The sequence below is a fragment of the Paraglaciecola psychrophila 170 genome (genome assembly GCF_000347635.1).
Classification (GTDB): Bacteria; Pseudomonadota; Gammaproteobacteria; order Enterobacterales; family Alteromonadaceae; genus Paraglaciecola; species Paraglaciecola psychrophila.
In genome coordinates, this window is record NC_020514.1 from 3,460,287 (window position 1) to 3,575,629 (window position 115,343).

The window sequence follows — 115,343 nt, forward strand, 5'->3', positions numbered from 1 at the left end:
ATTTGTTTCCAAGCAACTGCAATAAAGATTTCTGCGCCCGTCGGTGTAATTGTGAGCCCACAACACTTCAAAAAAAGTAAAACAGAGACTTATCGTTCGCTTCCCCTTTCGCAACACACGCAGTTCTTTAAACACTACCGCTCTGTTGAACATTGATTTCAGGCTCCACCAGTTACTGCAACAGTTCCCTGTTAGCCATGCCACCCTCAATCACGCAGTGGGTCTGATTAGGTATTGGGCATTACGCTATTTTGCAAGCTCATCCACCCACCACGCCGAAACAGACTCGCTCTCGCTGTATATTACTCACTTCCTATGGCTTATTTAAGCCTGTCAGGTTTGCGAGCTTCGCTGGGAAAAAAAATGCCGCGCACTAATTTTAGCGGGCGGCATAAACTGTATATCTAGATTATTGTCACATACCTTCTAAATTAGAAAGTAAATTTAACCCCGGCTTTATACATACGTCCAAGATTGTCATAAGTACTTGGGAAAGTATTACCACTGTTAAATGAAGTTGAACCAACTTCACCACCTAAAACAGGCGCATCTTTTTCGAAGATGTTATCTATACCAAACGTAAATTTAGTATGCTCATTATAGAGATAGCTCGCAAACAAATCGACATAGTCATAACTTTCAATACTTTGAAACTGGGCAAATGTGTCAACAATTTGGTCACTTTGAATATCAACGCCGCTCATGTGACGCCATAGAGCAGAAACTGTGAAGTCATTCAACTGCCATGTTGTACGCTGAACCCAACGCAAGTCAGATGTCGGACTACAAGTTGTACCAAACTGTCCTTTACAATCAATTAATACAGATTCATTAGAACTTTGTTGTTCATGCGTTAAATATTTGTTTACGTTAGCATTAAATGATATCTCACCCATTTCACCTAAATCTACGCTAAAGTCTACGTTTACTTCGATGCCTTCAACCTGACGAGACTTAAGGTTAGTCGTAAACAACTCTATACCAGAGCCAGAAATGGTTAAATCACCACCAATGCGTTTGATTTTTGAACATGCAACGGTATCGCCGCCTATGTAACAGCCATCAAGCACTTCTTGAGGAGAGAATTCACCAATATAATCGTCAACTTGAATGTCGTAATAATCAACTGAAAGTACAAAATCATCCAAGAAATCAGCAGTGTAAACAAAACCAGCAGTAAATGTTTCAGCATCTTCTGCACCAGGTGCATTATCGGGATCACTGCCATTGAAGGCGTTAACTTGACCAGAGATAATATCTTGTACCGCACCTACTTGCGCTGGAAGCATACCTGTTGATAAACAAAGAGCCGTTAACGCTGCATCAATGTTACTCACATTAGCAATTGAACATGGATCTAGCGTTGCGTTATCTAAACCTGTCACGACAGGAGAAGAAAGCTCACCAACGTTTGGAGCACGTGTTGCTGATTGCTGCATTACGCGGATTAATACTTGGTCAGTTGGTTGCCATGTGGCACCCAGTTTCCACGTATCTACAGAGCCAACAGAGCTATAATCTGCACCACGATAACCAAATTCTATATCTACGCGTTCAGCAAAAGCAACATCTTCCAATACCGGTAAAATACCTTCAATGAAAAGCTCTTCAGAAGAGAAACCACCATTAATGGCAAGTAAGTTACCACCGGCACCGCCTTGACAACTGGCCGGCGCTTGTTTTAAACACTCATCAGGCTCTAATGAACCGGTCTCTTTACGATGTTCGTAACCAACACTGATAGAAAGTTCTTCTGCAGACCATGGAGATTTTATCGCTTCTACAGGACCATTAGCCGTAAGAAGTATAATTTCTTGCGTGTAGGCTTGTGTTTGAAGAGCGGTTGCCGTTGAATAAGCCGCCATTTCAGGTGTAATCGTGCCTAAACCACCAAATAAATTAAGTGGCACACAAGAAGAAACACCATTTTTACAGTTAACGCCATCCGTACTGTCTAATGCGTTTTGAATGTTAGTTAGGTTAGTGTAGCCACCACGTGTAGTAACACGGTTTGTTTCACCATATTGATATGAGGCGTCATACATCCAATCGCCATACAATTCACCTTCAACTCCGGTTAGCAAAGAAAATTGGTCTGTGTTGAAAAGTTCTGAGCGTGGACCAAACTCTACTGTACGACGACGTAATTGCACATTTAAGTAATCGGCAGCATCAACGTCACCGCTTCCATTACTATCAATCCAGTTAGTCAACCCTGGAGTATTTAATAAGCCCGCTGCAAGAGCATCGTTACCGGCATCAATCATGTATTGGCGAGCCTGATCAACGATGAATGGGTTAGCAAGGGGTATGTCAAATCTAGCGCCAAACGTACCTGAAGGAGCGACTTGTTGTGAAACAGACTGACGGTTATAGTTGAATGTACTATAAACAGTAGCATTGTCATTGATTTCATAATGACCAATAGCGGTCGCAGAATAACGCTCAGCGGGAGTTTGATAGAAGTTAAAAGGGTTGAAATTGAATCGGCTACAATCTGCACCAATGCTACCGTCATTTCTAAATTGCCCATTAGCCGGCGCATAACCCACGAGTGCAAACTTTGTTGGGATAGCAGTAGTTGAACCACTTCCTAAAACAAAATCAACAACATTAGGACCGTCACAACCTGCAGGGCCAGGAACGGGTGGAAGACCGGCACTAAATTCATTAAGACCCGCACCGGTTTCACTGTCGATACCCAGCAAACCTAATGGACGGTCACCTAATAGTACCTGGTCACGATTCATCCAGCTTACAGATAAAGCAATATTACCTTTACCGTCAGCAGAGTTTGAACCTAACGTTAAAGAGATGTTGTCTTTCTGACCATCATTATCACCTGTTACAGCATGATTGTATTGTAATTCAACACCTTCAAAATTCTTTTTCATGATGAAGTTAATAGCACCTGATATGGCATCAGAGCCATATACTGCTGAAGCACCACCCGTTACAACATCAACACTTTGTATTAATGCGGTAGGAATAGAAGCAGTATCAACTTGACCATTAAAATTGAAAGGTGTCATACGACGACCATCCATCAAAATCAATGTACGCTGAGTACCTAAACCACGTAAGTCAACTGTTGCAGCACCCGCACTACCATTGTTTACGTTGGCACCATCACCCGGAATTGTACTAGGCAATACTTTAAGCATTCTTTCCACTTCAGGCTCTTGAAAGAAACCAAGCTCTTCAGAGCTCATTGAGAAAATTGGGCTGGTAGAAACAGCACCAGGTCGGCGAATACGACTACCTGTAATTGAAATCTTTTAAATTGAGTTAAGTGAGTCAACTGATTCAGCTGATTCAGTTGACTCTTCTTGTGCATTTATCGAGCCTGAAACGACCATTATCGATGACGCTACGCTCATAGCCATCGCTAGACGAATTGACTTCGCCAATTTTGAATTTATAAAGATGTATCTCTCCTTTGACCAAAATATTTTATAGTGTTTGGTCGTTGAAACGACTTTTAAAATGAAGGTATTGACCCTCTAATCCAATAACAAACAGGATTATTACATCTGGTCAAAAATACAACCCAAACAATATAAGGCACAACATATAACTAAACATGCAGCCATATTGATAAGAAATTATCTACATTTATTTGTCTAGTGATTTTTGTTTTGCTAATTATTTCTGTCATCAAGATAAAACATTAACTATTGTGAACAGCTAGGAAACTAAAGTGTTAGACGAAACCACTTAACAATGTATATATTGGACGCATGAATTAATATTAAAGGTAAAAAACATGAAACTAGATGATGATATCCATAACTATTACGAACACTTAGTACTTGATAGGATTGAAACATTAGGCTTGAATAAGTCTAAGGGTGAAGATTATTTAGCAGACTTATGCTGCCTCGCTCTGAACCAAATCCCACCGCGATATATTAGATTTGAAGTGGACATGTCCTTTTATTTGCCACAAAGCGAACGTCAACAGATGGAAATGAATGCAGTAAACGCGGTTAGTCAGGCAGCAAGCTTTTTAGATCAAAATGTTATTGAGAAGAAACTAAAGTCAGCGACATAATAGGAATTTAGGATTGGTGGTGCCCTTCCAGCCACACCTCGGCACATGAGTCGTTTGCTGCGGCTGCTCCCTTCCAGGTCTGACCGGGTTCACAAATTATCATTGCGAGGGGACCGAAAGGTCACCGTTGAAATCCTTAACAAAACTTTCGCATCGCGTTAAGGGGGATGCATTATGAACAAAGCTTATGTCAGATGCAATACTCTTTTCACGACATTTTTTCCGAAATTGTATTCAGCGAATAGAAATCAACCAAATCGTTCTTCAGCAATTTGATTAGCGATAATATTAGTAGCAACCCCTTGTGACTGAGCGCGATGGTATATCTCTAGTAGTGTATTGCTTATTTTTTCAATATGGTCTCGTAAACCTTTATCTGAACTAGAAATTGATTGGTGATATATGTCTATTATCCCACCAGCGTTTAACACATAATCTGGGGCATACAGGATCCCTTTATCTGCTAACAACTGACCAAACTCTTCTTTAGCCAACTGGTTGTTCGCTGCACCAGCAATCACTTTCACTTTTAATTTCGCAATGTTTTTGGCATCAAGAATGGCTCCCATTGCACAAGGGGCAAATACATCAACATCTAAATCATAAATATCTTCAGGGCTGACTGCCGTGGCAGAAAACTCGCTGACTGCTTTTTCAATGTTTTCAGGATGGATATCGCTGACATATAACTTGGCTCCCTGTTTATATAGATGTTTCGCTAGGCGAATTCCAACGTGCCCGAGACCTTGAATAGCGACTTTTACTCCTTTAAGCTCAGAATTCATCGCATGTTCTACCGTTGTTTTAAGACCAACGTACACGCCATAAGCCGTTGATGGAGCTGGATTTCCATCAGCTGGTTCAGAATTAATATGATATTTGGCATGAATACCTGCCACATGAGCGGTTTGTCTACCCATTAGTTTCAAGTCATCAACTGTCAAACCTGAATCTTCAGCACTGATGTATATCCCAGATAAACTATCAATGAACTTACCCATAGCAAACATTTTTTCTGGTGTTTTTTCAGTTCGAGGATTGCCAATAATAACAGCCTTGCCGCCCCCCTGTTTAAGCCCAGCCATCGCGGCTTTATAAGTCATGCCCTTGGACAGTCTTAATACGTCTCGCAGTGCTTCTTCATCACTAGCATATGGCCACATACGACACCCACCTAGGGCATTACCTAGATTTGAATTATGCACAGCAATGATTGCTTTCAAACCACTTTTTTTATCTTGATAAAAAGCCACATGTTCGTGCCCATCAAATTCACTATGCTCAAAAACCGACATCTCATTCACTCTTTAAATGTTCCTATACACTAATCATATCCCACAAGATGTAGGACATCTTTTGCGACTTTATTGTGCAGTCAAACTAGTTAAACTAAAAAATCACAGATGAATTGTGTCACTAGGATAAATATCCTCTTTTTTGTCTTGAAAAAGAATTAAACATTCATCATGCTATCAGCCAATTAAATACTCTCAATAAAATAAAAAATTATGAAACTAGATAAATTCGATCGAGAAATTTTGCGAGTCATGCAAAAAGACGCGACTGTTTCGATGGCTGATTTAAGTCAAAAAGTGGGTTTGTCACACACGCCATGTTGGCGCAGAGTTAAACGACTCGAAGCTGAGAAGGTTATTCTTCAGAAAGTGACATTGTTGGATAATAAAAAATTAAATCTAGGTGTGTCAGTTTTCATTTATGTCACCTTAAAAAATCATGATGGAGAGTCATTAAATGACTTTGAAAAGGCAGTTCAAAACATTGAATCAATAGTTGAGTGTCATACTACTAGTGGTGATAAGGATTATTTGTTGAAAGTTATTGTCGAAAGTATCGAAGAGTATGAACACTTACTTAAAACTAAATTGACAAATCTTCCCTTAGTCGACCATTTAAGTTCAACGTTCGCGCTTAAACAAGTTAAAAACACCACTGAATTACCCATTAAAAATCTTTGAAAATCTGCTATTTAGATATCAGCATATTTTTCGTACAAATTAGATTTAAATTTTTATCACAATTTAAGCTCGGCTCTGTAGAATAAAATACTGCAATATTTACTTTCGTCGAACTTTCATTATCTTGTTTTTGAGTGACTACAAATATTTGACACAAAACGATATCAATCAATATTTATAATAAAACCATTACACTATTTTTACGGTCTTTTTGTTAATGCCGTAGTCACGTAGTTTATTAGCAATAGCGGTGTGGCTTAAACCTAGTTTTTTTGCTAACTGTCTAGTACTCGGATAACTGGGGTATAACCGCATTAAAATGTCTTTTTCAAAACGTTTAACTTCGTCATCTAAACTGCCTGCGAATTCTTCTGAAACAAAACTGACAGTTGCAGAGCATGACGGCAGTTGGATATTTTCTTTTTCTAGTTCGTTGCCTTCTAATAGTGAAACCGCTCGATATAGGGCATTTTCAAGTTGCCGTACATTGCCGGGCCACGGATAAGTTTGCAGATAATCGACACAAGCCTTGGTCATCTTAGGTGCCTTTCGACCTAATTTCACACTATGTTGTTTAATAAATCGATCAGCTAACGCAATAATATCTGATTTACGTTCTCGTAGTGGAGGTAACACCAAACTCAACATATTTAAACGATAAAACAGGTCTTCTCTAAATTGCCCCTCTTGCATTAATTTACCTAAATCTTTATGAGTAGTGCAAATTAACCGAACATCGAACTGTAAAGGTTTCTCATCACCAATTTTGTGGTAACTCCTATTTTGTAAAACCCGCAAAAGCTTTATTTGAAGCTGTGAAGACATATCACCCACCTCGTCCAAGAGCAAAGTGCCACCTTGCGCTAATTCTAACAAACCCACTTTTCTGTCAGTCTGCCCATCAATTCCTGCTGCGTGACCAAATAACTCGGACTCAGCAATATTATCTGGCAAAGACGCACAGTTTAAAGATAAAAATGTCTCCTCATTGCGTCTACTTGCTTCATGGCAAGCCTTGGCAAGCATTTCTTTACCTGTGCCAGTTTCGCCGAAAATAATAATTGGCCCATCTAATTCGGCCATTCGCTTAGCCTCTTTCACCACGTTTTTCATCGCTTTACTATCCGCTTGGATAGAGATGAAGCTATCTATGCTCGCCTTATGAAAAACAGTCAGTTGTTGCCCTAACCTAAGCTCAGATTTCAGCATAAAGACGGCCCCCGCCAATATATCAGCGCCATCGGAATCAGGTACCATAACAGGTAACATATCAAGCAAATAATCTTGTTCTAAAAATCGAATTCTTTGTGCTTGTACTTGGGGATTTTTACTTTCTAACCAGCGAATTACATTAAATCCTTTAAGAAGTTCTGCAATATCACTACCAATAATTTCATTTTTGGGCACTTCTAGACTTGAGACAACCGCATCATTAATCATGATGATTTTGCCCTTAGTATCCACCGAAAAAACCGGATCCGGCAAAGTCTGCAACAACGCTTTCAGCTGGTATTGTTCGCGCTCAAGGGGCATAAAAGGTGTGGTTTTCACGTCTTCAATACCTTCGATTTTGCGTATCTTAGGCATCAAATGTTGAAAGTCTTCAAACTCAATATTAGGAAAGTTTAAAAAAATCTTTCCTAATTCATCAATCTCAATTCCTCGCAGATCGATTTCATGCTCAACCAATATATCTAACACATCTTGAGCAATACCCAAACGGTCCTGGCAGTTTACTTCTAAGCGCATTTACAACCCCGTTTTGAATACAAGACAACACCAGCCTAAATTGGGCTAGCGTAAATATATTATTACAATTGGCTTAGCGAAGACAGTGTTATTAGTTGACAGTTTTTACAATCTCATAAGCCCGCTTTGGAGAGGGCTGTAAAATCATCCAGATTTAAAAAGTCATCAACTTGCTTGTTTTTCTTTAGGCAGGAACCTGGGGGCATATAACCCTAGATGTTTGGCTTGCGTAACCAAATCCATAATATCCATTTCTGCAACATCAAATAGTGAGTCAAACGAATCTAGAACATAATAAATAGGCTGCATAATATCGATGCGGTATGGGGTTCTTAATGCATCTAAGGGCTGCATTGGCATATGCACACAATCATCTGATTCAAGCGAATGAATTGTCTCACCGGGGGAAGACAGAACGCCACCACCATAAATTCGAGTACCATCTTGAGTACTAACTAAACCAAACTCAACAGTAAACCAATACAACCTTGCTAAAAAAGCTCTATCTTCTTTACTTGCAGCATAGCCAAGTTTTCCATAGGTATGGGTGAAATGTGCAAAAGCAGGGTTTGTTAATAATGGACAATGACCAAATATCTCATGGAAAATATCGGGTTCTTGAAGATACTCAAACTCTTCATTTGAACGGATAAAAGTCGCAACTGGGAATTGTTTGTTAGCTAATAAGTGAAAGAATTCATCAAAATTGATCAAAGAAGGCACTTGTTTTACCTTCCATCCGGTTGCTTTAATCAAAACTGAGTTAATTTCAGCTAGCTGTGGAATACGTTCAGGAGATAAATTCAGCAACTCCAGACCATGTAAATATTCGTCACAGGCCCGACCTTTAAGTAAGCTACATTGTTTTTGTAACAATGCTGCCCAAATTTCATTTTCTTGTGCACTCCAATTTACCAGACCATTCTCATCAGCTTCATGGGATTTATAACGAGTATTTTTTGACATACAATCCAATTGATTTATTACGTAACATATCCAAAATTGTACTCGTACTAATGCAAATCAAAAGCCTAATGCATGTTTTTGTTTTGTGATTCAATTGTAAATATAAGCTTACATACGATAAAATCACATAATTTACAAGTCATCTAAACTTAGCTAAAACACTACTTTAACTGCTTGTTAAGATCCTCCAACAATTGTTTGCTGATACCTGACATCACTGGTTTAGGCTTTGATATCCAAGGTAAAGGACGACATTCGTTAATCGCCTTTAAACCAATTCTAGCAGTCAACACACCAGCTCCCATACCCTGAGCAATACGAGTTGATAACTTACCTGCAAGGCCAGCACTTAATGCGTAATTACCCGCATCAGATAAAATTTCGGCTGCACCTGCGTACAACATAGTATGAAATATTTTACGAATTAGCTTAACTCTGCTCCAATAACCCAAATGTAAACCATATATTTCGCTGACTTGGTTCAACATCCGAATATTTCGCCATAGCACTATCAGCATGTCTAACAAGGCAAACGGGCTTACAGCTATCATGACACTTGCTGCCGAGGCATTTTTACTGACCTGTTGCAAAGCCATTTTATCAATAGGAGCTAACACTAAGTGTTCAAACAAAGACAAAACTTCACTATCACAGTGATGAGAATCCAAGCTTTCTCGCCAACTTACTACCAAGTGTTGATAATCATTTGGAAGACTTTTGGCTATTTTAAAACAATGTTGTTCAGCCAATCCTATAACACTCGTATTGGCCATTTGCTGTGATTGTGTTCGGATATCATCTTGATGTTTGAGTTGTTTCAGTCCCCTGTATTCAACAAAAACTTGACGCATTACCAATATTCCAAGGGCTGAAAAAATGGCTAGCCAAACACCTGCTAACCAGTCCATTCGCTCTACCATGGCAATAATAAAAAAGACTAACTCGGCACTACTTGCCAGCAATACACCAACAAACAAAAAACTAACCATTTTTACTCTTTTTTTAATGCTTAACTCTTTCAAATCCTCTAGTGGAATAGCATCATCGACTGGATCATCACTCACCTCTATTGAATCAATATTGGTAACAATAAACGCTGATTTAACTGAAGGCTGTGAATGAATTTCTTCGTCTTGAGTGCTAAAAACATGGGCACCTTTGAGTACCTTAGATGTGCTCGCATCATTCTGTTTTTGTTCATTGGATAAAGGAGGGATTTTCATATTAATTTATCCGCGAGTAAAAAATCGAGTACTTGATCCATTCTGATATGAGGCAGAACATGTTGTGTATTCATCAGGGGGGGGGGATAGTTTAGGGAACTCAAATTTTTGCTGCTTCCAGAATTCAGGGCCGGGGCAGCTTTGAGGCACTTCTCCAGGAAACAGGGTAATAGCTGCCCCCTGTTCGTTCCTACCTTGCAGTACTGGGATACTTTCACCATTTTGCTGACAAAGACCTGACTTTGAAGCGCGAATAGCAGACACAGCAGTTGATTCGGTACTGACGCCATCAAATTGTATTTGTTTCCTGACACTATGCAGCATACTTTCCAACAACTTAACTAAGTTAGTTTGCTGTTCAGGTGTAATATGGTCAGCCTTACTGGCGGCAAATACTAACTTATCAATTTTAGGTTGAAACAAACGATTTAGTATATTGGAAGATCCGTATTGAAAACTCCCCATCAGCCAGTCTAAGGCTTTTTGTAGGTCTTGATAGCTATGAAAACCACGATTTAACGCAGACAAACAATCAACTAAAACAACTTGTCGATCGAAACCTTTGAAATGGTCTTTATAAAATGGTTGTACAACTTCGGTTTTATAATGTTTAAAGCGCCGACACAATAACTCAGCATTACTATCTTTTAGTGGTTTATTAAGGTCAATTCCCTGCTGTTCAAGTTGTAAGTCTGTAATAGGAAAAAAATGTAAAACGGGGGCACCAGACAACTCCCCAGGTAAAATAAATCGACCGGGTTGTAATAATTGATACCCATTACTTTGGCAATCAATTAAGTACTGAGTATATAACTCAGAGGCTTTTTGTAGTGCTAATTCATCGCCTCTAGCATTTAAATCTAAATTTGCCACTGCATTAAAAAACGGAGTTGCTAAGTCATGCCTAATGGGGTCGCTTAGTTCTCCCTGACAATGCTTAGACCACTGAGCATAATCCATATCGAGTAGCGGCAAATCAAGCAACCATTCTCCAGGATAGTCGGTAATGTCTAAAGTTAGAGTTGCGTCCTCGGTCAGATATTTACTCAACCCCTTACTCTTTTTATACTTTATTTTTAGTCTTACCTGCGAAATACCTTTTGTCGACGCAGGCCATTCGGGTGAGGTTTGGGTAAGCTTGGCCATGGCCTCTTCGTATGCAAAACGACTAAAACTCAAATTGGGTTGAATATCTCGTTTTACACCAATCAACCGCGACTCTCTGACCACTGAAAAAAAAGGGAGGTGTGCCGCTTCGTTTGCTTCAATAAGTTGGTTGACTAAAGATGTAATGAACGCAGTTTTACCGCTGCCACTGAGTCCAGTCACTGCCAAGTTAACATGATTATTAACGAGTCTTGCCGCGGTTAACTTTAGCTTTTGTTTGGTCTGGAGAATGTTAGGATGTTGGAGCAAGGAAGTCTGCATGAAAACGGTATCAACCTTATGTAATTGGAAGAATAAAATACTTAAGGCTGACATTCAGCCAGCCCCATTAAGATTAGATTATAACTTGCTTAACTCTCGATTAAGTTGAAACTCAGTTGAAGTGACATAGGTCTCCATTTTTCTAAGTCTAGTTTCATTTTTTTCAAAGCGTTGTTTGATATCGATAAAAGCCTGTTTAGGTGGTTCGCCTGCTTGCCAAACTTTAGACTTCACCACTACTTTTTCTGATTCGTCCTCAGACACATTATGCCACCCCTTGCCTTGCACTTTATTGTGGTGGCTAGTTGCATTCCCTTCATCTTTTGGTCTAGCTGCCAAGCCCCTTGGTTTTTTTCTAAAATAAACCACGCAGCAATATAACCAACGAAGAAAAATGGCGGTGCCAATAAAAAGAATCCAGTTAGCGTTAGGATTCTCACCAACCATATTTCCATGCCAAAGTATTCGGCTATACCAGCACACACCCCTGCAATTTTTCCTTTGCTAGGGTCTCTGTGTAAGCTGCCAAAAGTTTTCATACTTTATTCCTCCACTCTGGCGCCTCTGCATCCAAAATTGACTCTAATGTATGAATGCGATCTGCCATTTTTTCTGCTCTATCAGCTAATTCTTGTAATGTGCCATATTCAGCTTCAGTCAGTCCCTGATTCATTTGTTTTTTGCTCCGATAATGCATTATCAGCCATATCGGAGCGACAAAGATCATAAAAATAACGATAGGTGCTACTATTATTCCAACTACGTCTTCCACAATTCGTCTCCTTTTGCCAGTATCTACCGACCATTACTGGCTTACTTTTCAACAGCTGTTGATTTACTTTGCATTTTTTTCTTCAATGCCGCCAGTTCATCATCAATTTCATCATCTGACTCAAGTTCAGCAAATTCATCAGCTAAGGTTTTCTTACCTAAGTCGTAAGCATCGACTTGTGACTCTAAATCATCAATCTTGCGCTCGTATTGTTCAAATCGACCCATCGCAGCATCGACTTTGCCACTGTCTAAGGTTTTCTTTACTTCAAGCCTAGAGCTGACTGTTTTTTGACGCAATATAATGGCTTTTTGACGTGTCTTAGCATCCGCTAATTTGTCTTGCAGTTGCCCGACTTCACTCTGCAATTTTGTAATTTGCTCATCTACACCCTTAAGTTCATGTAACAGAGCACTGGCATGTTCGTCACACTTTTTCTTTTCATGAAGCGCTGCACGGGCTAAGTCTTCTCTATCTTTACTGATAGCTAATTCTGCTTTCGATGTCCAATCCTTGGCTTCATTCTGCATTTTACCAATTTGCGAGCAAATTTCTTTTTTACTAGCCAATGTCTTTGCTGAAGCAGAGCGCACTTCAACCAGTGTGTCTTCCATTTCTTGAATAATTAAACGCACCATCTTTTCAGGATCTTCGGCCTTATCTAAAATGGAATTAATATTTGAGTTCACTATGTCTGTGAAACGCGAGAAGATACCCATAGTTTTTACCTCTTTTATCAAATGTTAGTTAAATAATGTTAATTAACAGGGCTATTTGTTTTTTTCTTACCAAGTTCTTGCTAAATTCTATTCAATTTACAGGCCAACATCATGGTTTAACTAAATTATTGATTTTAAACAAATATTAATTTACACACTGCACACTGAGATCTACAATAATTAATAAGCAGACTATTAGTTAGTCGTTTAGACCACTTTTTAAGGATATTGATGAGCCGCTTTCGCCAACAAGATAAAATGCTAGGTCAATCTAATAATTTTTTAGAAGTGTTAGAGCAAATTTCACAAATTGCACCTTTAAATAAACCCGTTTTAATTATTGGCGAAAGAGGCACAGGTAAGGAGCTGGTTGCAGCCCGGATGCATTTTTTGTCAAAACGCTGGGAACAAACCTACCTGACACTCAATTGCGCAGCCTTAAATGAAAGTTTGTTAGAAAGTGAATTGTTTGGATATGAAGCGGGTGCTTTTACTGGCGCAGCTAAACGTCGAGAGGGGCGATTCGAAACCGCAGATAACGGCACCTTATTTTTAGATGAACTGTCTAATACATCTGGCATGGTCCAAGAAAAGCTACTTCGGGTAATTGAGTATGGAGAGTTTGAACGCGTAGGCGGCTCTCGCAGTGTGAAGGTCGATGTTCGAATAGTTGCTGCCACGAACGAAGATTTACCCGCTTTAGCGGACTCAGGTGAATTTAGAGCAGATTTGCTAGACAGATTGGCATTTGACGTCATCACCCTGCCCCCTCTGCGCGAACGCAGAGAAGACATAATGATGTTAGCCGAAAACTTTGCTATCAACATGGCCAGAGAGCTTGAAATGGAACTATTCAGTGGTTTTACTGAAAAAGCTAAACGCATTTTATTGGATTATCACTGGCCGGGTAACATCCGTGAATTAAAAAATGTTGTGGAGCGAGCTGTATATCGCAGTAACAATCCTAACTTACCAGTTCATAATATTGTGTTAGACCCTTTTGAATCCATTTACAGGCCACAAAGAAGGATCAAAACTCAGGATAGAATTATCCAGCCAGAGGTTATACCTTCCGCCATCACGTCGACTGAAACTTTGCTCAAAGAACATACTTTAATTGAGCCAAAAACAAACTCAGCCTTTGAATTCCCAGTTGATCTAAAAGAACTTTCTCAAGAGTTCGAAATAGATTTAATCAATCAGGCATTAAGCGAAAGTCAATTTAATCAAAAAAAGACCGCAGAAAAACTCAAATTAACTTACCATCAACTACGCGGCTATTTGAAAAAGTATAATTTGTTAGAGCAAACTAATGAAGAAATGGATTAAGCGGGAGCGTGAATATTCTAGCAAAACCTAATAAACATATTTGGTTCAAAACAACGTTGATTGTTTTGGCGAGTACCTTTTTGTGTGCCTGCGATGCACTTCTTCAATCGAAAACAGATCCTAATGGGATTGTTTATTGCTCAGAAGGAAGCCCAGCCAACTTTAATCCACAATTAGATACCTCAGGCACAACGGTTGATGCTTCATCCCACCAAATTTATGATCGATTAATAGATTTTGACCCGGTGACGGGAGATATAGTACCTGCGCTTGCTACCAGTTGGTTGGTAAGTGACGATGGTAAAACCTATACTTTTCAGCTAAGGCAAGAGGTCCCTTTCCACAAAACTGACACTTTTGAGCCAACACGCTTTTTCAATGCTGAAGACGTGTTGTTCAGTATTAATCGTTGGCGACTGGTTGATCACCCCTATCATGAGATATCTGGTGGCAGGTATCCATATACTGATAGCCTGAATCTTCGCGACCTGATAACACAAGTTAATCGCATCAATGGTTATCGAGTGGAAATCACATTGAATAGACCAGAAAGCTCTTTTTTAGCTAACCTTGCTACAGATTTTGCTGTGATATTATCTGCTGAGTATGCTGATAAGTTGATATTACGCAACCAAAAAGAGCTCATAGATTATAAGCCAATTGGTACTGGGCCTTATCAGTTAGATAGCTACCGCCAAGACCGATACATACGCTATACGAAACATCCAGAGTATTGGCGCCATATAGAGTTAACTGACAAACTGATATTTGATATCACTCCTTCTAGCTCGCTGAGACTCGCTAAACTACTGACCGCCGAATGTGATGCTATTGCTTTACCCGCCCACAGTGAGCTGGAAGTGATACGAAAGCAAGAAGATTTAGTATTAGATGAAAAGCCAGGCCTAAACGTAGGATTTTGGGCGTTTAATACATCCAAACCACCATTTGATAATCCACTAGTGCGCAGAGCCCTAGGCATGGCAATTGATAAAAATGCCTTGATTGAAGCGATTTATTTTAATAGCGCCGTTGCAGCAAAAAATATTGTTCCTCGCACATCTTGGGCATTTCAATCTGATGTACGGCCCCTTAGCTACAATCCCATCGCAGCAAAGAAGTTATTGCGTGAGCAAGGCGTTCCGGAACACTTCTCCATGACTGTCTGGGCGATGCCCGTACAACGACCGTACAATCCAAATGCCTTGAAAATGGCTGAACTAATCCAAGCCTATCTGCAAGATGTCGGTATACGAGTGAATATTATCAGTTACGAATGGACAACATTCAGAGAACGTTTAACAGAAGGGCTACATGACTCTGTCTTAATTGGTTGGTCAGCAGACAATGGTGACCCAGACAATTTTTACCGCCCACTATTATCGTGTTCGGCCATTAAATCAGGTACTAACAGGGCAATGTGGTGCTCAGATGAATATGACTTATTGATTAATAAAGCTTTAGAGTACACCGACATCAGCGAACGGACATATTTTTATGGCAAAGCCAATGAACTTCTGGCCGAACAACTGCCTTTGATCCCCATAGCTCATGCCTCTCGGTACCAAGCTCATAGGAAAAATTTGGACGGGCTAGTTATTAACCCCTATGGCGGTGTACGGTTTGGTGGAGTGAAAAAACTCTAATGACCAATGTATTATTGCGTTATGCAAATCTTGTTCTTGTTACACTTTTTATCCTAAGCTTACTGTCTTTTCTGCTAGCGTATTTATTTCCTGGGCAAGCCTTAGAAAATCTTACAGGTTTAAGGTTTAATAATTTGACGGAACTGCAAAATAGTCAAATAAAGTACTCTGTAGATGACAATATATTTGTGCAATATTGGTATTATATGGGTGAACTATTTGCCGGTAACTGGGGAATAAGTTTCAATTCAGGTTTACCGCTTTATGAAGATGTTGGCCATTACCTTCCTGCCAGTATAGAGCTAAGTGCCTATGCTCTCTTTCTGTCCTTTTTTATTGGCTTACCCTTAGGTTTTTTAGCTGCGTTGCGACATCATAAACTTACCGATTACAGCTTGTTATCGGTGAGCTTATTGGGTTATTCAATTCCTGTATTCTGGCTGGCCTTGATCATGATCCTAGTTTTTTCTTTGCAATTAGGATGGTTTCCACTATCAGGGCGTATAAGTTTATTATTTGAAATCCCTGGCATCACAAATTTCATTTTAATTGATATTTTATTATCTGATTCAATCGATAAACAAGCCGCACTCATTAGTGCTTTTAGACATCTCATTTTACCAACTGTGTCGATTGCGTTTGTCACTACAACGATGATATTTCGGATCACCAGACGTTCGGTAATTGAAACCTTAAATAGTGAGTTTATCTTAGCGGCTTACGCCAGAGGGTTAACACCAAGACAAGTGCTCATGCGTCATGGTGTTAGAAATGCGCTAATACCTATTTTTCCATTATTAGCCATGCAATTTCCCACTTTGTTAACCAATGCCATGATAGTAGAAAGTATTTTTTCTTGGCCTGGTATAGGTAATTGGCTTATTCAAGCTATTTATCAACAAGATTATCCCGCGATAAGGGCAGGAATGTTAGCCGTATCGGTTTTGGTGGTTATTTTCACTATGTCAATTGATCTAATTATTCGTCTAACCGATCCAAGACGCAGAAGGGCTGAACGTGCCGCAATCTAGTTTATATCAGGAAGAACATCATCCCTCTCCGCTGCAATACACTTGGATGGAATTTAAAAACAATCATATCGCTGTAGCAGGGCTATTTTGTTTTGCTTTTTTTCTGATCATTACTGTTTTTTGCCCATTATTAGCGCCCTTTGATCCGAATATGCAACAAATAGGCGATTTGTTGATACCACCTGCTTGGGATCCCAATGGGGGTATTAGCCATGTATTTGGCACTGATGCCTTAGGCCGTGATTTATTATCTAGAATTATCTATGGCTGTAGAATGACTTTTGGTATTAGTTTGTTTTTGGTTATTATTGCTATGCTTCTTGGAGTGGGATTAGGAGCTCTAGCAGGAATGAGTAGAGGGTTTCGTTCAAGTTTTCTTAATCATACTTTAGACTCGATTCAGGCAATCCCAACGTTGCTTATAGCCATTATTATTATAGCTATTTTAGGTCCGGGATTAGTCAATAGTATGTGGGCCATAGCTCTCGCACTGATACCTCAGTTTGTTCACCAGACTCGGGATTTTGTAAGGCATGAATTGTCTAAAGAATATATTATGGCTGCAAAACTCGACGGTGCCAGTAAAACCCAAATATTTGTTCGCTCCATATTGCCGAATATGGGTGAGATGTTAGTGGTACAAGCTACCTTAGCACTATCAATCTCTATTTTAGACATCAGCGCTTTGGGATTTCTCAAGTTAGGTGCTCAAGCCCCGTCTTCGGAATTAGGAGCAATGCTTTTGGAAGGTATTGAGGTTGTTTACATTGCACCTTGGACAATTGCCCTGCCCGGTGGAGCACTTTTTTTGATGATGATTTCTATCAATTTAGTAGGTGATGGGTTGCGTTCAGCACTTAGAAATAGGTTATTACATTAATGGTCTTGCTTGATATCAAAAACCTAACCTTAGAAATTGATATATCTGGAGGGTGGGTTAAGGCGCTTGATAAAATTAACATGGTGATCCATGAAGGTCAAATTCATGCCTTAGTCGGTGAGTCAGGATCAGGTAAAAGTTTGATCATCAAAGCGATTGTTGGGGCACTACCTCAACGCTGGCGAATTACTGCCGACCGTATGACATGGAAAGGAAAAAACTTATTAACGATGACAGCCAAAGCACGGCGTAAGCTCATTCGCAAAGATATCTCGGTGATCTTTCAAAACCCTATTGAGTCACTCGATCCCTTATTAACGTTAGGCCAACAGCTAAAAGAAATGCTTCCCACTGACAAATTAACTAAAACATGGTTTTGGCAGCGGAATCACGAAAAACAAGCATTAGCGATAAAACTGCTGCATAAGGTAGGCATTAAAAAATCATCTACTATGTCTTAGTAGTTACCCTCATCAAATTGCCAACGATGTGGTACAGAAATTCATGATTGCGATGGCATTGGCATCTGAGCCTAAATTAATAATTGCCGATGACCCTACTAAAGGCATGGAAGTTACCTCAAAGACACAAATATTAAAGTTACTCAGTAGAGTGAATCAAGTAAAAAGCATGAGCATTTTGTTTGTCAGCCACGATTTGTTAGCTATATCCAGCATGGCCAGTTATATGACCGTTTTATATTGTGGGCAAACGGTCGAAAGTGGTGATTTAAAGCAACTAAGAAAACGCGCCTTTCATCCCTACACTCAAGCGCTGTTAGATAGTGCCCCAAGCTTTCGCAAAGATCTTCCCCCAAAATCTCCTCTTAGTTCATTAGATGGCACCATTCCTACTTTACATCATTTGCCTATAGGCTGTAGGTTAGGCCCAAGGTGCCCCAGAGCTCGCAGAGAGTGTGTCGCAACACCTCAAATCAGAAGGGTTCATACACATTTCTACAGTTGTCATTTTCCACTACACTGGGATGCTAAATAATGGATCTCATCAATGTTGAAGCATTAACGTTTCAGAATAAAACAAAAAGCATGTGGTCAAAAAGTAAAGTGACGTTTGATTTAGGGCCTGTGAGTTTTAATGTAAAAGCTGGTGAAACCTTAGCTATTGTAGGCGATAACAGCTCGGGTAAGTCCTTGTTGGCCAAACTACTTGTGGGGTTAGAGACACCTAAAAGTGGCAAGATTTTTATGAATGGAGTGGAACTGAATAAATCGAACATAAGTGTCAGATGCCACGATATTAGAATGATTTTTCAAAACAGTAATGATTCCCTTAACCCTGGGCTGACATTGGGTTCCATTCTGGAAGAACCACTGCGCCTCAATACTAAACTTAATGCTCAACAACGCAGGTCGCTAATAGAACAGACTCTTAGACAAGTTGGGTTAATGGCGGAACATCAGTTTTTTTATCGACATATGTTGTCAGATGGACAACGTCAAAGAATAGCCTTAGCCAGGGCTCTAATACTGAACCCCAAGGTCATTGTTGCAGATGAGCCGTTTGCGGCGTTAGACCCATCAGTGCGCTCTCAGGCAGTTAATCTCTTAATGAAACTACAGCTTGATTTAGGCCTAGGCTTTATCTTTATTTCCCACAACCTGGGCATCGTTAGGCATATATCTGACAAAGTGATCATCATCAAGGATGGTAAAGTCATCGAGTCAGGAAAAACAGATGCTATTTTTAATTGGCCTAAAAATGAATACACCCAAAAGTTAATTAATTCTCATCAGGCATTGGTTAATGGACAAGATAATCAACGCTAAAAAGTTTCAAAACTGATGCAGTTAAATAAAAATGTATATTTAACTGCATCGAGCTATTTTATCCTACCAATGCCAACAATATCCCAGCGGCTACGGCCGAACCTAGCACACCAGCCACGTTAGGCCCCATAGCATGCATCAGTAAGAAATTATGATGGTTTGCTTCCAGTCCAACCTTATTAACCACTCTGGCCGCCATAGGCACAGCAGACACCCCAGCCGCACCAATCAATGGATTGATTTTTTGACTGCTGAGTCTACTCATCGCTTTTGCCATTAATATGCCAGCCGCAGTTCCAATGGAGAATGCGATAGCACCTAATGCTAAGATACCTAGGGTTTCAACAGTCAAAAACTTATCAGCCGATAATTTTGAGCCAACAGCTAACCCCAAAAAGATGGTCACAACATTAATTAATTCGTTTTGGGCGCTATTACTTAATCTATCTACTACACCTGATTCTTTCATCAAGTTACCTAAACAGAACATCCCCACTAAGGGTGTTGCCGTTGGTAAAAACAAAATACACAATAATAAAACCGCTAAAGGGAAAATTATTTTTTCACGCTTAGACACAAATCTAAGTTCAGGCATCTCTATTTTTCTTTCTTCTTCAGTAGTAAACAGGCGCATGATAGGCGGCTGAATTATAGGCACCAACGCCATATACGAATAAGCAGCGACCGCAATGGCACCTAATAAATCAGGCGCCAATTTGGACGCTAAAAATATCGCTGTCGGTCCATCAGCACCTCCAATAATGGCGATAGCTGCGGCATCTTGCAACGAGAACTCAAAGCCAGGCACCATGTTTAGGGCAATAGCACCGAATAGCGTACCAAAGATACCAAATTGAGCAGCAGCACCAAGTAGCAGCATTCTAGGATTAGCAATCAGAGCACTAAAATCTGTCATCGCTCCCACACCCATAAAAATGAGCAAGGGGAAAACACCTGTATCGATGCCAATATGATAAACCAGATAAAGCAACCCACCAGGATCACTGAAACCAGCTAAAGGAATATTGGTTAGTACAGCCCCAAAACCAATAGGTAACAACAGCAACGGTTCAAATTTTTTAACAATAGCTAAGTAAAGTAATAATGCGCCAACACTCATCATGATCACCTGGCCTAGCTCAAAATGAGCCAGAGAGGTGCTTTGCCATAATAATTCAAGCTTTTCCATCTGTGTTCCTTATCCTATGACTAACAAAGGTTGACCGGTTTGTACCGCATCTCCTTCTTTAGTTGAGATATTAGATACCACACCTGAATCAGATGCTCGAATTTCGGTTTCCATCTTCATTGCTTCCATAATGATGACTACGTCACCCGAAGTCACTACATCACCCTCTTTAACCAGCACTTTAAAAATATTACCTGCCAGTGGTGATTTTAATGCTTGCCCAGTTTCAGAAGCAGCCTTAGCCACCTTAATCGGAGGCGGAGAATCAGGCGCTGCTTGCACACTTGTTAACTCACCACTTTGCGCTACTTCAACCTCAAACACTTGACCATCAACACGCACTGAGTAAGCCGCAGTACCTGTTGTTTGTGCATTAGGAGAAGCACCACTACTCGAAATCCCATTCTTTGAAGCAACTTGTGGTGTATGACTGGGTGCTGGCTCGAAGGCATCCGGATTATTTCTATTTTTGAGAAACTTTAAACCAATTTGTGGAAACAAAGCGTAGGTCAGCACATCATCAACCAAATCATCTGCTGTTTGGATTGATTCTTTTTTAGCAATATCGGTAAGCTCAGTGGTAAGCGCCGCTAGCTCGTTGTCTATTAAATCTGCTGGGCGACATGTAATGGCTTCTTTGCCATCTAATACTCGCAGTTGTAACTCTCTATTAACAGGCGCAGCAGTGGCACCATACTCACCTTTAAGTACTCCAGCAGTTTCTTTACTGATGCTCTTATACCGCTCTCCTGTTATGACATTAATAACAGACTGAGTACCTACAATTTGTGATGTGGGTGTGACCAAAGGAATAAAGCCCAAATCTTCTCTAACTTTTGGAATTTCTAGAAGGACTTCGTCCATCCTGTCTTCAGCGCCCTGCTCTTTCAGTTGGCTTTCCATGTTAGTCAACATACCGCCAGGTACCTGTGCAATCAAAATACGCGCATCAACACCTTTAAGGCTACCTTCGAACTGCGAATACTTTTTGCGGACGTCGCGGAAGTAACTAGCGATTTCAGTAAAAGCAGGTAATGCTAAACCGGTATCACGCTCTGTACCTTCAACAATAGACACAATCGTTTCTGTCGCTGTATGTCCATAAGTCATGCTCATCGATGAAATAGATGTATCTAAAATATCAATGCCTGCATCTATCGCTTTTTGGTAGGTAGCGGTGCTCAAGCCCGTTGTTGCATGACAGTGCATGGCAATAGGTACTTCGATGGATTCTTTTAATCGTGTCACCAATTCTTCGCATTCGTAAGGCTTGAGTAAGCCTGCCATATCTTTTATACAAATTGAGTGCACGCCCATATCTTGTAACTTATTGGCCATATCTAACCAAGTCTGCAAGGAATGCACCGGAGAAACTGTGTAAGACATGGTCCCTTGAGCATGTGCTCCTTGTTTAATGGCTGCCTTAACCGCAGTTTGTAGGTTACGAATATCGTTCATTGCATCAAATATGCGGAACACATCGACACCGTTTGCATGTGCCCGCTCAACAAACTTTTCAACCACATCATCTGCATAATGGCGATAACCTAAAAGGTTCTGGCCTCGCAATAACATTTGCTGTTTAGTTTTAGGCATGGCTTTTTTAAGCTGGCGAATACGATCCCATGGATCTTCACCTAAATAACGAATGCAAGCGTCAAACGTCGCCCCACCCCATGTTTCTAATGACCAATAGCCAATATCGTCTAATTTACTTGCGATAGGTAACATGTCTTCCAGACGCATTCTGGTCGCAAACAAGGATTGGTGGGCGTCACGCAATACAAACATTCTGTAATTTGGTAAATGGTTTTACGGCATGGGGAATACTTTCCTTAAAGGATTTTAAACTAAGTGTGACTGTCGATGTTGAAAGATAGCTGCGCTAATCGCAGACACAATCTTTGGAGACACGTCTTGATTATTAGATAAGGTATTGTTTGTAAATTTGGGTTGGGTTTTTATAGTATTGAGTGACTCATCAGGGATAAGTTTATTTATCCAAGCAATTAGAGTAATTGCACCAATTAGCATCGATAAAAACAAAAACACCACTACCATTCCAAGTAATAATAGATTAGCAGCTTCTGCAAGAGCATTCGCGACTTCAGGTTGCATACAAAGATGATCTCAAAATTAAACAATTAATAGGTGATAAGTACCATGCAGCCTGAGAAAACACAACAAAACGCCAAGAGGAAAAGTGCATAAAGAATAAGAAAAAATTCGGATATTGTGAATATTTATCCAATCACCCTCAACAATTAACAATCTATTCACATACTCGTTATTAAACAGCTATTAGTAGAATCTAATCCAAATAGCTAAGCGATAACATAGAAACTGGTGTTCCACATACAAAAAAGCCTACAAATTAATTTGTAGGCTTTTTTGTATGTGGTGCGCGTGGAAGGATTCGAACCTCCGACCACCTGGTTCGTAGCCAGGTACTCTATCCAGCTGAGCTACACGCGCAAACTGTTTGCTTTAGAAGTACAGCCAAATACGACAACCTTCTAAAAAATCTTTCAAATATGGTGCGCGTGGAAGGATTCGAACCTCCGACCACCTGGTTCGTAGCCAGGTACTCTATCCAGCTGAGCTACACGCGCATTAAAAACTTCACATTAACATTCAATGGCGGAGAGGGAGGGATTCGAACCCTCGGTACGAATAAACGTACGGTTCCTTAGCAGGGAACTGGTTTCAGCCACTCACCCACCTCTCCGGAACTTGAATCTTATACTCACCTTTGGATGTTTGTCATTTCGACTAACTAAACTTATCTACCTGAACCTTCGGCTTTAAGCTGCTGGGTTAAGTTTAAGCTCTCCTTAATGAGGAGCAGGATTCTACCGATCCACATGAGTATGTCAAACACTTTTTATGAAGATAATGACGGCATGCTGGCATTTTAAACGATTATTGGTTAAGTGCTTATTTTTTGTCAAATTTGAGCAAAAAACACAAATTAATGAAGGCTAAATAACAGACATAAAAAAAGCTGGTTACCCAGCTTTTTTTAATTTGAATACCTACTAGTCTTCGTCCGTGCTTGCTGCCTGTTCATGGGCGGCAAGTTGTACGTTCTTTTCAGCTTGGATACGCATATAAATTTCTTCACGATGCACAGATATTTCCTTAGGTGCATTCACACCAATTCTTACCTGATTACCTTTTACCCCTAATACTGTTACGGTGACGTCATCACCAACCATTAGAGTTTCTCCAACACGACGAGTTAAAATTAGCATTCTATTGCTCCTTTATCCGTTAAAACCACGATTCCTTCGTTAAAGTAAGTGTAAATTACCAGCACCGCTAGAAAATTTACCCAATCGGTTTTTCCCTATTTTTGTTGTCACCACAAAAAACAACCGAAAAATTCTTTCCATTTTCCTTTTATAAGTTTTCTTGTAACCAATCTTTCACTGAAACAATGGCTGACTCTAAGTTTTGCGGTTGAGTTCCACCTGCAAGAGCCATATCAGGACGACCTCCTCCTTTGCCACCGACTTGTTGGGCTACAAATTTTACCAAATCACCAGCTCTAATCTTAGACACTAGGTCTTTGGTCACACCCACAATCAAACTAACTTTATTTTCTTCAGCGAGGCCCAAAACAATTATCGCGCTGCCTAACTGATTCTTAAAGTCATCGACCATAGACCTAAGCGCTTTAGCTTCAACACCTTCTAACACTGTAGACAGAACTTTGACGCCATTTACTTCGTACACTTGAGATAGTACATCTGTCGTTGCGTCACTGGCTATTTGTCGTTTGAGTTTTTGTAATTCTTTTTCAACTACTTTATTGCCATCAAGTATGTTTTTATACGAGCAGTTAAGCTTTGTGGATCTGTTTTTAATAAACCTGCAATTTGACTGATTTGTTGAGTTTGGCTCTGCACTGCATCTAGCGCCTGTTCTCCAGTAACCGCTTCAATCCTTCTAACACCCGCAGCAATGCCTCCTTCTGAAACTATCTTAAAGAAACCAATATCGCCTGTTCTATTGACATGCGTACCGCCACACAGTTCCATAGAAAACTCTCCCATAGAGACAACACGAACGTCTTCAGTATATTTCTCACCAAATAAAGCCATTGCACCTGCGGCCTTAGCCTCGTCCAAATTCATCAACTTAGTATCTAAAACGTGGTTGGCTCGAATTTGCTGGTTAACTAGCTTCTCAACACTTTGTAACTGAGTATTAGTTACTGCTTCAAAATGTGAAAAATCAAAACGAAAACGCTCGTCTGATACTAATGAGCCTTTCTGGTTCACATGCTCACCCAAAATTTGTTTCAAAGCAGCATGCATAAGATGCGTGGCACTGTGATTTAATTTTATAGCTTCGCGGCGCTCAACATCAAATTCAGCTTGCACCAAATCACCCAATTTAAAATCTGAATGAGCTGTGCCTTTGTGCGCAATAGCATTACCCAGCTTAACCGTATCCCTTACAATAAAATTGCCATTAGCAGTTTTAAGTACACCGGTGTCTCCAGCTTGACCACCTGATTCTGCATAAAAGGGGCTCTTATCAAGAACAACAATGCCTTCTTCAGCATCACTTAATTGATTTACTACCTGACCGTTGGCAAACAATTCAACAATCTTGGCCTGATTTGTTAACTTATCATAACCAGTAAACTCAGAAGCACAATTAGACTTTAGTAGTTCATTGTAATCAGTGTCAAATTGACTAGCCTGTTGCGCACGTTTTCGTTGAGCCGCCATAGCAGCTTGGAAACCTTCTTCGTCAATACTAAGATTTTTTTCACGAGCTACATCATTAGTTAAGTCTGCTGGGAAGCCATAGGTATCATAAAGCTTAAATACGAGTTCGCCCGGTACCACATCTGATGTCAACTCGCTAAGAGCATTATTCAGAATACTCATGCCACGCTCAAGGGTGCGAGAAAACTGCTCTTCTTCAGTTTTTAATACTTTTTCTATCAACTCACGATTGGCAGTTAGCTCAGGATAGGCTTCACCCATTTGGGTTTCTAGGGCCGACACCAACCGATAGAAAAATACGCCACTGGCACCGAGTTTATTACCATGCCTTACTGCTCTGCGGATAATACGTCTCAATACATATCCACGGCCTTCATTTGAGGGAATAATACCGTCACAAATTAAGAAACTACAAGAACGAATATGGTCAGCAATAACCCGTAAAGATTTATCTTGCCTATCGTCAGTCCCAACAATATTGGCGGTAGCTTCAATTAAGTTCTGAAAAATATCAATTTCATAGTTACTATGCACATTTTGTAAGATGGCAGTAATACGCTCCAAACCCATGCCCGTATCTATAGAAGGTTTAGGTAATGGCTGCATAGTCCCATCACTTTGACGATTAAACTGCATAAAGACCAGATTCCAGATCTCGATAAAGCGATCGCCGTCTTCTTCGGGAGAGCCTGGAGGTCCGCCCCAAATATGCTCACCATGGTCATAAAAAATTTCTGAACAAGGACCACAAGGACCGGTATCTCCCATCGACCAGAAATTGTCTGAAGTGCTAATACGAATAATTTTATCTTCTGACAAGCCAATTTGGTTTGACCATATATCAAAGGCTTCGTCATCATCGTGGTAAATAGTGACCAACAATTTGTCTTTAGAAAGCTTTAATTCTTCGGTTAAAAAATCCCAAGCATATTGAATAGCTTGAGTTTTAAAGTAATCACCAAAACTAAAGTTACCTAACATTTCGAAAAAAGTGTGATGCCTAGCAGTGTACCCTACATTTTCGAGATCATTATGCTTGCCACCGGCTCGCACGCAGCGTTGTGAAGATGTTGCTTTATTATAACTACGGGCTTCGCTGCCTAAAAATACGTCTTTAAACTGGTTCATTCCAGCATTTGTAAACAAAAGTGTCGGATCGTTTGCAGGAACTAAAGATGAACTGGATACTTTTTGATGTCCTTTTGCGGCAAAAAAATCTAAAAATGCGCACCGGATTTCGGCGGTTGTTTTACTCATTTACAATCCTGAAATATTAATAATTATTGGAGTTAAAAAATGCCCAAAAGCGGCATAAGTAATGCTTATGTCGCCAAAGATATCAGTTTAGTGAACTTTTGTTAAGGTTAGTGTTAGCACTAAGTAGCGTTAATCTTAGATGATTCAATCGCATAGCTAATTTGTTCATGTATAAAACCACGATAATATAAAAAATAGTTGCTGTTTTTGTTGCTCTTTAAAATACTTTGATAGCTAATTCAAACTCATCGATACTCAGTTCACGCATTGCTGAAGCCACTATTACTGCAGAGATTTGATATTTTTGTAATTCATTACATACTCTTGATTCGCCAATACCTTTATTCAACCGACCGCGGTTCAAAGATTCTGAAAACCTTTTATTACTTTGCAGATTATTCTGATTAAATGTATCAATGTACAGATAGGGCAATAATTGACGTTGCAATAGCATCTCAAGCAATTCATGTTGACTTCGCTCGCGCTAAGAAAATAACCTCGTGACGGTATATTTAATGATTTTAACATCGTTCTCTGCCATATTAGTCAAGTAAACTTAGCAAAAGGTTAGACCCTAAATTGTCATTATCAAACTCAAAATACACATTCAAATTTAACACCTCAATTGAAAAAATCGGTCAAACAGTCTGGGATGATTTAGCCAATGGCAATAGTCCATTTTGCCAGTATTCTTTTCTGCACGCCCTAGAAACCTCGGGATCGGTTGGAGGAAAGTCGGGATGGCAACCATTTCATTTATTAATTTATCAAAATTCCGAGCCTGTTGGCATATTACCCTTATATAAAAAAAACCATAGTTACGGAGAATATGTATTTGATTTTGCATGGGCAAACACTTACCGACAATACGGTGTTAACTATTATCCTAAATTAGTGACTGCAATACCTTTTACTCCAGTGACTGGTGCTAGGTTAATGCTCGACATTAAGGTAGATAAACAACAACTGTTACCCGTCTTATGCAAGGAAATTATGGCTCAATTAGCTGTGTACGGTATGTCTTCGATGCACTGGTTATTTGTGGAACAAGATATGAGTCAGTTACTGCATGAGCATAGCCAAGTTCAACGTCACGCGGTGCAATTTCAGTGGTTCAATCGTCAATATTCTTCTTTTGAAGATTATTTGACGTATTTTAATTCACGTAAAAGAAAAAGTGTTAAGAAAGAGCGCCTTAAAGTTACTACACAAGGAATAAAAGTGGTTCGCTTGCATGGCGAAGATTTGACTTCAGAAAAAATGCATTTTTTTTATGATTGTTACAAACAAACCTATTTAAAACGCAGTGGCCATGATGGATATTTGACTGAAGCCTTTTTTCAACAAATTTTTAGAGACTTGCATCACAATTTAATGCTGGTGATCGCATTAAAAGATAACCAACCTATTGCCAGCGCACTATTTGTATTTGATCAGAACCAACTTTGTGGCCGCTACTGGGGTGCTTTAGAGGATATTGACAACTTACATTTTGAGTGTTGTTACTACCAGGGTATCGAATTTTGCATTGAAAGAAACATCGCTAAATTTAATCCAGGTACTCAAGGAGAACATAAGATATTGAGAGGCTTTGAACCTATTTACTGTTACTCAAACCACTCACTTAAAGAGTTGGCATTCCACGAAGCCGTTGAACGATTTATAGAACAAGAAAACACTCAAATAGAAGAATACAAGAATAATGCTGAAAAACTTTTACCCTTTAAACGATCAGAATTGTAAGTGAGCTAAGTTTAATGCATCGGACGCCAATTACTGTTTTTGCCAGACTAACATATAGTTATTGGCTGGCATTGGGATTGTCTCAATGAGAACCAGAGGTATAGCCCAAAGAGTCAGTTCATCAATATCACGAATACCACCACAACCTTGCTCGCTTAAATGTTGATCGAAGGATTGATTAGACTCACTGCTATATTGCCCTTGAAAATTATAGGGGCCGTATTGGCAAAACATCCCATCAATAGGTAAATTATTGGCCACTAATTGCATCATAAGTTGTGACTCTAATGGTTGCATAATATGTGTGGTATTAGCTGTGTACACGGCATCAGTATTGGTTAGTGGCCAGGCGCTGGTAGCGCCGATAGTGAATGACAGGGGTTCATGCAAATTATTAACCTTTACCTCTTCTAACCACGCTGCAATACCAAGGTGTTTATCAGGCATATCGCTAGTATGCCATTCTAAATGTCTGAGCCTAGGGGCAAAATACGCGGCATGCTGACCGGTCCCAGAACCAATCTCTAAGAGGTTGGTTTTATCAACCAAAACCCTTTTCAATACTTCTAAAATAGGTTCTTTATTATTTTCGCACGCTTGGCTGAAAGGTTTATCGAACATGTTATTAGCAATCCACTTTTTTATTATTCTATTGAAGGTTAGGCCCCAACCACTTTTCAGCTTCTAGCCTGTCCCAACTCTTGCGAGCAGCATAATCGAGTAATTGATCGTCTTGTATTTGTGCCACTGCAAAATAACGACATCCTGGATGCGAGAAGTAGAATCCAGATACCGCGGCGCCAGGCCACATGGCGAAACTTTCTGTCAATTTCATACCGGTGTTTTTCTCCGTGTCCAACAAATCCCAAATCAACTGTTTTTCGGTATGTTCAGGGCAAGCAGCGTAACCAGGGGCTGGTCGTATACCTTGATATTTTTCACGAATAAGATCTTCGTTTGACAACGTTTCATCGGGGACATAACCCCATATCTCTTTGCGCACTTTTTTATGTAGATATTCGGCAAAAGCTTCTGCAAATCTATCCGCAAGGGATTTAACCATGATGGAATTATAATCATCACCGTCATCTTCATATTCTTTGGCAAAGCCATCTTCCCAAGTACCTGCAGTCACAGCGAATGCACCAAGGTAATCCGCTTTACCAGAAGATTTAGGTGCAACAAAATCACTTAAGCAATTGTTTGCCCCTTTAGGCTTTTCGGTTTGTTGACGAAGATGGTGAGCAATGTGAACCACTTCACTGCGACTTTCATCAGCATAGATTTCAATATCATCATGCACTCGATTAGCGGGGAAAATGCCAATAACGCCACTCGCTTTGAGCTTGGGGTTATCACATAATATTTTTAGCATATCCTGGGCATCAGCAAATAAAATCTGTGCCTCTTTGCCAACTACTTCGTCCTGTAAAATGCGCGGATACTTTCCCGCTAAAGACCACGTTAGGAAAAAGGGCGTCCAATCTATGTAATCAACTAACTCTGCCAGTCCAACACTTACTGCCGTCACCCCCAACATATTGGGGACAGGTGGCTGATAATTATCCCAATCAAAATTAAAACCATTGGCACGGGCTTGCTCTAACGTTACGGGGCGAGTGCGCGGCTTTTTCTTAGCGTGTTGTTCGCGTACTTTTTCGTAATCGAGTTTTAGTTCTTCTGCGTATATAGCTCGATTTTCGGCAGTGATCAGTTTTTGGCACACTCCCACTGCGCGACTAGCATTAGGCACATAAACCACTGGGTGTTGATAATGTTGCTCAATTTTTACTGCGGTATGCGCTTTAGACGTGGTGGCACCACCAATTAATAAGGGCAAGTCAAAATTTAGCCGTTGCATTTCTTTGGCCACGTAGACCATTTCATCAAGAGAGGGTGTAATCAGCCCGGATAGGCCAATCATATCGACATTTTCATCTTTGGCCACTTGCAATAGTTTTGCACAAGGCACCATCACCCCAAGGTCTATGATCTCAAAATTATTACATTGCAACACAACGCCCACAATGTTTTTGCCTATATCGTGAACGTCACCTTTTACTGTGGCCAACAAAATTTTTCCGTTACTGCTACCTTTGTCCTTTTCAAGTTCGATATAGGGATTAAGATAAGAAACTGCCTTTTTCATCACGCGGGCAGATTTAACCACTTGCGGCAAAAACATTTTTCCCTCACCAAACAAATCCCCAACTACATTCATGCCATCCATCAATGGCCCTTCAATGACATGTAATGGTTTTTCTGCTGCAAGGCGAGCCGCTTCGGTATCTTCCTCTATAAAGTCCATGATACCCCGAATCAAAGCGTGCTCAAGACGTTTATTTACGGGAAATTCACGCCATTCAAGGTTATCTTTGACCAAAACCTTACCGTCACCTTGATATTTGGGTGCTAGTTCTAAAAGATTATCCGTGGCTTGATCATGACGATTGAGGATCACGTCCTCCACAGCTTCTTTCAGCTCTGGGGGGATTTGGTCGTACACTTCGAGTTGTCCGGCATTCACAATGCCCATATCCATACCGGCTTTAATAGCATGATATAAAAATACCGAATGCATCGCTTCGCGCACAGGATTATTGCCACGAAAAGAAAAAGATACGTTGGATAAGCCGCCTGATACGTGAGCATGGGGCAAATTTTGACGGATACGCCGAGTTGCATTAATAAAATCGACAGCATAATTGTTATGCTCTTCAATCCCTGTGGCTACTGCAAAAATATTTGGGTCAAAGATAATATCTTGTGGCGGAAAGCCGATTTTTTCAGTGAGTAGTTTATAACTACGTTCACATATCTCGAATTTACGATCTTCAGTATCAGCCTGACCTTTCTCGTCAAATGCCATCACTACTGTGGCAGCACCATAACGCTTTAACAGCTTAGCTTGATGCAGAAAGATTTCTTCACCTTCCTTTAAGCTAATAGAGTTAACAATGGCTTTACCTTGCACACACTTTAAACCTGCCTCAATAACCGTCCATTTGGATGAATCAATCATGATAGGCACCCGAGAAATATCAGGTTCCGAAGCAATCAGGTTCAAAAATCGTGTCATGGCTGCTTCAGAGTCCAACATGGCTTCATCCATATTGATATCTATGATCTGTGCACCGTTTTCGACTTGCTGACGAGCAACATCTAAGGCTTTTTCATAATCATCGTCTAGGATCAAACGCTTAAACATCGCAGAGCCGGTAACGTTGGTTCGTTCACCCACATTGATAAAATTCGCTGAGGTCTTCGCGACGACAAGAATGGGTTGCTCAATATCTACTTCATTTTCACTCATCACAACCGCCTAATGGACAAAAGGTTCTAAACCAGACAGGCGCATTTTCACCTCTCGTTTTACTATTTTTCGAGGCGCGTAATCTTTTACCGCATCAGCCAAGGCCGCAATATGTTTTGGTGTACTGCCGCAACATCCACCCACAATGTTTAATAATCCCGCCTCTGCCCACTCTTTAATGTGCGCAGCCATTTCGTCACTTTGCATGTCATATTCACCAAACTCATTAGGTAAACCTGCATTCGGATGTGCGGAAACAAAACATTCAGCTATCTGAGATATTTCATCCACATATTGACGCAATAAGTCAGGGCCCAATGCACAGTTTAGGCCAAAAGAAAACGGCTCTACATGATTCATCGAATAATAGAAAGCTTCGGCCGTTTGACCAGACAATGTTCGACCAGAAGCGTCGGTAATGGTGCCTGAAATCATTATTGGTAACTTATAACCCAACTGGTCGAAAACTGTTTGTATCGCAAACACCGCAGCTTTAGCATTCAAGGTATCAAAAATGGTTTCCACCATAATCAAATCTGCACCACCTTCAATCAGTCCGTGGGTCGATTCAATATAAGCTTCAACCAACTCATCAAAAGTAATATTACGTTTAGCGGGGTCGTTTACATCAGGTGAAATAGAGGCTGTGCGACTAGTAGGCCCTAACACACCTGCTACAAATCTAGGTTTGTCAGGTGTTTGTCCAGTAAATTTGTCTGCCGCTTTTCTGGCTAATTTTGTCGCCTCGACATTTATCTCTTTTGCCAACCCCTGCATATTATAATCGGCCATCGAAATAGAAGTGGCATTGAAGGTATTAGTTTCAATAATGTCGGCTCCCGCCTCAAGGTAAGCGCAGTGAATGTCGTAGATGATCTGGGGCTGACTCAGTACTAATAAATCGTTATTACCTTTGACATCAGAATGCCATTCAGCAAATCGTTCACCGCGGTAATCTGCTTCTTCAAATTTATATTCTTGGATCATTGTGCCCATGGCACCATCAAGTAACAAAATACGCTTACTTGCTGCTTCTATCAGTTGCACTTCAAGTTGTTTTGGGACAATTCGCTGACTCAATGTCATTCCTCTTCTTTACTTCGCTATATAAATACACTTTTTTACTCAGAAAGTTGAGCCAAGTCATAAGGGGTATTTTGGTAAACATAATAATTTAACCAATTAGTAAACAATAAACTGCCATGAGCTCGCCAACTGACCATAGGCTCTTTAGTGGGATCATCATCAATAAAGTAGTTTACTGGGATTTGCGGTTGACCATTAGTTAATAAATCTCTTTGGTATTCTTGTTTTAAACTCTCAGAATCATACTCAGGATGCCCAGTAACAAACACTAAACGTTTATCTTCAGAAGCAATTATATAAGCACCACCCTCATCTGACTTAGCCAATACATTCAGTCCAGGTATAGAAGCGAAGTCTGCCATGCTTATTTCACCAAATCGTGATTGTGGTGCATTAAAAGCAGGATCAAAACCTCTCAATAATTCATCATGCTCATTTTGCACAAAATGCCGATAAACACCACTCAACTTATGCTCCCGAAGTTGCCTGTTTTTACCAAAATAATGATAAATGGCTGCATGAGCCGCCCAACATGAGAATAAAGTAGACTGCACATTTCGACGGGCCCAATCCATAATAACCGTCATCTTTTCCCAATATTTTACATCTTGATAGGCAAGGTGCGCGAGCGGTGCACCAGTCACAATTAACCCGTCATATTTTTTATTGACCACATCATCAAACTCTACATAAAAATTATCCATATGTGCCGCGGGCGTATTTTTAGGTGCTTGGTTATCAATACGAATTAAATCAATATTAATTTGCAAAGGTGTATTCGAGAGTAGACGTAAAAATTGCTCTTCAGTTTCCATTTTATTCGGCATTAGATTCAAGATACCCACTTCCATAGGTCTAATATCTTGTGTCGCGGCTCTCTGGGTATCCATAACAAAGATTTTTTCTTTGTCGAGCACATTTTGTGCAGGCAAGTTACTTGGAATTCTAATCGGCATATAGGATCTAAGACTGGAAATGTTGTCAACAAACTTGGCTTAATACACTAAAAAAGTCAACATCTTTACGTCTAGACGTCTAAATGAAAAAATATAAAAATGTAAAAATTAGTCTTAGACAGGTCAAAGAGCTCGTAAAATGCATTTTTCTAATTAAATCAAAACTTGGATTCAAATAATAAGTGCATAACTTGAACGGGTAGAAAAGACGGTCAGCTGAATATATGCTAATCGCTTTTTCTCCGGCAAGAGATGCAACATTGAAAACATATAAACAACTGACCTATGAACAACGATGCCAGATTTATGCTTTAAGTAAAACAGGAATGAGCCAAAATAAAATATCCAAACAACTAAAGGTTAGTCAATCAACCATTAGCAGGGAGTTTTCCCGTAATACAGGCAAACGAGGCTATCGTTTTAAGCAAGCTCAAACATCGACAGACACACGCCGATTAGTCGCTGTAAAGCCATTAAATTGACAACAGCACTCATTGCATTAATTGAGTCAAACTTACTACGAAATGGAGTCCAGAGCAGGTGTCTGGGTGGCTTAGGGAGGACCAGAGCATCGACATTAGTTATGAAACTATTTATCAGCACATTTGGTCTGACAAAAAATAGTGGTTATTTATTCCAACATTTACGTAGGAAAGGTAAAGCTTATCAATCACGTAGTAAGGATAAACAAGCTGGCAGAGAGTTTATTAAGAACCGTATAAGTATCGATGAGCGTCCACACGTTGTTGATGATAAAAGTAGAATGGGTGATTGGGAAATTGACCTCGTTATTGGCAAAGGTCACAGTGGCGCACTGGTCACGATTGTAGAGCGCAAAACGAGTTTTACCGTTTCGAGACGTGTAGATGACAAGTCAGCAAAAACAGTCACAGCAGCCACCATCGCCTTGTTAGCGCCGTTTAAAAGCGCTGTACTCACGATTACAGCGGATAATGGTAAAGAGTTTGCGTACCGTGAACAGATGACTGAAAGTTTGAAATGTGATGTGTATTTTGCAGACCCTTATTGTTCGTGGCAACGAGGCTTGAATGAAAATACCAATGGTCTATTACGACAATATTGGCCGAAATCAACAGACTTTAAAAAGGTATCGCAATCAGCCGTTCAAGATGTAATAGTCAATCTCAATAACAGACCAAGAAAGAAACCAAATTATAAAACGCCAGCCAAACTAATGGCTGAACACATGGTGGCTATAGCTGCTTAGAGGTTATGCACTTCAAACTTGAATCTGCCAAATCGCAAAAATATGGAATCTGAACTAATCAACAAGACTAATATTGGACACATTTAAAGTTATGGGAATTTATCTTTGATTATTGTGTAGATTAAAGAGAAGTTCAGCCTCTGCCGCGGGCATATCGCATTCACGCATCAAATCCTCAAGGCTAGCACCTTCATGAATAAGTTTTGCACCCTTGCTGTAAAAGCGACTTTGCGAGTCTTGTTCGACGAAGTTTTGCTGAGTTGACTGTAAATTATCGACTTGCTGAACCAGATCTTTGACGCGACTAATCACACCATAATTTCCACTACGGATTTCATGTATTTCTTCACTAAGGTGAGTCACTTTTTTACTTTGTACAGAGAGCATGTTGCTTTGAGCTACGATAGTTTCAAGCTGATTTTTATAACGTTTAAACAGTACAATCAATAAAGTCAAACAAGCTATAGAGACAATCAATGCTATTAAGCTTAGTAATAATGTAAAACTCATAATTATCTCTAAAAGGACTATAAGACACGGAACACTATAACGTAAGCAGGAATACTTCGCCGTAGTGAAACGTGTGAACTAAGTATCATGCTTAGATATTGGTAATTTCGGTCCACTCTTCGTCATTCAGTAATTTATTTAAGTCAACTAAGATAAGTAATTGCCCATCTCTGTTGCTAACGCCCTGAATAAACTTGGCACTTCCTTCAGTACCCACATTCGGTGCACTGTCTATTTCTGAAGACCGTAGATATACGACTTCTGCGACACTGTCGACCAAAATACCGACTACTTGTTCATCAGACTCAATGATTACTATACGAGTATTATCTGAAATATCCGACGAAGGTAACCCAAAGCGTGATCGCGTATCGATGACGGTGACAACGTTACCCCTTAAATTAATAATCCCCAAAACATAATCTGGAGCGCCTGGTACTGGAGCTATTTCGGTATGACGCAGAACTTCTTGTACCTGCATAACATTTATACCGTATGTCTCTTCACCTAATTTATAGGTAACCCACTGCAACACTTCATCACCGTTTGCGGCTACTGTATTACTTGAATTTCTGTCGTCACTCATTCCCATTGCTCCGGCCCAAAATAGGCTAATCGTTACTGCTTAAACCTTGCTTCAACATGTTAATCAACTGCTTAACATTCATCAAGGCACACATTTTCTTTTTAATCATGCCAGATAACCATGAGCGACTACCTTCAACATTTCGCCATTTCACTTCATCTGGTGTCAAAGTTTCAGTGGCAACTAACTTTTCACAGCCTAATCCCCAACCACTTTCACCTAACACTATAAGATATTTATATTCTGTTGTTCCAGCTAACTTATCCGAAGATTTTTCTGGCATTATCCATTTGGCGGTATCGACTACATTATACTTTTCATCACGGTGCAACAAAACGCCTTTAAACCAAGCAGGTTTACCAAACAGGGGATTGACACTCTCAATCTGGTGTATCCCACCTAACTCCGTCAACGGTACAGCCAATGTCATGCCTGCAACCTCAAATAATAACACCTGAAACTCCCCTTCAGGAATAATAGGTTTAACGACTTTGCTCGGTGTATTTACTGCCACTAGCCTTTTTTCGACCTGAGGTTCCAGAACTTTAGCAATCACTGGAGTGGTTTCAACAGGCTCTGCTGCTGGTTGTATAAAAGGCTCGGTTCTTGGAACTGGTTCAGTCTTAAACAACTGCTCAACAGACTGACGTTTAACATCATCAACAATAGTTTCATCTGTCAACAAGGCTGACATGTAATCTTCCATCACATCTTCGTTAGCGAAGGGATTACCACTCATCTTTTTATTTCCAATTTTTGTAAGTGACTCAGTAGTTTAGCATAAGCAAAAACCCCTCGGGATTTCGGGCAATACACAGATGGCGGACTTTGTGCCTGACTGGCATCTCTAAATCGTGTATCAATTGGAATTAACCCAACCCACACACCCTCTTTGTAGGTGCGGATCAATGTGCTATAAGACTCAGTTGCCGCATTGACACGTTTGTCATACATTGTTGGAACTATGGTATAAGCAAAGGTTTTGGCTAATGATTTTTGCATAATTTCCATGGAGTGCATCATTCTATCCAAACCTTTCAAAGCTAAAAACTCGGTCTGCACTGGGATAATAACCCTGTCACAAGCCGCTAAAGCATTAATCATCAACACCCCTAAAACCGGTGGACAATCAATAATAGCGTAGTCAAATTCATCACTAATTAGCTCTAAAGCTTGCCGTAAAATTAGTCCCATACCACTTTTTGTGCCTAACTTTCTGTCTAACGTCGCTAATGCCATTGTCGCTGGCAAAATGAATAAAGAGTCCAATTTTGTCGGACATAAACAATTTAAAACATTCTCTTTAGTAACTGACTTTCCAGCTACAAATATGTCATATAGGCTAGTAGATAATTGTTCTGAATCAACACCAAAATAGTAACTTAACGAAGCCTGTGGATCAGTATCAACCAATATTACTCGCTGTCCACTTTGCGCTAATAAACCGCCAAGGGTAACAGTTGTGGTGGTTTTACCTACACCACCTTTATGATTTGCGACCGTCCAAACTACCAAACCTGTACCCACATTTTAAGAATTATAGTTTGAGAAAATTTGAAGACATTTAGATCAATATTTTTATTTTGAAAAAACACCCAAAGTGCTCCTTTGATCCTAATCTAGTATTTCGTTCTTTATATGACTCGCCATATGAGCAATATCATAATTCGCTTGGGATATATTGGCTATAGTAACAGCCTGAGGCATACCATAGACTACGCAGCTCTGCTCATCTTGCGCCCATATTTTAGCACCTTTGGCTTTTAACTTTTTACAACCTTCACGGCCGTCAGCCCCCATACCCGTTAAAATAACAGCGAGTACATTACCTGAATAAACCTGAGCCGCAGATTCGAACGTCACATCAACACTTGGCTTATAAGTAGCAGAGGGGAAACATTCTGGATCAGAGATGACAACTCTTGCATTCCCCGCTCTTCCCTCTATGGTCATTTGTTTACCACCCGGCGCGAGATAACATACCCCGGGGGTCAACATTTCGCCATTAGCGGCTTCTTTTACTGTTACATCACATAAATCATTTAGGCGCTTAGCAAATGCCTGAGTAAATGAACCTGGCATATGTTGTACCATTAACACAGGAACAGGGAAATTAGCGGGTAATTCCGTTAAAATTTTCTGTAAGGCTACTGGTCCTCCTGTAGAAGTGCCTATAGCAAGGCAAGTATAACGACTTGACGTAGCCGCGCCGAAAGTAGACTTCATACCTAGCGTTGTTGTTTTATTCACAACCTTCGTCGGTAAGACTGTTGTAGTGTTGGGTGCTAAGGAGCGTGTTCTTAAAAAAGAACTTGCTCCAAACATCCTTCTACCGCATAGCGCTTTAACACGATTCTGAAGTAGTAAAATGGCTTCTTTTCTATTTAGAGCAATATCTTCGAATTTCTTTGGGAGAAAATCTAAAGCACCTGCATCCAATGCGTCCAATGTAGCTTGTGCTCCTTCTTGGGTAAGTGATGAAAACATAATAATAGGCACAGGGTTACTGGCCATTATTTTCTTCACAGCAGTTATACCATCCATGACAGGCATCTCTATGTCCATGGTTACAACATCAGGCCTTAAAGAAGCAACGAGTGTTATCGCTTCCTGTCCATTTTTAGCCTCACCTACTACCTCTAATTCACAGTCTTCTTCAAGAATCTGTTTAATTCTGCGACGAAAAAAAGTTGAATCATCAACTATTAAAATCTTATAAGTCATTTTCGCCTATCATACCTATTTGTCTAACTATCAATTTCATATTAGGCGTATCAAGAACATAATCACCTATGATTTTTTGGCGGCATATCTTTTTAGCAAACCAGGCACATCTAATATCAATGCAATACCACCATCACTGGTTATGGTCGCTCCTGCCATGCCAGGGGTACCTTGAAGCAATTCATCTAGAGGCTTAATAACCACCTCTTCTTGGCCAATGAGAGCGTCAACAACAAATCCAAGTTGTTTTGTACCAATTTGCACTACAACCACGTGTCCTTTGGTTTTATCAATATTAACTTCTCCTCTTGCTAACCATTCTCCCAAATAAAATAATGGAATAGCTTTAGAGCGAACAATCATCGTTAACTGGCCATCAACAGTATTGGTTTTTCGCATATCAAGATTGATAATTTCATTCACAGACCCTAACGGTAAAGCAAACGTTTGTTTGCCTATCACTATCATCAGCGTCGGTAATATTGCCAAGGTCAATGGTACTTTTATCTCAAGTGTTGTACCAATGCCCATCTTAGAATCAATACTGACGGTACCATTTAGCTGATTGATTTTGGTTTTCACCACATCCATGCCTACACCACGACCTGATACTTCAGATATTTCTGTTTTAGTTGAAAAGCCTGGTGCAAAAATCAAATTAAAGGCATCAACATCAGTCATTCTTGACGCTGCATCAGCATCCATAACCCCACGAGAAACCGCAATTTCTTTCAGTTTTTCTGGGTCCATGCCTTTACCGTCATCTATAATGCTCAGCAAAATATGGTCACCTTCTTGTGACGCAGTTAGCTTAACGGTACCCATAGTTGGTTTACCTGCGGCCTTCCTCTTTTCTGGCATTTCAATGCCATGGTCAACCGAATTTCGAACCAAATGCACTAAGGGGTCAGCCAAAGCTTCAACCAAGTTTTTGTCTAAGTCTGTTTCTTCGCCTTCTAGTACAAGCGTTATTTCTTTTTTCAGTGTCCTTGCAAGGTCACGAACAACACGCGGAAAACGACCAAATACTTTCTTAATAGGCTGCATACGCGTCTTCATAACAGCGCCTTGCAAATCGCCTGTTACTACATCTAGATTAGCAATGGCTTTGGCCATGCTTTCATCATTTACATTGGTGCTAAGACTCAGTAGTCGGTTTCTCACTAGTACTAGTTCGCCAACCATATTCATAATTTGATCTAGGCGTTTAGTGTCAACCCTTACGGTCGTTTCACCTTGCGGAGGAGCTGCAGATTTTTTTTCTTCTTTTTTGGCGATTATAGGCTGAGCTACTTCTACTTTATCAGGAGGGGTAATAGCCTTTTTGACTTCAGGTGGTTCTATTGCTGGCTGCGATTCTTTAACAGAAAATGACTTTTCAGAAACGACTTCAGCTGGGCCTTTACCTTTGCCGTGAAGTTGATCTAATAACGCTTCAAATTCATCATCAGAGATGTCGTCACCAGATGGGCTTGGCTCAGGTGCAACTGGCGACTCTTTTAACTGTTCAGTGTCAGCTTTATCTTCACCCTTAAACTGACCTTTGCCATGCAATTGATCAAGAAGCGCTTCGAATTCATCATCACTGATATCTTGATCATTTAAAGAGGTTTCTTCTGGCGCTTTATCTTCCTTAGCACCAGGTGCGTCATTACCATGCAACTCATCTAACAAAGCCTCAAATTCTTCTTCACTAAAATCACTGGAGGCTGCTGATTCATTGGCAGTGGTTATATTGACTGCAGATTTAGGCTCGCTTGCAGCCGCAACTTTGTCAAATAATTCAGGTTTACTGAGTCTGGTGAGAGTATCGATAAGGCTCTTTTCAGCAGCTACCAGAGGCTCACCAGCTTTGACTAGATCAAACATTTGCACCACTTCATCCGTGGCTTGTAATATCACATCCATGAGCTCATGCGTAAGAGTACGTTGACCATTACGCATAACATCAAACACGTTCTCTGCACCATGACAAATATCAACTAACTCAGTCAGTGATAAAAATCCGGCCCCCCCCTTAACGGTATGATAACCCCTAAAGATAGCGTTCAGGAGATTCGTATCTTCTGGATTATTTTCTAATTCGACGAGCTGTACTTGCAATAGCTCTAAGATCTCACCGGCTTCAACCAGAAAGTCAGCTAGTATTTCCTCGTCAACATCAAAAGCCATCTTATAGCCTCCCTAAAATCCCAGACTCGAAAGCAAATCATCTACGTCGTCTTGATCCGACGCTACGTCTTCTCTGCTGTCGGCATCCAATATTGGACCTTCAGCCTTAATCATATCGGCTTCATTCTCAGAATTGTTAGGCTTTTCAGCAATCTCAGCAACATCTTTATGTTCAACGCCGCCAAACATAGTGAGCATGTAGACTAAATTATCTTCAACTTCTTTAACTAACTCGATAACTCGCCTGATGACTTGGCCAGTTAAATCTTGATAACCTTGGGCCATGAGTACTTCAGTCAACAGGCCTGTCAATTTAGCTGAGTATTCACTACCATGTTTAAGAAAACTATCCATTTCCTTTACAAGTAGATTAAATTCTCCCAATTGCAATTCTCGTACAATCAGTTTATTCCATTCAGGCATAACATTGACTATTCCATCATGCAATTTCTCTGCTATAGGCATACATGAATCCACCAAATCCATGGTTTTATTTGCTGCATCTTCAGTCGCTTCTATGACATACTTAAGTCGTGTTTGAGCATCTGGAATATCCACGTTAGCCATATTCACTATGCGAGGATCAAGTTGAAAGTTATTCAATGAATCATGAAGTTGACGTGTCAATTTACCCACTTCCGCAAATAATTCAAACGAAGTTTGAGCGCCAGTAGATTCAAGTAAATCTTGAGCGCCTTGGTTATCTCCATTTTCTATTAAAACCACTAATTTTTTTGCATCTGCAAGAGAAATCGGCGAGGTTTTCATACAGTCTTTCCTATCAGCTTAGCCTGAACTTAACCAAGTCGTTCAAAGATTTTTGCTAATTTCTCTTTTAATGTTGCAGCAGTAAAAGGTTTAATAACATAACCATTTACCCCAGCTTGTGCAGCAGCAACAATTTGTTCCTTTTTCGCTTCGGCAGTCACCATCAAAACAGGAATATGTTTTAAGTTAACATCTGCACGGATAGCTCTAAGCAAATCTATTCCTTGCATGCCAGGCATGTTCCAATCAGTTACCACAAAATCAAAATCGCCTTGTTGTAACATTGGCAATGCAGTATTACCATCATCTGCTTCTTGTATATTTACAAAACCAAGATCTTTAAGTAAGTTCTTGATAATCCTTCGCATTGTTGAAAAATCGTCAACAACGAGGATCTTCATATTTTTATTCAAAACCACCTCCGGTGAGAGTTCTAACACTCAACTTAAAACCCAACTTCATTGCTATAATTATTTGTCGTTTGAACGCCAGTATTGCATGCGAGACTTAAGTTTAAGCATGGCTTGGCTGTGTATTTGGCTCACTCTGGATTCACTAACATCCAGTACTTCACCAATTTCCCGCAGATTCAACTCTTCATCATAGTATAGAGATAATACAATTGCCTCACGCTCTGGTAACGTCGTAATAGCATGAGCCAGTGCCTTTTGAAACGAACCTTGAAGAAAGTCTTCAAAGGGCGTATCTGAACCTTTTGTTTGTTCTGTCGTGATCACATCTTCAGTTACCCCTAAGTCTTCCATGCCAATGATTTTTCCAGCATTCACTTCATTTAACATTTGGTGGTAACTTTCAATACTAACTTGTAATTTTTCAGCCACATCTAAATCGCGTGCGTCACGACCTGTTTCTCGTTCAACTTGATTGATAGCTTCTGTTATTGCACGGCCATTCTTGTGCACAGAACGTGGAGTCCAATCCCCTTTGCGTATTTCATCTAGCATAGATCCCCGAATCCGGATCCCAGCAAAAGTTTCGAAACTTGCTCCCTTACTGCCATCAAAATTTCGTGATGCTTCTAATAAACCTATCATACCCGCTTGAATCAAATCGTCCACTAGAACACTGGCTGGCAAACGAGCAATCAAATGATGAGCAATTCGCTTGACTAACGATGCGTGTCTGTCAACCAAATCATTCTTATCGGCAAATTGTTGATAAGCAGCAGCTTTACTGTTCACCTTTTATCACCCGATACATTTTTGGTGACCAGTTGTTCAAGGAAAAACTCCAAATGACCACCTGGTTGATTAGGGATGGGCCACTCTATCGCTTTTTTAGCAAGCCTTCGAATAGCCATAGCTGCAGGCGAGGTAGGAAATGCTTCAACTATTGCTTTTTGTTTTCTAACCGAATTGCGCACATTTTCATCAAATGGAATAACGGCCACAAGTTCTAGTGCCACATCCAAAAATCGATTTGTCACTTTAGTCAATTTAGAAAATAATTCATCGCCTTCACGCATACTACGCACCATATTGGCGACAATTTTAAAACGGAACACGCCATGTTCTTTATTCAAAATTTTAATCAGCGCATAGGCATCTGTAAGAGAAGTTGGTTCGTCACAGACCACCATCATGATGTCCTGAGCAGCTTTGGAAAAACTTAACACCATATCTGAAATACCAGCCGCAGTATCAACGATTAACACATCAACTTGCGATTGTAGTTCGCTAAAAGCCCGAATAAGACCTGCGTGTTCCGTAGGAGTAAGCTCCGTCATAGATTGGCTACCAGACGTTGCAGGTGCAATTTTGATCCCGTAGGGGCCTACAACTAGTACCTCATCTAAAGTGCACTCGCCCGATAATACGTGAGATAGGTTTTTTTCCACCCGTAGACCTAAAAGTACATCAACATTAGCTAAGCCTAGGTCGGCATCCAACACCATGACTCTTTTGCCTTGTTGGGCAAGTGAGATAGCGGTATTAAGGGTAACATTTGTTTTCCCAACCCCTCCCTTCCCGCCTGTCACGGCTATCACTTTAATTAATCTAGATTGATTCATTCTTCTTAAGCTACTTGCTTGATCCTCAATCATACTGCTACTGCTGCGTTATTTATGTCATTAGCTCTATTATGAATTAAACCGAATTTTTTATAAAGCTTCGCTGCACTAGTAATTAAAAATTTTGTACTTGCAGATTGCAAATCTTCTGGTACGCGTTGCCCGTCAGCCAAATAACAAATTTGTAATTTGTTCTCAATTGCCACGCTGATTACCTCTCCTAAGCTGTAACACTCATCTAATTTAGTCAATATACACCCTTGTAAAGAAATCTGTCGATACTCATTTACAGTTTGTTGCATGACGCGGTACTGACAGTTAGCCTGCATCACTAAGTAATGTCTGATATTAACACGGGTGTTCTGTTTCATAGTATCTAACTGTTTGATTAGCCTAGCGTCTTTTTGACTAAACCCTGCAGTATCTACCAACACTAAACGTTTATTTCTAAATTGATGAAGTAAATCTGATAATTCATTTGAATTTTGTGCTTGTTTAACACTACAGCCAATGATTTTTCCATAGGTAGCGATTTGTTCGTATGCACCTATCCTATAATTATCCAAGGTTATAATCGCCACTTGGTCAACGCCAAACTTATGTGCCGCTTGAGCTGCAAGTTTGGCGATAGTAGTTGTTTTACCGACACCTGTTGGCCCCATCAATGCAACCACACCCGGTTGAGATAAGATATCATCATGTTTGGTTTGTAACCTATTAGCCAAAAGCTTAAGAAGAAACAGCCAAGATTGCCTCTCATCGGCAGATTCTGGCGCATAAGACAACACTTCTTCAGCTAAATTATCCGAAATCCCCATTTGCTGTAACCGTTGTAATAAATATCCATGCAGCGGATGTTTGCGATTCTTTTCTTGTTCAATTAACCCAGATACCTGAAATTGCAAAATGTGCCGCAAAGATGATAACTCTTGACGCATTTCTTTAAGAGCATCTTGTTGTTGGTTATTTTGTTGGTTATTTGGCTGAGAAGAATAATGTGCATGGGAAGATGCAGAAATAGCACTGTCTGAATAAACTTGTGGCTGTACTACAGAGACCGGTCTCACTTCTTTAGGGATAGAGGTTGAGGCAGATTGGGACTGTTTTTCTAATAATGCTTTTAAACTATCAGGCCCACTGTCACCAATAATTTCACTCAAAGTGGGGGGGGGTCTAGAAAGGTTAGCTTGAACTTTGAGCTGATCTTTTTTAGGCAATAACTGCTCATCAGGTTCTTTGTCATAGGCGGCTATTATCTCGATACCGTCAGCATGCTTTTTATTTGACATAATAACCGCCTCACCACCCAACTCATCTTTCACTTTTTTGAGTGCTTCTCGCATGTCTTTGCCATAAAAACGTCTGATTTTCATATATACCCCTTAAATACCAACACTACGTCCGAGCATCCCGTCAGATTATTGACCCACGGCACTGACAATTTTGATTTGTTTGTCATCAGGTATTTCCTGATATGACAACACATGTAATCCACTCACCGAGTGTTTTAAGAACTTTGACAATACCGGCCTTAACATACCTGAAGTCAATAAAACTGAAGGCTCACCTGCTAATTCTTGTTGTTGAGCAGCTTCATTTAATGAGCCTTGTAAACGTTCTGCTAATCCAGGTTCAATTCCTGCGCCATCCGCTCCACCAGCTTGAAGTGACTGGTGCAACATCTGTTCCAATTCTGGAGCTAATGTAATGACAGGGATTTCAGCCAAACCACCGTTTATTTCTTGAACTATTAAACGTTTTAGAGCAATACGCACCGCAGACACCAACACGTCAGGATCTTGGCTTTTTGGACCAAACTCACATAACGTCTGCACTATGCTACGCATGTCTCTAATGGGAACACCTTCATAAAGCATAGTTTGTAAAACTTTGACTACAGTGCTCAAAGGCAATATATCAGGCACTAAACCTTCAACTAATTTAGGGTTATTTTTGGCTAACAAATCCAGCAGTTGTTGCACTTCTTCATGACCTAACAATTGATAAGCATTGTTGGTTAATAATTGACTTAAATGTGTGGCCACTACCGTGGCTGCATCTACCACTGTATAACCAAGAGTTTGGGCGTGTTCTCTTTGATTGGCTCTAATCCATACAGCATCCAGTCCAAAGGCGGGATCTTTCGTCGCTTTGCCATCTAGCTTGCCAAATACTTGTCCCGGATTAATCGCTAACTCATCATCATGACTCAGTTCAGCTTCACCAACCGTGACACCTAACATAGCGATAGTGTAGTTATTCGGACTTAAATCTAAGTTATCGCGAATATGTACCGGCGGGATCAAAAAACCCAGTTCTTGCGATAATTTTTTTCGCACGCCTTTAATACGCGTGAGCAGTTCACCACCCTGAGCCTTATCGACCAACGGGATCAACCTATAACCTACTTCTAAACCTATAGTATCAACATGCTGAACATCATCCCAACCTAGCTCTTTTATTTCTAATGGTTGTTGATTTTGCTCAGGTAAGGACTTAACCGATTCAGGTTCATTCGCAATTTTCTGTGCGCGCCAATTACTATAATAAGCATATCCCCCGACCACTGCACTAAAACCCAAAAAGGCAACATGCGGCATACCGGGTACAATTCCCATTACAAACAAGATACCAGAGGTAATATAAAGTGCACGTTGGTCACCCAGTTGTCTGGTTAATTCTTTACCCATCTCTTGAGAATCATTTTCTCTGGTCACAATAATGGCGGTAGCTACTGACAGCAATAACGAAGGAATTTGGGCAACCAAACCATCACCAATCGTCAGTAAAGTGTAAATTTCAACTGCATCGCCAAAAGCCAAATCATGCTGGATCATACCAATAAATAAGCCACCCACTAGGTTAATCAACATAATGAATAAACCGGCAATGGCATCACCTTTTACAAATTTGGAAGCACCGTCCATTGAGCCGTAAAAGTCCGCTTCACTGGTGATTTCAAATCGACGTTTACGGGCTTCATCAGAATCAATAAAACCTGCATTTAAATCTGCGTCTATAGCCATTTGTTTACCGGGCATCGCATCTAAAGTAAAACGTGCACTGACTTCTGAAATACGTCCTGCACCAGCAGTAACCACTTTAAAGTTTATAATCAGCAATATCGCAAAAACCACTATACCGACTGCATAGTTACCGCCAATTACAACTTCTCCAAAAGCTTGTATCACTTTACCTGCTGCATCTCCGCCTTCGTGGCCTTCAAGTAAAACTATCCTTGTTGACGCTACATTTAGGGCAAGTCGTAATACCGTCGCGATAAGCAAAACTAAAGGAAAAATACCAAAATCAACGGGTTTCTTAGTAAACACTGACACCAAGATGATGACTAAAGACAGGGCAATATTAAAGCTGAATAGGATATCCAATAAAAATGCAGGCATAGGTAAGATCACCATACCCATTATTGCTAACAAGACTATTGGTGCGCCTAAACCAGATGATACTGACTTAAATTGGTTTTTATCAAACCGACCGAAATAAGAGGCTAATTGCATAAACGAAATATTGACGCTTTGTTGATATTGTTAACATTAAAGGAATGATTGCAACTAGTACGCCAAGTCTTTTAATAAAATTGAATTATTTTAATAAAAATCTAATTCAATACTTAACGTCTTAGCTCTGGTGGGATAGGTAAGTTGCTTTTTAATGGTTTAGGGCGTTTACCTGAACCTTGTTTGTAGGCTTTTAATTGATAAACATATGCCAATACTTGAGCCACAGCCATAAACAGCTTTTCGGGGATTTCGTGTTCTGCTTCTGTAGAATAATAAATAGCCCTAGCTAGCATAGGAGAGGCCACAATAGGCACGTCATGTGCATTGGCAATGGTACGAATATGCATGGCCATTTCATCCGCGCCTTTTGCCACTAAAGTCGGTGCACGGTTGCCAAACTGATCATACTTTAACGCCACAGAAAAGTGAGTGGGGTTAGTGACAACCACATCCGCATTTGGTACTTCTTGCATCATCCGGTTTGCAGCAGCTTGATATTGTAACTTACGGATCCTACTTTTTACTTGAGGGTCACCATCGGCATTTTTACGTTCGTCTTTGACTTCCTGCATAGACATTTTCATTTCTTTATTGTGTTTGTAACTTTGATAGGGCACATCGAAAACAGCAATGGGGATCAAAGCACAACACATAATCAAAAAGCCCCATGCAATTAAATCCAGCGCATGAAAAAGGTTTTGTGGGTATAATTCTAAGTTTAAATGTAATGCTTCATCCTTGAACATGATGAGCGTAACGTATGCCATCGACGCAACCACCACAAATTTAGCTATAGCTTTAAGTAGTTCCACCACACTGTTCATACCAAACATACGCTTAAAGCCTGCTATAGGGCTTATTTTTTGGGCTTTTGGCGCAGCACCATCCCAAGTGAAATTATACCCTCCCAAGGCAATATTGCCGTAGATACCAGCAACAGTCACAATCAGCATATATAATAAAACGGGTATACTAATGGTCTCGACTGCAAAGCCCCAAGCTTGAAACATATGAGTAAAATCATAGGTTTCATCACGCGACAGAGTAAACGTACGCTGTGTCACTTCAAATAGTGCGCTGGCAATTTGCGAACCAATAAGTAAAAAACTAACGCCACTAGCAATTAAAACTAAAGCCGTGGACAATTCTTTAGATCGGGCAATTTGCCCCTTTTTACGGGAGTCCTCAATTTTCTTGGAGGTGGGTTCTTCAGTTTTTTCGTTTGAATCAGACATGATTTACCTCCTTCAATTAAGGACACACTAATACGAGCTGGCACATCATGAGCTGCGCCCGATCCCACATCACTTCAAAGTGATGGGTTAAGTTGTCTAACGTTAACCAAATTATGATTAGTCCCATAATTTGAGCGATTGCAAAACCTATACTAAAAATATTTAATTGCGGGGCTGCTTTTGTCATAACACCAAAGGCCAAGTTAACGATAAGTAATGACACAATAGGCGCCAAAGATATGGTAACAGCTGAAATAAACATCCACCCAGCCCAGTGTGCAATGTCTCTAAATTGTTCTGGAGCAAACCATGCTTCACCAATGGGAAACGCTTCGAAGCTCATCACAATCATACGGATCATCGACAAATGCCCATCTAACGACCAAAACAAAAGTGTCGCTAGGATAAGATAAAACTGCCCTACTGCGGGAACACTAATACCATTCACCGGATCAACAATTGATGCAAAACCCAACCCGGTTTGCAAAGCAACAATTTGCCCCGCTAACACAAAGGTATTGAGTACCATATTTGATATAAAACCCAATGAAATACCAATGATCAACTGCTGGGCCACTAACATGAAAGTACCAACAAGAAAAAAGGTCTGTTGCAGGAATAGGAACTGGCGGTATAACCGGCATGATAATTAGGGTTAAAAAAAGTGTCAGTAGCGCCCTTGTGGTAGGCGGCACGGTCTTAGCACTCAAGCCTACCATAGCAGCAAATAACCCCGATATACGCATAAATGGTAACAGTAGGTCTGCCAAATATTGCATAATTGTAGTCGTTGCTATATCCAAGGTTTAACCTTCAGCCTTAATCATTATCACCGCTAACCCAAAACCTCAGGAATTCGCTCCACCATATTAAAAGTGAAGTCCATAAGCTTTTGTACTAACCAATGGCCACCCCAACTGAGTGCCAATAAAGTGACAATTAAACGCGGCAGAAAACTCATGGTTTGTTCATTAATTGAAGTTGCGGCTTGAAACACAGCAACAATTAATCCCACAAACAAACTGGGTAGGATAATCGCTGAAACCAGCAGAATAACCATTGCTAATGCTTCTTTGAGTATCTCAACAAAGACTTCTGGACTCATGGGCACACCTTATTATTCATTATTTGACTATGTAACATTTGCTAACCCATCCCAAAACTATTGGCTAATGTACCAAAAATTAAATTCCAGCCATCCACCAACACAAATAACATCAACTTAAAGGGCAATGACACGATCATAGGTGACAACATCATCATGCCCATCGCCATCAAAATTGATGCGACCACTAAATCTAAAATCAGAAAGGGAATAAACAACATAAAACCAATTTGAAACGCAGTCTTGAGTTCGCTTGTCACAAAGGCAGGGATCAGAACGTTCATAGGCACGTCGACGGGGTCTTGAAATTGCCCATCCATTCCACCGATTTGTACAAAGGTTTCTAAATCTTTAACCCTTGTTTGAGCCAACATAAAAGCCCTTAATGGCTCTTTTCCTATTTCATAGGCTTGTATTGATGTCAGTTCTTCATTTAAGTAAGGCTGTAGTGCCGTTTCGTTTATCTTTTCAAACACAGGGGCCATAATAAACATCGACAGAAACAAACTTACACCAATCAAAATCTGATTCGAGGGTGATTGCTGCAAACCTATTGCTTGACGCAAAATAGATAAAACAATAATTATCCGAGTAAAGGACGTCATCATCATCACAAAAGCAGGAAGTAGGCTCAAAGACGTCATGATAGCGACAACTTGCAAGGTCATAGTATAATCTTTGCTTCCATCTGGGTTGTCAGTTAGCGTTAGAGCAGGTATCCCAGGCTCTGCCAAGACGTATCCACTAACAATACTTAATAACAACAACAAACAAACACGCATACATGTCTTTTTCATGATTGTTCCCCGTCAGTGTTTTTTTTGTTATTTTGCGCCATAGCTGGGTTTATTTTACCGGCTATGAGCATTGCAAGTTTGTCTTTGAATTTTTCGTTACCTGTCGATGTTGTCGTATTATCGATAGGTGAAGAGAGAGTTGCTAAGTGGTTAATGTTATGAGCGGTGATACCCAGCAAATGTTGCTCACCTGCCACCTCAATAACCAACACTCTTTCTTTGGCTCCAGCCATCATTGAGGCGACAACTTTAATGTTTGAGGTGCCTGATTGAGTGACGTTAAACCGTCGCATGAGGAACGCAAGTATAAAAACAACGCTAATAACCAATAATAAAGAAAGGAAAATTGACACTATTGAAGTGGGATTTGTTAGAGTTTGAGGCGTTGAATTGGACTCAAAAGAGATACATAAACATGAGCCAAGAGCTATCCAAGCCCATGTTTTACATGCTTTTTTTCTATCTGATTTTTTTGATTCTTTCCAGTTGACTAATAACATCAGTTAATCGAATACCAAATTTGTCGTTGACTACTACTACTTCACCATGAGCAATCAACGTGCCATTTACTAAAACATCTAATGGCTCTCCAGCAACTCGGTCGAGTTCGACGACTGAACCTTGGTTTAACTGCAGTAAATTTCGAATACTAATATTGCTACGACCCACCTCCATAGCAATGGTCACAGGTATATCTAAGATGGTGTCGAGTTTGCGTTTTTCTTTGGGCGTTATCTCTCGATCTTCGTCAAATTCTTCAAGTTCGGCGACCTCTGCATCAGTGCCAAGCAGGCCTTCAGACTCGCTACCCGTTTTATCTTCTTCATCAGCTTGCTCGGCCATGGCCGCAGCCCAATCATCTAAACCGTCTTCTTCACTCATTATTTACTCCTGACTCTGGACAACAGGGCTTACCAATCATCTTCGAGGGTTTGCAATTCGGCGTCGCTATCAATTCGTCGGCCACCTTTGGTTAATAGTTGCAACTCAGACTTCACAGAAGTTGGGCGCGGAATTTTTTCAATTATTTTAAGTGCCACATTGTCACGTGAACGACCTAACTTGGCTCTAAAAGTCGGTAAATTTTCAATTAATACCGTGATGTGTTCTGGCATATCGATAGGAATTATATGACCCGGTTCTAGCTCCATGATATCTGCAAGGGTTAATTCCAAGTCCATCATATGCGTAGATAAAGCCACTTTCACATCCATCATTTCATCTCGAAGAGCCTTGCTCCAGCGTAAATCAGTGTCTTCTTTATCACTTTGTACGCCGGCATCTAACAGCTCACGAATGGGTTCCAGCATTGAGTAAGGTAAAGATACATGGAAGTCACCGCCACCGCCGTCTAATTCAATGTGAAAAGAACTTATCACCACCACTTCTGTAGGGCTCACAATGTTGGCCATAGCGGGATTCACTTCAGAGTCAAGGTATTCGAATGATACATCCATAACGGGTGCCCATGCCTCTTTGTAATCTTCAAATATAAGCTTCAATAACATCTGAATAATACGGCGTTCGGTTGGAGTAAACTCTCGTCCTTCAATTTTTGCATGGTAACGACCGTCACCACCAAAAAAGTTATCTACCAAGATAAACACCAGTCGGGCTTCCATAGTAATCAGCCCGGTGCCTTTGAGAGGACGAAAGCGCACCATATTCAAACTAGTAGGGACAAATAAGGTGTGAATATACTCACCAAATTTAATCATCTGGATACCGTTAATAGACACTTCTGCCGAACGGCGCATCATATTAAATAGACTAACACGCATATGTCTAGCGAAGCGTTCATTAACAATTTCAAGGGTTGGCATACGCCCACGAACGATCCTATCTTGAGAAGAAAAGTCGTATTCCATTGCTGAGCCATCGGACACACCACTTTCAACTTCTTCTTCCTCAACATCATCTACACCATGTAATAGTGCATCAATCTCGTCTTGGGATAATAAATCGCTCAATCTAACTCTCTCATTAACAAATCAGTTGTTACTGCATAACAAAACCTGTGAAAAGTACTTCTTCCACAGTTTGGTTGCCGCTGACAACTAGCATGGTTTTTTGCACTTCTTTCAGTGCGCTATCTCGAATGGCTATTTTACCCGCCTCTGTGGCTAAGTCATCGGCATTGGCGGTGCTAAATATTTTTAACAAGGTGCCTTCAATCAAAGGAATATGCATTTTCGATTGTTCTTCGTTATCGGAACCACGCATCATTAGCTGCACTTTAATTTCGACTAACCGGTCTCGGTTTGTTCCAGGTACATTAAATACAAAGGGCCTAGGCATAGCAACATACATAGCCGTTCCGGTTTTAACCCCCTCAACTCCTTGAACTGTCGGTTTACCTACAACGACTGGTATAGCGTTATCGTCGTCGGCCATTAAAAAATAATAGGCAGCACCACCGCCAACAATTAGCACAACAACAGCAATTATAATAATGACCAGTTTGCTTTTTTTGCCGCCTTCTTCCATTTTTAATTCTTCTTCAGCCATGTATTTCTCTCAAATTGTGACACTTATGAACTCTACAACTATTATCAGCCCCAAGGTTAAATTGGCAAAGCGCTTTACGCTAGATCCTTGCAAATTCATCTATAAATCACACAAAATAATCAATTCCACCAAGGGCACCATTAACAATATTATGTTGGCCTAAAACCTGCTCAGATACATCTTCAGCGTCATCATTATTACTGCCACCTTGATTAGCTGATTCAGCATCACCCTGACTTTGCTGATTATCACTTTCTTGGCGCACTGAGGATTGGCCTAACTCAATACCTTTTTCAGCAAACATTTCTCTTAATCTTGGTGTAGCAGTATCTACTGCATCTCGTGCTTGTTGTGATTGGACCACAAAATTCACTGTTGCAGATTCACCGGATACTGCGACTTTCACATACACCGAACCCAACTCAGCAGGGTCAAGTCGAATTTCAGCCACTAAATTTTTAGTGTTCACCATCCACCGGACTTTTTCGGCTAACTGAAGATGACCTTCAGGTTTAGCAATATTAATTGCCTTCTCAAACTTGGACTCAAACTGATTTAATTGAATTTGTTTACTTTGTTCACCCTGAACTTGTGCCGCATCTCTTAAAGTCGCGCTGTAGATTTGGTCGTGGTGATGCTCAATCGCACGGTTCATTGTTTGGGCAAAATCTAACACTTGAGAAACGCTGCTGACGATCTGTTCTAGGTTGACCGGGGCCTTAGCTAAGACTCCTGACTCCGTCGATTTTGCTAACGCTTCTGATATCAATGCTTTCAAATCAATACCCGGCTCTCTACCTTGAGATAACTGATTCTTATACTCCTCTATTCCTGACTTCAATGCGGAGACAAATTCTTTTGATGAGGATTCAACTGAACTAATGATGTCAGCAGCCTTGGGAATAACTAACTGCTGAGCAATGTGTTCGGGATTTATTGCTTCGTCAGTTTTTTTACTATCAAATACGCGCTGGGCAATATTCTCTAATACTTTATCGAGCTTACTATCCGTCAAGTTTAAAATGTTTTTTATGTCATTATTACGGGTCACGTTCTCAACTTTTCCCAGGTTGAGTAAATTGCCAGAGGCCATTCGAGCATCTTGCTCAAGCAACTTGGACTGTTCAGCAACAGACTCTAATTTTGTGATCAGTGTCTGAGCATGTTGGGCTTGCACTAATCTATCTGCTGTATCAGATACAGTAAGTTGAGCCGATTTTATTGTTTGTTGTAAACTAGCTATGTCAGTTTCAGCGTCAACCAATAATGTTTTGAGCAGATTTTTATTCTCATCTGCTCTTAAGTCTACTGGCAAGCTTGTTTCAACTGGCTGATTGGCTAACATCAAATTTTGTAAAACGCCTGACTGCTCTAACAATGACTGAGCGACTTTTTGTTGCATATCACTTGAAAGAACCTGGTCAGTTTCAGACTTAGCTGTCAGTTTCTCTAATGCATTTTGAATTAATAAGGCTAATGGATCTGTATCTTTGAGAACAGGAGCGACAGTATTCTCATCTACATAGTCGGTTTGTCGAAGACTAAACTTTTCTGGGGCGGCATTAATGTCACCAATAGTATGCAGCTCGGCAACTTGTTCCAGTAAACCACTATCAACTTTATCGGATAATATTAAGTCAGCAACAGATACAACTAGAGATTCAGTCTCAACATCAGCTAAAGATTGTTTTGTGGACCGGGCAATATTTGCCAGTTTCTGCAAGTTATCGACTAACGACATCCATTCTTGGGCAGCGACATCGGCTGCTTCAACATCTGATATTGAAGCATTCTGTTTTGAGGGCGAAACCAACTGCAACTCTGCTTCTGCGTCGCCATTCTTAAATTTATAGTTGCGCTGATCAGCAACATTTGACTCAGCATGAGTTTTTAAATGTTTATTATTTATGTCTTCTTGTGTCTCATCAATAGATTGTTGCAACGCTCTTTTTCTTGGCGAGTGGGGCGGCGGTGCATCAGCTAATGTATGACTCGATTTTTGATCTTGTAATAATTTTCCAAATTGCTCATTTGATTCAGAGCCTTTAAACGAATTGGAATGGGCGCAGCTGTCAAAAGCGGCAACTTCTGATTTAGCTGTGGCAACATGTTGCATCATACTTTTTTATCCCTCAAACTAAGACATTGTGGCTAATCGACTGACTTATATAGATTTTTAAATTTACGTACCGTTTTTGATTAGCTTACCTGTCACGAGTCCAACTTAAAATTAACCGTTACCTTGTGTTTCTAAGTATGAATTAGCAAAGACCATTCCAACTTATATATTAGAAACCATTACTTGCGCATAAATTTTTGCAATGACAGTTCATCTAGCATGATCTGTTCTTGCTTATCCTCGCGCCTTAGTTTGGCTTTATGCTGTTTATCTAGCAACATTTCTACCGCTTTACGTTTTCGTTGTTGTGCCATCCATTGCATACGCCGTTGGTCTGCGACCCTCATAGCTTGATTTAAAGCATGCTGTTGCATTTCACAGGCTTTATCCAACTTTCCAATAAATTGCTGGTGTTGACCAAATATGACACTGCCAACCCCTTGTTTGGCACGCAGTTGAGCCTCCCGCAAATAATCTAAACGATAGTTTTCTAATCCAGACAGTTTTTGCTTATTGTCTTGGTGAAATTGTTGGGCTAACTGAAAATCCTGCACCAGTTTCTGTTCTTTTTGTCGCTCCCATTCTGCGACCATTTGTAATTGAGATTGTGCCATTAGTTAATCATTACCCCTTGCCCAACCCACCACTTAAGGTGGCCATATCAGCGGTACTATGATCAAAATCTATAATTTGTTGCACACCCTGTTGTAAAAAAGCATTGATTGCAGGCTCTGCATTAATGGCTAGATCAATCCTAGGATCGGTACCTTTGCTATACGCACCAATACTGATTAAGTCACGGTTACGCTGGTAATTAGAATACACCTGACGAATACGTCTGGCACCTTGGACATGTTCTTCAGAAACCACCATAGGCATCACTCGGCTGATTGATGCTTCAATATCAATAGCGGGGTAATGCCCTGAATCAGCTAAACTCCTAGAGAGTACAATATGCCCATCCAATATTGCTCTAGCAGCATCAGCTATGGGATCTTGTAAATCATCGCCCTCGGTCAACACCGTATAAAATGCAGTAATCGAACCTTGATTTTCACTACCATTACCCGCTCGCTCTACTAGTGCTGGTAATCTGGCGAATACCGAAGGCGGATAGCCTTTGGTTGCAGGGGGCTCTCCTACGGCTAGGGCAATTTCACGTTGCGCCATGGCGTATCGTGTAAGGGAGTCAATCAGTAATAATACATTTAAACCTTTGTCACGAAAATATTCAGCAATAGTCACAGCGGTCTCACAACCTTTTAAGCGCATTAGCGGCGACGTGTCGGCTGGCGCGGCGACCACCACAGATTTTGCGCGCTCCTCTTCACCCAAAATATCTTGTATAAACTCTTTGACTTCTCGGCCTCGCTCCCCCACTAACCCAACGACCACTACATCGGCTGCGGTACCGCGTGTCATCATCCCCATCAACACACTTTTACCCACACCACTACCAGCAAATAAACCCATGCGCTGACCTAAACCCACGGTCACAATAGAATTGATTGCTCTGACCCCCACATCTAAGGGTTGCTTTATAGGCTTGCGCAATAACGGGTTCATTGGAGGCTTGGATAAAGGCACCCGTTTCTCAGCTTTGATAGGGCCTAAACCATCCAAAGGTTGACCATTGCCATCTACGACTCGGCCCAGTAACTCCATACCAACAGCTAAACCTTGTTCACGGTTCAGAGGTTGCACACGTGAGCCTGGCACTATTCCCTTGACTGCTTCTGTGGGCATCAAGTAGGTAATGTTTTCGGCAAATCCCACCACTTCGGCTTCGATTTCACCTTCCATCGTTTGGATCAGGCACTGACTACCCACCGGCATTTGACAACCCACAGCTTCAAGCGTTAGCCCTATACCTCGCACTAGTTTGCCACAGGCAACAATAGGCGCGTGTGGCACTTGATCTTTGAGAAGTTTGATTCGGTCTAACATATCAGTAGACATAACTTATTCGTCACCTTCACTAATATGACTTAAACCTTGTTCTAAAAGGAATTTGTCGATGACATCTTTAACGCGGCGCTCTACCGTGATATCGACAGCATTTGATTGCGTGACAATCTCACATCCACCGGCAGACAATTCAGGTGATTCAATAAAATCCCAATGATGTTTTGCTATTTCTTCTGAACTAAAATGATTATTAACTAATTCAATATCATCAGGGTGCAAATGTATTTGATAATTTTTTTCTTGGATCGGTAAGGCTTTTAAACCTTCACTCAAGGCTTGAAAAATAAGATCTGTATTGGTTTTGACTTCGCTACGGATCACACCTTTTGCAAGGCTAACCGCCAATAACACCAGTTCTTGCTCTAACTCTTTTTCGACATTTTCTACTGGGTTTTGAATACTGTCAAGCAACGATACCCAGCTATCAAGATGTTGCTGCACTTGCTCTTCGCCAGTGGCTACCCCTTGAGTTATGCCTTCTTCTAAGCCTTTAGTGAAACCTTCTTCATGCCCTTTAATTAAGCCTACTTCTGCCCCTTGGGCATGGCCTTCTTGTTGACCTTGAGAAAATCCCTCTGTGTAGGCAGCCTCTCTAATTGCTTCAATTTCTTCAGCTGTAGGAGGTAATATTTCTATCTCAGGTTCAGGGGGTTCATACTTCCAATCAGATCTGCGATTAAACGCATTGGTTTTGTTGTTAACCACCTCTTGATTGATATCTTCTACATAGGGTAAATCCCATGCTTGGAATTCTTCGTCTTGCTCATTTTTCTCATCTTGATCGTCTGTGTTCATACTTTAGTTGCCTTACAACTAACGGCTATATTACAAAAATTCATCGCCACCACCGCCACCTAACATAATTTCACCGGCGTCAGCTAATCGTCTGGCCACAGAGAGTATTTCTTTTTGCGCAGCTTCAACTTCACTAATACGTACCGGCCCCATTGCTTCGAGGTCATCGAGCAACATTTCAGCGGCACGTTTAGACATATTTTTAGTGATTTTATCTTTTAGTTCGCCTTCCGCACCTTTGATGGCTTTAAGCAGCGCATCTTGTTGCACTTCTCGCAATATAGTTTGGATCGCTCGATCATCGACATCTATTAAGTTATCGAACACAAACATCAAGTCTTGAATCTGCTGGCTCATCTCTTCGTCTTGTTCACGGATAGCATCCATCAACTGACCTTCGATATTGGTATCTAAATAATTCATGATATCTGCAGCGGATTTCAGGCCGCCCATTTTCGCAGCCTGAGTACCGGCTTGACCCGCAAACTGTTTCTCCATAATTTCGTTTAATTCTTGTAATGCAGCAGGTTGCACTTCTTCCAAATTGGCAACTCGCATCATTAAGTCTAAACGCACTTTTTCAGGGAATTGACTAAGAATTTCAGCTGATTGTTCTGCATCCAAATATGACATAACAATAGTTTGAATTTGCGGATGTTCGTTACGAATAATGCTGGCGACTTGTTTTGAGTCCATCCATTTCAATGAATCGAGGCCCTTTGCACCTGTGCCCATTAAAATTTGATCAATTAGATTAGCAGCTTTATCTTCACCCAAAGCAGAGGTAAGCGCACGCTTCACAAAATCTGTGCTTTGGAAACCAATGGTGCTGTAATTTTGGATTTCTTCGATGAAATGTTTATGTACTGCAGTAATTTTACCTTGGGTCATATCATCAATTTGAGCCATTGCTGTACCCAATTTTTGTACCTGCTTAGGTTCTAAGTGCTTAAGAATTTGCGCTGCATCATCTTCAGTCAAACTTAGTAGCAAAATAGCGGCTTTATCGACGCCTTCTAACTTAGTAACATCATAACCCGTATTTTCAATCTGTTCTTCTTCAGCCACAATCTAATCCTCAAACTGCAAAATGTTAAGTCTAAACCTAATCATCCTGCATCATCCAGTTTTTCACAACTTGTGAAGACAACTCTGGTTCATTTGCTACCAGCGCTCTAACCGCTTTCAGTACATCTTCATCTTTATGCAAATCTGGCAGCATAAAGGTGCCGTCTGCCGCAAACCCGACCTGCGATTCGTCAAACTCTTCAGCCAACAGGCTAATGGTATCATCACCTAAGTCTAACCCTTCATCAGCATCAAACTCATCTGATTTCATATCATCAGGATTAATCAGTTTACGTACCATAGGCCGCACAACGACCAAGATAAGCAAAGCAATGATAAAAATTCCTCCACCGAGTTTAATCAAAGGTAAAAACTTAGGATCTTCCCAGAACGGAATATCCGGCAGCGGCACTTCACCTTCACGATTAAATGGAATACTGACCACTTCTAAAGAATCACCGCGGGTCACATTAAAACCCAGCCCGCCTTGCAACAAACGGCGGATATCCAGTAATTCAGCCTGTGCTCTCGGTGCTATTGATTCTGTACCATCTGCTGCGGTGCTGGTCACATAATCCAATGCAACTGAAACACTTAAACGGCGGATCATGCCCACTTGTTGTTTCGTATGACTGACTGTGGTGTCTAATTCGTAGTTACGGGTTTCTTCTTTATGATTACGTCCCGGAGTTTGCTGGGTCGCGCCACCGTTGGCACGCTCTGGAATGTTTGAATCTAGCGGAGGTTGATTGGTTAACGCACCAGGAATGCCGGCGATAACCCCACCAATAGTATTATCTTCTACCGTCATTTCACTGCGTATAGCAGGCAAGTCAGGATTATAGCTACGCTGGGTTTGTTCTACCGAGGTAAAATCCATAGTCACATCAGCTTGAGCGGTGTAGTTACCTAAACCCAGAACTGGAATAAGGATGGAGTCTATTTTTTCTAAATAGGCACTTTCACGCTTTTTCTCTAATTCATATTCTTTGCGTGAGCGAGCCGACTCGGCTCCCTGCGACCCTGAATTCAGCAAGCGACCATTACTGTTAGTAACTGTCACCCTATCTGGCTCTAATCCTTGCACCGCTGAAGCGACAATATCGATAATAGAATTAACTTCCCCGCTTGAAATCATCGACCCACGGCGAGTGGTCACCACCACTGTGGCGCTGGCTTTCTTTTCGCGACGAGCAAATACATTTTCTTTTGGTAAGGCTAAGAGTACTTTGGCCCTTGCAACCGCGGTCATTTCTTCAATGGTACTAGCGATTTGTTGTTCTCTTGCATGTTTCAGGCGTACCTTTTCAACTCGCTGACTGACACCAAACCCCATGTCTTGCATGATGATATCTACACCCGCGGTATCGCCCTGAGTAATGCCTTGACGGGTCATGTCTAATTTTATTCTTTGGTATTGCTCACTGCTTACGTAGACTGTGTTCCCTTCTAAGCGGTAATCAATTTGTGCCTGATCGAGGTAATCAAGGGTTTCGATTAGTTCTTGTGTTTCCATTCTAGCTAATGGACGATAATCAGGCTCTTGAGCCCAGATCAAGATAAACACTGCAATCGCTACACATATTACTAAGGCAATAATCAAAGTGATTTGGCGCATCATATCGGTGCTACCGATTGTGTCCATAAAACCAGATTTTTGTTCTGCACCTGAGTCTTCTGGATACATATCTGTACCCATATCACTCATTGCTAATTCTGTACTTGATGCTTCAGCCACTAGTTAGCTCCTAAACTGGCATACTCATAATTTGTTTATAGGCTTCAAGCACTTTGTTACGCACTTGGATAGTGGCTTCAAAGGCAATGCCTGCCTTCTCTTTAGCAACCATCACATCAGCTAAACTTAAGCTCTTATCGCCCATCTCAAATGCCATTGCCTTATCTTTTGACTCTAACTGCATGTCATTGACGGTACCAATAGCATTACTCAACAAATCAGCAAAGTTTTGTGAAGAGGGATTGCCCTGAATAGCATGTGAATCACCCAATCCCAATTTTGACTGCTCGGCCATGCCTTGCATTTCTTGATAAATTGACTGTGCTTTGATGTCCATAAGATACTCCGCTTGCAAAAGGCGTAAAGACATATGATGTCTTTTAAATTACCTGACTATAGCCATCACTAAAGCAAGGTAAGTGCCAAGTAATAATCGTTTCCAACAAAAATAATAACCAATTAATTCATAGTGTTACATATTAAAAGTCATGCTTTTAATGTGTCATATTCTTGACAGAAGATATATTGAGCCAGATATATGCAATAAACTTATCAATAAGTCGTCATTACCTTGAGGCGCTATTAAACCCGCTACAAAAAAAGCCACCTGACAAGGTGGCTAAAAGATTCGCGTATGCGACGCTATAAACTGATTGCTAAGCAGGTAGTTCAATACCCACTTCGCGCATTTTGGCAAGCTTGTAACGCAAGGTTCTGGGACTTATGCCTAATCTTTCAGCGACATCTTTACGCCGACCTTTGCAACTTTGTAAAGTATCAAGAATGATTTGATGTTCTTGTTGCCGCAGTTCAGATCCTAACTTACTGTTATCGTCTTCAACTTTTTCAAAATCTAAATGAGAAGACTGAGTTAGTGCCGATATATCTTGCTCAATCATTAAGTCTTGGGCATCAATTTGGTTACAGTCAGATAAAATAAGCGCACGTTGGATCACATTTTCAAGCTCTCGCACATTCCCAGGCCAATTATGCTGTAATAATTTACTGCGACCTGCCGCCGTCAATTTAGATATGATATTGCCCTGTTTTTGACAATGACGTTCAATTAAATGTTCGGCTAAAGGGATAATATCCCCGGCTCTTTTATCAAGCGGCAACCAGGTGAGTGGAAACACATTCAGGCGATAGTATAGGTCTTCTCTAAATTCACCCGCATCCACAGTTTGTTTTAAGTTACGGTTGCTGGTCGCTATTATTCTGACATCTAAAGCAATAGTTTTACGGCCGCCTAATCTTTCGACCTCTTTCTCCTGCAATACCCGTAATAACTTAACTTGAAGATTTAGGTCCATCTCACTGATTTCATCAAGTAAAATGGTGCCACCTTGAGCCTGTTCAAATTTTCCAGGACAAGCTTGTATCGCCCCTGTAAAGGCACCTTTTTCGTAACCAAAAAGTGTTGCTTCAAGCATGTTTTCCGGTATAGCCGCACAGTTGATTGCCACAAAGGTTTGTTGGCTACGATTGGACTGGTCATGAATAAAACGTGCTAATACTTCCTTACCTGATCCGCTGGGCCCTAAAACCATAACGGTTGCCTCTGATCTAGCTACTTTTTTGGCTAATTCCAGTAATTGTAAGCTGCTTGGGTCATCTACTACTGGTGTCCGTGATTCTACTTTTTGCGCTGGTGCATAGCGACCAACCAAATTAAGCAGCACTTCAGGAGCAAAAGGCTTTGATAAATAATCGGTTGCTCCATCACGCATTGCCTGAACAGCATCATCAATAGTGGCGTAGGCGGTCATTAACAATATGGCTAAATTTGGGTATTTATTTTTTATATTTTTGAGTAATGTTAGACCACTCATACCGCCCATTTGGATATCACTTACCACTAAGTCGACTGATTGTTCAGACAACTTAACCATGGCTTGCTCGCCACTGTCGGCATCAATGACTTGATAACCTCCCAGCAATAAGGTGTCGACTAATGCCTCTCTTAGGCCCGCGTCATCCTCTACTATTAGTACTTTAGCTTGACTCATAATTTAACTCCCAGCCGCATCGGCAAAATATTGTTGAGAATGCACACTTCTTGTTGGCACAACGCCTTGTTTTGTTAGTGCATTGGCTTGCTTTGTTAATGCAATTGTTTGTTGTGGTGATTGACTGACATCATAGGTAGGTAAGCTCAGAGTAAAACAAGCCCCACCCTCGACTAAATTAGTCACTTGAACCTTGCCTTGATGAGACTGAGCAACACTTCTAACCACTGCAAGACCTAAACCTGTGCCGTTGCTTTTTGTGGTGTAAAAGGGTTCAAAAATTCGACTTAAATTTTCATTTTTAATACCAGGACCATTGTCTGTAACAGATAAATCGACCCAGTCAGGGTTACCACATTGGCGACTTGCAGCAACAGTAATCAGTGCATTTTTCGGTTTTACCGTTAACGCATTGTGAATAAGGTTTTGTAATGCCCCCACTAGAGCAGTTTTATTACCTAAGATAATCACGTCTGGTTCGGGCAAAGAAAGGACTAAATTTGCTTGCTGACTTTGCAACATAGCATCGGCACCTTGCTGCACTTCTTGCATTAAGCTTTGAAGTGATATTTCGCTTATCACTTGCTGGTCACCACTTTTTGCAAACAGCAACATGTCGTTTACTTGACTTTCTAAGTCTCGTAACCTAGAAACAAGCTTGCTACTGAACTTTTCTCGAGACGTCTTATTTAAGGTATTATTAGACAGATTCGCGGCATACAACATAGCAGCCGATAAAGGGGTGCGAATTTGATGCGCCAGAGAAGCGACCATTTTTCCTAACGAAGATAACTTCTGCAAATGCCCGATACGTTGCTGCAATTGACGGGTCTCAGTCAAATCAGTTAGCACAATAAGCTGTCCGGGCTCTTTTTCTAATGGAGTGATGGAGAGTTTGACTTTACGCCCGTCATAAAGTGACACTTCATGCCCGTCATCTGCTTGGGGTTTAAATGAGCGGGCAATTATGGTTCGCCACAATTGACCTTCTAAAGGCTCACCTAACAAAGTTTTTGCTAGGTTGTTTGATTGCCTAACGACCCCTTTGCCATCTATCACCACAACTCCCGCAGGCATGACTTGTAGCAAATGCTCCAAACGATTAGCTTGCAAACGTAATGCGTCTAATTCCTTAGTATTGGATACATGTGACGCGTTCTGCAACGCCTCATGCCTGATCACTTCGCCCAGAGCAGATAAAGTATCACGGGGTGTTTCAATCAAGATGTTACTGGTACCCATACATTCCTCACGTCAATACTTAGACAGAATAATTACAGGTAGACTAAAGCACATGCCATGCCAACAGGAATTTACAATAGAATCAAATAGTTAGAAGACATTATTAAGAATATATAACGTCAATGAAATGACACTATAGGGTTGAAGCTAGAAATACTGAGATGCTAAGGCTAATCTTTACTAATATTGTACTTGCGCATTTTTTCTACCAAAGTAGTGCGACGCATACCAAGCACCTCCGCCGCTCTGGCGACTACCCAGTCTTGTTGCCCAAGGGCTTGGGTAATCAAACTGACTTCTAAATCTGATATGTACTCTTTTAAATTGAGGCCTTCAACGGGCAACTCAGTCGACAAGGTGTGATCAATGTTATTATCAACCTCTTCATTGTCTTCACTATCATCGCCACCAAACATTGCGTTAATAGCATCACGCTCTAACAACTCGTCAGGGTACTCAGGTTCGTAAACCTCTACATCTAGATGTTTATACTTGCTAGGTAAATCATTGACATCAATCAATTGATTCGGATATAAAATCATCAAACGCTCAACTAAGTTCGATAACTCGCGCACATTGCCCGCCCATTTGTGCTCCATCAGAGAGGTCATAGCATTTGCAGTGAACTTTATTTGTGAATTATCCAACTCAAGTCTCGACACCAGCTCTTGTAATAATAATGGGATGTCTTCTTTTCGTTCTCGCAGAGCAGGACTATCAATAGGAAATACGTTTAGACGGTAGTACAAGTCCTCTCTAAATTGTCCTTCCTCAATCATAATTTCCAAATTACGGTGGGTAGCAGCAATCACTCTTACGTCGCATTTAATAGGTTTAGTGCCGCCTACCCTTTCGTAGGTTCGCTCTTGCAACACACGCAATAATTTCACTTGCATTTGTAATGGCATATCACCTATTTCATCAAGAAATAACGTACCGCCTTCAGCTAGCTCGAAACGCCCTTTACGTGTACCAATAGCGCCAGTAAAGGCACCTTTTTCATGACCAAAAAGCTCGCTTTCGAGCAACTCACCGGGGATAGCACCGCAGTTAACGGGAATAAAAATACTGTCAGTTCGGTTTGACAAGAAATGTACATTTCGTGCGATGACCTCTTTACCAGTACCTGACTCTCCTAGGATGAGCACATTTGCCTCTGTCGGCGCTACTTGTTCAATTAAGTGCCTGACACCTTGAATTTGATTGCTTTTTCCAATCAGACTTCTAAATAAACGGGTTTTGTTGTAGACACTGGTCTTGGTATTGGGCTGACTGCGCTTGTACTCTTGGCAGCGATGCAACATTTGAGTTAAAGCTGGATAAGTAATAGGCTCACTGATGGATCCAACCATATTTTTCTGTGGCTCAAAAGTGACATAATCGCCGATCAAGACGAAAGGTTGATATGGAAATTTTTCACTAATATCGCAGGCTAGTTCGGGTGTGGCTGCATCAATTAAAATAGCTTTGATATCATTTTTAACTTTAAGCGGTTGTATTGCATAAGAAAATAAAACATTAGTACAAGGCTCACCAAGAAAAGTCAGAATGGTACTTAGATTATTTGCTCGCGTTATGTCAGAACTAATAATCAAAATATTGCTCATTCCACTTCCAGCCTCATGTTGTTTTTATAATTAACTGTATCTAGTGTGATTTTAACCATTCGAGGTGGGATAGCAATACTATTTGAGGCATTTTTAAAGTCGGACGATTTTCATACAAAGATCTAAAAGTAAAATTTTATGCATAAAAAATGAGCAACATAGCCGCTCATTATAATGATGCATCATCTGATGTTTAGCCGTTTAGCAGAGACAGAACTTGACCTTGTTGTTGATTTGCCATGCCTTGCACTGCAAAACTGGTTTGGCTCAAAATACTCGCAGCAACATTTTCTGATGCTGCCTGAGCAAAATCTGTATCTTGAATACGGCTTCTGGCCTTAAAGACATTGTTATCAGTTTGAGTTAAATTTCGCGCAGCACTTTCAAATTGATTTTGGGTTGCACCTAAATCGGATCTGGCGCTGCCGACAAACTCGTTAGCAGTATCAGCTATCGCTAACGCATTTTCTGCACCTTGTGCTGTGCTTAAATCTACATTCAGAATGTCACTCAAGCCGGCCGCTACATCTTGTGTCGCCACCGCAATTTTCTGTCCGTCGTTAGGGCCCACTTGAAAATCAATATTGCCATTATTCGATAACAAAGATTTACCAGCAAATTCGGTTTGCTCGATAGTTTGTGAAATGTTGTCTTGAAGTTGAGTGACTTCAGATTGAATCGCCCGACGATCAGAGTCACTTAACAAACCGTTACCCGATTGCACAGACAATTCACGTATACGATTCACATCTTGATTAATACCGGCTAAACCACCTTCAGCTACTTGCGTCAAAGACACACCGTCGAAAGCATTCAAAATAGATTGACGATTACCCTCAACCTGCGTGGTCAAGCGGTCAATTATCTGCTGAGCTGCTGTGCCATCAGCAGCACTATTAATACGCTTGCCTGATGATAACTTCTCGAATATTGACTCTTGCTTGTTTTGAACTTGTTGTAATAACGATGTATTGGATTCAGTGTTAAAACCAATCATAAACTTATCCTCATCTACATTAACGATATAATAGCAGAGTGACCAAGAGTGTGTAAAATACAACCAACTAATTACAGGGATAAAAAACCATAACAGCTTATAAATAAAATCTAAATCTCATTTGTCTAAAGCTTAAGCAACTTCACTTCTCATAATAAATTCAAAGACTTATTCTTTTTTTAGGCCGGCCGATAGAATAAGATGACAGTAATTGAAATGAGTGTGTCGTTAATGAGTTTAGATTAAATATGCTGAAGAACATCCGTTTACATATCGAGAAAGATGAGCAGAGACAAGCTGAGCTGGATGAAAAACTTGCAAAGCAAATAATAGAGACTCATAGCAGCAACATAAATGCATTTCAGAGAAACATCCCTTCTCTACTAGGCTATGTGCAGAATACTGACCTAGCTAATTATTCTGTTTTTGTTAACAAATACGGCGAAAACAATATCGTTGATTATGGTACGGGCAGAACCTTTTATGGTTTTCACCCGGAAGAAGAGGTGCTTGAACAGTTATCGCGTATAAAGCAACACTGCCCTGAAGTGGAGTTTCAAAGTCAGATATCACAACATGATAATGACTCTAAAAAGCCACTAAGTATTGATACGCTAAAAAGTGCCAAGCTTAAAAACCAGCAAGAACCCATGCCATATGAAATTGAATGTTTAGTTGTACTTGGATGTGGGCTTGGTATTCACCTCAGTCATTTATTACATCAGCATAAAATAAAAAACCTGTTGATTTACGAGCCGGAACTGCAGTACTTCCAATGTTCAGTAATGACCACCTCATGGCAAGACATTTTTACATTAGCAAAAGTACACAATACTGCTATTTTTCTACAACTAGAAAAAGACGGCAGAGATTTAATTACAGATATAAACGAACTTAAGCAACATTATGCTGTTTCTAGCTTCCACCTTTACAAACACTATAATCATCAAGTATTCGACTCATTACACACTGATTTATCCGAGCGCAGTTGGGGTGAAATTGAAAATAGTGGCTTTAAGATAAAGTCGAAGGATAGTTATTTAGACTATTTGCCAATGTGGACGCCCAACATAGACTTAGCCAAATTATCGTTGTTAACCGCACCCAACGATAAACTGACTAATAACCTCAATGCATTTGAACAGTATTTCCCCGAAATATACGAAGAATTTAAAGACTACACACCACAAAAATGGCTACCGATTACCAACTCAGAAGGCGAAGTCAACCTACTTAAGATTGACAGTTTACACACATGGTACGGTGAATCTGCAAAACATGATTGTACCTTAAACTTCGAAAATTTTAACGAACAACCTAATAAAGATGGCTTAATGCTGGGGTACAGAGGCAACAAACTCGCACACTACATTCACTATCAATTTGTAAAAGAAACCGAAGAACTACTCAAACAAGCCGAAGAAGAGGTCGGAGCCCTGCCCGACAAGGTTCCTTCTATCATCATGTTTGGGTTAGGTGTAGGTTATCAATTAGAAACATTACTTGATGAACATACAGTCGAAAAACTCTTTATCTGTGAGCCTAATCCCGACTTTTTCTATGCCTCATTATTCGCTATTGATTGGCAAGCGATATTCGAAACTGTCGAAAAATCAGAATCACGTATTTACTTGAATATCGGTGACGACGGCACTAATTTATTCAGAGACTTGTTAAGTCAATTCTATGCAATTGGCCCCTATATTCTCAACAGCACCTACTTCTACCAAAGTTACTACAACGCTTCTTTAAACTCTGCTATCAGTCAGTTAAGAGAACAATTACAAGTAGTTATAAGCATGGGCGAATATTTCGACCATGCCTATTATGGTATTGCCCATACCAAAGAAGGTATGCGGCGAAAAATCCCTGTATTGGCATCAAACCCAGCCAGTAAGTTGAGTTACGACGACAAAGAAGTGCCAGTATTTATTGTTGGCAACGGCCCATCCTTAGACAGCTCAATTGAAGCCATTAAAGAATGGCAAGGCCAAGCCATAGTTATTAGCTGTGGAACAACCCTACAAGCCTTGCACAGGAATGGCATCACTCCGGATTTCCATGCAGAAATAGAACAAAATAGAAGCACCTATGACTGGGCAGTGTTAATAGGCGATTTACAGTATTTAAAAGACATCACATTGATATCCTGCAACGGTATTCACCCGGACACCTGTGATTTATACAAGGACGTCATGATCGCCTTTAAAGATGGTGAATCTTCAACTGTATCAGCATTAAATGTATTAGGCCGAGAGAACTTTACAACACTACTCAACTCCTTCCCAACTGTTAGTAATTTTGCCATCGACCTATTCAGTACTATTGGGTTTACCAGTATTTACTTAATTGGTGTAGATCTGGGTTTTCTAGATGTAAAGCACCACCATTCCAAATCGTCAGGTTATTATCATGACGATGGCCAAGAAACCTACGACTACGCACAAAGCGCAAACACTTCACTGATAGTGTCAGGTAATTTTCGCCCTAGAGTGAATACAAAACACGAATTTAAAGTATCTAGGCAGGTTATAGAACAAGTCACTAATGCAAAATTTAAAGGGCAGGAGTTTTACAATTGTAGTGATGGAGCAAAAATCCAAGGTACCTTGCCCATTAGGCCTGAAGAATTATTGATAGTAGTAACAGAGCAACAGAAAATAGATGTTGTAAGGCAGCTAAAAACCAACATATTTTCAAACGCTAATTTAGACAGCTATTTAGAAGATTTTGATAAAGTTTTTGCTAACCACATATTAATTAACGAATTGAAAGCTTTCGAACAGTTGCTAGTGCAGGAAATTACATCTAAGGAACAAGTTAAAAATTTAATTAACAAACAAAAGGAGATGTTATTTTCATCATACAGAAGCGGACAATCATTACTGTTTTATTACCTATATGGCACTGTAAATTATGCTAATGCAGCTCTTACAAAACTCCTATTCTCCTCATCAAAAACGACCGAGCCTTCTAGCATATTACAAGAAACAAAAGTAAAATGGAGGGTTGCTGTAATTAAAATAAAAGACCTTGTTTCGAGCAATGGGACTGGTTCTTTCGATAAATCATCTTACAATAAAAATAAAAGAGAGATGATTAGTTTAAAACAAAATTGCCCAAACAGATCAATATTAATTGTTACAGACTCTTTAGAATTTAGAGAAAGTATAAAGCACATACTAGAAACTGAGTTTTCATGGATAGATAAAGTAAATATTATAACGCCACTACAAATAGAAACTATCAAGGAAATACCGGACTATGCCATTTACCAAATAGATACTGATACAGACACACCAATCAACGGAAAAATTAATACAATAATTGTAGTGCAATCTAACCAAAATATACCTGCTGATTTTAATGGGCTCACTTATCTAAAAATTACAGATGTTGAAAGTAAAAATTTATTTAGAAATCCAGTGTCGCTTGCCAGGTCGATTGTAAACGCAAGTTTTAATACCTATAAGTGCAGCTTAATACTTCCTAAGTATATCGTTTCTGAAGGTATCGATTTTGAAGAAGAAGTAATAAATTTACCAGACAATGAATATACAGCGTTTGACTACTCTTACTACATTTGCTTATTTTCCCCTACCAATACCCAACACGCTAAAGGGGTACTAAATAATGGTTCAAGAGCAGAAAAAATAACACAACAACTAAAAATGAAAAATCTGTTCTATCTAACTATGAATGAGGAAGATTTTAATGAACATAAACGCAAAGCAATCAATTTAGTGAGCTCTAAAATTCTGGTGAATCAAAGGGAGAATGATAACTGTTAAATAAACTTCCTACTAATAGAAATCTCAACTCAACTTTATATTTTAGTGACTCATAATCCTGGATGGGCTCTTAAATATTCCCCAAGTAATTTAATATCTCTAATATCTTTATCCCTTCGTTGGTACTGCTTTCGTTGGAGCACAACTTTAGGATGAGCAAACTTTAAACCTCGTAGAAAAAAATGATTTTTTGGATTTTGAATTAGCTGAGTATCTGTTATTTTCGACTCACTAAACGAAAATGTACGGGGATAGTTATAAGCGACAACATCAATTTCGCCAAGGGCGGTAACGCCATTATCGAATTTTTCAGCTCTTTCATTTTGTAGTAAAGTAAAATCTATGTCGTCAGCCTTTCGCAAATTCAAAGAGTTGAGGGTACTCGAGCCAACAATACAACATTTGCTTTTGATTATGTTTAACTCATCTAATTTTTGCTGATAGAGACACAGCTTTTCTATGAAATCTTCAGATAGTTGAGTTCTCGTATTGATAATTTTCATATTTTCTTCATTTAACAATATATCTTCTAGATGTTTAAATTCACCTTTTGATTCCGAAATATGCAACGTTATGAACTGTTCCATTGGGCAAATACGTTGATATTTTTCCCTAACTTCTTGTTTTATTCTTTTTATACTATCTTTTGCCAATGGCGATTTTGATTCCATCACAATAAACTTAAACTTGCCGGGGTGTTTATTTAGATACGTCAATTTCCGTTCAATATTAGGACCTACTTTAGGACCACAATCAAAACTATAGACATCTTTTACAAATTCATTGAAGCTTTCTCTATTAAGACGTTCGACATCTCCATAAACAATATTAAAATAAATCGATAAGTCTTTTTCTATGTCGTCCCAGTATTCAGCTGATGGTTGCCAAAGTATTAACAAATACATGTCATTGTATTTTTGCGCGAACGTAAACGCCTTTACTATAGTATTTAGTTCATTTGTGCTAAACCCAGAGCATTTAAACCAATCGTCTCCCCAGCTTCCGCCAATATTTTCATCACTATAAATTATATCTGGAGATAGGCCTAGTCCAAGCGCAGTTGCTAATCTATGAGCACCGTTGAGTGGTAGGTTGTTCTTTGATGATATTGGGATAGGATGTTGGGCTTTATAACCTTGTTTTATGCTTATGATTAATTCATCAAATATTTGAAAAAAGTCGTTAATATTATTTTTTCTCGACTCGTCCCCTGGTTCTTTAGAGCCGTTTCGAATATGGATATGTTTGTAATATAGCTCTCTGACATTTAAACTTACAAAGTTAGGTAGTTGTTCTAAATTATCTAGCACATACAGATATTTAACAATAATATCAAGTCGATCACTTATGGAAAATTTATGAGGTTTACCGTCAAGGGTTACGTTGATCAATCTTAAACCTTTACCTTATCTATCTGCTCAAAATTCCAATCTGCGTTTAGTGAACGTCGTAATGTGTTTTTGAAACCAATGTGGCTCATATTTGGCAGCCCCTCTTGTTTAACGTCTAAAACTGGGCTTAAAATTCTTGACCAAAAATGAGGAGTTAACCATTCATGGCCAACTTCAACGGGTGTGTTTACTGTAGATGCGGATAGCGCACAATTTGCGATGTTATAAAGAGGCTCTTTAAAACTGGTGGCTGGTACATTAAAGTATTCTGCTTCAGTGATTGAGCCTGAGTTTATGCCATAGATATGTTCGACATTGTCTGTACATAATAGTTGATAATAATTTGTGTCAGTACAGGTTATATTAAACATCTTACTTTCAATCAGTTTTTGTAAAAAAGGATCTTGTTTAGAATAAGGGTGCGCTTTAAACAAAACATGAGGGTATTGATTCAATATTTTTGTAATTTTATTTTCATAACTCCCTAGTGATACAAACTTTCCAGAATGCCTATCAACAAGCGACTTATCATCACTGACTTGACCTAATATCAAAGCAGTGTCAGTCGGTATTGTTTGAGTGTTGGCCCAAATAAATTTAGCGCGGATCATATTCGCATAATAATAATGCAACGATTGATCATACTTAAATTTAGCAATTTGGAGTTGTATCTGAGGGTGATTGGATCGCCAACAATTAATAATGTCTTCGGAAAACCTGATTGGACTTGCAACAGTATCTAAATAAATAATATTATTTCTATTAAATGATTGACACAATACCTCTGGCAACTCACAGCCTATAACTAATTTGTTACTGAAATCTCTATTAGTAATGTTATCAAGCTCTTCATTATCGCAGGTTTCATTTAAAACGGCAGCCCATCCAGCTAAATCTGGTTGTATACCAAGTACATTGTAATACTCATATGAATTAACCCCATTTTCATGCCACACCACTTCGCATTCAATCTGCTCTACGACTTTTTGCAGTGAAAATTGCAATGTCCTGAAAAGCCATTGAGTACTTTTCTTTGTAACATTCGGTTTTTCAGATGTTGCAGAAAACCTTAAGAAATCTGCTAAAAATACAATCTTTTTAATTTTTTGCATCTTGAAGCTCAATTACTCTTAAATAATTATTTAAACGATTCTCTTCTAGCTTTTTCAATAACGGATTATCGGCATAAATAGATACAATATTATTAATTTCACTGTGATACTTATGTGACTTAGGCACTAGTATACCTAAACCAAACACTGCTGGAATGTTGTAAAACATATATTCTTTAGAGTGTAATGCCAAAAAATCTTTGACCGCACATAACACTCCATTTTTGTCTCCACCCGCTTTGAGCGATATAGCAAAACTCCCCATCCCCCTAAAGCCTCCATTTTTTTTAATAGTATCATTGTGCAAAACACCGCTTTCCCAACAATGTGCTTGTAAATATTTTTCAGGGATATCCGCCGGGTTATAATATAGATCCCGGAATGCCCATGGAAAGCCAATGTCATGTAAAAAAATAACAGAGTGTTCTGATCCATCTGAACATTCTTTTCGATGTATTGCCTTTAATTCATTAAAAACGGTATACCAATTATGATCGCCATCAATGAACCATGAACACATAGTTGGGAGTTTATCTATAACATCTAAGCTTTTACCATTGTATAGATGAGCAAATTTAAATTTATTAAACAGCGCTTCTACTTGTTCATTAGGTTTAGGCTCAATAGAAAATAATTCACCTTTATTTACACCCAGCAAGTCGATAAGTACTTTGGTATTACCTGCAAATTCGATACCTATTTCACCTATCCGTTTGGGCTTAATTATTTCCAATATCGGCAAATAAATACTTTTTAATTCGCTTAAAGAATGGATTAATAGTTGTCTTTTCATAGCTATTACCTACAAGGTTGTTTTTCATCGTCAATATTGAATTACTCAATGATTTTTTAATTCATTCCCAAATAACTCAGTTGTGTCTGACAGAAATAAACAACTTACTAATATTATTTGTGATGCACATCAAAGAAAAACTATGACACGCGAGGTACCGGGTTCGCTGTAATTTAGCTTTCGAAACTGCGTTCAAAGGCTCAAAATTTCTTTATTAAAAATTATTTTCCTTTGATTGTTTATAAATATTTCTAGCGTTTTCATCTTTAAAGGCAAACGAGGAGATCAAAATCTTATCAGCCCCGATCTATAATGCGTCTTCAAAAATTACCACGTCATATTCATGAAAATGATAGGGATTAGGACCTTTACCTGTTTCATCCACCAACAAATACGGCACACTGGCAATGACTCGACCGTCAGGCTTAAGGTTTTTCAAACATAACTTAAAAAACGAATGATAATCTGCAACGTGTTCAATAGTTTCAAAAGAAGTAATTAAATCGAAAAGTTTAGATTCAGTAAATTCGTATTCATCAATATCGAGTACCTCATAACTAAGGCGTTCATGCCCGTAAACATCATTAGCATATGCCACACTATCAGAGCAAATATCAACTGCCTTTAAACTAGCGGCATTGTTATTTGTTGCTAAAAAGTAACTACCATAGCCTAAGCCACAGGCACAGTCGAGTACGCTATCGTTGGGGCGAATATACTGTTGTGCAAAGGCATACCTGAATATATGGGCATCTGAGCGACATGAAAACTCTCTGAGCATATACATATGTAAATCGCGCTCTGCCAATAAGTTATCCATAACAGTGAATTTATGGCCTGTTTGTCTGACTTTTTTAAACGTTGTGGTAATAAAAGATCGATCATCTTGCAGGGATTGATAATCGCGTTTCAACCATTCACTACCGTCAAGATGAAATCCTTGCATGTACATTTTTTGTTCAATAAATTTCTGACTATAGGTCTTAATATCAGATTTGATTACAGTCACAAAAACGTCATAATTTATTTGACACTGGTAGTGATTATTCAAGCACTCAAGGGTGTCAAACAATGCATCTACATAGCACAATATATGACCTTTAGTCAGGACAGGTTGACTGAATTTCTCAATAACTTCGTTGGAATAAAGCAGCTGAATACCGAGCAGATGGTTTGCTTTCAAAACAAGAAAGATTATCTCATTATTAAAGGGAATTGAGGGAAGACTTAAGTCTTTGGATAATTTCATTTTTACCGGCCTAATTTAATCTGATGCATTTTCATCACCTTGTTGTTACAGGCTCAACACGTCAATAGCGTGTGTACTATGCTTAATAGACTGCTCATAAATATTCTTAGCAATTTCATCTTTAAAAGCAAAGGAAGAAATCAGGATTTTATTAGCACCAACAGCCAAAGCATCCTCTAGGCTAACCACATCGAAACCCGCAACCTTGTATCGGCCTGATATATCAGCCTTGCGGTCGATCAAATAGTCAATTTTCAGATTATTTTCTTGCAAATAGGGTAATAATTTTTCAAAAAACAAACCTGCACCGTAGACAGAAAAACGAGTCCATTTTTCATCTAAAATTCTCTCAAGCAGATTGAGAACTCCATTATCACTTTCCCCTGAAACCAACCCAAGACGCTCAACTAAAAACTGCTCAGATAGCAAGGCAAATATCCCTTGAGGCCAATGAATTTTACCCACTTTATATTTTGGAGTCTTAATAAACTGCTGATAAAAATCATCTAGTCCTTCATCTAACACTAGTTCGCATTGTTCATTAGAAATAACAGGATAAGTCTTACTTGCACCAAAATTATCTTCATGATGGAGAAGGGTGAATAACTCAGCCTCCAACCGAGTTGGTATAGATATATACCTATATAGTATTGGCAATATTTCATTGGTACTAATTGATGAAAAACCTAACTCTACATGCTTCTTAAAATAAGCAATGACTCCCAGCATAAACTCTTCAAAAACTCCCGAGTTTATTGATAAATTACTGCCCAATATTGGGGATACATTTATATCGTCTTTATACTTTAGCGTAGTGCCACTATCGCCTATTAAAAGCGGCTCAATGCACTCTGGTGAACGAGACAGCGACTGACTCAAACGTTTGGAATTCTCCACTGAATTTATAAAACTGCTATAAATAGTAGTATCGACGTACCTATATATTCTCTCTGACGAATAAAATAGTAAATTAGAAGCGCATTTATCATTAAGTGCACATTGAATTTGGTGCTGTATAGTTCCTCCACCACCTAAATCAACAACTGTACAAGAATCGTAAGGGATACCAATATTTATTTGGTAATAATCTTTAAAACTATTCTTTTGTTGTAATATATTATTTTTTACATTTTCAATATTACCTCGAGCCAAACTTATTATCGATTTTAATAGGTTTTCTCCTTCATGATACATCCCATCTACTACTCTAACTAGGCAACTATCAAAGTGTTCTAAAATCGAATCAGATTTCAAATTAAAATCACTATAAAAATCTTTAACCGTATAACCCCTCACACCTAAAATCGTATGTATAAGATCTTCAAACCACATATTATTATCTAAATCAATCGATGGCCAAAAAGTTGACTTCCTGGATGCATATAATTTCTTAACCTTAATACTACTAATGTTTCTTTGTTTAATCCTTAATTCTATTAGTGGAGCAAAAACAACAGCCTCACGCATTACGCACAATATATAAGAAGCATTTAACTTTATCGTTTTTTCGATCACCCAATCAGCAAAAGACATAAGAATAGGTCCCCAAACAAATGAACCTAATTCGTATGCCACAGAGTGTGTGGAATTTGAAGAGTGAACTGAAGCAATAAACCTTGCTGAATGAGAAATAAGAGGAAAAGAAAACGCGGCTTTTTCTAAATCAACTATTTTATTAGTATCTAACAATGTATGAGCATGTTTCGCATGAATCCCAAGCTTTTCAGGAACCAAAAAATCCGAATGATAATTATCGCCAACATGAAGCCACTTAGACATTTTTATCTTTTTCTCTTCAGCTAAGTATTTATACATTCCCCCATCACGTTTATTTAACTTATAGTCACAAGAAACATAAATTGGTAAGTTTTTAATTACGGTGGAGTCATAAAAAAAACAGTCTATTATTTGTTGTTTACTTAGATACATATCGGAAATCAAAATTACAGAAATACCTCCACTAGTAAGCATTTGTATTAGATCATCCATCGATTTTAAAATAAAACCATTGTCTTTTTCCACATCTAATTCTATCCGATACAGCTCTTTTGATACCGAATCAGAAAATGGAGTGAACCTGTAAATATCATCAAGAAAGATTTCAGAGCTTCTGTCATTTAACCTTGCTTTTTTTTCCGCCTCTGAACGAATTCGACTGAACTCCGACGCATTGAAAGGTAGGTGATTGTTTTTTGAAAATAATCTATGACAGATTTCAAAAATATCGGATGGACAAGATACATTTCTAAAAATAATGGTGTCAAATATATCAAATGAGACGGTTTCAATTCCGTTTAAGTTAACATACTCAATGATTGTATTAATTAATTTAGACATGACTGAGCATCATTTCAATTAAAAGTTTACACCACAATTTTTTGTTTTTTGTTAAATTAGTCATCATTAAAATAATACCCTTTACTCTGAAACAATAAAAATAACTATTTACGTTATTTTAAATTCACTCAATAGCCTTAACAATATTCAATACGCTATCCAGCCCAAGTTTTATTTGCTGAATAGCAGCACTATCAATTTTAGACAGGGCTTTTTTCAAATCGGTAGTTGAGATACTTGGTGTTCTTGGAAGGTATACCACTTCACAGTTTGCACTTAACTCATCAAACTTACCTTGCCAGTCTGCACCAATACCAAATATATCTATTTGGTATTGCTCTATATCTTTCTTTTTTTGCTGCCAATCGTGCTCGGCAATAACTTGGTCTACACACCTTAACGCGGAGACTATCTTGGCTCGTTCAGCATAACTGTATACGCTGTGTTTGCCTTTTAATAAATTAAACTCATCAGTAGACACACCTACAATTAATTTACCTCCCAGATCGGCCAAACGCTCTAACATATTGACGTGACCAACGTGTAATAAATCAAAAGTGCCATAAGTAATCACAGTTTTCATAACGTCTGACTCTTAAAAACCGTCGCTGACTTAACATGACTGAGAGACCATTCTTTTTGTGGTGTTTGCCAATCACCGTAATGGCCTTCTAGATAGGCTTCAACATGATTAGGTAAAGACACTTCACCACCAGCAAATGTATGGCTTTGCATGTCACTAAAATGATTAGAAGGCATACGAAACCCGCGGGAGGCTAAGCAATAGTCCATATGTTCTCCCTGGATATATTTAACAAAAAAATCGATGCCGGGAAAGGCATCACAGCCTTCATCAGGGAGTAACTTAAGCGCTCGAATTTCACCAATTGGCACCGCGCCGTAGGATTGTTGATTAATGTATGTGTGTAAGGTCCAAGTCACACCCGTTATTCGAAACATCTTGGGTAATTGTTGCTCTAAAATCTGAATGGTGTGGGTTAAATAGTCTGCATTCACAGAAAAATCCAAATCATCATCCCAGGGAATGAGCGCATTATCTCTATACACGCCGAGTAAAGTGCCGGCATCAATATAATAAGGCACATCGTGTGATTTTAAATTCTCAGACAACATCAACAGCAAGTCCACTGCGGTTTGACCTTGTCTATGGGAATTTTTAAGTTGTATTGGTTTAATCAGTCTTGCGGGCAATACTTCGACCATTATTTCAGGAACTAACAGTTTCAACTGTTCCTGAATTTGTTCAAAAAACTCACTAGCAATTAAAATTTTATCGGGACTAAATGATGCTATGTCTGACGGTGAGATAATGGGAATATTTTGAATACTAGAGTCATGTTTTTTACTATCGTTATCGACGAATGCGAGCACATCATATAATTCGGATACAGCAGATAATGCAGAACGACCTGACAAACTTGCGCCAAATATCACAACTTTTTTGTTTGGTTGAAATGTCTCTGCATCTTTTGCTCTTTTAAAATAGGGTATATAGCTATGTTTATAGTCTATTATCGGCAACTACTGAATCGACTTTAATCGGTACCTTCTGGCAATATTTAAGCTGTACTGCCCGCATCTACTGTCATTACGGTGCCAGTGATTGTTGAGGCTTGTTCGCTTAAAAGGTACATCACCATAGCCGCCACATCGTCCACTGTGGCTAACTTACCTAACGGGCTTCGCCGCTTGACGCTTTCTAACTTTTCACCTTGCAAACTGCTGGTCATGTCAGTTTGCATATAACCGGGGGCCACACAATTAACAGTTATTCCTGCTTTACCCACTTCACGGGCTAATGATTTACTAAACCCTTCTAATGCGGCCTTACTGGCTGCATAAACACTTAAGCCGTTAAAACCTGTTTTGGCGATAATAGAAGATATATTGATGATCCGGCCTTTTCGATTCAACAGCATCGAACGCACCAGATATTTACTCAATAAAATAGGCGCTTGAATATTCAGGCGCATTAAATGTTCAATGGCAGAATTAGGCATAGTGGCCAGCACACCATCATGACCTGCAGCAGCGTTATTAATCAGGGCGTAAGGTCGTCCATATTGTTTGATAAGTTGCTTGCACAACTCGGGTATTTTATCCAAGTCGGCTAAATCAGCGGCATGAAAATTAACGAGCTGCGGATACGCTTGCTGCAGAGCTCTATATGGCTCTGAGAGTTGTCGTGCAATAGCAATCACGGCATACCCGTTGGCAGCAGCTTGTTGGCTAATGGCTAAACCTAGACCTTTGCTGGCACCTGTTATTATGACGTAATCAGTCATACTGCGGCTTCCTGTTTAATTTACCACTTGGATCGCGGTCTATATTCTTGACTATATTAATTTTGGTAGGTATTTCAAAGCGTTGCAATTGCTTTTTACACATTTTCAACACTTGTTGTTTGACCTCTTGCTCAACTGCGGCGTCCATTATCATCACGTCTGCTACCACTAACTCACCCAGCAAGGCACTTTTTTTGGCGTATACCTTCGCTTGGCTAATATCAGAACATTGCAATATTACTTGCTCGACTTTTTCTGGATGTACCTTATTGCCACCAACGTTTATCGTACCTGTTGCTCTTCCCAAAAATAGCACTCTGTCGTCGTTCACTTGGACTTTATCTAAGGTGTCCACATAGCCAGGTGCATTCGTTTGTAGTACCAATGATTGACAGACGTGATGTTGTGGTTTAACCAGTAAATGTTGTTCGTCTGACACCTTTAGCGCGACCGTAAGTGTCTGGTCTTTAAGCCATTTAGTAGGGAAACCAGCGCGACCGTCGCTCACTATAAAACCGACTCCAGCTTCTGTCGAAGCGTAAATATGCCTTACGTTTGCATTCGGGAACAAACGTTTCAAAGTATTCAACAGACTTTGGTCGGCAATCTCACCCCCTAGCGTAATATGACTCAGAGTTAATTCACTCAATTGACCCGTCATCAGAAGTTGCCGCCACAAACTGGGGGTAGCAGATAAAGCCGTAACATCGGCATGTTTTAAAAATGCCATCTGAGCTAAAGGTTCGTAATCAGCTACATCTACTAAGTCAGCGCCACTTAATAGCGCCTGTAACAACACTTGTAATCCCGCAAATCTGTAAGGTTGATACAACAAAGCCCAGCACAATGCTTGTAATTTTTGACTGTGTTTGGTGTTTGCAGTCAATGATAACAAGGAATGGGAACACCATTTTGGCTCACCTGTAGTACCAGACGTCGCCATAAACCAAGTTGTCGCGACACTAGCTTCAGACTTCAATAGCGTAGGCATTGAATCCGTAACAGCTGCATCACTTTCAAGCGGCCAATATATAATATCGTTGTGAGGTATTGTCACATTTGGAGGACTTAAATAAATAGCTGAGCAGCAACCATCAAATGCAATGAGCGCCGTGACAAAATCGGCCAAGTTTGTATACCGGATGGCTATGCTGCGTTGATAAAATTGCGGATACTGCTGCCTAATTTGCTCAGCCTTTGTTATCAGCACAGCGATAGAATTGTGTTGACCTGCAGCGGTTATCACCCCTGTTGTGGACAGATTTGTTAATTGATTAAACAGGCTTTGCATGATGGATTTACTAGTTATTAGCACATTGTTGATACATAGCTAAGAACTCAGCAAAAGTGCTTGGGTAAGTATCAAGGGCCAATTCAGTAAACGGGTCATAACCCAAGTCTTCTTCTAGCTGTGCCACTAACATGGCATAACCTAGCGAGTCTAAACCACATTCAAGCAACAGCGTATCAGGGTTTATCGATTCGACTAACTGGCAGTCACTCAGCTCAGCAACTTGTTGCATTGCATCTTTAATTTGTTGTTCTAAGTTCAGCATGTTTGTATCCTAAGCTATTCTAAAAATTGCATATGAGCAGCTGCGAGTGCAATCTTCTTGGGTAATTTTTTGAGTATTTTGCCACGATTTTCATCCCACTGCTTAAGTTCATAACTGTAATGCTGTATATCAAAACGTTGGCCGTTACGTTCGCCGCCTTTTTTAAGGCTAAGCTGTTTGTATTCAAACACTTTATGCATGTTATTTGCTGCATGATTGAACGATAAGACTTGCGCCAGCAAATGACTAAATTGACGGTGACTCGCACAAAAATCTAAAGCTGCAAATTCCAACATAATACCGCTACCCGGCCACACGTTAGTCTCCCCCAAATAACAGCCCCATTCTGGCGTGGCTGTATTCATATTTGAAAAGTTAAGTACTCCAATGGGTCGCTGGTCTTGAAAAAAAATATAAAACTGACGGCTGTTGTCACTTTTAAGCTTTTTAAACCAAGCACAGTGCTCTAACCATTTTACCGGCGCACTGCTATGCATATTTCGCATAATCCTAGGGCTGTTTCGCCATTGCCAAACCAGCTGCAAATGTTCTTCTTGTAGCGGCTTAAAAGCATGTTCAGGGATCAATGCTTTCATTAAGTATTTTCACTTGTCTTTTTTTGCTCTGACATCAACTCAACAATATTATTGGCCCCATCAACCACAGCATATAATAGTGCTTTTTGATGCATCCCAAGCAAACGTTCTGGTTGCTGCCACAAGGACAACCCCTGCGTAACCCATTCATCAGTGCTTATAGCATCGCTATTGACTACCTGACACCAACCTTGAGTTGCCGCGTCTTGACTGGCAAACGTTTGGTTTTCTGCCACTACCACCAATATTGATGGTGTTGCACAAGCAAGCAGCTCAAACTGACTGCCTCCTGCTGCCGACAAAGCTAGCTTAGTGTTAAGCAACACGACTGCCATATTTTGGCAGTCGTGTAGGTGGGTGATATCTAGTAAGCTGTTCTTGATAAAATTGGTAAGAGCACTCACGCCATGGTAAGCGGCGCCAGTAATCACAATGATTGGCATAGATGCATTAGCGTTGTCCAAAGATTGCAACGCTTTACTGGTCAAACCTTTAGGATCACTACCGCCAAACATCAGGGTTAAGCTGTCGCGATCCGACCACTGTCTGTTCATTAGCTGCAGGAATTCCTGTCTTAATACTTGATAACCCGGTCCAATAGCCAATACCGCTTTAGGCGCAGTTAGGTGATAATGATTTGAAGTCGCGTTAAACGCACCATTGATAACCATATCGGCATAAAGTGCTCCGCTGTTATTGATATCGTCGAAAACAGCTAAATTAAAAGCAAGACATTGTAGCGACTTGCGATAAGCCTGATCAAATTGATAGCCATCAAGCACCAACCAATCAGCGCATGAATCTACACATTGTTTAGCTAACCATTCTGGCTCTGTACTGCTCTCAATATCAGTCATGGGTAGAATGGTTCCTATCCAATCTGTTCGGTTACAACAAAACTGCTGAGAGCGCGGCGACATAAAAAAAATCACCACATGACCAGACTGAACCAAGCTCTGCGCTAACGCCATACAACGCATAACATGTCCTAAACCGATGTTGGGTTCGCCCTCGACTCGAAATACTACGCGCATCGGCTATTACTCACACTAGCACTCAAACATCGACCAATCTAATGGCGTGCCTTTAACCAAAGCATGTTTAGCAACTTTACCTAATACATTGTCCCAGTGTTTAGGTGCCAATCCAAAAGCTGGGCGCACTATTCTTAGATTGGTTGAACTTAAGGCTTGTCCTTGCAGAACATTTTCACTCACATAGATTGAACGACGATACTGTTTCGACTTTTCTTCTGCTTGGGTGCCACCATACTTGACTTGTCCTAACGCTTGATGGGCTCTTTTGGTCTCAATCACTAAAGAGGCTAATTCATCAGGCTGTAACGAAAAAGCCGCATCCACGCCCCCCGCTTGTCGGTCTAAAACAAAATGTTTTTCAATAACAGTGGCACCGAGTGCAACTGCCGCAACAGACACGCCAATACCTGCGGTATGATCAGAAAGGCCCATTTGGCAGCCAAAGGCATCGCGTAAATGTGGGATAGTCAAAATATTAGACTGAGTCGGTTGTGCTGGATACGTGCTGGTACATTTTAATAAAATGATATCCTCACAACCTGCCTGCCTAGCCACATTAACGGCTTGTTCAATCTCCGTTAAACTGGCCATGCCGGTAGATAGTATTAATGGTTTTTTCTTACTAGCGGCTTTACGAATCAGTGGTAAGTCGGTTAGCTCAAATGAGGCAATTTTAAAACAGGGAACGTTCAGATCATCTAAGAAGTCAACAGCCTGTTCATCAAATGGCGAGCTAAATGCCAGCATACCTAGAGACTTAGCTTTATCGAACAAGGGTTGATGCCACGCGTATGGCGTAGCCGCTTTTTGATACAACGCGTGTAACGACTCGCCTCGCCACAAGCTGTCTTCTTCGTGAATAACGAAGTGTTCGTTATTCACGTCTAGTGTCATACTATCAGCCGTAAAGGTTTGTAATTTTATGGCATGTGCACCGGCTTTTGCGGCCGCTTCCACCATCAACATGGCAACATCAAGTTGCTGACTGTGATTACCGCTCAGTTCAGCTATAACGAAGGGCGGGAAATCTGCGCCTATACTGCGCTTACCCAGTTTTATCTCATTCATCTTGTTGATCCTTGATATGAATGAAAACGGATTCTATACTTTCTACTAAGTCCTCTGGTTTATCGCAGTTACAGTCTACAGCAGCAATACCATCTTGACTGACGCTATGCTGCATACAGGGAGACAGCGGGTCAGTTGCAAATTCTGGCATTAACAACGCTGGCTCGCTGTTGCCACTGACAAGTAACGTCGCACAAGCAACTGCTTGAGCATACCAACGATTTCCACTTGGTTTACATACCATCAAGTCAGTGGCTGAGAGCATTTTTAAGAGTGAGCGAATATCCTGCTTGTCCTCGATATCACTCCAAACAACATAGCCTTTTTGTTCTAATAGTTTTTTTAAACGATCGGCATAGGGGTAAAGGTATCCATCGTCAGATTGAGCAAAGCATAAACCAATCACTTTCTTGTCTTTCGCTTTTTTAGCTAATCGTTTATCAGCGCTGACAACGATAGATTGTTCTAATTTGTCATCGACTAAACCACAGCACCTACTTAAATAATACTCTGGATATCCGCCTTCATACACGGTCTCGTATTGCCACCAGCGACTATGCAAGCGGTGCATGTTGACAAACGAACTCGCCATGAAAGCTTGCGTTGAATTAACATAGTCAGCTTGCAAACTTTTGTCTTGCACTTGGTGCAACAATTGCCGCACCGACATATTTAAATAATTACCACTGACTGGCTCCCCAGCATCGCTAAGAAAGCGCGCCAGAAAACACGGCATAAAGGTAGTATCTAAATTAACTATCTTACTGTAGTTTTCACCGATTATCTCTTCTGCTAATCCTAAAAATGACTCCATCGCAAGAAAGAAATCGTCAGGCCACTGCTGCTCAGTGATATGTTTTACCTGCACTCTCGGTTCGGCCAATTTAATTAATTCTGCACCGTCTGCAAATGTTAAAAAGTGGAGCTCTGCCTCGGGGAGGGTTTTCTGAAAATAGCGTAATACAGGTAGACCAATCGCACAGACATCAGCCGAACTTAACATTCTGACTAACAATACTTTTTCAGTCTTAGACTCAACTAATTCATTCACTATGATGCCCCTGAACGTAAGCTTTAAACATCAGTTCTGCCCGCTGCCAATCTTCTGGCGTATCGATATCCTGTACTAAATGCCGGGGTAAAACCACTGGTAGGCTATGTTGACTAAAAATTTTTCGATTCGATAAATAAGCATCCGTTGTACCCCAATAAAACTGGCCAGCATCATGGTATGCCTCTTCTAGATCCTGGGAGCGTTTTCCAATATCGTCAGGAAACATCGGAGCTACACCTGCTTGATTTTTGAGCAGCGCCCGTTGCACCGGAAAAGGAAAACTAGTGACTGAAAACGCAAAAGACTTTTCGCTTTGCTGTTCTAGGGAGTCTAAACCTTGCTTTAAAAACTTGGCTTGTAAAAACGGTGCAGTGGCGTAGATACAACAACAAAATTTAGGTTTATAAAAATGTTCGATACAAAACTTGATGCCGTGATTAGTGACTGGGCGTGTGCCAACCACATCATTTGACAACTCCTGAGGCCGAATAAAAGGCACATCAGCTCCATAAGCTTTTGCTACCTCTGCTACTTCTTCGCTGTCAGTAGAGACGATGATCTTGTCAAACAAACCAGATGTTTTGGCCGCGTCTATCGAGTAAGCGATAAGAGGTTTTCCAGCAAATATTTTAACGTTTTTAAGGGGAATTCGCTTACTGCCACCACGTGCAGGGATGATGGCAATATTCACGTCAACACCTCGTGAAGTACAGCAATCACTTTTGCCTGTTCTGTATCAGTTAAACTTGGAAACAAGGGCAATGTTAGAGCGTTTTGATAAAAATGCTCAGACACTGGAAAATCACCTTCTTTAAAACCCAGTTGCTGATAATAAGGTTGCAAATGAATCGGGATATAATGCACATTTACGCCCACCCCTTTGTCATGAAGCTGCTGGTAAACGTGATGACGATCATGTTGTATTAGCTCGACCATATATAAGTGCCATGCACTTTTAAATTGCGGCTCTACAACCGGAAGTTTTAAAGGCAAATCAGCTAGGGCATTATCATATACTTTGGCGAGCTCAGAACGTTTTTGAATAAATACGTCCAGCTTACTCAACTGTGATAACCCAAGTGCAGCATGTAAATCGCTCAGCCTATAGTTATATCCCAGCTCAAGTTGCTGATAATACCAAGGACCATGACTTTCTCCTTGATATTGTGATGGGTCTTTTGTCACTCCATGCTTAGCAAATAATTGAAGCTTTTGGTAAAGCTGGCTTTGATTAGTTAAGACTGCGCCGCCTTCAGCACTGGTTATTGATTTAACTGGATGGAAACTCAAAACTGACATATCAGAATAGACACAACTACCAATCCTAGATTGCTGATAACTGCCCCCTAACCCATGTGCAGCATCTTCAATAAGTACAATAGAATACAGCTGAGTTAGCTTTTGAATAGTTTGCATTTCACAGCTCAATCCAGAAAAGTGCACCACAATTAACGCTTTTGGTAAACAATTCTGAGTGGCAGCATATTGGAGTTTGGTTTCTAATGCGCTGATATCAATATTACGGGTAAGAGGGTGTATATCCACAAAATCTATCGTTGCGCCGCAATACAGCGCACAGTTTGCTGATGCTACAAAAGAATTGGGTACAGTCCAGACTGAATCGCCTGCTACAACACCTGCAGCTAAACACGCCACATGCAAACCTGACGTTGCACTATTGACTGCAACACAGTGGTTAGCGCCAGTATATTCGCATAGAGCTTGCTCAAATTTAGGTACCACAGTACCTTGAGTCAAAAGCTGGTTGCGAAGTACCTCAACAACTGCATCGACATCATCTTCATCAACGAGATGTTTACCGTACGGGATCATGCAATATCTCCCTTACAATATGACTTTATCAAGTAACTTTAATTCATCTATTGTTAGAAAGTGTGGATTAGTACCTGAGTGATATTCAAATTTTTCTTCTACCGGCTTCCCGACTTCACTTAATTTGTTTTTTAAGTAATTGACTGTTTTATCGAAGAACTTAATCGCAGGCGTAATCACGTAATGATCATCGAATTCAAGAGAATGATGCGCCATTTCCTCTGGCACCATGACTTCATGCAGTTTCTCGCCAGGGCGAATACCCACTATTTCATAATCTCGGTTGCCACTAATAGATTCGACCAGATCTAAAATACGAATAGAAGGAATTTTAGGTACAAATATCTCGCCACCCTGCATACGCTGAAAGTTCTTTACAACAAACTCTACACCGTTGTCTAGGGTGATCCAGAAGCGTGTCATTTCCGCATGAGTCACGGGCAACTTAGTTACACCCTCATCCAAGAGTTTATGAAAAAATGGTACTACTGAGCCTCTAGAACCAACAACATTGCCATAACGTACTACAGCAAATCTGGGGCCCTTAGCACCGGACATATTGTTGGCAGCGACAAACAGTTTATCTGAGGCAAGTTTAGTCGCGCCATACAAATTAACTGGATTAGCAGCTTTATCGGTAGACAGCGCAATCACCCGACTTACATCAGCGGCAATAGCTGCATCAATCACATTTTGAGAACCATATATATTAGTTTTGATACACTCATTAGGATTATATTCTGCAGCTGGCACTTGTTTCAGGGCTGCGGCATGCACCACATAATCAACATCGCGCATCGCAGATATTAGACGTTCTTTATCGCGCACATCACCAATAAAATAACGCATGCAAGACGCATTATAATGTTGCTGCATTTCAAATTGTTTTAACTCATCTCGGGAGTAAATAATCACTTTTTTAGGAGAATAGTTTTTGGTCAGAAAATCAGTAAAACGTTTACCAAATGATCCCGTTCCGCCCGTAATTAAAATAGATTTATTATTAAACATAAACAGCCCTTACAATCATTTTAGTTGGGTAAAATGCATATTGACTTGATGCATCACCCAATTGATATAACTCGTTAAAATCTCTGATATTCATCGATATTTATTCACTGCTTTGCGACCACGTACTAATCCGGAGAGTTGTTTTAATGACGCTTTAAATGATTCCTCAGCATAAGCAACTAATGCGCCATTAACTTGCAATTCAGCGGTCACAAACTTAATTTTTTCTTCTTCAGGGATATTTTCTAGGAAATTCTGGATAAATTCGTCGCGTTGCGTTACAAGTTTCAAAAACACGGACTCATCAGGATCATTTTCAGTCGTTAGCTCTGATAGATCCTGATTAATACTTTTTAATGGGGAAGGTGTATAAGAATGATCTAATATTAATTTTTTCAAATCACTGCTTGACGTTTTTGCCTCTGCATCTCATAAGCCTCTTGCTTAGATGACTCAGGAATTTGCGACCAAGCTGTTTTAATCAGTAAAAACAGAGTAATCACTTCATCAACAATCTTCAAGTTATTCTGAACATTAGCATCAATCAAGCGCTGTATCATATAATCGTAAAGAGAATATAAATTATCAGCCACCTCACCTCCGGCCTCCAATTCTAGAGTATCTCGCAAGTTCATCAAGATAGCTGTTGCTCTAGAAATATGTTCAGACTTGCCAGCATAATCTTTTCGTTCTATACAGCCTTTGGTATAAGCAAGCTTATCTAACGTACCTTGCATTAACATTTCAGTTAACTTGTGCGGATCGGCTTGACTGATCTGTTGTTTCAAATTGCCTTTTTTATAGGCATTGATACCTTTTAAAGCCATATTGATTATCCATTTATTAAATAGTTAAACCACATTAAATTTAGCCTAAAGTCGCCAATAAAGCTGAACCTGTTGAATTTAATCTTGCTACTGTTTGGTCAAGATTTAAATACTTAGCCCGTAATATCTCCTCAGTTTTAGCCAGTCTTAACTCCAGGTTTAACCTTTCATCAAAAATTTGCTCCCTTTGGTCTTTAGCAGTATTTTCTCGGGATTTAAGTAACCCGCTAAAACTGGTGTATTCTTCAACATAATCAAAAAGGCGAACAGCAATACCTTGCTTCTCATCGGTAAATAAAGCGGCAATATCATCAAAATTATCATTTAATGCCTCTTTTAGACGATCGTCACCACTGCCCAACCCGATATTGTCGGTGGAACTTATTTCCAACTCGCCCTGATCGTTATACTCTATACCAACTTGGAAAAGACCACCTAGGGCAGATGAGTCAACAGAAGAAAAAAGAATATTATTTATACCTGTTTGTATGCCCCTAACCAAAGAATCACCAGCGAGCGAACCATCGTCCTCTAAATCAGATTCACCGTATTTAGTAAGCAGTTTTATTTCGGCTTGTAAGGCGTTAAAATCCTTAACAAACTCTCTGATAGTTTCCTCGACGGCTTCTTTGTCAAAGCCAATACTCAAATTTGATGTCTTAAATGTTATGCCATCTGATTCTAGTTCCGATCTTTCAGAAGCCTCGAAGCTGACATTTTCTATTACATTTTCAAATTTATTGGTTTTACTTTCTACAGCAATGCCGTCGATATTGGCTTTGGCGTTTTGAGCAAAAGTAACAGGTGTTAAATAAGTAGAAGCCTCAGTAGAGTTTGTAGTTGAAACAAGATCCAGTTCAGCTACATCATTAAAGTTGACAATAACTAAGTCATTTCCTTCGCCGGGCGTGTTCGAAGTAAATACTAATTTTGCACCACCGACAGCAGTACCTGTATCTATAATACTGGCCGTGACACCAAAGTTATCGTTTGAAGCATTGATGGCGTTTCGCAAGTCTTCTAATGAGTCACCAGCATTTAAGTTGATACTAAATGAATCACTGGTGGCATTAATTTTAAAAATAAGTTTGGCGGTACCAGTGCTTAATACCGTATCAGTGGAACTATCAAAGCCACCATCGCTTGCATCTGCGGTTTCAATTCGGCTACCGCTAGCGAGCTGACTTACGGCTATATTGTAGTCACCTTCTAGTGCACTATTGGATGCTTCAGCTGTAAAAGGTTCGACGCCCTCTGATGGATTATTTATACTTGGCTCACGCCCTTTGAGGTTCGCATTACTACGCAAGCTATCTAAGGTTTCTTGAAAATCCTCAAGTTTGGATTTTAACTTACCAATTCCAGAAATTTCAGCTTCAACGTTTTCCTCTCTGGAATTCAGAGCATCAGTTTTCGGCTTGCGCTCAGCATCGAGCAATTGCCCAACTAAACTTTCAAGATCCAAACCTGAACCGACACCTAATGACTGAATTGACATATCACGCCTCTACTCCAACAATATTCTGAAGGATAAAGTTAATGTCACAAATGTTGACATTAAACCTGTTTGTTAAATAGTAAACCTACTGCTGTTCCAACTTCCGTTTGCAAGTCTTGCAAACGTTCTGAGATTCTTAGTATTTCTTCAGAAGGTATTTGTCGAATAATTTCACCAGACTCCGAGTCAGTTACTTTAACAACTTGTTTATTGCTGCCTTCGTCTACCGAAAAATTTAACTGCCTACTGTTGCTCTGCACAAAATCATTTAATTGTGAAACAGCCGTGTCAATTTGCCCCGAACTAACCTCAATAGGCACTTGTTCCTTTATTTCACTTGTGTCGGCTGACTCAGATAAATCTTTAGTTTCTAGTTGCGCTGATGCCTGTTCGGTTTCCGTTAATCGGTTTGTACGAATACTATCTGCGGTGGTACTTTCCCTAGGTACAGCAAAATCTTGGCCAACTTGTGATACATTAATTTCCATAAATCACCTTTATATAAAATACTAATGGCTACTCTGCAGCAGCCACCCAAAGAATAGTTGCGAAACTAAATATTAGCTAAGCAATGATAATGCAGCCTGTGGTCTTTGCTTGGCTTGACTTAAGACCGACAAAGACGCTTGCTGAATTATCTGGTTTTTAGTCAATTCAGCGGTTTCTGTAGCAAAATCTGTATCTCGGATCCGTGAACGAGCACTGGCGATGTTTTCGGAGATATTACTCAGGTTACGTATAGTAGACTGAAAGCGATTTTGCAAGGCACCTAAGTCGGCACGAATACCTCCCACGGCAGATATTGCTGTTGTTATTGCAATGAGTGCTGTGGAAGCCCCATCAAGAGTAGACAAATCGGTTGCAGCGATGCCTAAACCAGAAGAGCCATAACCGCTTGCTCTAGACAAGTTGACAGAGATAGTCTGTCCAGCGTTAGCACCAACTAAAAATTTTGAAGAGAAGCTACCTTTTGAAGTATCTAGATTACCGAACTGTGTATCAGATGCGATACGACTGATCTCATTTATTAATGCAGTTACTTCTTTTTGCAACGCCGTTCGATCAGCAGAAGAGTTAATGCCATTTTGAGATTGCACAGCTAAAGTCCGAATGCGTTGTAATGAAGTTGTAACCTCACCCAATGCACCTTCAGCTGTTTGTGTGAGTGAAATCGCATAGTTCGCATTTTGTACTGCTTGATTCAAACCTTGTACTTGTGTCGTAAGACGATCTGAAATCTGCAAACCAGCGGCATCATCCGCAGCACGGTTTATCCTAAAACCTGAAGATAATCTTTCGAAAGATGAATTCAAAGCTTGACCAGAACTGAACAACTGGCGCTGTGCATTCAAAGAAGACACATTTGTGTTGACAAATAAACCCATAAAAAACCTCCTGAAAACTCACCGCACGCCGATAGCGTGATTGTACTAGTAAGTTTGCCTCAATATAGATGGTCAAAAACCTCTTCTTGACCATCACCTCACTTACATCATTTAACAACACCTCTATCGTCAAACGAGGCTAAAAGCGATCAATTAGACAACCCTCGACCTACGTATCGACACTTACAACAGTAACTTTAGTTTTTTTTCGATTTTTTATTTATTATTCCTGATCTCAGATCTGACTTTTACTAATATTTAACAACCGTCTCAGTGAAAAAAGGTTTCAAGTGATTTTCTTTAGAAACCTCTCCACTATCTTGCATCCCCAGATTTATCATGTCCTAAGATATAAATTGCCGATGTCTTGAACATAAGCTGAAACAATTTTGGATATGAAGATAATCGGGCGCAGTAATGAAATAACATTAATGACAAACATATACTGTGTCAGGTAAGAAGATGCAGTGCTTCAACGATTACAAAAACATAAATAATCAATGTTGGCACACAACATGCTTTGGGATCAGGGACATTAGCAGACTATTTGTGAAAACACTTAGTCTTGTGAAAACACTTAGTTGCTAATGAAAAAAGGCCGGGGAAAATACTCTTACATAGCGTCCCCGACCAACTTGCTCACGTTAGGAAATGGAGCAAATAAGGTTTCTGTCCGACTGGCAGGGTTAGAAGAGCTGAATACTGGCCTCTCAACCAAACTTCTACACTCTCGGTCCTGTTAGTCGGCGTTTTAATTTACACATCTAAGATGTAAACAAACGAAGAAATATTGTTTGTACCACAAGACTTAAAAATACTGCGCCTTACGGCTTTTGTTAAAAAAGCCGGGGCAAAACCCTTACAGGGTGTCCCCGACCAACTTGCTCACGTTAGGAGTTGGAGCAAACTCGGTATTGGTTACATCAATAGCTGCTAATACAACTACAACGTAACCTTATAAATAGTGCCCTCCGTAGCATATCACAATAACATTCCATCGTTACTTTTCAGGGCACAGCCCCGGGCGGCCTCTCATTTCCTACCCTCTTGATATCGAAATCGTATGTATACGAATGATTAACCTAATAGCTGTAATGCTGACTGAGGACGCTGATTCGCTTGCCCTAACACCGTTATACTGACATGTTGAATAATCTGCCAGCGGGTTAACTCTGCCGTTTCGACGGCAAAATCGGTGTCACGAATACGACTTCTTGCCGCTGAAACATTTTCAGAAATATTATTTAAATTTCTGATAGTTGATTGGAAACGATTTTGTATAGCACCTAAATCTGCTCGCTGAACACTAATAATGGAGATAGTTTCCCAAAATGAAGCCATCGCTGCTGAGGCTTCTGATTCAATCATCACCGATATACTTGCCACAAAAAGCCCAGATGTGCCATATCCCCAAGTTCGCACTACATTAACACTAATCGTCTGACCCGCATTCGCTCCCACCAATAACGCTGAAGAAAATGCACCATCCAATACGGTTACGCCACCAAATTGCGATTTCAAAGCAACACTACTAATCTCGTTTTTCAGTGCAGTGATTTCTTTTTGCAGTGCCACTCGATCTGCGGACGAATTAATTCCGTTTTGCGATTGCACTGCAAACACACGCATTCGATGCAAAGCACTGGTAGTCTCTGCTAGTGCTCCCTCGATCGTCTGTGATAAAGAAATCCCATCATTGGCATTTCTGACGGCTTGATCTAAACCCCAAACCTGAGTGGTTATTCGGTTAGATATCTGCAATCCTGCTGCATCATCTTTTGCGCCGTTAATCCTAAAGCCCGACGACAGCCTTTCAAAGGCCGTATTTAAATTATTGTTCGACGTAAACAACTGACGAGTTGCATTCATCGACAACATATTAGTACTAACAAATAAACTCATTGTTATCTCCTAACTATGCACTGACTTATCATTTTTGTTTTTAGTGTCAGTGATATTCTGGTGTTGCTAAAATTAAAATCAACATGTTAAATGCGTTATTGGCACGCTACATGCTTTAATCTAAATGCTAGCTGGTACCCTGGCTAGCATTTTTGTTAAGTGTTAGAAACACAAAAAGCAAATGCAAAAAGTGTGAGCTTGTGCTCAAGCTGACAGACAGAATTGATGGCCTAAACCTCAATACCTCACTACCTCCTGGCGTCTATTTTGTCTGTTGGCGATTTAACAAAAAAGTCTCGGATTTACGTGTTAAATCGCAGTCATCTCACGCTAAAAACTATTGTAACGTGTTGATAAAAATTAATAATATTATATCCCTCGGTCGGTTGCAGCCTGTCCCCACAATTTGCAATTCGACCGTTTATCACCTAACTAGATCTGTATATTTTCAACTCTAGGCAAATGTTCCCTCGTATATTTAGTTGCAGCCTGCCCCCGCAATTGCTCATGTTTATACACGTATTTTCACACCTGGTTTATCTCTAATTATTAGCCTTGTAATAACTGCAATGCTGCTTGAGGGCGTTGATTGGCTTGACCTAACACCGTGATACTAGCTTGTTGGATGATCTGCCAGCGGGTTAATTCCGCCGTTTCGACGGCAAAATCAGTGTCACGAATACGACTTCTTGCCGCTGATACATTTTCAGAAATATTACTTAAATTTCTGATCGTAGATTGAAAACGGTTTTGAAGCGCACCTAAATCCGCTCGCTTAGCATCAATAATTGAGATTGCTTCAGTCACAGCATTCATGGCTGCCGATGCTTGCCCTTCAGTTAGTACAGATACATCAGCCACATTTAATCCAGATGCACCGAACCCACCGATGCGCTCAACATTCACACTGATAGTTTGACCTGCGTTAGCTCCCACCAAAAAAGCTGATGAGAATGCACCATCTAAGAGTTTACCCCCCCAAATTGTGATGTAGATGCAATACGACTCATTTCGTTCTTCAATGCCGTCACTTCTTTTTGCAGTGCAACTCTGTCTGACGACGAGTTGATACCATTTTGAGATTGAACAGCCAAAACACGAATTCTTTGTAATGCTGATGTTGTTTCAGCAAGTGCGCCTTCAATGGTCTGCGACAAAGAAATCCCATCGTTAGCATTCCTCACGGCCTGATCTAATCCAAGAATTTGAGTGGTAAGACGGTTGGATATTTGTAAACCTGCAGCATCATCCTTCGCGCCATTAATCCTAAAACCCGAGGACAACCTTTCAAAGGCCGTATTTAAATTGTTGTTCGACGTAAACAACTGACGAGTTGCATTCAACGACGACACATTCGTGTTAACGAATAAGCTCATTTTTAATCTCCTAACGATTTGTTGTAAACACCACCAGACTATTATTATTATTAGTTGTCTTAATGGTTGCAGAGCTGTGCTTTTATTTTTATTCAGCTTCTACAAAGGCGTTCGCTTATATTTTTATTAGATGCGTAACGTCTATGTTTATGTATCGTGCAACAAGGAAAATTTCTTTAGGAGAAAAATAGACTAGTTTTTTAATACTATATATTTCAATAAGTTAAACAACGAAAAAAGCCGGAGAAATTCTCCGGCTAAGCGCTCTTTCAATTGAGAGAGTGAGCGAAACTCTCAACTGCTCGGTTCTTATCAACCCAGTGCACTACCCCCTGGCTTCTAAGCCTTAAACAGAAGAAGGGTCTCGAAACCTAGGCTAATCGAAGGTTAGTCTGAATAAACGACTAACCCAGCAAAGATTAACCTAGTAAAGATAGAGCCGCTTGTGGACGCTGATTAGCCTGACTTAATACAGTCAAACTCGCCTGCTGAATAATCTGATTACGCGTTAATTCCGCAGTTTCAGAAGCAAAATCAGTGTCTCGAATACGACTCCTTGCCCCTGACACATTTTCAGAAATATTAGTTAGGTTACGAATAGTTGATTGAAAACGGTTTTGCAAGGCACCTAAATCGGCACGCACGCCACCCACAGCCGATATGGCAGTTGTTAGTTCCGTTAATGCAGCTGAAGCTCCATCTACAGTCGACACATCAGTACCGCCGATACCTAATCCTTTAGCACCGTAACCATCTGTTCTAGATAAGTTAACTGAGATTGTCTGGCCACCATTGGCACCTACTAGAAATTTAGATGAAAAATCACCCTTTAGAATATCTAGGTTACCAAACTGCGAGTCGGTAGAAATACGGCTAATTTCAGTTTTAAGGGCGGTCACTTCTTTCTGCAACGCGGCGCGATCAGCAGAGGAGTTGATACCATTTTGGGATTGTACTGCAAGCGTACGGATACGTTGAAGTGACGTAGTCACTTCGCCTAACGCGCCTTCAGCTGTTTGCACCAGTGAAATAGCATCATTGGCGTTACGTGCTGCTTGGTTAAGACCTTGTACTTGGGTGGTTAATCTGTCAGTGATCTGCAAACCAGCAGAATCATCAGCTGCTCGGTTAATACGAAAACCTGAAGACAAACGTTCAAAAGATGTACTTAAAGACTGCGCTGAATCGAACAAATTACGCTGTGCGTTCAACGATGAAACATTGGTATTTACGAATAAACCCATGGTTTTTCTCCTACACTCTCAGTCCAGACGATGCTGGCGACCACATAATTAAATAATTATGTGGCTGGTTAAATAACACTAATAGAGTAATGATTTTGTATTTTAAAAATCATTACTACTGGCCCTCTCGAAAACTATATCGACCCATTTAAAATTCCCTTTAACATGAATTTGCCTTTTTTCTGAGAATCGGCAAAAAATTGCCACCTTTGCATTTGGTTTTCACCTGAGTTTCAATGGTTTAAATATGATAAAAAGGTTTTGAAAATGCCCCTAAATTGGTTAAAAAAATCGGAAGTAAAGCCGTTCACAATGCATTTGTAGATTTATGTGAGTTTAAACAACAATTATATTGCTGTTACAGAGAAGCTGAAAATCACATCAGCGCCGACGGCAGGATCTGCATTCTGACCTTAGATACCCAAGGTCACGTTTTACATTCAAGACGAATAACCGTTCCTAAAACTGATCTAAGAGACCCTAAGATAATAGTTACACCAGATGGCGACATGCTGCTAACTGCTTATGCTCGTCAAACCTCTAAGCTTAACCAAACACTCAGCACGCGAAACTTAAATTGGGTATCACAAACTGGGTATAGTTGGTCCGCAGCCATAGAATATGCAGATAGAGGGTGGTGGTTATGGCGTGTAAGATGGCATAAAAGTCAAGCATTTGGTTTTGCTTACAATAGAAAACAAAACACGATCCATTTATATTCAGGTAATCCCAGAAGAAGTTTTCATCTGCATCAACCTTTTGCCTTAAGTTTGAAGAAGCACAAAAAAGGATATCCAAATGAAAGCGATATTATTTTTGACCATGATAACGCCCTTGCAATAGTAAGAAGAGATGCCGACAGTTACTCAGCGCAACTTAGGCAAAGTTCATTCCCTTTTAAAAAATGGCGTTGGCTAGATTTAGGACGTTATATTGGTGGTCCTGTTATGTTGCGCCTAGATACATATTTCGCGTTGGTCGGTGGCAGAATAATCAAACAGGGGAAACTTGTAACAGGGTTACTTAAAATGAATTTGTCGAATGGTGATTTACAAGAGTTTCTGATTTTTCCTTCAGTTGGCGACAACGGTTATCCAAGCTTAGTTTTGAAAAAAGGAGTATTAGAAAAGGGTATATTGGAAGATGATATGCTTTACGTTAGTTATTATTCATCACATGAGGACAACAAAATTTGTGTGTATTTAGCTGAGATCAATTTAAATACATTGATTAATAATAAAGTATTGGTAACCTGAGTTCTGGATAAGCCATACCGTCCAGCATCACTATTAGCGCGCCTATCTTCGTTGAACTTGCTCAAAATAGCTAACTATTCCTTTACAAGCTCGCCTCGATAAACGCAATAACAGCAGCACTGGATGCGTTCAATGCCTTATTCAATCAATTATAACTATCTGACATAATGTTTTTATTATAATTACTTTTAGGGCATCGGCACCTCTTAACCCGAGTTCAGGTTAGGTAGGCCTAGATGAAATCAAATAATGAAGTACCTGTTACCCGAGCAAAAGTGGCTTGGGCTGCCTGCAAAGCAGTCTCTTGACGACTGAGTTCTGACACTGCTTCGGCGTAATCCACATCTTCGATATTCGAACGGGCCGAACGGTTAGCAATGTCTAGGTCTAAGTTTGAAGCCAATACAGAATCAGCAACGTTGCCTCGCCCACCAATTTCAGAGATAGCGTTGGCCATGCTAATTAATGAATTATCTACACCAACCAGTGCATCTGATAAAGCCTCATCAAGGCCTGTGGCACTAACATTTGTGTTATTTAATAAATTGACGAAATCGTTGAGTGTTTCAGCTATATTTTTCTTTTCTGGTTTCTCTAACTGAAAGTTAACTGTGTCACCAGTAGTACCAGTGATATTAAACTCTAAACCTTTATACAAAAGTGCGCTACCACTTGAGAAGTCAATCGTATCTAAAACAGCTCCAGACCCTACATTGAATACTTGCGCTTGGGACGCCGAAATAATTCTCACCTCAAATTCGTTGTTGGCTGGATTGACTGCATCATAACTATTTTTATGAAACTTATCGAAGGCACTTTGACCTTGAACTTCTAACGACGCAGATGTTGCTCCTGAAGTGCCGGTAATAGTCGATTTGAAACGAGAAAACACATTTTCAAATACTTCCTGTCCAGAATTATTCATTTGTAAACTAATGGTATCCGACACCTTAATTTTATTCTCGCCTCCGTCTCCTTCGAAATTATATTTGTTACCTGATGCACTCGCATTTAAACTGTATGCTGGAGATGCAGACTGAAACCCAGCAAAAATATATTCTCCAGCAGGGTTGCGGCTATTCATTAAATCAAAGACTTGATCACGAATTTGGCCCACCTCTATCGCAATCGCTTTTCTGTCTCCAGTACTGAGAATGCCATTGCCCGATTGGACCATTAATACTCGAGCACGGTTAATCGCATTATTTACACTGCTTAAAACGGTTTCTTCTTGCTCCAAACTATTGGTCAATAAATTAGTATTCTTTTTATACTGAGCGATTAAATCAATTTCTTCGGTTAACCTTATAACCTGGGCTGCTCCTACAGGATCATCAGACGGACGCAAGAGTTTTTTTCCTGAAGATAATTGTTGTTGAATATCCGATAAACCCGCTTGATTATCTAATACAGATTGGATACTACGGTCGTAAAGTTGCCCTGTGGAAATACGCATATTTTACCTTTAGTTATCGAACAACGGCTAAAATAGTATCAAACAAGTTTTGTGCAGTACTGAGCAAGCGCGCTGCTGCCGCATAAGATTGTTGATACCTGACCAAATTTGCGGCTTCTTCATCTAAGCTGACCCCCGATACTGATTGAAACCAATCACTTGACTGAGATTTAAGCGCCTCAGCCGCTTGCAATGCTATATCAGCACTGGCGGCTTGTTGTCCAATATCACTCACAATATTAGCATAAGCCTCGTGAAAACTTGCCGGCGATCCAGAGCCACTATTATTAACTTGCAGACTATTTTTATTCTGCAAGTCTGCCATCGTTAATCCATTTCGATTATCGTTCAACCCGTCTGTGTTATAACCAATTGTGAAAGCATCTCCAGCCTTAGGCTCACCTTGTAAGGACAACTCAAAGCCAGGATAGTCATCTAATGCACTGAAGGCAGCAGGCCACCCAGCACTTCCTTCAGCTTGCGCCATCAAATTATTTAAATCGGTCACACCAGACACAGTAGTAATAGTGTTTCCGGTACTATCTCTGACTTCATATTCATCATTTGCAGTAAAGAAAATCTGTACTGGGGCCCCTACACCACCGGCACCTGTTGGTGAACTGCCTGGACCATGTAAACCACCCGCTCCATCAAAACCAGATGCTTTACTATCAGTGAATGTATTGTCTACAAAATTATTCGTTACTTTAATAGAGACAAGCTCAGCGTCACCTAAATTACCTATATTGGTATCTAATCGAATAGGTGAAGCTAATGCTAAGTCCTCAGGGCGAGTCATTATAACCTCAATTTTATCAGCAGTATTTTTAGTCGGTTGGATTAAAAATTGATCACCTGAGGTATAAGTGGCACCACTGGAAAATTCCAACTCTACCCCACCTAGCATTTTAGTAAAGATACCGGACTGTGCATCTACTGTAGGATAATTCTTGGTGATATCATTACCGTTTACATCTTTAATTATGGTGCCATCGGCATTCAGCGCAGTTACGGTTACATCAAGCGTTGATGGAGCGCCAGGCGTCACACTATTGATGGTCACTTGATAATCTGCACTGCTGATTTCACCCGCAGCACCCGCGGTAATTCGCCCTGTCACCACACTGGCACCATTCGCATTATCAGGGTATTCAAGTCCCACAAACTCTGGAAGTGAAAATATATCGCTACCCAGTTGCTGATCCAGATCCATACCTTGCCGATTTTGAGTGTTAATCGACTCCGTCAGCGCTAGTGCTATTTGCCCTAACTCTCTGCGACTAGTTTCTAATACATCATCTCGATAACGCAGCAATCCACCAATTGCTCCTCCTAACTCGTTTTCATCAACATTTAAGACGGTAGGTTTGCCACGACTAGAAAGTTGTAATGACAGGTAGTTTAAATCTGCGTCATTTTCTACCTCTAAAACATTAAACGATCCATCTTGCATAACCAGTGATTCCCCAGATGTTAAGTTAACCATCACTCGCCCATCATTTCCGGAGCTTTGGCGGACTTCAATAGACACTAAACTGGCTAATTCTAATATGGCACTGTCACGCTGGTTTTTTAAGGTTCCGGGTTCATCATTTGGATTACTAGCTTGATTCACCACGATCGCGTCATTCAAATCAGCAATGGTTTGTACCAGTGAATTCGCGGTCTTAACATGGGCACTAATTTCTAAATTCAGTTCTTCTTCTTTGTCTCGCAAGAAAGCTGACACGGTTCCGATTTGACCAACTAATGATTTTGCTTGACCTAGAACTAGTTGCCTTCCAGCAAGGTTTGTAGGGTCATCCGTTGCCGTTTGTACAGCGGAAAAAAAACGACTCATACTGGCAGAGATGCTATTCGCTTCGCTGGCAAATACGTTATCTATCACCGCCGTTTTGTTATAAAAATTCTCATGTTCACTTTGCAATGTAGTATCACGTCGTAATTGATTTTGTGCAAATACATTCAACACTCGCTCAGTGGTAGACTGTCCGACTCCCCCAGTTAGCTGGCTTTGAAAGCTAGTACGTTCGCGCACATAGCCTTCAGTATTGACATTAGCAATATTGTGACCAGCAGTGTTCAGCAATTCATTACTGGCATTCACACCACTTTTAGCGATAGAAAATAAATCTGCAGTTCTGATATTGTTATTACTGTAAATCATTTTTTCTCGCCCCTATCGCTGAATTTTTCCAGTGAATATTGTTTAAACTGTTCACCTTCAAACACAGCAATAACCTTATTTGCATAATCGGGGTCAGTGGCATAACCCGCTTTTTGTAACTCTGAAAAATAATCTTGTGGTGACTGGCTGTGCTTAACTGCGTCTTCATATCTCGAATTTTGTTTTACAAAACCGACGTAATCTTGCATCGAGTCGGCAAAGGAATCGTACATTCTAAAGGGCGCTTTTTTTGGAGCGGCAACACCTTGCTCAAATTCGATAGTATCGACCATCGCTCGGTCACCCTGCCAACGTCGATCGGCTTTGATACCAAATAAATTGTGAGAATTCTGTCCAGAAGTATTATGGATCATGTGCTGACCCCAACCAGTTTCAATAGCTGCTTGCGCTAACAAAGCCTTCGGGTCTATACCTAGCTCTTCAGCTGCTTGTTGAGCTGCGGGATAAAGCTGCTCGATAAAAGACTGCGCATCGTCAAAAGCTGCAGTTTTAAACGATTGAAAGGTTTTAATTGATTGGTTGCCTAACACCTCTTCTTGGGATTTTTGAGTGCTAGCGATTGCATTTCGATTAATACTAGAAAGATTACCATCACTACGTAAGGCACCAGCAGGCATATACCCGTCAACAGCTTTACCAAGTTGCCGCACAATGATATCCGCTAGCCCTATACTGCCATTACTGGCTAAGTCACTGGCTATCTGAGTATCGTGCATATCTCGATAAAATTTAACTTGTTCTGAGTTAAATGGGCTATCTTTATCCGCCATCACGTCTTGCGCTTTACGCATCGACTTGAGCATCATTTGCACAAAGATAGCCTCAAATTGTTTGGCTGCCTCATCTAATGCTTTACTGTCACCGCTTTGCGCTGCACGGCGCAACGCATCCAAACCTTTAATATCATTAGCATTTCGAGATAATTCAAGTGGGTTTTGGGTAATAAGTGACTGTTCCATAAGATTTTCCAGATAACCTTAAATAACGACCAGGTCGCCTTGTAAGGCTCCTGCTTCGCGTAGTGCTTCTAAGATAGCCATCAAGTCACCTGGTGCTGCACCGACTTCATTCACTGCCCTGACCAACTCATCTAACGTCACGCCGGGATTAAAAGTGAACATACGAGTGTCGTCTAAATTCACGTCAATAATAGATTGAGTCGTCACCACAGTTTCACCATCAGCTAATGTATTAGGCTGATTGACTATTTGGTTTTCAGCAATGGTTACTGTTAGTCCACCATGAGTAATAGCGGCAGGTAAAAGCCGCACATCTTGTCCAATCACGATGGTGCCAGTGCGACTATTGATCACCACTTTTGCAGAGGCTTTAGCTGGGGTAAATTCAAAGTTTTCTAGTGTAGCCAGAAAGCCAACTCTTGCCCCGACACCTCTAGGCGCATTTACCCTGACAGAAGCCGCGTCGATAGGTGTGGCAATAACATAACCTTTGTCTGGGTCAGCCCCTAAACGAGTATTAATGGTGTCAGCCAGGATTTTAGCAGTTGAAAAGTCAGGGTATTTCAAATTGAGTGTTAAATAGTCATTTTGCATAAAGCCACTTGGCACAGCTCGCTCCACTAAGCCACCATTAGCAATACGACCAACAGTAGGCGTGTTGACCACTATTTTTGAACCATCACCGCCTTCTGCGCCAAATCCACTGACCACTAAACTGCCTTGAGCTATAACATAAACATTGCCATCTAATCCCTTTAAGAACGTCTGTATCAGTGTGCCTCCTTGCAAACTCGCAGCTTCACCGATAGAGGAAACAGTGACGTCAATGGATTGCCCTGGTTTGATAAAAGGAGGCAGCAAAGCATGCACAGCAACAGCGGCAACATTTTTAATTTTAGGTTTAAGGTTATTATCTAAGCTGATACCAAAATTCGATAACATGGTGCGAAAACTTTGCTCTGTAAATGGGCTCTGTTCCCCTGTTCCAGGTAACCCCACTACCAAACCATAACCTACTAACTGGTTACTTCTGACTCCTTGAACAGTGGCTAAGTCTTTTATTCTTTGCCCATAAGTCATGGGCGACAACATCAAACTGACTACGATCATCAGGGTAATAAAAGTCTTCATATAATTTTCCTTACTAAAACGGCCAATATTCAGATGAGAAAAAACCGCTTAACCAGCCTTCCTTTTGTGCTCTATCAAAACTACCCGTGCCGCTATATTGGATGCGTGCATTGGCTATTTTGGTCGACTCTATTTCATTAGTTGGGCTAACGTCATCTGGGCGAACGACACCGGTTAAGCGAATGTATTCGTCACCATTGTTCAAGGTCAGCCATTTTTCACCACGGACCAATAAGTTTTGGTTTGCTAGTACTTGCACCACGGTCACTGATATAGCGCCGGTTAAATTGTTACTTTGATTGGCCGAGGCATCACCTGTAAAGTCATTAGATGCATCTAGGCCCATCTGTATAGACTCACCACCAAGGTTGAGGGCATTTCCCCCCAACCCGATTATCGGGTTGACCGCTACACCGGTTGCTTTTGACGTACTGTTACTTGCTGATTTAGTGGCTCGAGTGTTTTCTTGAAGGTTAACCGTAATGATGTCGCCAACACGCCTAGCTTTTACATCCGAGAAAAGGTTATTTGCCATATCAGCTTGAAAAATAGCCCCATCTTCAGCTACTTTTTGGCGTGGGACTTCGGGCCTAATAGGTGCATAAAATGGGTCATTTGGTAATGGTTGATGACTGTTAGTAGATTGGCAACCGCTTAGCATACCTATGCCTAAACATAAGTATGCTAATTTGAATAACGTTGACTTAATCATCACTATTTCACTCTCATTAAAGCTGCTGAATAACCTGACCCAACATCGAGTCAACGGCTGAAATTACTTTTGAGTTCATTTCGTACAAACGCTGACTTTCAATCAAGTTGACGAGCTCTTCTGTGACATTCACATTAGAAGTTTCAAGCGCCCCTTGCAATATAGTGCCAATGCCTTCTAAGCCAGGCACTCCCTGTATTGGCGCACCACTTACAGCCGTCTCAACATATAAGTTCTGCCCAGTGGGTTGCAAACCAGTGGGGTTAATGAAATCGGATAAACTAATCTGCCCCAATACTTGTGGGTCAGCTTGCCCTCTGACAGAAGCAGAGACTTCGCCATCTTGCGAGATAGTTAACTGCTGCGCATCTTCTGGCACGGTGATCGCTGGCTGCAGTAAAAATCCAGCGCCAGGGGTGACTATTTGACCTTGGTCATTAAGCGTGAATTGACCATTTCTAGTGTAAGCAGTGCTACCATCTGGTTGTAATATTTCAAAAAAACCTTTGCCTTGTACCATCATGTCTAAAGAGTTTTCAGTCGTCAGCATATTACCTTGAGTGTGCGCTTTTTGAGTCGCTACCACTTTACTACCAGCCCCTAACATCAATCCAGAAGGTAACTCAGTATCCGCGGAAGAACGGCCACCCGGTTGATTGATATTCTGATAAAGCAAATCTTCAAAAATAGCACGGTCTTTTTTAAAACCCACAGTGCTGGCGTTAGCCAAGTTATTGGATATTACTGCGACATCGGTCTGAGCGGCATCTAGGCCTGTTTTACTTATCCACAATGCAGGATGCATAGATTGTCTCCTAAAATTTTGGTTGTCGGCTCATTTTGCTAACGGTTGTCATAATCAGCTGCGCCACAATTACTTTAGATAATGCGCAACAATTGATTACCACGGGTATCTAGTTCTTTTGCTTGTTTCATCATTTTAATTTGCATTTCATAATGCCGTTGCAAATTGATCATATTGACCATTTCTTCCACAGGGTTAACATTACTGCCTTCAAGCACACCTGTACGAATACTAACTAACGCATCTTCTTCGGCTAATTCGCCCGTTTTTAATCGAAACAGGCCATCAGTCCCCCGTTCCATATCCCGCACATTTGGGTTCACAAACTTAAGTCGACCTACTTCTTCCAGCACAGTTTCGGGCGCGCCTTGAGGTTGAACTGAAAGCGTACCGTCATTCGCTATATTGATTTTGGATAAAGGAACAGGCAAAAATACAAGCCCAAAATCACCAATAACAGTATTACCGTATGAATCTTTGAGTTCGCCGTTAGGGCCTAATTCGAAACTACCATTACGGCTATAAGCTTCATTGCCTTGTGCATCTTGAACTGAAAACCAACCATCGCCTTGTATCGCCAAATCCAGCTCTCTGCCAGTCTGGATCATGGCACCACCGTCAAAATTGTTAACAGCATTTTCTGTCATAGAAAACACTCGCGTCGGCAAACCCTCACCAAATGCGGGCATGGCACGAGCTTGTTCAAGTTGTGCCTTAAAACCAGTGGTTTGCGCATTAGCCAAGTTATTGGCACGAACCGATGCACCTAATAAGTCTTGTTTAGCGCCACTGGCAGCAATGTAAAGTAGTTTATCCATGACAGAATCTTGACCTATTTGGAACTTGGTTAAGATATGTGCAAATAAGATGCCATCTAAGGCTATTAAACTATCTATACGTCAGATATAAAAAAGGCTGCTCGAAAGCAGCCCAATAAAGACATAAATATCAGTATGTTATTAACGAATGTTGAGTACTGTTTGATTTAACTGATTGTTAATTTCCAAGGCTCTTGAATTGGCTTGGAAGTTTCGCTGGGCAATAATCAGGTCAATAAGCTCAGTGGTAAGGTTAACATTTGCCTGCTCTAATGCAGATGAGTTAATATCACCAAAAGTACCAGTAGTGGCTTCGCCGGCTAACGCTTCACCGGAACGAATACTTTCTTGCCACTGAGTGTTACTTTGTTGAGTTAGACCTTGATCATTTGCAAAACGCACCAGAGCTACTCGAATGATGGGTTCAGATGTACCATTTGAATAAGTTGCCCTTACAAGTCCATCGGAATCAATAGCTATCCCTGTCAAACGACCTACAGCCAAACCGTCTTGCTCTAATGAAGTAACTTCAAATGTCGAGGCGAACTGTGTGGGCTCCCCTGATACAGCGGTATTGGAATCCAATACAAAGTTTGTGGTAACAGTCTGACTAGGATCCGAACCGTTGGTTAAAATCCCCCCCCCAAGAGGGACTGAAGTTGCATCACCTAAAACCAAGGGCTCGCCAGCAGAATCAAACATAGCTTGAAAGTCACCACCACTACTAAACTCTAATCTAAATGCGGGAATTTCAGCCCCTAAAGAAGTTGCACCTACGGTATTAACCGCACCTAAAGCACCATCAGCAAGAGGCTGGTCATCTACATAAGTAATCCCTAACCATTGATTATCGTTACCTGGAGTATTATCTTTTAAGAAATAATAAGTCTGTACATGGCTATCACCTAACGAATCAAAAATAGTCACTGACGTTGCTGCGTTATAGGTAGTCGTATCGTCTGGGTCGAAGAAAGCAGGTTCTTTTGCTTCATCTCCTGCGGGTAAATTCATCTTCAGCTTGACTTCAGAAGTAGCTGTAGGTGAGCCTGAAGAGTCTGGAATACTCACGGGTTCGGTGGTACTTAAAGCCACTGATGCTGAAGTACCGTCGGCATTGACCGGAAAACCTAATAAATTGTCACCATTAGAATTTACCACAAAGTTACTGGAATCTAATTTAAACATTCCAGCACGTGTGTAGGAAAAGTCCCTAGAGTCTAAACCAGGCACTGTAGCAAAAAAGCCATTACCGGTGATGGCTAAATCCAAAGCATTGTTAGTAAATTGTAAGCTACCTTGAGAAAACTGTTGAGCTACTTCTTGGGTAATAACACCGTCACCCACTTTAGTTTTGCCGCCTGCCAGCAAAGATTGAGCATATACATCACCAAATTCTGCTCGAGACTCTTTGAAGCCTACTGTATTAACGTTAGCAATGTTGTTTGCTGTTGTATCTAAGTCTCTTTGTGCCGCTGACACGCCACTTAACGCTATGTTAAAAGACATAATTTTCTCTCCTGTTAACCGCCGATTTGAATGACATCTTTAAGTTTGACACTTACATCGCCGTCCAAATTAAGAATAATACCTTGACTACTTGCAGCTACACTTACGCTGCCTACCTGTCTATTTATTGCTGTGGGCAATACTACTGACTCGCCTGCCACATTGCCTTGCGCACGTACCACATAATTGCCAACCGGCATATTATTGCCGTTTACATCAGTTCCATCCCAATTAAACTCAATATTACCTGCTGCTTGGGTGCCGACATTAATTGACTTGATAATTTCACCGGTTTCATTTTCGATGGTAATTTCAAGACCCCCAACACTTTGTTCGGTAATTACTACACCAGAAACATTCTGTCCTTCAGCTGAGATATATCCGATGTCACCTTGCAATAACACTTCTTGACCAATCAAACTGGATGCCTGTAATGCTTGATTAGAGGTCATAGAAGTAGCAAAATCAGTAAACTTGTCGTTAAGCTGCTCTATACCATCAGCCATAGTGAAGCTGGTCATTTGTGCGACCATTTGGTCGTTATCAACTGGCTTTGTAGGGTCTTGATTAGCTAACTGCTCAGTCAATAAAGAGAAAAAGTCTTCCTGGCTCAATGTCTGATTACTGTTATCAGATACCCCAGTTTTTTCTGGTTGCCAGTACAAGTTGGTGTTTAGACCATTGTTTACTGTTTCCACAATTATTCCTCTATATATGACTTGCGGTTGCTACTCATTATTAGTTACCTTGACCGAGTCTTAGCACATTCCTAAAGATTCGTTTAGTGGTATCTGCTATCTGTACGTTTGTCTCGTAGGCTTTAGATGCAGACATCATATCCGCCATTTCCTCAACTACATTGACATTGGGTTTGTAGATATAACCATTTTCGTCCGACATGGGGTGTCCAGGGCTGTACTCAATTTGTAAGGGCTTAGCACTTTCGACTATCCCCAGCACTTTTACCCTGCTGCCCACACCTTGTTGTTCAGATGCTTGACGTAATTCAGCGGCAAAAACAGGATGGCGAGCCTTATATGTCTGGTCATAACTACTGCTGACACTATTAGCATTCGCCACATTACTGGCGGTGGTATTCAGACGTACACTTTGTGCACTCATACCTGTGCTAGCTATGTCCATCACGTTAAATAAACTCATTATTACTGACCTCCACTCAAGGCTTTTTTCATGCCTTTAATTTTACCGTTAAGAAACTCCATTCCTGCTTGATAACGTAACCCATTGTCTAAAAATGTATTTCTTTCAATTTGAACATCAACCGTATTGCCATCACCGGTGTCAGATTGATTTGGGATACGAAACTGCAATTCACCCGTACTTTTCATAGAACCTTTAATATGGTTGTCATGAGTGCGAGTTAAATTTTGACCACTAGATTGCTGTGCGCTTTTCATCGCCTTTTGAAAATCGATGTCTCTTGCCTTGTAGCCTGGTGTGTTTGCATTCGCTAAGTTTCCAGCGAGTACTTCCATCCTGTCAGTTCTGACCTGCAGGGCTTTATGATGAAAGCCCATCAAGTTGTCTAGGTTAATAGCCATGTACTTCTCCTCTATGTACCGAGATGCAGCAAGGACTGTGCCATAGGCAACAATATTAGCAAGATTAAAATAGAGGCAGAGCTCTAAGGTAGGTTTATTGAGGTTTTATAAGGTAATAAAGGCCTGGATTACACCTGACCATGGTAAATTTATCAGTCAAACCTGAAATAGACTCTGATGCGCCAAGGAATAATACGCCGTCATCTTGCAGGCATGCGGCAATCTTTTGCAGTATTTTCTTTTTCACTTCGGGAGAGAAATAAATCAGCACATTACGACAAAATATAATATCGAACTTGCCAAGTGATGTATAACTATCTAATAAGTTGATAGCTTTAAATTTGGCTAAGGCTTTTACGGGTAATTTTAAGCGCAATTTACCGTTATCCGCTGGTTCAAAAAAATCTAATTTGAATTGCTCTGGTAGACCACGAGAAATGGCCAAATGATCGTACTCTGCTGACCGACAACGTTGCAACATCTCTTCGGATATATCAGTCCCAACAATCTCAATACCAGCACGAAAGCTATTTGAGCGTTGTTTCTTGTAATTCAAAATAGTCATGGCAATTGAGTAGGCTTCTTGACCTGACGAACAAGCGGCACTCCATATACGCAAGGGTCTAGTTTTGTCAGAAAACTGGCTAAGTATGGGGTTCTCAAGCAGTTTAAAAGGGTAATCATCACGAAACCATAAGGTTTCATTCGTTGTCATGGCTTCAATGGCGGCAGTTTGATGTTGCCGGTTGCCTTTAATTATTGAGTCTATATAAGCGTTAATAGACTCATAGTTAAACTGTTTGATTAATGGGAGCAGCCTACTACGCACTAAATACTGCTTATTATCCCCTAAAACGATGCCACAGGATCGCTCCAAGAAATAACTAAAAGAAATATAATGTTGCTGATCAAACTCTTTACCTGTCACTCAATGCTCTCTATCAGTATATTTTTGAAAATTCAAAAACAACATATTTCCCATAATCTTAATCAACAGCTCTCAAGGCTTGTACTACTCGTTTCCAAACCATTTTTGGACCGAGGTAGCCAACTCATCTGGGTGAAACTTAGCAATAAAATCGTCAGCACCCACTTTCTCAACCATTGCCTGGTTAAACACGCCACTTAAAGACGTGTGCAGAATAACGTGAAGATTTTTCAGCTCTGGAGTATTTCTTATTTCTGCTGTAAGTGTGTACCCGTCCATCTCAGGCATTTCAATATCTGATATTAGTACACCTACTTTGTCGGTTATATCACCTGTTTCGGCAGCAATTTCTTTTAATCTCTTCAAAGCTTCAAGACCATTTTTTGCTAATTCGATTTCTAGACCGAGTGAAGACAAAGCTTTCTTAACCTGATTACGAGCCACGGAGGAATCATCAGCAATAAATATTATTTTTTCATGTTTATTATCTACTTTTAGATTGCCTGCAACTTCATCACTCAAATCAGTGTTGACAGGTGAAATATCATTCAGAATTTTTTCAACATCCAAAATTTCTATCAACTCGTTTTCAATTTGGGTGACTGCTGTCAGATAACTTTCTCGACCACTACCTTTAGGCGGCGGCATAATAGACTGCCAGTTAGTGTTAATAATACGCTCTACTGAGCCCACTAAAAAACCTTGTACTGAACTGTTGTATTCGGCAATGATAATAAAAGCAGTGCTTAGGTCTTCAATCCTCTTGCCGCCTACAGCCAGACTCATGTCTATCACGGAAATAGTTTGCCCTCGGATGTGAGCAATGCCTCTAACTAACTTATTCAGTCTAGGCATAGAGGTTAAAGGTGGACACTGCAATACTTCACGCACTTTAAATACATTAATACCAAACCGCTGTCTTGTATTGAGCTTAAACAACAACAACTCTAATCTATTTTCACCAACCAGTTGGGTACGTTGGTTGACCGAGTTAAGAATTTCAGACATATATGACTCCAATACGAATTAAAAGCGGCGTAACTTTTGCTTATATCCTACTAAGGTACGATTAAGGACAATTAAACCACAACTATATTGCGCAGAACCGCAACAAATTGACACTTACACGAAACGCATTAACTGAGCTGAGCAATAGCAACTGTAAAGTTTCTAATAAAGCGTCTAAATATTGACGCTTTATGCTTTCGTTCATACGCCCTTAGCATAGACAAATTAACAACAAGTGAACATGAATAAATCACATTATTATCGAGGATTAGCAAGCCTGATCGCAATAACTACTTGTATGTATACTGGTATAACGGCGGCAGATGAAAATAATTTAACAAAACAGCAATTGATCAGGGAGGCAGAAAAATTCGTATTAGGTCAATTAGACCCCGAAAGTATCAAAACCATCGATGTAGAAGCTATGCCTATTGACCAACGGGTTGAGATACCAGAGTGTACTTCCACTTTAACTTTCTCCTCGAGTCCGGAAGCACTAAGCCAGTCGAATGTTTCGGTAAAAGCCCAATGTAATAACAACGACTGGTATATGTTTATGGTAGTAAAAGCCACGGAAACGCAACCGGTTGTGGTTATCTCTAGCGCAGTTAGTCCAGGAACATTATTAACCGAAGATAATATTCATATAATTAATATGGATAAAAAACGTTTAAGAAGAAGTACATTTTCCGATATAGAGGATGTAGTCGGCGCAAGGATAAAACGTCGCGTTTCAGCGGGCAGACCCGTTAACCCAAATAACTTATGTTATGTGTGCAAAGGCGACAGCGTTACTATCTCTGCTGGCAATCCCAGTATGCGAGTAAAAACCAGTGGTGTCGCACTAGAAGACGGTAGAATGGGTGAAACAATTCAAGTGAAAAATAGACGTTCTAATAAAAAAATATACGCCCGAGTATCCAGTACAGGACAAGTAGAAATTGGGATTTAAGTACATCGAGAAACGACAAGCATTAGACTCCATTCAACTACTGCTGAAATAGTGCTGAAATAGTGCTGGAAATGTTTTTTTTTGCTAAAGTATACGTAATCGTTGCCGATAACAAAAACGAGGTTAAACAAAAGGGAGTGAGTATTCATTATGTCCATTAACAACATAAACAACGGTAGCCCAAAAGCGCCAGTTGACAACCAGAGACTCAGTCAGCAACAGCAGGCTTTGAATAACGGTAATGCGCAACAGTCAAGTGTGCAACAAGCAGCAACAGCTGGTGTTCGCCAGGACTCTGTCTCATTGACGACATATGCACAACAACTTAGCCAAGTTCAGAGGAAAAGTACGGAAGCACCTGTCAATCAAGAAAAGGTTGATAGACTGAAAAAAGAGATTCAAAGCGGTGACTATCAAGTTAATCCTGAATCACTTGCTCAGAAGATTTCGACATTAGAATCAGAATTATTTGGTACTAAAGCATAAAGGCAGCATAATGAATGCTGTCCTTATCTTAGGCTAATCTTATGTTTGAATTAAAAAAAGCAATTAAAAGTCAACATGAATTCTTACTCGAATTACAACAGATTCTTGAAACAGAACTACACCTTATCAGTAGCAGAGATGCTGAATCACTGATTAACATGCTTAAAACTAAAGAAGCCTTGCTTGATTCTATACAAAAGCAAGACACTCTTATTGCAGGCCTGTATACCAAATCTAGTCAAGAACAAAAAGATAACCAAGAAGTTGTTGAGTTATTTAATCATGCAAAAGATATGGTTGCTCAATGCAAGTATCGCACTCAAATTAATCAAACAGCAGTAGAACAAGGTCAATTGCGCCTAGAACACCTACGTAATCTTTTATTAGAGTCCAGAGCCAAAGAATCTATGACCTACGATAAAAGTGGACGTACTCAAGGTGGTACTTCTGGTAGCGGGATCAGCGCTTAAATTAACCCTCGTTCAGAACAATAAAAAGTACCGGCGATAAAAAATGGCTCCAGTTCTATCGATAATAAACGTTTTAATCTTCAGATAGTTGCTTTAAGCTAATTCTAATAATAATGGACTTTTTTAACGCGCTTGGGTCGTGCTGTAGATAAGTAGATATCGTTGACCAATTTAAAGTCCAATTCTAACTCAGTCGCATACATGTCATCTCCTACTGGATAACTCTTGACAACTTTTGCACCTCTGATCACACCTTGTACCGAGCTATCTAAACTAGTGTTTTGTATAACCAAACTTGCTAAAGACTGACCGCTATCCACTTTTTGTCCAAACACTTGCTCAGTTAATTCACGATATGCATCTAGCTTTGAGGCCTTGAGTGCCATCAACATTCGACTGGACTCACTAGCCCCATTTTGAACTGAGATAGGTGCATAGCCAACAGCAAAAATAACGGGATAGGTTTCAGGGGCAACGGTTTCCCACTCAACATGTTTATTGAACACACTAGAACAGCCTGTCAAACATAAACTTAAAATTGCTGCAAAAGCTACATATCGGCTGCTTAGATTATTAATACTTAATATGTACATCATCTTCCTTATATCCCGCGATTAACTATATAAACACTATAATTATAATATTTTTTTATAATATTTTTTATAATATTAGTCTGCAATAACCATACCTAAAAAATATCATACTCATAATCACACTCATATAGGTATGATTTGTGCTTAGCTAAAGAGAAGTTAAATGTAATAGAAAATCTGTCTGAAATTTGACGATGCATTATCACAGGGTTCACTTTACCCAAGTTACAACAAAGGTAAGTTATGCAAGTAAGTAGAATAATACAAATAACCTCCGTTCTAATGTTACTTGTTAGCAGCAGCCCTGCAATGGCCATTTGGTTCGAAGCCTCAGGCCAAGCCATTATTCACAATGGTGAAAAAGAAGCGGCACGCCAACAAGCGACTCAAGAAGCCATTAAACAAGCGCTACTATTCTCTGGTGCGTCAGTTAAGAGTATTCAGTCACTTGCTAATGGTTTACTTGAAGACGACCGCTTTGAAATTCGCGCTTCAGGTGAAGTGAATAACATTGAACTGATTGATGAAATTTACCACGACGACTACGTTACAGTTTCCATAAGAGCAGATATATTTCCACAAGAAGCCCTGTGCACGGCTTCAGATTATAAAAAAAATATTGTAACGACATGGTATAACATCAATAAACGGCAACAAGCTGCCGTCGGCAACCTCTATGATTTTGGTAAAGTCATAGCTGAAAAGCTACAACAAGAAGCACAAAACCATGCTAAATATTCATTTATAAATCGTGTAGAGCCTTATTATTTAAGTCCATCCGATAAAGAAAAGAAAGCAACAGCATTTGAGCTTGCGAAAAAATCGAATGCTCAATATGTTCTTTACGGAGAAATACTAGAATTTGCTGTAGAAACCTCAAAAGCATCAGGCTTAGCGTTTTGGAAAAGCGATCTAAGCAAACGAAATCTTACACTGGCCTTCTCAATGTATGATGGCAACTCAGGTGAAATGGTCTTTCAAAACACACAAAATATGTCAGCGATATGGGACTTTGACCCGTTCCAACCTATAGACAGCAATAGTCGAAAATTATGGAATTCAACGTTTGGATCTGCAACCGAGAAGGCCATACAATCAGTCGTAAGATTAATAGATGAATCAGTAAGTTGCTTGCCTGCATTTGGTCGGGTAATAAACGTTACGGGTGAGAGCCTAAGTATTAATATTGGCAAACACAACGGCGTAAAACAAGGAGACAAATTGACATTATTTCAAGTTAATCAATTTTTCGATGCTCAAAATTTCCCACACCGACAATTTCAATTACATCCCGAGGAGGTGATAGTGAGACAAGTATTTGCAGAAACAGCCGTCGTCGCTTCAGTTACTGGTGCCCCTTTGGCTAATATTCAACCAAACGATTTTGTAGCACGAAGATAAAAACATTAGAGGGTTTAAATCCCGTCTCGGCTAGTACATAATGCACGCGCTTATCGCTAAGCACTGAACTCGTAGTCCCCGTAGTTTAATGGATAAAACAAGGCCCTCCTAAGGCTTAGATCTTGGTTCGATTCCAGGTGGGGATACCATTCAGTCATATCAGCATATACCCTCGTTAACCTAAAACCATTCTAGACCAATGAAAATAAGGCCTGCAGCCTTTTAATCTGAACACCTCACTTTAACCAAGATTACTCAAAATACCCTAAAATTACTCCCTGTTGTTGCACATGTGTTGCACAGAACATTTGAAAGTATGCTTTAATATCAGTATCTTAATAAAACATAACCGTTTTGGTGTTGCACAGATGGCCGATAATAGATTTAAGTTTACCCTTAGACGTATAGAAAAAATTGAACCATCGGCAAAGCGAGACCGCTATTACGATACAGAAAATGCTGGGTTGATCCTGGAAGTACAGCCCTCGGGTAGAAAAGTATTTCGCACATTTAAACGAAACAGTACCAGCGGCAATCTCAATACAGTCACCATAGGCCCCTTTCCATCTGTCACAGTCGATATGGCAGTTAAGCGTCACAGTGAGCTTGTATCAGATATATATAAAGGCATTGACCCCACAGAGTCAAAACGCGAAGCAAAGCGCAGAGGGATAACCTTTGCTGCCCTTTTTGATATTTACGACAAAGACTTCTCAGCAAAAGTTAAACGCGACGAACGCCGCGCTTCGAGCCAGGAACACAATGGCGGTTTATACAGCAATCACCTTTCACAGGTATTAGATGACAAAAGCAGAAGGCTTGCAGTTGTCACGCTTGAACAAATCAATGAAAAGTATGCCTCTACAATCATAGAAACACTCAAAGATGAAAAAACTAAACCTATATTTAATAAATGCCTAACCATGCTCAAAAGCATGTTTAATCTTGCGATTAAAAAACACTTAATAACCAAAAATCCATTTATAGGTGAGAAGAAATACACCGACAACGAACGTAAACGATATTTACAGGAAGATGAAATGGAGCGTTTTTTCGCTGCCATCGACAAAGAAGAAGAAATTTATCAAGACTTAGTAAAAATGCTGCTTTACACCGGACAACGTAAAAACTGCGTATTATCCATGCGCTGGGAAGAGTTGAACAATAACCT

Annotated in this window: 100 protein-coding genes, 4 tRNA genes, 1 other RNA gene and 7 pseudogenes (1 of these 112 only partly in view); 18 read left to right on the top strand and 94 right to left on the bottom strand. The window is 40.2% G+C overall.

The window, feature by feature from the left end; all coding sequences use genetic code 11:
- Window positions 1–431: 431 nt before the first annotated feature.
- Complete coding sequence (locus C427_RS15110) at window positions 432–3,275, bottom strand: TonB-dependent receptor domain-containing protein (protein ID WP_322786678.1); 2,844 nt, start codon at window positions 3,273–3,275, stop codon at window positions 432–434.
- A 491-nt stretch (window positions 3,276–3,766) separates the two neighbouring features.
- Between C427_RS15110 and C427_RS15115 the strand changes: the two genes are divergently transcribed.
- A complete protein-coding gene (locus C427_RS15115) occupies window positions 3,767–4,054 on the top strand; it encodes a late competence development ComFB family protein (RefSeq protein WP_007641242.1) in 288 nt (95 codons plus the stop codon).
- A 22-nt stretch (window positions 4,055–4,076) separates the two neighbouring features.
- Here the strand turns inward: C427_RS15115 and ffs are convergent.
- Both ffs and C427_RS15120 read right to left on the bottom strand, forming a co-directional pair.
- Window positions 4,077–4,173: signal recognition particle sRNA small type (gene ffs / locus C427_RS25055), an RNA gene on the bottom strand.
- 129 nt (window positions 4,174–4,302) lie between these two features.
- On the bottom strand, window positions 4,303–5,349 hold the full coding sequence (locus C427_RS15120) for a Glu/Leu/Phe/Val dehydrogenase dimerization domain-containing protein (protein ID WP_007641248.1): 1,047 nt from the start codon (window positions 5,347–5,349) through the stop codon (window positions 4,303–4,305).
- A 213-nt stretch (window positions 5,350–5,562) separates the two neighbouring features.
- On the opposite strand from C427_RS15120, the gene C427_RS15125 reads away from it, so the two are divergent.
- Window positions 5,563–6,030, top strand: coding sequence for an Lrp/AsnC family transcriptional regulator (locus C427_RS15125; protein ID WP_007641249.1), 468 nt, complete (start codon window positions 5,563–5,565; stop codon window positions 6,028–6,030).
- 189 nt (window positions 6,031–6,219) lie between these two features.
- Here C427_RS15125 and tyrR read toward each other — a convergent pair whose 3' ends face one another.
- The 8 genes and pseudogenes from tyrR to pspA all read right to left on the bottom strand — a co-directional run bounded on the left by tyrR (window position 6,220) and on the right by pspA (window position 12,887).
- Window positions 6,220–7,779 (bottom strand): transcriptional regulator TyrR, encoded by a 1,560-nt coding sequence (tyrR, locus tag C427_RS15130; RefSeq protein WP_007641250.1) that lies wholly within the window; start codon window positions 7,777–7,779, stop codon window positions 6,220–6,222.
- A 165-nt stretch (window positions 7,780–7,944) separates the two neighbouring features.
- Window positions 7,945–8,745: a phenylalanine 4-monooxygenase gene (gene phhA, locus C427_RS15135; protein ID WP_007641251.1), complete on the bottom strand. Its 801-nt coding sequence runs from the start codon at window positions 8,743–8,745 to the stop codon at window positions 7,945–7,947.
- A gap of 161 nt (window positions 8,746–8,906) precedes the next feature.
- Complete coding sequence (locus C427_RS15140) at window positions 8,907–9,968, bottom strand: YcjF family protein (protein WP_015431030.1); 1,062 nt, start codon at window positions 9,966–9,968, stop codon at window positions 8,907–8,909.
- Window positions 9,965–10,189 carry a YcjX family protein gene (locus tag C427_RS28570; protein WP_322786679.1) on the bottom strand — a complete coding sequence of 75 codons (225 nt, stop codon included), beginning with the start codon at window positions 10,187–10,189 and terminating at the stop codon, window positions 9,965–9,967. Before C427_RS28570 ends, C427_RS15140 begins: the two co-directional genes overlap by 4 nt.
- Window positions 10,101–11,450: pseudogene (locus C427_RS15145) on the bottom strand (YcjX family protein); the annotation flags it as partial. The gene C427_RS28570 and the pseudogene C427_RS15145, both read right to left, overlap by 89 nt.
- Before the next feature lie 24 nt (window positions 11,451–11,474).
- Window positions 11,475–11,935 (bottom strand): annotated as a pseudogene (pspC, locus tag C427_RS15150) (envelope stress response membrane protein PspC).
- On the bottom strand, window positions 11,932–12,168 hold the full coding sequence (gene pspB, locus C427_RS15155; protein WP_034899963.1) for an envelope stress response membrane protein PspB: 237 nt from the start codon (window positions 12,166–12,168) through the stop codon (window positions 11,932–11,934). Before pspB ends, pspC begins: the two are co-directional and overlap by 4 nt.
- A gap of 41 nt (window positions 12,169–12,209) precedes the next feature.
- Window positions 12,210–12,887: a phage shock protein PspA gene (gene pspA / locus C427_RS15160; RefSeq protein ID WP_007641257.1), complete on the bottom strand. Its 678-nt coding sequence runs from the start codon at window positions 12,885–12,887 to the stop codon at window positions 12,210–12,212.
- 231 nt (window positions 12,888–13,118) lie between these two features.
- Here pspA and pspF point away from each other — a divergent pair, with 231 nt between their 5' ends.
- The 6 genes and pseudogenes from pspF to C427_RS15190 all read left to right on the top strand — a co-directional run bounded on the left by pspF (window position 13,119) and on the right by C427_RS15190 (window position 19,560).
- Window positions 13,119–14,216: a phage shock protein operon transcriptional activator gene (gene pspF, locus C427_RS15165; protein ID WP_007641258.1), complete on the top strand. Its 1,098-nt coding sequence runs from the start codon at window positions 13,119–13,121 to the stop codon at window positions 14,214–14,216.
- 8 nt (window positions 14,217–14,224) lie between these two features.
- Window positions 14,225–15,862, top strand: coding sequence for an ABC transporter substrate-binding protein (locus tag C427_RS15170; RefSeq protein ID WP_007641259.1), 1,638 nt, complete (start codon window positions 14,225–14,227; stop codon window positions 15,860–15,862).
- On the top strand, window positions 15,862–16,893 hold the full coding sequence (locus C427_RS15175) for an ABC transporter permease (protein ID WP_007641260.1): 1,032 nt from the start codon (window positions 15,862–15,864) through the stop codon (window positions 16,891–16,893). Before C427_RS15170 ends, C427_RS15175 begins: the two co-directional genes overlap by 1 nt.
- Entirely contained in the window at window positions 16,880–17,773 is an 894-nt protein-coding gene (locus C427_RS15180; protein ID WP_007641261.1) for an ABC transporter permease subunit, read from the top strand. The genes C427_RS15175 and C427_RS15180 overlap by 14 nt, the downstream gene beginning before the upstream one ends.
- Window positions 17,773–18,769, top strand: a pseudogene (locus C427_RS15185) (oligopeptide/dipeptide ABC transporter ATP-binding protein). The gene C427_RS15180 and the pseudogene C427_RS15185 overlap by 1 nt, the downstream one beginning before the upstream one ends.
- Complete coding sequence (locus C427_RS15190; RefSeq protein ID WP_007641270.1) at window positions 18,769–19,560, top strand: peptide ABC transporter ATP-binding protein; 792 nt, start codon at window positions 18,769–18,771, stop codon at window positions 19,558–19,560. The pseudogene C427_RS15185 and the gene C427_RS15190 overlap by 1 nt, the downstream one beginning before the upstream one ends.
- A 58-nt stretch (window positions 19,561–19,618) precedes the next feature.
- Here the strand turns inward: C427_RS15190 and C427_RS15195 are convergent, their stop codons facing one another.
- From C427_RS15195 to C427_RS15240, 9 genes and pseudogenes are all read right to left on the bottom strand, one after another.
- Window positions 19,619–20,749 carry a sodium ion-translocating decarboxylase subunit beta gene (locus C427_RS15195; RefSeq protein WP_007641272.1) on the bottom strand — a complete coding sequence of 377 codons (1,131 nt, stop codon included), beginning with the start codon at window positions 20,747–20,749 and terminating at the stop codon, window positions 19,619–19,621.
- Window positions 20,750–20,758: 9 nt separating this feature from the next.
- Window positions 20,759–22,540 carry a sodium-extruding oxaloacetate decarboxylase subunit alpha gene (gene oadA, locus C427_RS15200; protein ID WP_041250459.1) on the bottom strand — a complete coding sequence of 594 codons (1,782 nt, stop codon included), beginning with the start codon at window positions 22,538–22,540 and terminating at the stop codon, window positions 20,759–20,761.
- A 54-nt stretch (window positions 22,541–22,594) separates the two neighbouring features.
- Window positions 22,595–22,867: an OadG family protein gene (locus C427_RS15205; RefSeq protein ID WP_015431036.1), complete on the bottom strand. Its 273-nt coding sequence runs from the start codon at window positions 22,865–22,867 to the stop codon at window positions 22,595–22,597.
- A 280-nt stretch (window positions 22,868–23,147) separates the two neighbouring features.
- A tRNA-Arg gene (locus C427_RS15210) sits at window positions 23,148–23,224 on the bottom strand.
- Window positions 23,225–23,284: 60 nt separating this feature from the next.
- A tRNA-Arg gene (locus C427_RS15215) sits at window positions 23,285–23,361 on the bottom strand.
- A 26-nt stretch (window positions 23,362–23,387) separates the two neighbouring features.
- Window positions 23,388–23,477 (bottom strand) — tRNA-Ser (locus tag C427_RS15220).
- A 310-nt stretch (window positions 23,478–23,787) separates the two neighbouring features.
- Window positions 23,788–24,003, bottom strand: a complete 216-nt coding sequence (csrA, locus tag C427_RS15225; protein ID WP_034900187.1) for a carbon storage regulator CsrA — start codon at window positions 24,001–24,003, stop codon at window positions 23,788–23,790.
- 148 nt (window positions 24,004–24,151) lie between these two features.
- A pseudogene (alaS, locus tag C427_RS15235) lies at window positions 24,152–26,748 on the bottom strand (alanine--tRNA ligase).
- 217 nt (window positions 26,749–26,965) lie between these two features.
- Entirely contained in the window at window positions 26,966–27,196 is a 231-nt protein-coding gene (locus C427_RS15240) for a regulatory protein RecX (protein ID WP_226991269.1), read from the bottom strand.
- A gap of 131 nt (window positions 27,197–27,327) precedes the next feature.
- On the opposite strand from C427_RS15240, the gene C427_RS15245 reads away from it, so the two are divergent.
- Window positions 27,328–28,491 (top strand): GNAT family N-acetyltransferase, encoded by a 1,164-nt coding sequence (locus C427_RS15245; protein WP_007642448.1) that lies wholly within the window; start codon window positions 27,328–27,330, stop codon window positions 28,489–28,491.
- A gap of 30 nt (window positions 28,492–28,521) precedes the next feature.
- Here the strand turns inward: C427_RS15245 and C427_RS15250 are convergent, their stop codons facing one another.
- Genes C427_RS15250 through C427_RS15265 form a run of 4 tightly spaced genes read right to left on the bottom strand, consistent with a single transcriptional unit; the run spans window position 28,522 to window position 33,846 of the window.
- Window positions 28,522–29,112 (bottom strand): DUF938 domain-containing protein, encoded by a 591-nt coding sequence (locus C427_RS15250; RefSeq protein WP_007642449.1) that lies wholly within the window; start codon window positions 29,110–29,112, stop codon window positions 28,522–28,524.
- Window positions 29,113–29,140: 28 nt separating this feature from the next.
- Window positions 29,141–31,804 carry a methionine synthase gene (gene metH / locus C427_RS15255; RefSeq protein ID WP_015431040.1) on the bottom strand — a complete coding sequence of 888 codons (2,664 nt, stop codon included), beginning with the start codon at window positions 31,802–31,804 and terminating at the stop codon, window positions 29,141–29,143.
- Between the two features lie 9 nt (window positions 31,805–31,813).
- Window positions 31,814–32,884: a homocysteine S-methyltransferase family protein gene (locus C427_RS15260; RefSeq protein ID WP_007642450.1), complete on the bottom strand. Its 1,071-nt coding sequence runs from the start codon at window positions 32,882–32,884 to the stop codon at window positions 31,814–31,816.
- A 41-nt stretch (window positions 32,885–32,925) separates the two neighbouring features.
- Window positions 32,926–33,846: a homoserine O-succinyltransferase gene (locus C427_RS15265; RefSeq protein ID WP_007642453.1), complete on the bottom strand. Its 921-nt coding sequence runs from the start codon at window positions 33,844–33,846 to the stop codon at window positions 32,926–32,928.
- 260 nt (window positions 33,847–34,106) lie between these two features.
- Between C427_RS15265 and C427_RS15275 the strand changes: the two are divergent.
- Window positions 34,107–35,074 (top strand): annotated as a pseudogene (locus C427_RS15275) (IS30 family transposase).
- Window positions 35,075–35,173: 99 nt separating this feature from the next.
- Here the strand turns inward: C427_RS15275 and C427_RS15280 are convergent.
- The 31 genes and pseudogenes from C427_RS15280 to C427_RS15430 form a co-directional block, all read right to left on the bottom strand.
- Window positions 35,174–35,584, bottom strand: coding sequence for a DUF2802 domain-containing protein (locus tag C427_RS15280; protein ID WP_007639115.1), 411 nt, complete (start codon window positions 35,582–35,584; stop codon window positions 35,174–35,176).
- Window positions 35,585–35,675: 91 nt separating this feature from the next.
- Window positions 35,676–36,170, bottom strand: a complete 495-nt coding sequence (locus C427_RS15285) for a chemotaxis protein CheW (protein ID WP_007639117.1) — start codon at window positions 36,168–36,170, stop codon at window positions 35,676–35,678.
- A 25-nt stretch (window positions 36,171–36,195) separates the two neighbouring features.
- A complete protein-coding gene (locus C427_RS15290; protein ID WP_007639119.1) occupies window positions 36,196–36,909 on the bottom strand; it encodes a chemotaxis protein CheW in 714 nt (237 codons plus the stop codon).
- Window positions 36,906–37,685, bottom strand: coding sequence for a ParA family protein (locus C427_RS15295; RefSeq protein WP_007639121.1), 780 nt, complete (start codon window positions 37,683–37,685; stop codon window positions 36,906–36,908). The genes C427_RS15290 and C427_RS15295 overlap by 4 nt, the downstream gene beginning before the upstream one ends.
- 99 nt (window positions 37,686–37,784) lie before the next feature.
- Window positions 37,785–38,894, bottom strand: coding sequence for a protein-glutamate methylesterase/protein-glutamine glutaminase (locus C427_RS15300; RefSeq protein WP_007639123.1), 1,110 nt, complete (start codon window positions 38,892–38,894; stop codon window positions 37,785–37,787).
- Window positions 38,895–38,960: 66 nt separating this feature from the next.
- A complete protein-coding gene (locus C427_RS15305) occupies window positions 38,961–41,066 on the bottom strand; it encodes a chemotaxis protein CheA (protein WP_007639126.1) in 2,106 nt (701 codons plus the stop codon).
- Between the two features lie 12 nt (window positions 41,067–41,078).
- Window positions 41,079–41,834 carry a protein phosphatase CheZ gene (locus C427_RS15310; RefSeq protein ID WP_007639127.1) on the bottom strand — a complete coding sequence of 252 codons (756 nt, stop codon included), beginning with the start codon at window positions 41,832–41,834 and terminating at the stop codon, window positions 41,079–41,081.
- Window positions 41,835–41,863: 29 nt separating this feature from the next.
- Complete coding sequence (gene cheY / locus C427_RS15315; protein ID WP_007639129.1) at window positions 41,864–42,247, bottom strand: chemotaxis response regulator CheY; 384 nt, start codon at window positions 42,245–42,247, stop codon at window positions 41,864–41,866.
- 57 nt (window positions 42,248–42,304) lie between these two features.
- Window positions 42,305–43,036, bottom strand: coding sequence for an RNA polymerase sigma factor FliA (locus C427_RS15320; RefSeq protein ID WP_007639131.1), 732 nt, complete (start codon window positions 43,034–43,036; stop codon window positions 42,305–42,307).
- Window positions 43,033–43,899, bottom strand: a complete 867-nt coding sequence (locus tag C427_RS15325) for a MinD/ParA family protein (RefSeq protein ID WP_007639132.1) — start codon at window positions 43,897–43,899, stop codon at window positions 43,033–43,035. The genes C427_RS15320 and C427_RS15325 overlap by 4 nt, the downstream gene beginning before the upstream one ends.
- A complete protein-coding gene (gene flhF, locus C427_RS15330; protein ID WP_007639133.1) occupies window positions 43,896–45,239 on the bottom strand; it encodes a flagellar biosynthesis protein FlhF in 1,344 nt (447 codons plus the stop codon). Before flhF ends, C427_RS15325 begins: the two co-directional genes overlap by 4 nt.
- Before the next feature lie 45 nt (window positions 45,240–45,284).
- The gene (gene flhA / locus C427_RS15335) at window positions 45,285–47,384 is read right to left on the bottom strand and encodes a flagellar biosynthesis protein FlhA (RefSeq protein ID WP_007639135.1); all 2,100 of its coding nucleotides are present in this window, start codon (window positions 47,382–47,384) and stop codon (window positions 45,285–45,287) included.
- A 113-nt stretch (window positions 47,385–47,497) separates the two neighbouring features.
- Window positions 47,498–48,622: a flagellar biosynthesis protein FlhB gene (gene flhB / locus C427_RS15340; protein ID WP_007639145.1), complete on the bottom strand. Its 1,125-nt coding sequence runs from the start codon at window positions 48,620–48,622 to the stop codon at window positions 47,498–47,500.
- A gap of 16 nt (window positions 48,623–48,638) precedes the next feature.
- Window positions 48,639–49,401 (bottom strand): annotated as a pseudogene (gene fliR / locus C427_RS15345) (flagellar biosynthetic protein FliR).
- A 56-nt stretch (window positions 49,402–49,457) separates the two neighbouring features.
- A complete protein-coding gene (gene fliQ / locus C427_RS15350) occupies window positions 49,458–49,727 on the bottom strand; it encodes a flagellar biosynthesis protein FliQ (RefSeq protein ID WP_007639148.1) in 270 nt (89 codons plus the stop codon).
- A 41-nt stretch (window positions 49,728–49,768) separates the two neighbouring features.
- Window positions 49,769–50,509: a flagellar type III secretion system pore protein FliP gene (fliP, locus tag C427_RS15355; protein ID WP_407636126.1), complete on the bottom strand. Its 741-nt coding sequence runs from the start codon at window positions 50,507–50,509 to the stop codon at window positions 49,769–49,771.
- An 11-nt stretch (window positions 50,510–50,520) separates the two neighbouring features.
- The gene (gene fliO / locus C427_RS28245) at window positions 50,521–51,024 is read right to left on the bottom strand and encodes a flagellar biosynthetic protein FliO (protein WP_226991175.1); all 504 of its coding nucleotides are present in this window, start codon (window positions 51,022–51,024) and stop codon (window positions 50,521–50,523) included.
- On the bottom strand, window positions 50,984–51,406 hold the full coding sequence (fliN, locus tag C427_RS15365) for a flagellar motor switch protein FliN (RefSeq protein WP_007639160.1): 423 nt from the start codon (window positions 51,404–51,406) through the stop codon (window positions 50,984–50,986). Before fliN ends, fliO begins: the two co-directional genes overlap by 41 nt.
- 29 nt (window positions 51,407–51,435) lie before the next feature.
- Window positions 51,436–52,494, bottom strand: a complete 1,059-nt coding sequence (gene fliM, locus C427_RS15370) for a flagellar motor switch protein FliM (protein WP_007639161.1) — start codon at window positions 52,492–52,494, stop codon at window positions 51,436–51,438.
- A gap of 28 nt (window positions 52,495–52,522) precedes the next feature.
- Entirely contained in the window at window positions 52,523–53,032 is a 510-nt protein-coding gene (gene fliL / locus C427_RS15375; protein WP_007639162.1) for a flagellar basal body-associated protein FliL, read from the bottom strand.
- 106 nt (window positions 53,033–53,138) lie between these two features.
- The gene (locus C427_RS15380; protein ID WP_007639163.1) at window positions 53,139–55,151 is read right to left on the bottom strand and encodes a flagellar hook-length control protein FliK; all 2,013 of its coding nucleotides are present in this window, start codon (window positions 55,149–55,151) and stop codon (window positions 53,139–53,141) included.
- Window positions 55,152–55,330: 179 nt separating this feature from the next.
- Window positions 55,331–55,765, bottom strand: coding sequence for a flagellar export protein FliJ (gene fliJ, locus C427_RS15385; protein WP_007639164.1), 435 nt, complete (start codon window positions 55,763–55,765; stop codon window positions 55,331–55,333).
- 10 nt (window positions 55,766–55,775) lie between these two features.
- Window positions 55,776–57,110, bottom strand: a complete 1,335-nt coding sequence (gene fliI, locus C427_RS15390; protein WP_007639165.1) for a flagellar protein export ATPase FliI — start codon at window positions 57,108–57,110, stop codon at window positions 55,776–55,778.
- 3 nt (window positions 57,111–57,113) lie between these two features.
- Window positions 57,114–57,914, bottom strand: coding sequence for a flagellar assembly protein FliH (gene fliH / locus C427_RS15395; RefSeq protein WP_007639167.1), 801 nt, complete (start codon window positions 57,912–57,914; stop codon window positions 57,114–57,116).
- A 30-nt stretch (window positions 57,915–57,944) separates the two neighbouring features.
- Window positions 57,945–58,982 carry a flagellar motor switch protein FliG gene (gene fliG / locus C427_RS15400; protein ID WP_007639169.1) on the bottom strand — a complete coding sequence of 346 codons (1,038 nt, stop codon included), beginning with the start codon at window positions 58,980–58,982 and terminating at the stop codon, window positions 57,945–57,947.
- A 37-nt stretch (window positions 58,983–59,019) separates the two neighbouring features.
- Window positions 59,020–60,720: a flagellar basal-body MS-ring/collar protein FliF gene (gene fliF / locus C427_RS15405; RefSeq protein WP_015431044.1), complete on the bottom strand. Its 1,701-nt coding sequence runs from the start codon at window positions 60,718–60,720 to the stop codon at window positions 59,020–59,022.
- 10 nt (window positions 60,721–60,730) lie between these two features.
- The gene (gene fliE / locus C427_RS15410) at window positions 60,731–61,057 is read right to left on the bottom strand and encodes a flagellar hook-basal body complex protein FliE (RefSeq protein WP_007637870.1); all 327 of its coding nucleotides are present in this window, start codon (window positions 61,055–61,057) and stop codon (window positions 60,731–60,733) included.
- 319 nt (window positions 61,058–61,376) lie between these two features.
- Entirely contained in the window at window positions 61,377–62,729 is a 1,353-nt protein-coding gene (locus C427_RS15415; RefSeq protein ID WP_007637869.1) for a sigma-54-dependent transcriptional regulator, read from the bottom strand.
- A gap of 3 nt (window positions 62,730–62,732) precedes the next feature.
- Window positions 62,733–63,971 (bottom strand): sensor histidine kinase, encoded by a 1,239-nt coding sequence (locus C427_RS15420; protein WP_007637868.1) that lies wholly within the window; start codon window positions 63,969–63,971, stop codon window positions 62,733–62,735.
- 170 nt (window positions 63,972–64,141) lie between these two features.
- The gene (locus C427_RS15425) at window positions 64,142–65,578 is read right to left on the bottom strand and encodes a sigma-54 dependent transcriptional regulator (RefSeq protein WP_007637867.1); all 1,437 of its coding nucleotides are present in this window, start codon (window positions 65,576–65,578) and stop codon (window positions 64,142–64,144) included.
- A 193-nt stretch (window positions 65,579–65,771) separates the two neighbouring features.
- Entirely contained in the window at window positions 65,772–66,575 is an 804-nt protein-coding gene (locus C427_RS15430) for a flagellin N-terminal helical domain-containing protein (RefSeq protein ID WP_007637866.1), read from the bottom strand.
- Between the two features lie 248 nt (window positions 66,576–66,823).
- Between C427_RS15430 and C427_RS15435 the strand changes: the two genes are divergently transcribed.
- On the top strand, window positions 66,824–70,366 hold the full coding sequence (locus tag C427_RS15435; protein WP_007637865.1) for a 6-hydroxymethylpterin diphosphokinase MptE-like protein: 3,543 nt from the start codon (window positions 66,824–66,826) through the stop codon (window positions 70,364–70,366).
- A gap of 50 nt (window positions 70,367–70,416) precedes the next feature.
- On the opposite strand, the gene C427_RS15440 is transcribed toward C427_RS15435, so the two are convergent.
- The 25 genes and pseudogenes from C427_RS15440 to C427_RS15560 form a co-directional block, all read right to left on the bottom strand.
- Window positions 70,417–71,757 (bottom strand): ParB N-terminal domain-containing protein, encoded by a 1,341-nt coding sequence (locus C427_RS15440; RefSeq protein WP_007637864.1) that lies wholly within the window; start codon window positions 71,755–71,757, stop codon window positions 70,417–70,419.
- A gap of 2 nt (window positions 71,758–71,759) precedes the next feature.
- On the bottom strand, window positions 71,760–72,869 hold the full coding sequence (locus tag C427_RS15445; RefSeq protein ID WP_007637863.1) for a hypothetical protein: 1,110 nt from the start codon (window positions 72,867–72,869) through the stop codon (window positions 71,760–71,762).
- On the bottom strand, window positions 72,856–73,662 hold the full coding sequence (locus tag C427_RS15450; RefSeq protein ID WP_007637862.1) for a class I SAM-dependent methyltransferase: 807 nt from the start codon (window positions 73,660–73,662) through the stop codon (window positions 72,856–72,858). The genes C427_RS15445 and C427_RS15450 overlap by 14 nt, the downstream gene beginning before the upstream one ends.
- Window positions 73,663–73,969: 307 nt before the next feature.
- The gene (locus C427_RS15455; RefSeq protein ID WP_226991140.1) at window positions 73,970–74,671 is read right to left on the bottom strand and encodes a class I SAM-dependent methyltransferase; all 702 of its coding nucleotides are present in this window, start codon (window positions 74,669–74,671) and stop codon (window positions 73,970–73,972) included.
- A 285-nt stretch (window positions 74,672–74,956) separates the two neighbouring features.
- A complete protein-coding gene (locus C427_RS15460) occupies window positions 74,957–77,248 on the bottom strand; it encodes an HAD family hydrolase (RefSeq protein ID WP_007637860.1) in 2,292 nt (763 codons plus the stop codon).
- A 124-nt stretch (window positions 77,249–77,372) separates the two neighbouring features.
- The gene (locus tag C427_RS15465) at window positions 77,373–77,831 is read right to left on the bottom strand and encodes an adenylyltransferase/cytidyltransferase family protein (protein ID WP_007637859.1); all 459 of its coding nucleotides are present in this window, start codon (window positions 77,829–77,831) and stop codon (window positions 77,373–77,375) included.
- The gene (locus C427_RS15470; RefSeq protein ID WP_015431046.1) at window positions 77,828–78,790 is read right to left on the bottom strand and encodes a LicD family protein; all 963 of its coding nucleotides are present in this window, start codon (window positions 78,788–78,790) and stop codon (window positions 77,828–77,830) included. The genes C427_RS15465 and C427_RS15470 overlap by 4 nt, the downstream gene beginning before the upstream one ends.
- A 38-nt stretch (window positions 78,791–78,828) precedes the next feature.
- Entirely contained in the window at window positions 78,829–79,554 is a 726-nt protein-coding gene (locus C427_RS15475) for an SDR family NAD(P)-dependent oxidoreductase (protein ID WP_007637857.1), read from the bottom strand.
- Window positions 79,547–80,845 carry an AMP-binding protein gene (locus C427_RS15480; protein WP_007637856.1) on the bottom strand — a complete coding sequence of 433 codons (1,299 nt, stop codon included), beginning with the start codon at window positions 80,843–80,845 and terminating at the stop codon, window positions 79,547–79,549. Before C427_RS15480 ends, C427_RS15475 begins: the two co-directional genes overlap by 8 nt.
- A 10-nt stretch (window positions 80,846–80,855) precedes the next feature.
- Entirely contained in the window at window positions 80,856–81,110 is a 255-nt protein-coding gene (locus tag C427_RS15485) for an acyl carrier protein (protein WP_007637855.1), read from the bottom strand.
- A gap of 14 nt (window positions 81,111–81,124) precedes the next feature.
- Window positions 81,125–81,706: a UDP-4-amino-4,6-dideoxy-N-acetyl-beta-L-altrosamine N-acetyltransferase gene (gene pseH / locus C427_RS15490; protein ID WP_007637851.1), complete on the bottom strand. Its 582-nt coding sequence runs from the start codon at window positions 81,704–81,706 to the stop codon at window positions 81,125–81,127.
- A complete protein-coding gene (pseG, locus tag C427_RS15495) occupies window positions 81,706–82,740 on the bottom strand; it encodes a UDP-2,4-diacetamido-2,4,6-trideoxy-beta-L-altropyranose hydrolase (protein WP_081589004.1) in 1,035 nt (344 codons plus the stop codon). The genes pseH and pseG overlap by 1 nt, the downstream gene beginning before the upstream one ends.
- Before the next feature lie 15 nt (window positions 82,741–82,755).
- Window positions 82,756–83,811, bottom strand: coding sequence for a pseudaminic acid synthase (pseI, locus tag C427_RS15500; protein ID WP_007637849.1), 1,056 nt, complete (start codon window positions 83,809–83,811; stop codon window positions 82,756–82,758).
- Window positions 83,804–84,862 (bottom strand): glycosyltransferase family protein, encoded by a 1,059-nt coding sequence (locus tag C427_RS15505; RefSeq protein WP_007637848.1) that lies wholly within the window; start codon window positions 84,860–84,862, stop codon window positions 83,804–83,806. Before C427_RS15505 ends, pseI begins: the two co-directional genes overlap by 8 nt.
- On the bottom strand, window positions 84,855–85,556 hold the full coding sequence (gene pseF / locus C427_RS15510) for a pseudaminic acid cytidylyltransferase (protein WP_007637847.1): 702 nt from the start codon (window positions 85,554–85,556) through the stop codon (window positions 84,855–84,857). Before pseF ends, C427_RS15505 begins: the two co-directional genes overlap by 8 nt.
- Complete coding sequence (pseC, locus tag C427_RS15515) at window positions 85,553–86,698, bottom strand: UDP-4-amino-4,6-dideoxy-N-acetyl-beta-L-altrosamine transaminase (protein WP_007637846.1); 1,146 nt, start codon at window positions 86,696–86,698, stop codon at window positions 85,553–85,555. The genes pseF and pseC overlap by 4 nt, the downstream gene beginning before the upstream one ends.
- 12 nt (window positions 86,699–86,710) lie before the next feature.
- Entirely contained in the window at window positions 86,711–87,709 is a 999-nt protein-coding gene (pseB, locus tag C427_RS15520; RefSeq protein WP_007637845.1) for a UDP-N-acetylglucosamine 4,6-dehydratase (inverting), read from the bottom strand.
- A 90-nt stretch (window positions 87,710–87,799) separates the two neighbouring features.
- Window positions 87,800–88,108 (bottom strand): hypothetical protein, encoded by a 309-nt coding sequence (locus tag C427_RS15525; protein ID WP_007637844.1) that lies wholly within the window; start codon window positions 88,106–88,108, stop codon window positions 87,800–87,802.
- Window positions 88,105–88,536 (bottom strand): flagellar export chaperone FliS, encoded by a 432-nt coding sequence (fliS, locus tag C427_RS15530; protein ID WP_007637843.1) that lies wholly within the window; start codon window positions 88,534–88,536, stop codon window positions 88,105–88,107. Before fliS ends, C427_RS15525 begins: the two co-directional genes overlap by 4 nt.
- A 40-nt stretch (window positions 88,537–88,576) precedes the next feature.
- Window positions 88,577–90,034 (bottom strand): flagellar filament capping protein FliD, encoded by a 1,458-nt coding sequence (gene fliD / locus C427_RS15535; protein WP_007637842.1) that lies wholly within the window; start codon window positions 90,032–90,034, stop codon window positions 88,577–88,579.
- 59 nt (window positions 90,035–90,093) lie between these two features.
- Window positions 90,094–90,522, bottom strand: a complete 429-nt coding sequence (locus tag C427_RS15540; protein WP_007637841.1) for a flagellar protein FlaG — start codon at window positions 90,520–90,522, stop codon at window positions 90,094–90,096.
- Between the two features lie 72 nt (window positions 90,523–90,594).
- Window positions 90,595–91,419, bottom strand: coding sequence for a flagellin N-terminal helical domain-containing protein (locus tag C427_RS15545; protein WP_007637840.1), 825 nt, complete (start codon window positions 91,417–91,419; stop codon window positions 90,595–90,597).
- A 1,077-nt stretch (window positions 91,420–92,496) separates the two neighbouring features.
- Window positions 92,497–93,321 (bottom strand): flagellin N-terminal helical domain-containing protein, encoded by an 825-nt coding sequence (locus C427_RS15550; RefSeq protein ID WP_007637839.1) that lies wholly within the window; start codon window positions 93,319–93,321, stop codon window positions 92,497–92,499.
- Between the two features lie 549 nt (window positions 93,322–93,870).
- A pseudogene (locus tag C427_RS15555) lies at window positions 93,871–94,697 on the bottom strand (flagellin N-terminal helical domain-containing protein).
- Window positions 94,698–95,116: 419 nt separating this feature from the next.
- Complete coding sequence (locus C427_RS15560) at window positions 95,117–95,941, bottom strand: flagellin N-terminal helical domain-containing protein (RefSeq protein WP_007637837.1); 825 nt, start codon at window positions 95,939–95,941, stop codon at window positions 95,117–95,119.
- A 278-nt stretch (window positions 95,942–96,219) separates the two neighbouring features.
- Here C427_RS15560 and C427_RS15565 point away from each other — a divergent pair, with 278 nt between their 5' ends.
- A complete protein-coding gene (locus C427_RS15565; RefSeq protein ID WP_015431050.1) occupies window positions 96,220–97,197 on the top strand; it encodes a hypothetical protein in 978 nt (325 codons plus the stop codon).
- 232 nt (window positions 97,198–97,429) lie between these two features.
- Here the strand turns inward: C427_RS15565 and flgL are convergent, their stop codons facing one another.
- From flgL to C427_RS15630, 13 genes are all read right to left on the bottom strand, one after another.
- On the bottom strand, window positions 97,430–98,653 hold the full coding sequence (flgL, locus tag C427_RS15570) for a flagellar hook-associated protein FlgL (protein WP_007637833.1): 1,224 nt from the start codon (window positions 98,651–98,653) through the stop codon (window positions 97,430–97,432).
- A gap of 13 nt (window positions 98,654–98,666) precedes the next feature.
- Window positions 98,667–100,820: a flagellar hook-associated protein FlgK gene (flgK, locus tag C427_RS15575; RefSeq protein ID WP_007637832.1), complete on the bottom strand. Its 2,154-nt coding sequence runs from the start codon at window positions 100,818–100,820 to the stop codon at window positions 98,667–98,669.
- Complete coding sequence (gene flgJ / locus C427_RS15580; RefSeq protein ID WP_007637831.1) at window positions 100,817–101,800, bottom strand: flagellar assembly peptidoglycan hydrolase FlgJ; 984 nt, start codon at window positions 101,798–101,800, stop codon at window positions 100,817–100,819. The genes flgK and flgJ overlap by 4 nt, the downstream gene beginning before the upstream one ends.
- Window positions 101,801–101,818: 18 nt before the next feature.
- The gene (locus C427_RS15585; protein WP_007637830.1) at window positions 101,819–102,931 is read right to left on the bottom strand and encodes a flagellar basal body P-ring protein FlgI; all 1,113 of its coding nucleotides are present in this window, start codon (window positions 102,929–102,931) and stop codon (window positions 101,819–101,821) included.
- A 13-nt stretch (window positions 102,932–102,944) separates the two neighbouring features.
- Window positions 102,945–103,592, bottom strand: a complete 648-nt coding sequence (gene flgH, locus C427_RS15590) for a flagellar basal body L-ring protein FlgH (protein ID WP_007637829.1) — start codon at window positions 103,590–103,592, stop codon at window positions 102,945–102,947.
- Between the two features lie 67 nt (window positions 103,593–103,659).
- Complete coding sequence (gene flgG, locus C427_RS15595; RefSeq protein WP_007637828.1) at window positions 103,660–104,448, bottom strand: flagellar basal-body rod protein FlgG; 789 nt, start codon at window positions 104,446–104,448, stop codon at window positions 103,660–103,662.
- A gap of 74 nt (window positions 104,449–104,522) precedes the next feature.
- Complete coding sequence (locus C427_RS15600) at window positions 104,523–105,266, bottom strand: flagellar basal body rod protein FlgF (RefSeq protein ID WP_007637827.1); 744 nt, start codon at window positions 105,264–105,266, stop codon at window positions 104,523–104,525.
- 141 nt (window positions 105,267–105,407) lie between these two features.
- Window positions 105,408–106,772 (bottom strand): flagellar hook protein FlgE, encoded by a 1,365-nt coding sequence (flgE, locus tag C427_RS15605; RefSeq protein WP_007637826.1) that lies wholly within the window; start codon window positions 106,770–106,772, stop codon window positions 105,408–105,410.
- 14 nt (window positions 106,773–106,786) lie between these two features.
- The gene (locus C427_RS15610; RefSeq protein ID WP_007637825.1) at window positions 106,787–107,470 is read right to left on the bottom strand and encodes a flagellar hook assembly protein FlgD; all 684 of its coding nucleotides are present in this window, start codon (window positions 107,468–107,470) and stop codon (window positions 106,787–106,789) included.
- A 40-nt stretch (window positions 107,471–107,510) separates the two neighbouring features.
- The gene (gene flgC, locus C427_RS15615) at window positions 107,511–107,933 is read right to left on the bottom strand and encodes a flagellar basal body rod protein FlgC (RefSeq protein WP_007637824.1); all 423 of its coding nucleotides are present in this window, start codon (window positions 107,931–107,933) and stop codon (window positions 107,511–107,513) included.
- 2 nt (window positions 107,934–107,935) lie between these two features.
- A complete protein-coding gene (flgB, locus tag C427_RS15620; RefSeq protein WP_007637821.1) occupies window positions 107,936–108,334 on the bottom strand; it encodes a flagellar basal body rod protein FlgB in 399 nt (132 codons plus the stop codon).
- Window positions 108,335–108,428: 94 nt separating this feature from the next.
- Window positions 108,429–109,262 (bottom strand): CheR family methyltransferase, encoded by an 834-nt coding sequence (locus C427_RS15625; RefSeq protein WP_007637820.1) that lies wholly within the window; start codon window positions 109,260–109,262, stop codon window positions 108,429–108,431.
- A gap of 84 nt (window positions 109,263–109,346) precedes the next feature.
- Window positions 109,347–110,270, bottom strand: a complete 924-nt coding sequence (locus C427_RS15630) for a chemotaxis protein CheV (protein ID WP_007637819.1) — start codon at window positions 110,268–110,270, stop codon at window positions 109,347–109,349.
- A 241-nt stretch (window positions 110,271–110,511) separates the two neighbouring features.
- Here C427_RS15630 and flgA point away from each other — a divergent pair, with 241 nt between their 5' ends.
- The 3 genes from flgA to flgN all read left to right on the top strand — a co-directional run bounded on the left by flgA (window position 110,512) and on the right by flgN (window position 112,178).
- Window positions 110,512–111,222, top strand: a complete 711-nt coding sequence (gene flgA, locus C427_RS15635) for a flagellar basal body P-ring formation chaperone FlgA (RefSeq protein ID WP_226991137.1) — start codon at window positions 110,512–110,514, stop codon at window positions 111,220–111,222.
- A gap of 150 nt (window positions 111,223–111,372) precedes the next feature.
- Entirely contained in the window at window positions 111,373–111,708 is a 336-nt protein-coding gene (gene flgM / locus C427_RS15640; RefSeq protein ID WP_007637816.1) for a flagellar biosynthesis anti-sigma factor FlgM, read from the top strand.
- Window positions 111,709–111,749: 41 nt separating this feature from the next.
- Window positions 111,750–112,178, top strand: a complete 429-nt coding sequence (flgN, locus tag C427_RS15645; protein ID WP_007637815.1) for a flagellar export chaperone FlgN — start codon at window positions 111,750–111,752, stop codon at window positions 112,176–112,178.
- 104 nt (window positions 112,179–112,282) lie between these two features.
- On the opposite strand, the gene C427_RS15650 is transcribed toward flgN, so the two are convergent.
- Entirely contained in the window at window positions 112,283–112,771 is a 489-nt protein-coding gene (locus tag C427_RS15650) for an LPP20 family lipoprotein (RefSeq protein ID WP_007637814.1), read from the bottom strand.
- A gap of 309 nt (window positions 112,772–113,080) precedes the next feature.
- Between C427_RS15650 and C427_RS15655 the strand changes: the two genes are divergently transcribed.
- The 3 genes from C427_RS15655 to C427_RS15665 all read left to right on the top strand — a co-directional run.
- Window positions 113,081–114,172, top strand: coding sequence for a flagellar assembly protein FlgT (locus C427_RS15655; protein WP_007637812.1), 1,092 nt, complete (start codon window positions 113,081–113,083; stop codon window positions 114,170–114,172).
- 74 nt (window positions 114,173–114,246) lie between these two features.
- Window positions 114,247–114,321, top strand: a tRNA-Arg gene (locus C427_RS15660).
- A 219-nt stretch (window positions 114,322–114,540) separates the two neighbouring features.
- Window positions 114,541–115,343, top strand: partial view of a tyrosine-type recombinase/integrase gene (locus C427_RS15665; protein ID WP_007637810.1) — the 5' portion only. Its footprint extends 541 nt past the window's final position; only the first 803 of its 1,344 coding nucleotides appear in the window; its start codon is at window positions 114,541–114,543; its stop codon lies beyond the right edge, outside the window.

Excerpts from the sequence above, each read along its gene's own strand:
- C427_RS15115 (WP_007641242.1), top strand. The coding sequence starts at position 3,767 with ATGAAACTAGATGATGATATCCATAACTATTACGAACACTTAGTACTT.
- C427_RS15120 (WP_007641248.1), bottom strand. The coding sequence starts at position 5,349 with ATGTCGGTTTTTGAGCATAGTGAATTTGATGGGCACGAACATGTGGCT.
- C427_RS15125 (WP_007641249.1), top strand. The coding sequence starts at position 5,563 with ATGAAACTAGATAAATTCGATCGAGAAATTTTGCGAGTCATGCAAAAA.
- tyrR (WP_007641250.1), bottom strand. The coding sequence starts at position 7,779 with ATGCGCTTAGAAGTAAACTGCCAGGACCGTTTGGGTATTGCTCAAGAT.
- phhA (WP_007641251.1), bottom strand. The coding sequence starts at position 8,745 with ATGTCAAAAAATACTCGTTATAAATCCCATGAAGCTGATGAGAATGGT.
- C427_RS15140 (WP_015431030.1), bottom strand. The coding sequence starts at position 9,968 with ATGAAAATCCCTCCTTTATCCAATGAACAAAAACAGAATGATGCGAGC.
- C427_RS28570 (WP_322786679.1), bottom strand. The coding sequence starts at position 10,189 with ATGGTGAAAGTATCCCAGTACTGCAAGGTAGGAACGAACAGGGGGCAG.
- pspA (WP_007641257.1), bottom strand. The coding sequence starts at position 12,887 with ATGGGTATCTTCTCGCGTTTCACAGACATAGTGAACTCAAATATTAAT.
- pspF (WP_007641258.1), top strand. The coding sequence starts at position 13,119 with ATGAGCCGCTTTCGCCAACAAGATAAAATGCTAGGTCAATCTAATAAT.
- C427_RS15175 (WP_007641260.1), top strand. The coding sequence starts at position 15,862 with ATGACCAATGTATTATTGCGTTATGCAAATCTTGTTCTTGTTACACTT.
- C427_RS15190 (WP_007641270.1), top strand. The coding sequence starts at position 18,769 with ATGGATCTCATCAATGTTGAAGCATTAACGTTTCAGAATAAAACAAAA.
- C427_RS15195 (WP_007641272.1), bottom strand. The coding sequence starts at position 20,749 with ATGGAAAAGCTTGAATTATTATGGCAAAGCACCTCTCTGGCTCATTTT.
- oadA (WP_041250459.1), bottom strand. The coding sequence starts at position 22,540 with ATGTTTGTATTGCGTGACGCCCACCAATCCTTGTTTGCGACCAGAATG.
- C427_RS15205 (WP_015431036.1), bottom strand. The coding sequence starts at position 22,867 with ATGCAACCTGAAGTCGCGAATGCTCTTGCAGAAGCTGCTAATCTATTA.
- csrA (WP_034900187.1), bottom strand. The coding sequence starts at position 24,003 with ATGCTAATTTTAACTCGTCGTGTTGGAGAAACTCTAATGGTTGGTGAT.
- C427_RS15250 (WP_007642449.1), bottom strand. The coding sequence starts at position 29,112 with ATGTTCGATAAACCTTTCAGCCAAGCGTGCGAAAATAATAAAGAACCT.
- metH (WP_015431040.1), bottom strand. The coding sequence starts at position 31,804 with ATGAGTGAAAATGAAGTAGATATTGAGCAACCCATTCTTGTCGTCGCG.
- C427_RS15265 (WP_007642453.1), bottom strand. The coding sequence starts at position 33,846 with ATGCCGATTAGAATTCCAAGTAACTTGCCTGCACAAAATGTGCTCGAC.
- C427_RS15280 (WP_007639115.1), bottom strand. The coding sequence starts at position 35,584 with ATGAGTTTTACATTATTACTAAGCTTAATAGCATTGATTGTCTCTATA.
- C427_RS15285 (WP_007639117.1), bottom strand. The coding sequence starts at position 36,170 with ATGAGTGACGACAGAAATTCAAGTAATACAGTAGCCGCAAACGGTGAT.
- C427_RS15290 (WP_007639119.1), bottom strand. The coding sequence starts at position 36,909 with ATGAGTGGTAATCCCTTCGCTAACGAAGATGTGATGGAAGATTACATG.
- C427_RS15300 (WP_007639123.1), bottom strand. The coding sequence starts at position 38,894 with ATGACTTATAAGATTTTAATAGTTGATGATTCAACTTTTTTTCGTCGC.
- C427_RS15305 (WP_007639126.1), bottom strand. The coding sequence starts at position 41,066 with ATGGCTTTTGATGTTGACGAGGAAATACTAGCTGACTTTCTGGTTGAA.
- C427_RS15310 (WP_007639127.1), bottom strand. The coding sequence starts at position 41,834 with ATGAAAACCTCGCCGATTTCTCTTGCAGATGCAAAAAAATTAGTGGTT.
- C427_RS15325 (WP_007639132.1), bottom strand. The coding sequence starts at position 43,899 with ATGATTGAGGATCAAGCAAGTAGCTTAAGAAGAATGAATCAATCTAGA.
- flhF (WP_007639133.1), bottom strand. The coding sequence starts at position 45,239 with ATGAAAATCAGACGTTTTTATGGCAAAGACATGCGAGAAGCACTCAAA.
- flhA (WP_007639135.1), bottom strand. The coding sequence starts at position 47,384 with ATGCAATTAGCCTCTTATTTCGGTCGGTTTGATAAAAACCAATTTAAG.
- flhB (WP_007639145.1), bottom strand. The coding sequence starts at position 48,622 with ATGTCTGATTCAAACGAAAAAACTGAAGAACCCACCTCCAAGAAAATT.
- fliQ (WP_007639148.1), bottom strand. The coding sequence starts at position 49,727 with ATGAGTCCAGAAGTCTTTGTTGAGATACTCAAAGAAGCATTAGCAATG.
- fliP (WP_407636126.1), bottom strand. The coding sequence starts at position 50,509 with ATGCGTGTTTGTTTGTTGTTGTTATTAAGTATTGTTAGTGGATACGTC.
- fliO (WP_226991175.1), bottom strand. The coding sequence starts at position 51,024 with ATGTTATTAGTCAACTGGAAAGAATCAAAAAAATCAGATAGAAAAAAA.
- fliN (WP_007639160.1), bottom strand. The coding sequence starts at position 51,406 with ATGAGTGAAGAAGACGGTTTAGATGATTGGGCTGCGGCCATGGCCGAG.
- fliL (WP_007639162.1), bottom strand. The coding sequence starts at position 53,032 with ATGGCTGAAGAAGAATTAAAAATGGAAGAAGGCGGCAAAAAAAGCAAA.
- C427_RS15380 (WP_007639163.1), bottom strand. The coding sequence starts at position 55,151 with ATGATGCAACATGTTGCCACAGCTAAATCAGAAGTTGCCGCTTTTGAC.
- fliJ (WP_007639164.1), bottom strand. The coding sequence starts at position 55,765 with ATGGCACAATCTCAATTACAAATGGTCGCAGAATGGGAGCGACAAAAA.
- fliI (WP_007639165.1), bottom strand. The coding sequence starts at position 57,110 with ATGTCTACTGATATGTTAGACCGAATCAAACTTCTCAAAGATCAAGTG.
- fliH (WP_007639167.1), bottom strand. The coding sequence starts at position 57,914 with ATGAACACAGACGATCAAGATGAGAAAAATGAGCAAGACGAAGAATTC.
- fliE (WP_007637870.1), bottom strand. The coding sequence starts at position 61,057 with ATGGACATCAAAGCACAGTCAATTTATCAAGAAATGCAAGGCATGGCC.
- C427_RS15415 (WP_007637869.1), bottom strand. The coding sequence starts at position 62,729 with ATGAGTCAAGCTAAAGTACTAATAGTAGAGGATGACGCGGGCCTAAGA.
- C427_RS15420 (WP_007637868.1), bottom strand. The coding sequence starts at position 63,971 with ATGGGTACCAGTAACATCTTGATTGAAACACCCCGTGATACTTTATCT.
- C427_RS15425 (WP_007637867.1), bottom strand. The coding sequence starts at position 65,578 with ATGAGCAATATTTTGATTATTAGTTCTGACATAACGCGAGCAAATAAT.
- C427_RS15430 (WP_007637866.1), bottom strand. The coding sequence starts at position 66,575 with ATGATTGGTTTTAACACTGAATCCAATACATCGTTATTACAACAAGTT.
- C427_RS15435 (WP_007637865.1), top strand. The coding sequence starts at position 66,824 with ATGCTGAAGAACATCCGTTTACATATCGAGAAAGATGAGCAGAGACAA.
- C427_RS15445 (WP_007637863.1), bottom strand. The coding sequence starts at position 72,869 with ATGCAAAAAATTAAAAAGATTGTATTTTTAGCAGATTTCTTAAGGTTT.
- C427_RS15450 (WP_007637862.1), bottom strand. The coding sequence starts at position 73,662 with ATGAAAAGACAACTATTAATCCATTCTTTAAGCGAATTAAAAAGTATT.
- C427_RS15460 (WP_007637860.1), bottom strand. The coding sequence starts at position 77,248 with ATGTCTAAATTAATTAATACAATCATTGAGTATGTTAACTTAAACGGA.
- C427_RS15465 (WP_007637859.1), bottom strand. The coding sequence starts at position 77,831 with ATGAAAACTGTGATTACTTATGGCACTTTTGATTTATTACACGTTGGT.
- C427_RS15475 (WP_007637857.1), bottom strand. The coding sequence starts at position 79,554 with ATGACTGATTACGTCATAATAACAGGTGCCAGCAAAGGTCTAGGTTTA.
- C427_RS15480 (WP_007637856.1), bottom strand. The coding sequence starts at position 80,845 with ATGCAAAGCCTGTTTAATCAATTAACAAATCTGTCCACAACAGGGGTG.
- C427_RS15485 (WP_007637855.1), bottom strand. The coding sequence starts at position 81,110 with ATGCTGAACTTAGAACAACAAATTAAAGATGCAATGCAACAAGTTGCT.
- pseH (WP_007637851.1), bottom strand. The coding sequence starts at position 81,706 with ATGAAAGCATTGATCCCTGAACATGCTTTTAAGCCGCTACAAGAAGAA.
- pseG (WP_081589004.1), bottom strand. The coding sequence starts at position 82,740 with ATGCGCGTAGTATTTCGAGTCGAGGGCGAACCCAACATCGGTTTAGGA.
- pseI (WP_007637849.1), bottom strand. The coding sequence starts at position 83,811 with ATGAATGAGATAAAACTGGGTAAGCGCAGTATAGGCGCAGATTTCCCG.
- pseC (WP_007637846.1), bottom strand. The coding sequence starts at position 86,698 with ATGATCCCGTACGGTAAACATCTCGTTGATGAAGATGATGTCGATGCA.
- pseB (WP_007637845.1), bottom strand. The coding sequence starts at position 87,709 with ATGTTTAATAATAAATCTATTTTAATTACGGGCGGAACGGGATCATTT.
- fliS (WP_007637843.1), bottom strand. The coding sequence starts at position 88,536 with ATGGCTTTAAAAGGTATCAATGCCTATAAAAAAGGCAATTTGAAACAA.
- fliD (WP_007637842.1), bottom strand. The coding sequence starts at position 90,034 with ATGTCAATTCAGTCATTAGGTGTCGGTTCAGGTTTGGATCTTGAAAGT.
- C427_RS15540 (WP_007637841.1), bottom strand. The coding sequence starts at position 90,522 with ATGGAAATTAATGTATCACAAGTTGGCCAAGATTTTGCTGTACCTAGG.
- C427_RS15545 (WP_007637840.1), bottom strand. The coding sequence starts at position 91,419 with ATGGGTTTATTTGTCAACACAAATGTGTCTTCTTTGAATGCACAGCGC.
- C427_RS15550 (WP_007637839.1), bottom strand. The coding sequence starts at position 93,321 with ATGAGTTTATTTGTTAGTACTAATATGTTGTCGATGAATGCAACTCGT.
- C427_RS15560 (WP_007637837.1), bottom strand. The coding sequence starts at position 95,941 with ATGGGTTTATTCGTAAATACCAATGTTTCATCGTTGAACGCACAGCGT.
- flgL (WP_007637833.1), bottom strand. The coding sequence starts at position 98,653 with ATGCGTATTTCCACAGGGCAACTTTACGACCGTAGTATCCAATCTGTA.
- flgK (WP_007637832.1), bottom strand. The coding sequence starts at position 100,820 with ATGATTTACAGTAATAACAATATCAGAACTGCAGATTTATTTTCTATC.
- flgJ (WP_007637831.1), bottom strand. The coding sequence starts at position 101,800 with ATGGAACAGTCACTTATTACCCAAAACCCACTTGAATTATCTCGAAAT.
- C427_RS15585 (WP_007637830.1), bottom strand. The coding sequence starts at position 102,931 with ATGAAGACTTTTATTACCCTGATGATCGTAGTCAGTTTGATGTTGTCG.
- flgH (WP_007637829.1), bottom strand. The coding sequence starts at position 103,592 with ATGCTAAGCGGTTGCCAATCTACTAACAGTCATCAACCATTACCAAAT.
- flgG (WP_007637828.1), bottom strand. The coding sequence starts at position 104,448 with ATGCATCCTGCATTGTGGATAAGTAAAACAGGCCTAGATGCCGCTCAG.
- C427_RS15600 (WP_007637827.1), bottom strand. The coding sequence starts at position 105,266 with ATGGATAAACTACTTTACATTGCTGCCAGTGGCGCTAAACAAGACTTA.
- flgE (WP_007637826.1), bottom strand. The coding sequence starts at position 106,772 with ATGTCTTTTAACATAGCGTTAAGTGGCGTGTCAGCGGCACAAAGAGAC.
- flgC (WP_007637824.1), bottom strand. The coding sequence starts at position 107,933 with ATGAGTTTATTTAACGTGATGGACATAGCTAGCACAGGTATGAGTGCA.
- flgB (WP_007637821.1), bottom strand. The coding sequence starts at position 108,334 with ATGGCTATTAACCTAGACAACTTGATGGGCTTTCATCATAAAGCCCTG.
- C427_RS15630 (WP_007637819.1), bottom strand. The coding sequence starts at position 110,270 with ATGTCTGAAATTCTTAACTCGGTCAACCAACGTACCCAACTGGTTGGT.
- flgA (WP_226991137.1), top strand. The coding sequence starts at position 110,512 with ATGAATAAATCACATTATTATCGAGGATTAGCAAGCCTGATCGCAATA.
- flgM (WP_007637816.1), top strand. The coding sequence starts at position 111,373 with ATGTCCATTAACAACATAAACAACGGTAGCCCAAAAGCGCCAGTTGAC.
- flgN (WP_007637815.1), top strand. The coding sequence starts at position 111,750 with ATGTTTGAATTAAAAAAAGCAATTAAAAGTCAACATGAATTCTTACTC.
- C427_RS15650 (WP_007637814.1), bottom strand. The coding sequence starts at position 112,771 with ATGTACATATTAAGTATTAATAATCTAAGCAGCCGATATGTAGCTTTT.
- C427_RS15655 (WP_007637812.1), top strand. The coding sequence starts at position 113,081 with ATGGCCATTTGGTTCGAAGCCTCAGGCCAAGCCATTATTCACAATGGT.